We start from the raw sequence: 115,343 nt of genomic DNA, 5'->3' as shown, positions 1-115,343 counted from the left end.
TGACAAGATTATCGACAACCAGATGGACAGCCGGATGTCGTACATGATTCAGCAGTTTGGTTCGGAGAAAAACATCGTGGAAGCCTACGGTAAAAGCATCGAATCCCTGAAAAGTGAATTGCGCGCGGAAGTGAAGGAGCAAATGCTCGGCCAGCGGATGCAGACCAAGATCACGGACGACGTGAAGGTGAGCCCCAACGAAGTCCGGAAGTTTTTCAACAGCATTCCCAGAGACAGTTTGCCGTACATTCCGGCGGAAGTCGAAATCGGGCACATTGTCCGGTTGGCAAAAGTAACCAAGGAACAACGCGAAGACCTGCGCAAACGCCTGCTGGCGCTGAAAGAACGCGTTGTAAAAGGCGAAGAGTTTGCCAAGTTAGCCACCGAATTTTCGGAAGACGTAGGTTCGGCCCAGAAAGGCGGGGACCTGGGTTTTGCTAAACGGGGTCAGATGGTTCCCGAATTTGAAGGAGCCGCCCTGAAGTTGAAGCCCAACGAAATGTCGGAAATTGTTGAGTCAGAATTTGGTCTTCACCTGATCCAGCTCATCGAGGTGCGCGGGGCCGAATACCACGCCCGGCATATCCTGCTCCGGCCCGACTATAACCGGCTCGACCTAACCGAACCCCGGCGGTTTCTGGACAGCCTGCGCACGCTGATCCAGGCCGATAGTATCAAATTTGAAAAAGCCGCCAAAGACTTTTCGGAAGATAAAGCCACCGCCGACGCGGGCGGTATCATCCGCGATCCGCAGACCAACAGCTCACTCCAGCCGCTGGATCAGACCATGGATTATACGTTGTTCATGACGCTTGATACCATGAAAGTGGGCACCATCAGCCCGCCGATGGACTATCGTCTGGAGGATGGCAAAACGGCGGTACGGCTTCTGTATTTCAAACGGAAAGTTCCTCCGCACACGGCTAGTTTGAAGGACGATTATGAGAAGATCGCCAACATCGTGATGGTTAACAAAAAGAATAAAGCCATTGACGAATGGTTCAAAAAAGCCGTCAGCGATGTTTACATCAACGTGGATCCGGAATACGAAAGCTGTCAAATCTTCGGCTCAGTCAAAACCGAAGGACCGTAAAAGAAGTAAACGTTAAAAATTAAAAGTTAAGAGTTAGATGAAGCGATCTAACTCTTAACTTTTAACCCACAACTCATAACTCTTAACCCCTCTGCTTGTGGTACAGTATAACTCTGACGTTGAAGCTGCTGAAGCACTGAATGAAGCGTATAAAAAATTAACCGGAGAAATTTCGAAAGTGGTTATCGGACAGGAAGAAACCGTGCGGCTTCTACTGACGGCAATCTTTTGTCAGGGGCACTGTCTGCTGGTAGGGGTTCCGGGGCTGGCCAAAACCCTGCTGATTCAAACCATCGCCGGGGCGCTCGATCTGAGTTTTAACCGGATTCAGTTTACGCCGGACCTCATGCCGTCGGATATTCTGGGTTCCGAGACACTGGACCAGGACCGCCGGTTCAAGTTTATTCAGGGGCCGGTATTTGCCAACATCATCCTGGCCGACGAGATTAACCGGACTCCGCCCAAAACGCAGTCGGCCTTGCTGGAAGCCATGCAGGAATATGCCGTGACCATTGCCGGTCAGAAATACCCGCTCAGCCGCCCGTTCTTCGTACTCGCTACCCAGAACCCCATTGAACAGGAAGGAACCTACCCCCTACCCGAAGCGCAGCTGGACCGGTTTATGTTTAACGTCTTTCTGGATTATCCGTCGTACCAGTCGGAGCTGGATATTGTTAAATCAACGACCAGCGACGAACGGTATCAGGTTAAGAAAGTAATCTCGGGCGACGAAATTATGTCTTTCCAGCACCTCGTACGCCGGGTGCCGGTGGTCGATAATGTGGTTGAATACGCCGTAAAACTGGTGCATAAAACCCGCCCGAATACCGAACTGGCGTCTCCGGATGCCAATACGTATCTGGAATGGGGAGCCGGTCCGCGGGCATCGCAGTCCCTGATTCTGGCGGCCAAATGCAATGCCTTGCTGAATGGTAAATACTCACCCGATATTGAAGATGTGCGGGCAGTGGCGTATCCGATTCTTCGTCACCGGGTGGTCCGGAACTTCAAGGCCGAAGCCGAAGGGATTACGGTGGATCAGCTCATCAAACGACTAATGTAAGACCGGTTTACGGTTTTCAGCACACGGTTTTAGGGATGGTCAACCCGGTTTGGCTACGCTGAACACCGTAATCTGAATACCGTAAACCGGACTCTTTCCTACCGCTCAGTAAATCGATTCTATTTTTCCCGGATTGTAACAAAATAGTAGCAAACTTGATGGATGGATACTGACCTATCCATTGCTTCGAACGTGGCAATGGTCATGAAGAGGCCCGTTTGGTATTCACTGTCAATCCATGGTTACAAGCCCTCTTACGGCTTTTGCAAGCCGACACCAACACTTTGCCCGGGGACTGATCGTCCTCTCGGAACTCTGGAATGCCACCATTGGTCTGGTTATCGGCAGCGCCCTGCTGGCCGATCAACCGGGCTGGTACTTGTCGGTACTGCTGGCTGGGCTGGTTCTGATCCGCTTTTTGCTGACACGTTACATCACCCTCCGGCTTCCTGATCTGAAATCCCGCGAGCGGTTCTGGTTTCAGAAACATGGCTATTCCCTGCTGTTCCTGATTAACTTTCTGGCGTATACCATTGCCGGTGGAATCAGCGGGCGGACCATTCTGCATCCGGAGCCGATGGGGAGTGTTGCCAGTGAACGGTATGAATTCTATGCGGGAAGAAGTGAAAAAGACACCCTGGTGTCACCCCCACCAACCGCAAGCCCAGCTTCTGCCCGGAACACCGAATCGCGGTCCGGGACCCGAATTGCGTACATTTTGCTCTTTCTAGCCAGCATTCCGACGTCCATTCTGTCCGCCCGCCTGGCGTGCAGCCTCGCGTGTGCCGATCAGGGAATTGCGGCCGCTCTGGTCATTTTGCTTGGGTTCGGCGTGTTGGTTGGCGGTGTTTATTTCCTGGGACGAGCCCTGAGCAAAGACCTGAAACCGTATCGGGATATGACCAAAAGCGAACGCAAACGCGAAGGCCGACGATTCCTGCGCGCCTTACTCATAACCGTGGCCGGCCTGACGGTTGCAGGGGTCATTCTTTCTTTGATTATCAAGTAGCCGAACCCTTTGACACATTCTATGAAGTACCTATATGGCCTGTTGTTGTCTACAGGAATTCTAACCACCGCCTTTTCACAAACACCTTTTACCCAAACCGTTCGCGGACGGATTCTCGATAAAGAATCCAAATATCCATTAAGCAACGTCACAGTTCAGCTTCTGGAAGGTAATACATCCGGCACCCTCACCGATTCGCTGGGTCGTTACCGCCTGCCGAACGTTCCGGTGGGTCGGCGCACCATCCGGATCTCACGGATCGGCTACAGGGAAGCCCTGCTGAATAACATCATCGTTGACGCCGGGCGCGAAACCATTCTGGACGTGGAGCTGGAAGAATCCATCACGGAACTCAATACCATCACCGTCAAGGCGCAACGAACCGGCGACGCCCGCAACGAAATGGCAGTAGTATCGGCCCGGCAGTTTACCGTCGATGAAGCCGACCGCTACGCCGGAAGCCGGGGCGAACCCGCCCGCATGGCATCCAACTTCGCCGGGGTGCAGGGGGCCGACGATTCCCGCAACGACATCGTCATCCGGGGCAACTCGCCCAGCGGGGTTCTGTGGCGGGTTGAGGGTGTTACGATTCCGAACCCCAACCACTTCGCCATTGCCGGAACAACCGGCGGTCCCGTGAGCATTATCAGCAACAAAATGCTGGCTAACTCCGACTTTTTTACGGGTGCTTTTCCGGCGGAATTCGGGAACGGTATTGCCGGGGTGTTCGACCTGCGGCTGCGCAACGGTAATAACGAAAAGCACCAACGGATGCTTCAGTTTGGTTTTTTAGGAACCGAGGGTGCACTGGAGGGACCAATTTCCCGTAAAACCGGTTCGTCGTATTTTGTCACCTACCGTTATGCCAACCTCTGGCTGTTTAACAAAGCGGGAATCGACATCGGTACACAGGCCGTTCCGACTTATCAGGATGCGGCCTTCCGGCTGAACTTTCCGCTGAAAAATAACGCCCGAATTGCCCTCTGGGGTTTCGGGGGCACCAGCACCATCGACCTGCTAATCAGCAAACAGGAGGTGTCGGACCGGAACATTTTCGGGCAGAACGACCGCGATCAGTATTACACGTCCCGCATGGGCGTTGTCGGGGCGACCTACGAAAAACCGTTCAGCCGCCAGACGTTCCTGAAAACCACGCTGGCCGTTTCGGGCAATGCGCAGGATGCTAACCACGATTACCTGTTCTTCCAGTACGATGCCAACGGCCTGCCGGTGGTGGAAAATAACCGCTACAAAATTTTGAGCAAAGCGTCCATTCTGGATTACCGCTTTTCCGAAATTAAGACTTCGCTGGCCGCGTCGGTCAACCATAAATTCAGTTCCCGCAGCATCCTGAAAGCCGGACTGAATACCGATGTGCTTTTCTTCAACTTCCTCGACAGCGCGCGGGTCGTTACGACATTCCCCACCGCTCCGGCCCAGCTTGGCCCCTGGCAATACCGCTGGGATTCGCGGCAGACGGCTTTGCTGGTGCAGCCTTACGTACAATGGCGGGTCAACTTGTCCGACCGGCTTACCCTGAGCGCGGGCCTGACAAGCCTCTATTTCTCGCTGAATACCAACAGCTTCTCCCCCATCGAACCCCGCGCCGGGCTGGCCTGGGACTTGGGCAACCGTCAGAAACTGAGTGTTGCCGCCGGGCTTCACAGCCAGATTCAGCCGACGTATGTTTATTTCTACGGCGACGATCTGCGCAATCCGACCAAAAACCGTCAACTACTGAATCAGGCGGTTGGTTTGACCAAAAGCTGGCATTACGTCACCTCCTACGACCGGCTGCTGGGCCGCAACCTCCGGCTGAAACTGGAAGCGTATTACCAGAAGCTGTTCAACGTGCCGGTGGAAGAACAGCGCAGCTCGTTTTCGATCCTGAACACCGGCTCCGGTTTTACACGGGTATTTCCGGACAAACTGGTCAACACCGGCACGGGGCGAAATTACGGGGCCGAGCTGACCCTGGAAAAGTTTTTCAGCGACGGCTATTACTTTCTAGTGACCGGTTCGCTGTTCGATGCCAAATACCGGGGTTCCGACGGCGTACTGCGCAACACAGATTTCAACGGCCGCTATGCCTTCAATACGGTTTTCGCCAAAGAATTTACATTCCGGAAAACCAGCCTGAACGTCGGCGCGAAGTTTACGGCGGTTGGCGGACGGTGGTATGGCCCGGTAGACGAAGCTCGGTCGCAGGCCACGCAGGAGATTATTTACCAGAGCGCGGGACGCAATACGCTCCAGTTTCCGGACTACCGGCGGTTTGACCTGAAAGTCGATTATAAAATCAACCGCAACCGGCTGACGCATACCATTGCCGTTGATTTCGTCAATATCCTGGGCATTCAGAATATCCTGACCCTGAGCTACGCGCCCCAGCCCGACGGCACATTCATCAAGCGCGAATACCAGTTGGGCTTCCTGCCGGTTTTTTATTACCGGGTTGATTTTTAATTTCGGCCATGAATAACGTTATCGGCTTTCTGGCGGCCTGTTTCATTACGACGACCGTTTACGCCCAGCCCCGAACAGACACTTTTCTAACCGATCTGTTTTCCAGCAACCAGCACCCGGTTTTTCAGGAAGTGATCCACCACCCGGAAACGTACCGGCTGCAAATCATCTACACCCGCATTGACCGCGACAAACGCAACGTTCCGACGTTCACCCACTATTATTTTCATGTTGACAGCACGGACTATTTCAACCCGGCTTCGACCGTGAAATTGCCGCTGGCTTTGTTGTCACTCGAAAAACTGAACGGTTTGAAAAAGCCGGACGTAACCAAATTCACGGCCATGCAGTTCGACAGCGCCTTTCGGGGCCAGACGAAAGAGTGGCACGATAATACGTCCGAAACCGGTTTTCCGTCGATTGCTCACTTTATCAAAAAAGCCTTTCTGGTGAGCGATAATGACGCCTACAGCCGGATGTACGAGTTTGTCGGGCAGCAGACTACCAATCGCTCGCTGCATGCCAAAGGGTACGCCGATACCCGCATTACGCACCGGTTTGTCCGGATGACGCCCGAAGAAAACCGTCATACGAACCCGGTCCGGTTTATTCGCCCGGATGGAACGCTGATTTACGGCCAGCCAGCCGCTTACAACCCGGACGCCTTCGATTTTCGCCGAACCGCCAAAATTGGGAAAGGTTATCTGACCGCCAGCGACAGTCTGGTCAACGAACCGTTCGATTTTACAACGCGCAACAAGTATCCGCTGGAAGCCTTTCAGCAAACGCTGCAATCGGTGCTGTTTCCGCTTTCGGTTCCGGCCAGACAACGGTTTAATTTAACGGAGAACGATTACGCGTTCGTACGCCAGTACCTCTCACAGTTTCCCGGCGAAACCAATTATCCGAAATACGATGCGGAGCAGTATTACGACAGTTACGTGAAGTTCTTTTTCCGCGATAGCCTGCACCGCACGCTGCCCGAAGGGGTACGGGTGTTTAATAAAGTTGGGTGGGCCTACGGTTTTATGACTGATGCGTCGTACGTGGCCGATTTCAAAAACCGGGTGGAATACATGCTTTCGGCTACAATTTATGTGAACCGGGATGAGATTTTGAACGACAACAACTACGAGTACGACAGCGTGGCCCACCCGTTTCTGTACCAGTTGGGGCAAACGATTTACCAGTACGAATTGAAGCGGCCCCGGAAATACCGCCCGGATTTGAAGGCGTTTCAGCTACCGTACGAAAAGCGCCGGAACGACAGCCGGGCGGTGATTAAAGATGTCGATAACTAATGCGGGAGGGGAAATACCGATGATAAAAGCCGTATCCGCCGGGATGGGCATTCAACCAGACCCAGGAAGAAAAATGAATAACAACAGCTACGGAAAACTGAAACCGTGAATTACGTCTTCAACTATGTTATCCTGTTCGTTCTGATCGGCCCGCTCTACGGGCAATCAACCCTGCACGGCCTGGAGCCGTTTGTGATTGGCATCACGACGCCCGATTCGTTAAACCGGTTTACCTTTCAGGAACAGGAGCTGGTTGTTCTGAAAGGTACGCTCGCCTTACCCTGCACGGATATTCGCATCTTTCAAACCCAGACGGTTCGGACTCAGAACACTACGATTTCCAATTTATCGCTGGTTTTTTATGAAAACCGTTTATTTCGGATCACCTGCGACTACGACGAAGCCTTGCAAAACGCGTTCATTCGGCAACACGGACAAGGGGAAGCCACAACCACCACCCTGACCTTGTGCCATGAAGGGGGGCCATCGAAACGGCTGGTACTGAAAAGCAGGAACTGGCAGCAAGGCCGCATTCAGGCGTTGGCAATTAGCGCCACGGGTTACAACGACCGTTGCCAGCCAGAGCGGGTTTCCCGGCTGACGATAGCCAGTCAGCCGGTTACGGCCATCACGTCAGAATGTGATCTGGACCAGCTGGACCCGTATGTTGACAAAATCTGGAAGAACCGCTAAAGACGCTAACGCCCTGTCACTTACTGGTCACCGCTTTGCGGCCCCAGAAAGTGCGCAACATCCTGACGGGTATCCAGATCAATGCTGCCCAGGGCGAAATGAACGTCTACGCAGTCATCCGGGTGGTTCATGATCACTTTTTTTGCGCCCGCATCACCTTCCAGGCTCAACAATTCATGAATGTATTTCCGGTCAAACAAGGCCGGAACGCCCAGACTACCGGCGTAGCTGGCGGCCACAATGCCCTTTCCGCTTTCCTGGTACACCTGCACCAACTGTTGCAGCAAACCACTGTCAACGTGGGGTTGATCCGTCAGTAAGAACAGCACGGCATCAATGTCTTTTTGCGTCAGATAGACGGCCGCCAGACCCGTTTTCACGGAGGTTGCCAACCCCTGCTGCCAGTGCTGATTGTCGATAATCGTCACCGGCAAACCGTCCAGTTCGGAAGCAATCTGTTTTTTATGGGCACCCAGCACCACCACCACCGGCCGGAACGTCGTGTCCAGAGCCGTATCGACCACCCGGCGGAGCAGCGTACGGCCCTCCCACTGGATGAGTTGTTTGGGTTGGTGATCCATCCGCGACGAGGAACCGGCGGCTAAAATGATAATCGCAATATTCATACGGTATTAGGGTCAATTCAGATCGACCGGCGCACTAATCGACTGCACGGGCTGATGAATCGGTGCGTTTTTAAACTTCAGCGGTTGTGCCGTTGCTTTGCGGAATACGGCCTGAATTTCGGCCAGAATCGACAGGGCAATTTCCTGCGGGTTATCGGCCCCCACATCCAGCCCCACCGGCCAGAAAAGCCGGTTTTCATCCGGCGGGCTCACCAAATCCGCAACCTCATTAAGCAAGGCATCGCCCCGTTTTTTGGGGCCTAAAAGCCCGATATAGGGAATATCAGTTTGCAGCAATTCGCGCAAAACCGCTTTGTCGTACTTAAAATTATGGGAAATCAGCACGGCCGCCGAGTAAGCGTCAATCGGAACCTGCCGCCGGATATCATCGCGTTGCACGGCCAGCATTTCGTCGGCCTCACCAAACCGCCGGGGTTGCAGGTGGGCCACGCAATCGTCGGTTACAACCACCCGCCAGCCAATCTGCTTGGCCAGTTTCACCAGCGGTACGGCGTCGTAACCACCGCCAAAAACCAGCAGTTGAATATCGGGTTTGAGTTCTTCCACAAAAACACCCGCCCCGTCGGGCAAGGTCGTTTCAAACGTCAGGGGCCGCCGTTCCTGCATCACGCGGTCGAGCGTTTCGAGGGGATTGTTCGGGTCGTTGGGGTCAATGGCCTGAATCAGCACATCCAGAATACCGTTGCAACCCAGACCAATGCCAAAATTTTCGCCCTCCGGGTCGGTAGTGTCGTAGGTCACCAGCCGGGCCTGCCGGGTCTGCATCACTTCGCGGGCTTTGCGCAGGGCGTCACCTTCCAGACAACCGCCACTGATGGCCCCCATCCACTGCCCATCGTCGGTAATGTACATACGAGCACCCGGTCGGCGGTAGCCCGAACCACTGAGCCCCACCACGGTTGCCAAAGCGGCTTTACGCTGACTAAAGTCGGTTTTTCGATACGCCCGAATAAGTTCTTGAAATTCGTTAATCACGTTAGTGGATCGATGAATGCGAAACGGTGAACATGTTTACACCTAATTTACTTTAATTCGGCGTTGGTTGTTCATTGTTTGTCATTTTCTTCGTGAACAACCCCGGCGGATAGGCTACTTCGACCAGAAACAGGCCACTGGCGGGCGCCGACCGACCCGCGCTGGTACGGTCTTTCGCCAGAATGATCTGTTCAAATTCGGCAACCGTCATGCGCCCCTGCCCCACTTCCAGCATCGTGCCCACCAGCGTGCGAACCATTCCGTACAGAAACCGATTGGCCTTAATATGGAACGTCAGTTGGTTGCCCTCCATCACCCACTCGGCCCGGTGAATGTCGCAGCGGAAGTGTGAAACCTTCGTCCGAACTTTGCTGAAACTCTCAAAATCGTCGTATTTGAACAATAAAGCAGCCGCTTCGTTCATCCGGTCAACGTCCAGCTCGTGCCGGAAAACATAGAGCAGCATATCCAGAAACGGACTTTTCTGTTTCCGAATGCGGTATTGATAGTAGCGCGAGACGGCTGAGAACCGGGCGTGTACGCGCGGTTCGACCGGAAAAATGGTTTGCACCGCAATGTCGGGCGGCAGAATGCAGTTCAGGGCGTGCAGAAAGCCGTCCGTCAGTTCAAGCGAGCGATCGATTTCAAAATGAGCAAATTGCTGCTCGGCATGAACGCCCGTATCGGTCCGTCCGCTGCCAATAATGGAAATCGGCTCCCGCAGCAGGGTACTCAATTTCTGTTCAAGCACTTCCTGTACCGTAATGCCGTTGGGCTGAATCTGCCAGCCGTTGTAGGCCGTGCCCCGGTACGAAAGTTGGATAAAATAGCGCATAGGATACAAAAATAACGCGTCAGTGCGCAAAACCGTCATTCAGAAACGCCCTCTGGCAACGGCTAAATGATTTTACAACAAAAACCCGTTCGCCAGGACCAAGCGTACCAAGTCCTAGTGAACGGGTTTGTAATGAACCAGCTAAAATCAGACTTCCAGCTTCCGGCTTAAGGCATTGTCATAGAGATCTTTTGCCGCAGCGACCGCCAGCAGAGGCTGACCATCAATCACAAAATTCGTATCGTTTACGGCTCCCAAACGGCTGAACGCAACCCCACTTTTCGTAAGCGCGTCTTCAAACTCCGTTTGTTTTTCGCGGGCAACCGACACCACCACCCGGCTCTGGCTTTCACCGAACAGGAAGGCATCTTTCCGGAAACGGCTATCGGTTTCAATGGTAAAACCAAGATTTCCCCCCATGGCGGATTCAGACAGCGTGACAAACAAACCACCGTCGGAAACGTCATGCGCTGACACAACCAGTTTATTGATAATTAGCTCTTTTATCGCCTGTTGCAGTGCATATTCCACCTCCATATCGAAAGCCGGTGCCGGAGACGCCTTCACGCCCCGATACGAATACAGGTATTCCGACGAAGCAATATCGTCTTTCGACTCACCAACCAGATAAATCAGATCACCAGCCTGCCGGAAACGGAGCGTCATGCGGTTTTCGGGGTTTTCCATCAAACCGAGCATCCCGATTGTCGGCGTCGGGAAAACCGGGCCTTCGTCGGAGCTTTGGTTGTAGAAACTGACGTTTCCGCCCGTAACCGGCGTTGCAAACCGTAGACAAGCCTCGCCCATGCCCTTTACGGCCTGAACAAACTGCCAGTACACTTCCGGCACGTACGGGTTTCCAAAGTTCAGGTTGTTGGTCACGGCCAGCGGTTCGCCACCCGTACAAACGATGTTGCGGGCGGCTTCGGCTACGGCAATTTTCGCCCCGGTGTTCGGGTCAGCGTTGACGTAGCGGCTATTGCAATCCACGGTAATGACAATGGATTTGTCGGTTCCTTTGATGTTCACAACGGCGGCATCCGACGGCACGTTCGTAGTCCGATTGGCCGTACCAACCATCGAATCATATTGTTCATACACCCACCGGCGCGAACAGATGTTCGGGTGCGTCAGCAGATGTTCAACTACTTTCTGAATTTCAGCCGCTTCTACGTCCGAAACGTCCGAAATCTGGAATTTCTTGAACTCCTGGAAGTAAGCCGGTTCGCGGTATTCGCGGTGGTACTGCGGAGCGCCCCCGCCCAGCACGAGGTCGTGCGCCGGAACGTCGGCCACCAGTTCACCGTGGCGGTAGAAATGCAAACGACCGGTATCCGTCACGGTTCCGATCTGCTCGCAATTCAAATCCCATTTATCAAAAATTTGCTGAATAACGTCTTCTTTTCCTTTTTCAATGACTACCAGCATCCGCTCCTGCGATTCCGACAGCAGGATTTCAAACGGGTCCATATTGGGCTGGCGCGTCGGCACTTTATCGAGGTCGATGATCATGCCGTGTTCGCCCTTGGCGCTCATTTCGGAGGTCGAGCAGATGATACCGGCGGCTCCCATGTCCTGAATACCAATCACATAGCCCGTTCCGATAATTTCCAGCGAGGCTTCCAGCAGCAGTTTTTCCATGAACGGATCGCCCACCTGAACCGCCGGGAGTTTCTCGGTCGATTTGTCCGAAATATCTTCCGATGCAAACGTAGCGCCGTGAATACCGTCCTTGCCCGTAGCCGAACCGACGATAAACACCGGATTACCCACGCCGTACGACGTTGCTTTGGCCACCTTATCCACTTCGACAATTCCCGCCGAGAAGGCATTCACCAGGGGGTTGACGTTGTAGCAGTCGTCGAAATAAATTTCACCGCCCACGGTCGGAATCCCGAACGCGTTGCCGTAATCACCGATGCCTTTCACGACGCCTTTCAGCAGCCGCTGGGTTTTGGGTAAATCCAGATTGCCAAACCGCAGGGAGTTTAGTTGGGCAATGGGCCGGGCACCCATCGTAAAAATATCGCGGTTAATCCCGCCGACCCCGGTGGCCGCACCCTGGTAGGGTTCGATGGCCGAAGGGTGGTTGTGCGACTCGATCTTGAAACTACAGGCCAGCCCGTCGCCAATATCGACCAGACCGGCATTTTCTTCTCCGGCTTTGGCCAGCATCCGCTCCGAATCGCGCGGCAGGGTTTTAAGCCAGACAATCGAATTTTTATACGAGCAGTGCTCCGACCACATCACCGAAAAGATACTCAATTCGGTAAAATTGGGCTTGCGGCCCAGAATGGCAATTATTCGGTCGTATTCGTCGGGAAGAAGGCCCAGTTTGCGGGCAGTTTCGAGCGTTGGTAATTGATCGGTCGTTTCGGCAGACATGCGTTTTTGCAGAATGTTCGTTGGCGCAAAGGTAAGGCTTTTCACGCATCCTGACGGAACGATTCGGCAATTCGCGCCCGTTTTCTCGAAAAATTGGCCTAAATTTCCCGCCAGTCCCGTTGGAACCCGGAAATTTGTTTTCTGTACGAAGCAAATTTCGATAATCGAAAACGCCTTGTGAGTACCCGCGAACCCCAACTCCGAACGGTCGAAGTGATCCGTTACGTCACGCCCCTGCGCGAAGGCGGCTCGTTGCCCGCCATTGTCGAAGCCGACGACGATTTCCTGTACGTCCTGAAATTTCGGGGTGCCGGTCAGGGCGTCAAAGCACTCATTGCCGAAGTGATTGCCGGTGAACTGGCCCGTGCGCTGGGTCTTAAAATCCCCGAAATCGTGTTCGCAACGCTCGACCCGGCTATGGCCCGAACGGAGCCAGACGAAGAAATTCAGGATTTGCTGCGGGCCAGCGGAGGGTTGAATCTGGGGTTGCATTTTCTGTCCCGCGCCACGACGTTCGATCCGGTTTTGAATACCGTCAGCGCGCGACTGGCCTCGCAGATTGTCTGGCTGGACTGCTTTATTACGAATGTTGACCGCACGGCCCGCAACACCAATATGCTGATGTGGCACCGGGAACTGTGGCTGATCGATCACGGCGCTTCGCTGTATTTTCATCACGCGGGGCAAAACTGGGAGGAGCAGGCCAAAAAGCCGTTCGGGGCCATCAAAGATCATGTGCTGTTACCCTGGGCTACGGAACTCGAAACCGTCGATGCCGAATTTCGCCAGATTCTGACGCCGGAGTTGATCCGGTCCATTGTCGATCTGGTGCCCGATGCGTGGCTCATCAGCGAAGAATCGACGGACTCCGTTGCCGAACGACGCCAGATGTATACCGGTTTTTTAGAAACCCGACTCGCCCATTCTGAGATTTTTGTTAAGGAAGCGCAGCATGCCAAAACACGTATTTGAGTACGCCGTCATCCGCGTCGTACCGCGCGTCGAACGCGAAGAATTCATGAATGTCGGCGTTATTGTTTATTGCCCGGCGCAGGGTTTTTTGCAAACGGTATTTGAACTGAACGAAGACCGGCTGCGGGCTTTTTGCTCTGAGATCGACCTGCCGGACCTGCGGGAACGACTGCGGGTTTTTCAGAAAATCTGCGCCGGTCGGCGGGAAGGCGGTCCCATTGGCCAACTGCCGATTGCCGCCCGGTTTCGCTGGCTGGCCGCCAACCGCAGCACTATCGTACAGACCTCGCCGATGCACACCGGTCTGTGCGAGGATGCCTCCCAGACGCTGGAACGGCTTTTTGAGCGGTTGGTCCGCTGACGAATCCTGAACCATGATTTCCAACACGCTTATTATTTTCTGGATTTTTACGCTACTCGCTACAGGAAAAGCCGCTTTGGCTCAACCGCAGATAACCGTCCAATTCACTGTCGTCAGCAGGCAAGCCAGTCAGGACGCGCGTCATGATGCAGGGCTTTTGATCGATGTAAAGAATTTAACCGATCGGGATGTAGCATTATATACTCCGTTGGGCTTGCTGGTTAATTACATCAAGTATTATAAACGCAATCCCAAAACGCAGCAATATCAGGAAATCGTTCATCCTCTGGTTCAAGAGCTGGCTGCTGAGCGAGCTTACAAAGACAGCCTATATGCAGCGACTCAAATCATTGCCGATTTTTTCGGTGCTAACAATTACAATACTAAATCAACTCTTTACCTCGAATTTAACGAGCGTGATTCCCTCTGGTTTGATTATATCGTTCGAAGTGCGCAGTATGAAAAGCAAATTAAGGATACGGAGCTTCAACAGTTTAAAACAGCGAGCGGTATAAGCACCAAATCTCTTTTTACCCTCCTGAAAGGGCGGGAGCATTACCAGGATTTTTTCAACATTGCTTTCCTTTACAAGGAAAAAGGTGACTACAAAATTGTTCTGGATTTACCCCCAATACATTTGCAAAAAGCCGTTTATCTGGCGGATACCTTTGCGGTTACGGAAATTCCGGTTGTGAGCTGCCATCCGGTTTATTTATCCATTCGGTAGTTATAGGCATGATCAAAGCAATCCTCATTTTCATTCTGGCCGGATTATGCGAAATCGGGGGCGGTTATCTGATCTGGCTCTGGCTTAAAGAAGATAAGCCCATCGTTTACGGCATGGCGGGCGGAATTGTTCTGATTCTTTACGGGGTTGTTGCCACCCTTCAACCCGCCGGATTCGGACGGGTGTATGCAGCATACGGCGGTATTTTCATTGGGTTATCCGTGCTGTGGGCCTGGTGGATCGACGGTTTTAAGCCCGACCGCTACGATTTGCTGGGCGCCCTCCTTGCACTAATCGGTGCCGGAATCATTTTCTTTGCTCCTCGGCACTAGTATCTGTGAAATTCACCGCTTCAAGCCCTTTCAGTCTGGTAATTATAAATCGAACGAGCCCTATTTTCGGGTAACACCCGCGATCATCGGCCCGAAAAGTTGATTTTCAACGCTTTTCCTGAAATCGATTTTTTATTTTCTTCCCCAAATTACAGCCCGTTCTGATAACTTTTTTCTGATAATTCAGTTTAGAATCAAGAAACGTTTGCAGAGCGTTATTGCAGCCTCCAGGTTATTACTTAACGGCTATACACATGATTCTTATTGTTGAAGGAACCCTCCGCGGAGTGGGTTGGACCAGTTTTACGTGTCCGGTTGCGGATGCTATCGCTGCCTTTGATTTAATTACCAGTTATGTCGCTCGCGGGTTCCAGATCAACCACGCCAAAATGTTCGAGCGCGGCCTCCAGATCGATCTGCCAGCAGAAATTTTCAGTCCTCATTCGGAAGGCTGTCCGTTTGAAAGCCTGCGGTAGGAATGGGAACAAGTCCTGCGCGAACGCCCTGTCTGCCCGTCCAAACTGCACAAACAAGTTTATATTAACTGGAACCGGCGCCTGGTTCGGTATTATGACCGTCAGATTAATCAGGTTATCGAAGGGATTTTGCGTCTGGAATACAAAATTCGGCAAAGCAATCCCCAACCAGCTGCCAATGCGCCAACGGCAGGTACAGAACGACAAAAATTTGTTTTGCAAAGCCGTTACGCCCGGGTCCAGGCCCTGGAAAGCCTACGCCAGAATACGGTCAGAAAGCTCAAAAGCCTGGAGGCCTCTTTCGGGTAAGAATCCGCCACTAATCCATAAATAACAATCCGTAAATCAGGCGGTTGCAGGCTAAAACGAGTTTGATCGCACGTTTATAGCAACCGTCCGATTTACGGACCAGGAAGTGACGCAATTAAGCCAGGGCAGGCTGATAAGCGTCCCTGAGATTTAAATTATCAATTTCGGCAAAGAGCGAATCCAGGACAATCTGCCTGTCGAACTGATGCACAAACCCGAAAGCATTTACTTCATACTTCTTAAATTCCTCCTTATTAGTTAAATAATCCGTCAGCAGTTTTTTCATGTGGTCAAGATCCTCAATATCCGAGGACATTCCCAGCGCATTATCGGTAACCACTTTATAGATTTCAGAATTTTTACAGGCGGCAACAAACGTCAGTTTATTCTTGGCCATTATCCCCAGTAATTTAGACGGGAAATAAGCATCGCCAGAGTCTTTTTTCTGCGAGAGATAGACAATATCGGCATCATTGAGGAAGTTGTAATAATCGTCCTGCGATAAAAAGTCAATAAAATGGAGATTTCCAGTTGCTTTTTTCTCCGCATATGCCTTTAAATTATCCCGATCGCCCCCCGAACCGATAATCAGGAAAACAAGGTCATCCCGACCTTTAAACTGCTCACTCAGGTCCACCAGCGACGAGAGGCTTTGTTTAACACCAACGTTTCCGGCATAACCAATAATAGTTTTCCCCTTGTATTGCGGATATTTATCGTTAAAGTTGCCTTTGACTCCTTTTATGCTGGCATCTTTTACATCAATCCAGTTAGGCCACAGATAGACTTTATCATCCAGGGCGCCTTTCTGCTTGATGATATTTACCATAGCGTGCGATATGGAGGTTACCAGGTCGGCTTTTTGATAGCTATACCGTTCGGCTTTCTCCATGACTTTAACAATGGGCAGTTTCCCCAGCATCCCCAGCGATTGTGCAGCTTCCAGTTGCAAGTCCTGCACATTTATGATCAGTTTGGCTTTCCAAAGTTTCTGAAAAAGAACCCCAATCAGGCCCAGGTTAATGGGGGTCGTAAAAAGAACAATGACATCCTGCCGACCGGCACGGATAAAATTAAAAAATACAAAGATCAGGAACGTAATCTCCTGAAGCATCCGGGTTACAGACGTAACTTTTTTAGGCACATATAAGTACCCTCGCAATACCTTGACGCCTTTATAAAAATCCGTTTGAAACAGCTTCCCCTTGTCCTCTGGCCGTTTCTTCCAGTTGGGATACCATGAAAAGCCTGTTACTACAGTTACTTCATGGCCTACTTCTGACGCATAGGTAGCAAAATCGGTAGAATACAAAGAAATGCCACTATGATCAGGGGCAAAGGTCATACTACTAACAAGTATTTTCATTTAATGAAAAGATTAGAGTAAATGTTTTTGTTCATAAAAGTTCTATCGGATAGGATTTATAAAAGGGGATAAAGAAAAATTATGGCAATTTAAAATAAGTTTATAAGCTTCGGATTAAACTCTTTTATTTCCAGTCATTGATAAACCTGAAGCTTCTTCAGTGAAGCACCACTCTTAATATTTTTTTCATATTTTTCTGAAATATAGGTCCCTGATGCTAGCCAGTCAATACTTAGAATAGATAATTCCCTAAATTATTACATTTGCTTATTAACCGGATAAGTCACTAAAACGAAACACACCTTTGTTATTTGACGATCACAATCTGGTCAGTTAGATGGCTATTTAAATCGTGTTGAAGCTGCTTTTACAACTTTTTTATTTTCTTCCGTAGCACCTATTTTTATTTACCAGACAACTGTTTTATTGAAAATATATTCCGATTCTCATGTGGTTTACTCTTGCTCCTTATCACCTCAATTATAAATGAAAAATCAGTCGTAATTATCCTACTTAATTGTCAGACAATAAAAATAATCCCTAACCGCCACAGAGGTTATTTCAGTAAAAAATGGGCAGTACATCTTTATAATTATCAGATTCGTGTACGCAGTATTTCCGAATCAAATGGAGTCACTTTGATGGAGTGTATAGGCATGGTCGGATTGCCTTTTTACCGCGCGGCCTCATAAAACCGACGCTAAAGGCAGAATTAATCACTTGTTAAACCGCTTGTCAAAAGCCACTCATCAGGCGGTTACGTTTTTTTATTTCTGATTAACGCTGGAAGGATAATTCAGAAAAAACGCTTGCGGCTATTTGAAACGCTCGTACTTTCTACTAACAATGAGGGGATGCTGTTTACTCTGTCTAATAAATACAAAAAAAGTCTGTGTTCAGCACAGACTTTAAATAGACAAGATAATTCAACTTGCAAGGGAAGCCCTACTCCCCTGCCTACACCACAGCGACAGGCAGCAGTAAGGCTTCAATTTTCGCTACCAGTTTTTCAACATTAAAAGGTTTAGAAAGAAACGCGTCCGGTTTGGACAACGTAACGCCTTCGTTGGCAATTGGCCATTCAGCGGCTGACATTAAAATAACAGGCAATTTAGAAGCAGATGCCTTTAGCTTACGCAAAACGTCCAGACCACTAAAACGCGGCATCAGCAGATCCAGCAAGATCAAATCCGGTTGTTGGCCGGGGACCCGCAACCAGTCCAGGGCTTCCAGTCCGTCGCTGGCGATTAATACCTGGTAACCGTTTTTAGTTAATTGGTAAGTCAATAATTTTCGATGCAACGCATCATCGTCAACGACCAAGATTTTGGATACTTTCTTCATCATTTTTGCGCCACCTGGTTTATACCAGTGACAAGTTACGGTGGTTTCTTTAATGTTCAGTTATAGGACAGAAGACAGCATTTCGTAAAAGAGTAGCATTGTGACACGCCAGTCAATAAACAACTTGTTCCGGGATGATTTGAATTGCCAGCCGGGAGCAGAATCTAGTGGATAGGAGCCGGAGCAAACCACAGTTTTTTCGAATTTTCACATCCGGATATGCGGTAACCCTGTCCATACAAATAGCCATAATAATGCCAGAACCCGGCATTTTCCTATAAAACTGAGTTATCGGTAAGTACCCGACCATCACTCCCGTACGTCTATTTTGAAACCCTTCTGAAAATCATCAAACTGGGCTCATCAGCTTCGGCTTTATCTGATTAATTAATAGACAAACTTTCCCATACTCAAAACCTAACAAATATCCTCATTTTCAAAAACTGGACGGTTTGGCCCGTTCAAGGCCCATCAATCCCGGTATTCAACCGACTTTTGGCTCCCGTGCGGTTGCAATTTGTCCGGCTGCCTAATGGAACAAAGGACGCTGATAAGCGAAGCCAGCCGACCGCTACGGAAATCTGGCAGACGGTTTTGACTTGTTTTTACAACTATATGCTCACCAACCAAACAATATCGAAGGATTACCGACCGTTTCTGAAATGGGAATGCCGTTGCATAGCGCGAAAAGTGATAGGTTTGCTCTTCGGCCCTACCCCAGTAACTGATGAAGGTTTACGTATCGCTGCTCGTTTTTTTACTTTATTCGTTGGCTTCTCTTGGGCAGGTGGATACCGTCAGCCGTTCGCCCTACCGGATTTACCGGACATACGAACTCCCGGCTTCATTGGCGGTGTTGGGCACTTCCATTTTTGGCTTTCGGCAATTGGATCGCCACGCCAGTCTGACTGCGGAGGAGGTTATCAAACTCAATCCGGCTCATCTCAATGCTTTCGACCGACCGGTTGCGCACCTTAATCCGGCCCGCTTTGGCCTGGCCCAGACAAGATCCGACCAATTTCTCAATCTTTCCATTGCCAGCCCGCTCCTGCTCATGCTGAGCAAAGATCTTCGAAAAGAAGCACTGGATTTGTTGACGCTATACACGACGGCCCACGCCGTCAACAACCTGATTTACTTCGCAACGACGTTCCCGATCCGGCGCGCCCGGCCCCTGACCTATAACCCGGCGGTTCCGTTGCAGGATAAAATCGGTCATGCGAAAAGCAACTCCTTTTACAGCGGGCACGTGTCGTTCAGCACGACGGCAACCTTCTTCGGCGCTAAAGTTCTGACGGACTACTACCAGATAAAAGGCTGGAAACGAGTCGCCATTTTTACGGCAGCCGCTGTACCGCCCGTTTTGGTCGGGATCAACCGGATGCAGGCTGGCAAACACTTTCGAACCGATGTGCTGACGGGCTTTGTGGTGGGTGCAGCCTGCGGAATCGGCATTCCCGAATTGCATAAATTTCGCCAGAAAACCCGCAACCTCTCGTTCCGCCCCGAAATGACAGGCACCGGCGAGCGCGGGTTTGCCCTGACCTATGCCTTCTGATGAATGGCAGTCAAAACAAACCCGCCCCGGCGTTTCTACAAAAGACCGTCTGACCACTGCCGGTCTGCGCAAACCGCCTACCGCACTTTTACCAGCTTGTACCGTTTGGCCTTCGGACCCGTGCCTACCTGTAGTATGTATACACCCGCTTCCAACTCGCTGCCCAGGTTAATGGCCTGGCCGGATTGTACATCGGCAAGCGGCATCACCGACCGCCCATACGAATCGTAAAGCGCCACCGGCACCGCACCCTGTTCTTCGGTCTGTATGGTTAAAGAATGAGAAAAAGGATTCGGATAATAGCGAATCGGCCGCTCGCCCTTTTCGAATATATCGTCCGGGTTCAGCGCATCAAAACGCAGCGAGGGGTCCCGGCTATCCGGGGCTGACAGCGCACTGGCACTTACCGCCGTTGCCACACCCGAACCGTTGAGGGCTACGGCGGTGCTTCCACCAGCGCCCGAATGCTGGATCGTTAATGTCGCGGTTTTACTGCCCGACGACAACGGTTTAAACTTAACCGTAATGGCTGCATTTTTACCGGGTGGTACCACAAACGGCAGCGTATACGGCGATTGAACCGTAAATTCCGTACTGCCCGAAACCGCAATCGATGAGAGCAGAATGGCCTGGTTGCCGCTGCTGTTGGAAACCGTAACGACGGCATTTTTGGTTGTATTGATCTGTACCTGTCCCAACGCGGCACTGGCCGGTGCGGTCAACTGGCTTTGTGCAACCGGCACTCCCGTTGGCGTTGTCGGGGCTGACTTGTAAAATACTTCCTGCGAAGAGAGCACCGGACTACCGCCCTGCGCACCGGATCCCGCCGTAATATAAATGGAGCCGTTATTGACAATCGCCTGGGTAGCATGGCGGCCTTGTTGCAGATCGGCGAGCCGACGCCAGACGCCCGTTGTAACGTTGAGGGCTTCGGTTTCCTTATGCGCCGTGGGCTGGGAACTTTCCCCGCCAATCACAATCACTTCATTGTCCAGCACCACCGTTGTCGTGCCTCCCCGCTGGGTCGGAATAGGGTTTGAGAGGGTAGACCACTGGCCCGTGGTAAAATCATAGACATCCACCTCCGGCACCGTCAGCGTAAACGTCTGACCGGTATTGTATGAACTGCGCCGACCACCTGCTGCGTATAACTTTGTGCCCACCACGGCGGCCTGGAAGTGGTCCCGGGCGTGGGGCGCATTCGGTAAAACTTTCCAGGTGTTTGTCGCCGGATCGTATTCGTCAAACCAGTTGACGTATCCCCCACTATGTCCTTTGGTATTGCCGCCAACCAGATAAAACTTGTTGTTGTACAGCGCCAATCCAACCGATCCGCGCAGCCGGGCTACCGGTATTTCGGGACCAACCAGCCATTTATTGGCTCTCGGATCATAAATGTAGATTTGGGGAACAGACGGTTCGGCGGGATAATTACCGGTCATCGCACCAATGGCATAGATAAGGCCATCGAGGGTAACGGCCTGGAAATGGTGTAAGTTAATCGGCGTAGCAGCCGCATTCACCCAGGTCCGGTTGACGGGATCATAAACCTGTACGGGTTTAATGCCACGCCCCCCCATCAGGTAAAACCGGTCTCCGGCCTGCACATAAGCCCCTTCCTGCCGGGCCGTTGGCTGTCCCGAAGTAGGCGCAATGGTCTGCCAGGTACCGATGCCCGTGCTGGTGCCAATGGTAATGATAAAGCTGTCACTGGCAGTTCCGCCTTTTCCATCACTGGCCGTCACTTTTACGGCAATACTGGCCGGGCTTCCTGCGGGTGGCGTTCCGCTGAAGGTGCGGGTGGCACTCGTGAAGGTCAGCCAGCCGGGCAGTGCCGTGTTATTGTCCAGCGTAGCCGAGTAGGAAAGAGCATCTCCATTGGCATCCGTAAAAGTCGATGCTCCGAAGCTAAACGAAAAAGCCGTGCCCACGCTTGTGCTCTGGTCGGGTATCGGTGTTGCCAGCGTCGGCGGCTGATTGCCCACCGGCTGATTCACGACGGAAAAATTGATGGTTAAGACCGGCCCGGCTGTGCCCGTCGCTCCGGACCCGGTATAAGGCGTTCCTTTTAAGGTATAACTGCCCAGAGTGGGCGTCCAGTTGTTATAATTGCCGTTGGAGTCACCAAACAGGGCATACGGCGCTCCGGTTTCGGTTTGCGTGCGGCTCTGCTGCCCACTCAGGACCATTTTGACACTTCCAATGAGGGACGGACTGGTATTGGCCCGGATGTTCAGATTGGAGGTTGGCAGCGTAGCCAGGTTAATCACTTCGTTGTTCGCCAGGGTACGGATTTCCTGATCCGTGGCCGCATTGATCAGCGTAAAATGGGTAATAGTCACGCCCGTCGTCGGCACGTCATTGACCACCAGTGTAAACGTTTTCTGATCACTGGCCTGTTTGCTGTCCGTAGCCCGCACGGTAATGGTATAACTGCCAGCGGCCTGAAAACCAGGGCTAAACGTCAGCACATTGTTGTTCAGGCTGGCAAATGAAGGCAGATTCGTGGCCGTTATGGTCACGGCATCCCCGTCGGCATCGGTGGCCGACAAAGGTACGTTTAACACACTGCCCTCGTTGACGGTTTTGTTGCCGATTGTCGCCAGCACCGGAGGGGTGTTGGCCGTGGTGGCCGGAGCAAATACCTCGATGGCCGAGATTTTGGGCTGGTTGGCCGAGGCCGAAAAGTCAATGTTCAGTGTACCATCACTAACACCCACTGTAAATGTTTTGACCACCGCCGTCATGCTGCCGACCTCCGCCAGAATATCGTAGTTGGCCAGTTCAACCGGCCCTCCTTCCAGGTTCGCACTAAATACCCGCTGACCCGGCCCACCCGCTTTTCCGCCGGTGGCTCCCCAGTAAATTTCGGCAAAGTGCAGTTTCACCGTATACTGACCACTGGTCGGAACCGGCATGGCAAACGTGAAACCCGCCAGGTTGGTTCCGGCGCTGTATTCGGTCAGGTAGATGGCATCGTTATCCGTGCCGGCAATGGCCGTTACCTTCGAGTTGGTGTACGGTTTGCCCCCCGAGAAGTACTGGCTGGCGCTCCAGGCCACCCCGTTCGTGGTCACTGCCGACCCACCGGCATTGATGCGGGCCAGCACCGGGCCCGGCTGCGATTGCAGAACAGCATGGCGTTCCGCCGTTGCTTTAGCAGACCAGCTTTTTGTATGGCTAAAGCAAACACAGCAGAAGAAAGAGAGCAGAAAAGCCACTGTCTGAGAAAAGAATGGTAAACATTTCCGGCGCATACACATTGGGCTTATGGATTAAATAACTCTGGAGTAATACTGCGTACAACAGCATAAAGTTATAACTGTTTACCGCATCATGGTCCAGAAAGCGGATTGTTCTTTTATACGGCCCACGAACACCCGCGTTCAAACCGCTACCTACAGAGCGGTTAGCACCCTTAAATCCGGCATATTTAAGACCCTGTATTATAGATATTTGTCAGAAGAAGCAATATGATTCAGGTCGATTTATCCGACCGAATTTATAATCAGGATTTCCGGCTGGCCAGCACCGGGAGATCGAAAACCGTCAGGTCTGCCTATTCCCGAAGGGGGGCATTCATAAAGTACCAGAAAACCGTTTACCGAAGCTCGAACAGCAGCGTCACCTCCCCTCCCAGTTCGATCTGGTCACCGTGCTGAAGCGGATACGTCACTCCCAGAATATCCGCCCGCTCGATGGTGTCGTCCGGGTGCATGATTTTGGTTTTGTTGCCGTTGGCGGGAAGGCCACCCGGATCGACCAGCAGCGCGTATTTCCGTTGCGCCGGATTGTACTGAATCGTTGCGTGCGCCCGGCTTACCGCCCCATTTCCGGCTCCTTTTTGCGGGTCAAAACCGGGGTCATCGTCGTTCAGAACCACAATGTCATTGATTCGGACCCGGCCCGACGCCGTCTGGGTGGAATGCCCCCGCCCAATGTGAAACAGGACCTTCTGAGCCGGATTGAGCCCGTACTCGTCCTGTTCGGTCTGACCCACTAACGTTTTAACCGTCGCCAGAACAACCGGCCCGTCGGACTTTTTCGGGTCCAGTACAACCAGGCCCAGGTTTCCTTCGCGGTATATACCGTTTGGCAACTGATCCTGGACGAACTCCACTTCAAAAATCCAGTCTTTCGCCAGTGTGATGTAATTGTCGGCTAACTGCCGACTGAGTTCGCTCCGGAATTTTTCGGGCTGGTTAACCCACAGCGCAACCCGAAATACATCCTCTTCTTCGGCGCTCTCACACAACACAAACAGCCGCAGGCCGATGGGTGCATTTTCGGGTTCATTCTGGTAGGCCCGCAACTTATCGATCACAAACCGGATGATCTGGTTGCGTCGCTGGGCGGCTGGCGGAGGTCCCGAGGCTTTCGGTTTGGGCGGAGTAGGCGCGGGCAAGCTTTGCTCCGGGGGAGTGTTCGACGGAGTGGAAGGCGCCGACGTGAAGCCAAACAGATTCTTAACGGTTTCCAGAATACCCATGATGTGTGACGGTTGATTAAAAACTTCCTAAATAACCCCGTTTTTGTAAGATCGGTGCCACAACGGTATTGGCCAGTTGCACGGCATCGGCCGACGAGTTTCCCAGTTCAATCCGGACGCAAACCACGGTTTTGGATCGCCGGTCGGGCGTGGGGGCAAAGAACACGTACCAGCCATCGTTGATTTTTTCGCCGAGCACAATCCGTTCGGGCGTTCCGGTTTTTCCGGCCACCCGAACCGCGCTGATCTTGCTGCGGCCTCCCCTCGGATTCGACTGCTCCACCATAAACTCTTCAAGCTGCCCAGCATACGCGGGCTGACCTACGGGTTCACCCGCCGGAATCGGCTGTGGTTTACCGGCCTGATTTAACACATACCGCGAAGGTTGCAAAACGCCCCGGTTGGCAATCGCTGCGGCCATCCGGGCCATAGACGCGGGCGTAGCCGTCAGTTGCCCCTGCCCCCAGGCCAAACCCGAAAACTCACTCCGGTAACGCCGGGGATAGCGGTTACTCTGGTACAATTGCCGACGGACTACGAAAGATGAATCCCGCCAGTGCTGGCGAATCTGCTTTTGCTCCGGCTCGGTATGTGTGTCCGTATACGAATAACCCCCGATTAAATCGACATTCATCCCCGTTTTCAGGTACAAATCGGCCAATTGATCGTCCAGCTTGTTATCGTTCGCCAGTCGAATAAAATACACGTTGCTCGACCGGACAATGGCCCGTTTCATGTCTACCGATTCCCCGCAGGGTTCCGACTCACGGACACCTCGCCGGATAATCTCCTGACAGGTAATGGGGTAACTGACGCCCGAAGCCGAAGCGCCCAGCTTGTTAAACGCGGCCATCGCCGTCAAAATCTTAGCCGTTGACCCCGGTGCCGTTGCATACGTCATGCCCAAATCCCGTTCGGTTACCAGATACGGTAATTTCAGCCGGTCCCGGTCACCCAGCAGCATGGGTTCGGGCGTTTTCAGGTTAGGAAGCGGGTGCAGCGCCGACGCCATGACATCGCCCGAAGCGGCATCCATGACCACGACCGAAAGCCGGTGATCACGGTAATCCGACGTGGCCAGAGCCTTCTGTAGCGCCACCTGCAATTCGGCATTGACGCTCAGTTGCAGATCCCGGTTTTTAGCCTTGCGCTCTTCCACCTCACGGCTGTCAATTCCGGCCCGCAGCGCCGGAGCCAGTTCCCGGTAGTCGTACACCGTCAGCGTCCGGGTTTGCTCCACCGGCTGACTGAACCGGTCGGCACGGTATTTTGTAGTCACGAGATCGGTTTTACGCGGGCGGCTGTTGAAACCGCGTAACTCACTGAAATGGGTGGCCTCGGCGTAGTACCCGTTGCTTTGCCCCCAGAACAGTTGCGTATTCAGGTCACCGACCCAGAAAAACAGGTGTTCTCCGAACGGATAATACCGTCGCAGTCGTTTCTGAACCAGCGTATTCACATCCTCTGATTTGAGGCCGCTTTGCCTCAGCTTCCCCGCCTGTTGAGCTACTACCTCCGGCTCGCTGGTCGCCAGGACCAGACCGTTGCGGTCATAAATGGTGCCCGAGGCCAGTTTGCGGGTCAGACGCTCGATGCGGGGGTTGTAGCTATACACCGGATCACCGAAGCGCGTCACCACCCGCACGGGTCGCACAATATACTCCTCTCCGCGCCAGCCAATCACCGGCAGCAACCGCCCGATCAGGATCACAACCCCGATCAGAAAGCCCGAAATTCCGGCCATCAGAACCGCATCGTAATGTTTTTCCAGATACTCCCGCTGAGCAAGCTGCCCGGGCCGGTGCGCCACACTGAAAACCGCCCCCATCGCGGTCAAGTTAAAGATAAGCGAAATCTTGCCGTAACTCAGAAATGGTACACTGATTCCCGTCAGCGGCAGCAGGCCAATGGAACCGCCCGCAATAATCAGAAACTGGACACCCGTGGCAATGGCTATACCGGCTACCAGAAAAAAGCTAAACGGCTGCCCCGCCCGCCGGGCCTGGAGGAAAACCCGGTGTAACAGAATGCCAAACAGCAGAAATACGGAAATAACGCCCAGACCACCTAACTCTTCGCCCACACTCGGCAGAATCATGTCGGTATGGGCTGCGGGCATGGCAGCCGCAAAGCCTTTGCCCAGTCCCTGCCCGGTCCAGCCGCCGGAAGCCAGGGTCCAGAAACCGTGCGCCAGGTGATCACCGCCGTACACATCGTTGTTCCAGGGACTCAGCCACATGGCTTTCCGGTCGGCCAGGCGGCTCCCGACGTAGGGCAGCAGATCACCGAAGGAAAACATCGCCATCACCAGCAGCAGCAGCACGGGGGCTTCTGTCAGTAAAGCCGCCCAACCCAGCCCCGTAGTCGAACGGGCATCACCCCGCCAGAACAGGTAGCCCAGCAGCACACCGAAACTAAGCAGCAAGGCCAGCCAGCCGGGCAGCAGCCAGAGAGCCAGGCTGTAGCCAACCCCCGTTGCCAGCGTAACCCCTAAATTTCCGCGGGCGATGCTGTAGAACAGCAGGAATGTAAAGCAAACGACAAGAGCCGGGCCCATATCACCCAACAGCAGGTACAGCAACATCAATAAACCGGCCCCCGCCAGCGCCCCAAAACTAACCGTAAACCGCCAGCGCAAATCGGGCAACTCCCGGATTTGCTGCTCGTTGGCCGCAAAGAAACCGGCAAAGAACAGCAGCAGCAGGTATTTGGTTATTTCGCTGGGCTGAAACGTCAGACCAAGCAGCGACAGGTTTACCCGAACGCCACTCCCCTCCGGCCCCGTACCGATGAGCAGAGTCAAAACCGCCAGGCCGATGGCCAGCACCAGCCAGGTCCAGCCCGAGAGCCGGACCGAAGAGCGATTCCGGAACGCAAACAGCCAGTCGAACCGCCAGTTGGCGTAAAAACGGCCAATGTTCAGTTGGGACAAAACCGTCATCCCGAGCAGGCCCATCGCAACACCCTGCAACGTTTGCCAGGCATAGAGCGTATCCTGCAAGGGGTCCTGAATTGCCAGCAGGGTCAGAACGGAAATGCCGGTCAATAGCATCAGCACCGCCAACAGCAGTGGGTCGGCCTGAAACCGTCGGAGCGCCCAGAAGCCCTGCACCGCCCAGAAGGAAAGAATAAATAAGCTGACAATGGTCCAGAATTGCCACGTAAAAGTCGCTGGCGTCCGAACCACCAGCGCCTGATCGGCTTTCAGTTGACCGTACACCACGGAGCCGATGAGCCGGAGCTGATGAGGCCGGGCCGAAAAGGAATAGGATTGATCGCCCGTTAGCTGACTCGTTCCCCGGCGGGTTCCGAATTCAAAACCGGGTTTGAGGGGAACTACACTGTAGGCTGAATCCGCTTTCAGGCCGGTAAACGAGAACTGTCCATTGGCGTCGGTACGGGTGTAGAAAAACCGGTCTTCCAGCGTATCCGGCTGGGCCGTGGGCGGGTGGCGTTTCAGTTGCACCAGCACACCGGGCATGGGCGCATCCTCCCGGGTCACGCGCCCCGAAATCGAACGGTTTCCACCACCGATGGCCAGTGTGGGCGCATAGGCTTTCGGACTTGTGCGCTCCCGGACGTACAGTACCGAGTCGAAACCCATCTGTTGCCGGGACAGTTGCAGCCGGTTTTGAAACTCGGCCCCGCCCACGGAACTGCGCCAGGGCAGCGGAGCGAATACCGAAAATTGCCGTTTGTTGATGGCTCCCAGATTTTCCGGTGCGCCATTCAGGGCCAGTTTAGCAGCCAGCGAATCAGCGACCAGCGCCCGATCCTTCTCGTCGGAGTAGTAATTACCCAGGGTGAGAAGCCGCTGGAGAGCCGCCGATTTGACGCCCGAGGTGAGCGTCAGGGCCCGCCCGCTGTCGAGCGCCTGCCGGGCCTGCTCCAGATTGGGCAGCAGGTTGACGTACAGCCGAATAAACAGCAAAAGCAACATAACCGTTGCCCCGGCCAGATACAACCGGCCGGACGAAACAGGAGCTGATTTCATTCGTTAGTGACTAGCTTAAAAAACCATTAGTTGGCGGTTCGGGTCGTATCCGTAACCATTTTCGTCGAATCCGGCGTCGAGACAGGTGGAGCAGGCGTCTGCTTTACCGTATCGGCAGGAGCCGCCCGGCTGGTGTCCGTTGCGGTAGAATCCACGGCGGGTTCCTCCTTCGGGGCCTCCTCCGTATCCGCTGAATCCGAATCAACCGGCATAAGCCCCGAATTCAGGGAATCCGCTGCCACCCCGGTCGAGTCCGCAGCCGAGCCAAAACCCGTCGTTGCCTGCTGGCTTCGGTAGAAAAAGTATACGCCAATCAGGGCAATGACCACAGCCGCCCCCAACGCCACCCACGACCAATTGACACCGGGGCGTCTTTCCTCCTCGTATTCATACGGCTCAAGCTCGGCGGGTGGAGCAACGGGGGCCGGAGCCATCATCGTCCGCTTCGGCGCCGGGGCCGACCGAACACCGGAGCGGCTGGCCTGCAACTGCTCCACATTCGCCTGTCCCAGCAGTAACCGCAATTCGTTGCCGTCGCTCAGGCGCTGGGCCGGATCTTTGGTCAACATCCAGTTGATGAGCGTTTCCAGGCTGGGCGGCAGATACGGTTCTGAAGTGATCAAAGCGGGCGGGTCGGTGCGCAGAACCTGATTCATAAAGGAAGCAATGCCCGCACTATCAGTCATGGCAAACGGCACCCGGCCCGCCAGGCACTCGTAAAGCACTACCCCCAGCGAGTAATAATCCGTTGAAACATCAACCCCCCGGGGATTGTCAAACTGCTCCGGCGATGCGTATTCGTAGGTCATCAGCGACTGCCCCGTCATGGTCTGGGTTTGTTCGCGCAGCCGGGCCACGCCAAAATCCGTCAGCAGAAAATGGTATTCCCCACTCGGCAGAAGCCGGTACAGAATATTTTCGGGCTTGATGTCACGGTGAATAATACCCTGTGGATGAATGGCTTTAAACGCTTCGGCCATTTGCAGTCCCAGCCGGATGGTTCCCGCAACGTCCAGATGGCCTTTTTCCTTCAGGAGCGTCCGCAAACTGCCCCCCTCCACCCATTCCATCACAATAAAAGGCATGGCCAGATCCAGCGCCACCTCCCGAACGCTAACCACGTTGGGGTGCCGGATGTTGGTCATCAGTTCGGATTCGAGCCGGAACCGCCGGAGCGTTTCGGCGTCGGTATTAAGCGCAAAGTGTTTGATGGCGACCAATTCACCCGATGCCAGGTGTCGGGCCTTGAGGACACGCGCGTTGGAGCGGCCTATTTCGCCGATGATTTCGTAGCCTGGAAAATGAGTGTTAACGCTTACAGTTGGCATGGGCCACATTAGTTTATCGAATCGATCGGTACCATATTCATCGCCGAATCCAGTTCCTTGGGCAAATCATATTTCAGAATCTTGCAGGTAACTCGCGTGCCCCGGTCGCTGGACGGAGCATTCCGAACGGGTGATGAATTGGGCTTCACGTTGTTAAAAAAAATCTTTTCCGTTTTATAAAGCCCGCCCTTGTCTTTGTAATAGCTAATCTGAACGGCAATGGACGGGAATGTAATGTCGCTGGGATTGTTAAGCTGCACCCGCACGTTTCGAATGCCGCCGAGCAGCCCCACGCTGTAGTCAGTGACCTCCGCATTCAGTGCCCTCGCAGCGGCCTGGGCTTGCGCCCGTAACTGCTCCCGCCGTTTGGCTTCAGCCTCCAGCCGTAGCCGCATCGTATCAACCGGCGGAACAGCCGACGTAACCGTATCCTCCTCAGCATCCGGCACGACGGCCTGGGCGGTTTCGGTTGACGAAGCGGTGGAGTCGGCGGTTGTCCGCACAGTTTCGGATGGCGGAGTTCCGGCGCCGGTTTCCGGTTTGGTAAAAGCGTAGTACAGCCCGGCGCCCGCCAGCAGGATGGCCCCAGCCAATACCGCCCATTTCCAGCCACCCCCGGATGATGGCCCCGGCGGTACGGGGGCGGGGGTCGGTGTTTCGGCGCGAACCTCGGACGGCAACGGAGCCGTCACGTTCGGCTTGGGCGCTTCCATATTCACGACCGGAACGTTCGGCGTGGGTACCGTGGTCCGGGGGGCATAACCCGTCCGGCTCACCTGTAGGTAATTCAGTTCAGCCTGCTTTAACTGCCACGTCAGCTCATCCGGATCACTTAAGCGCTCACTGGCCCTTTTTTGCAGTAAGTTCTGGAGCAATCCGGTAAACGGAATCAGCGTTTGGTCCTGGTTAGACACAATCAGGGCGGGGGGTGGATCGTTCAGCACTTTGTTCATGAACGTCACAATGCCCGAATGATCGGATAGCGCGAACGGAACGCTGCCGTGCAGGCATTCGTAAAGCACCACGCCCAGCGAGTAGTAATCTGTAGCGGTATTGACCGCTTTGGGATCGTTAAACTGCTCGGGCGACGCGTACTCGTAAGTCATCAGCGACTGTCCCGTGAGCGTACTCGATTGCTCGTGCAGCCGGGCCACACCAAAATCCGTCAGCAGAAAGTGCAGTTCGCCACTCGCCAGCGGTCGAAACAGGATGTTTTCCGGCTTGATGTCGCGGTGAACAATGCCCTGCGGGTGAATGGCCTTGAAGGCTTCGGCCATTTGCAGCCCCAGCCGGATGACCGTCGGAATGTTCAGCCGGTTCTGACCCGTAATGAGACTTTTCAGGCTCCCCCCCTCGATCAGTTCCATGACAATGTACGGCAATTCGGCTTCCAGTTGCACCTCCCGGACCTTCACAATATTGGGATGGGCGATGCTGGTCATAATGGCCGATTCCCGCTGAAACCGCCGGAGCGTTTCGGCGTCGGTATTGAGCGCAAAATGTTTGATGGCTACCAGATCGCCCGTGGCCAGGTGACGTGCCTTGAGAATGCGGGCGTTGCTGCGCCCCAATTCACTGAGCACTTCATAACCGGGGAAACGTGTATCAAATCGAATGGTAGCCATTAACGACGAGTGGGTTGGGTAGATTCAAGTAGGTTCTGGACAGAAACTCCCAGGACGGCGTTGCGGAACGTATCCTGCCGAACAGCCGCACTAACGGGAATTTCCACGTTACGAAAGTACACATTTGAAAGTTGTATCCGGGCTTCCTGCGTGGTCTCAATGCCTTTTTTGAAACCGCTGATCAGCATATTCTGGAGCTGCACGGGTCCCGACCGCGTGATTTGCAGGGCCACCTGCGCCCGGGCCGTGTCGGCGGGCAGCAACACCGTGAGCGGATTACCGCCCATAATTCGCTGTAACGAATCCGTCAGCACCAGCGGTTCCGTAAGCCGGAAGGTATCCGCCGGAAGCGTCAACTGATGGTTGGGGCTCCGGTGGGCCTGCTGCACCAGCGAATCCAGCCGCGCATCCGATTCGGCTACCAGCGTGTCGGGTTGTGGGGTGACGGTGTTCAAACTATCTACCCTTGCCTCCTGGTGTACGCTGGAAGGCTGGTATTGGTACCACCAGATTCCGGCCCCGGCCCCGATGAGCAACAGGAACAGCAAAATCCATAAGCCAGACGCTCCCCGTTTGGCCGGTTTCGGGTCGGCCGGAACGGTTTTTTCTGTAGCCCTGACGGGCGGAACCGGTTGGGTTACGGTATGGACGGTTTTGTCCGTTACGGCGCTGGCCGGACTAGCGGGCGTGCTGTTCTGGGCCAGAACGACGGTAATGTTATCCTTGCCGCCCTGCTGATTGGCCACCCGGATCAATTCGGTGGCCTGCGCATCGAGCGGCAGCTTGCGCCCCAGCACCGCCCGGATTTGAGCCTGCGTAATCATATCCGTCAGGCCGTCGCTGCACAGCAGCAGCACGTCGCCCGGTTCAAAATCGGTTTCGCCCGACTCCAGAAAATCCCGATCATCGACCCGGTGCGGCAGGGAACCCACATCGCGCAGAATCTCGTTCCGGCGCGGGTGCTGCATAGCTTCAGCTTCGGTCAGTTCGTTGGCGTCCTCCCGAATCCCGACCAGCGAATGATCGCGGGTTATTTTTTCGAGAACGCCCCCGCGAAACCGGTACATCCGGGTATCGCCCACGTGCACATAATACACTTTCCGCAACCGGCTATCGGCCACGGCGGTAGTCAATACGCAGGCCATCTGTGCCAGTTGTGGCGTCTGCTGCCGTTCCTGGTTGATCTGGTTGTTGGCAAAAACCACGGCTTCCCGCAGCATGGAAAGCGGGTCGCCGTTGGGTGTGGCCATGTATTTTTCGATGGACTCCCGGGCAATGGCCGCGGCCCGGTCGCCCCCGGCATAACCGCCCACACCGTCAATGGCCGCCAGCAAAACGCTGTCGTCCGACCAGATCGGTGTGCAGATAAAGGTATCCTGATTATCCTGTCGGCGCTGGCCAACATCGGTCTTTCCGGCGATTAGTAACGAACTCATTTTAGCTAAGAAACGGGTTTAACACATTGAATTGCCTTTAAAAAGCAACTCGCAGAAACGATTGTTGTTTCCTTACCGGGGCAAATCCTGAAAATGCCGGATCACCAGAAAGGCGACAAACAGAAGCAGTAAAATGACAAGCAGGGCGTCGATCATGGCACTTATAAACGGCTTTGAAAGTGTAAGGTAACCATGCTGTTGAGCAGAATCTGGGCCTTGTCCGGGAGTGTATGCCACTGCGGATTGGCAGGCTCACTGCGGGGGATAAGCTGCTCGTTGACCCGGGTTTCGTTGCGGCTGAACGAAGCAATCTGAAAAGCCTGTAACGTGTCGTTGTAGCGAATCCGGGCGTGGGGGTTGGACACGTACGCCGATTCGACCAGCAGGTAATTCGGGAAATGCTGGTTGTCGATTTCCTTGCGGGCCACCACAATCTCCCGGTCGCGCATCTGATACACCGCTTCTTTGTTCAATTCGGCAATGTAATAATCAATCTGGGCCAGTCCGGCATGGGTGTTAATGCTTCGGGGCACATCCGGCGCGTTTCGACTGTTGGCCGAAGCAGCGGGCGCGGGTTTAGCGGGGGGCGCAACGGGTTCAAAGGCAAACTTGACCACAAAAGCGCCCGGTTCGCGGAAGTCGATGTGCTGAAAGGTATGCGGATCAACGTCCATTTTCTCATACCGGTTCGTTTGCTTGACCCGGCGCGTCACCTTCACGCTTTCCTGCGACTGGACCGGATTATTGCCCGGCAGAATGCCCGTCAGTGCCCCCACCACTTTCACATCTTCCGGATTGACGGTTTCCCCGCCAAATTCCCGACCACCGCCAAACTTAAAATACCAGCTTGAAGCCACGGGCGCAATATGCTTAAACTGCTCTTTCTGCGATTTAATGATGGTGTGGAAGGTATTCACCGCTTCATTGACAATCACCGGAAAGGCATTTTCGCGTTCCTCGTAGACATCCGGGTGCAGGATTATCAGGAAGTGTGCATTGAACAACATACTGGAGCCGACCGACTCCCGGGGAATCGATTCCTCGAACGAAGCCACCAGTTCGTTCAGAATCTGGGTGTTGGTTGCCTTGGTATCGACAGGGATTTGGGGCCGACTCGCGGGAACCAAAAAGTTACTTAATTTACTTAACCAGCCGGTGGGTTGATCTGCCATGTGTGAACGCCATTGGGATGATTCCTGCCTTTTTTAACGAAAATTTCACGGTTTTTCGTTTGACACCCGCAAAGATGTTACTTGACGGCGCTTACAAGTTATACGCGCGGTACTTTTCCGATGTTATCCAAAGCAGGATGTTGTTACGTAGAGAAACAAACCCCAAAAATAAAGGTTCTTTTTGGCAACCTGGGCGGACGGTATTCTTTCTTACAATCGTAAACTCATTTCCAAAGTGTTACAAAACCACCGTATGGTCGATAAAAGCCGTCAGCATCCGCAGCATATCGGATTTAAATTTTGCAAACCGGAATTTTTTCAGATAAGCCGTCTGGCGACGGTTTAGTTCGTCCGGTGGGGTATTCCAGAAATAGGTATCGTAGCAATAATCAAAAAACAACCGGATCTGGGGCATTCGGTGCAGTCTGACCAGGAAATCGTCGTCCAGCGGGTAGGCATAATCGCCAAATAAATTGATAAAATTGATCAGTTCATTCGTCAGATTCGGATTGTTCAGAATCTGTTCCTGCCGCAGGTTGCTCTGTAAAATGGAGCCCATGTAATCCAGATCATAAACGGTATAGGGCGTAAAATCCGTGAGCGAGCGGACCCAGGCCGTCAGGTTGTCTGCATCAAATAGCCGTGCTCCTCCCTGAGTAATACAGGGCGCAATCTGCTCGCCCGCGGTAAACAGCAGAATACGCTGCTCGTGGTCAAGCAAAAGCTGGTCCTCCTGCTCCGGATCGCTCATATCCGTTCCCCATATGCCGTAATAGAGAGTCCCATTCAGGCGTAGCTGAATGAGGTATTTCCGGTAAACCTCGCTCTGGTCATGCGTAGTGGAGGTAGTAGAAGTGGCCATCGTTTCCGGGCGGATAAGTGCGGCTCCGGTCTGCCAACTGGCCGAACCAGACGCCTGGTGTAAATGTAACGCTATCCTGAACGAATTTACGAATGATATTTCGTAAACGGATGGCGGTCCGTTGTAAACCAATAAACCGGAAACGGTTACGCAGGCGGTTTCAGTTACCCGCCAGAACGGCTTCGTAGAACTTGTCCAGCGCAAGGCTCCGCAGGTTCAGGGCGGGTTTACCGTACGTTTTCCCATCATCCGGATACACCCGGTTGGTCAGGCAGATGTAGACCATATTATACTGGGGATCGACCCAGACGTAGGTGCCCGTATAACCGCTATGGCCGTAGGCCTGGGCCGACGGATACGGTTTGGTAAGGGGCTTCGTGGCGCGGGCAAAACCGTATCCCCGGCCGCTTGCCGCCGACTGCTCCGACGTAAACAGCGTAACCGTCGCGGGTTCGATGTATCTGATGCCACCGTATGTTCCCTTGTTCAGGTACATCTGGTACAGAATGGCCAGATCGTTGGCATTACCGAAAAGTCCGGCATGGCCTTCGACGCCCCCGGCCATAGCCGCGCCCGGATCATTGACATAGCCCTGCACGCGCATGTTCCGAAACCAGTTATCGTTTTCGGTTGTGGGCACAATGCGCGAACGGGGAAACCGGTGGCGAGGCAGAAAACCGGTGGCCTGTAACCCCAGCGGCCGGTATAGTTCGTTCAGAACAAAGTCGTCCAGTTTTTGATGCGAAGCGGTTTCAATAACTTCCTTCATCATGTACATGCTAACGTCACTGTACACAAACCGCCCCCGGGTTTCTACCTTCGATTTCAGGGTTACCGGCCACATCACCTCCTCGAAATAATTTTTCCGCAGAAAATAACGATCCGCTACTTTGGTCGGGAAGTCAGCAGAGGAGTCGGCGCTCAAATCCAGCGGTTTCAGTTGCTCATAAAACTTAATATAGGGCGTAAAACCGGCTTCGTGGAGCAGGGCCTCGCGGACGGTCAGGGTCGCTTTATCGGGAATCAGGCGGGTTTGGGCCACGTACCGGCTGATGAGCGCGTTCAGATCGACCCGTTTCTGATCCACCAGCCGCATGATGGCCGGTGTGGTGGCGCTGACTTTCGTGACCGAGGCCAGGTCAAAAATGTCGTCCAGTTTGGTGACTTCTTCTTTCGAATAGGTGTGATGGCCGTAGGCTTTGTGAAAGATCACCTGTCCGTCTTTGGCCAGCAGGATAACCGCTCCGGGCGTAACGTGCCGGGCAATACTGATCTTTACCAGCGAATCAATGGCCGTCAATCGGTCGCTGTTCACCGCAACGGCTTCCGGAACCGAATACCCCAGCCGCGTTTTTTGGGTGGTGAATCCGCTGCCCTGCTTAAACTGTTTGCTGTAAGTGGCCGGTAGTCGGCTGGAGCACCCTATTCCTCCAAAGATTACCTGGGCCGCAGCCGAAGCCCCTTCCGCCGTGTTAACCGGCGACCAGATAACGGGCACCGTCAAGGGGTCGAGAAAAGCCAGGTTTTTGCCGCTGCCGGTCAAAACCACCAGCACCCGGTTGGTGGCCTGTTGTTCTTTGATAAAATTCAGCAGACCGGGACTGAAGGGCGACGAATCCGATAGGGTAATCAGAATCAGGTTATACAATTTCAGCCGGTCATGGAGGGCAAAAAAAGCCGAATCGTCCGGTGCCGGACCCGGCGAAAAACCCGTAGCCGGAGCATAGTTTGACGCAATGCTATCAAAAACCGCCGGGAAACCATAGCCGCAATGAACGCTGGCAATCCGGACCTCCCGGAGATCTGACAGGGGAACCAACCCGGATTGATTATTGAGCAGAACAAGCTGCTTCTCAGCCTCTTTGATGGCCGCCAGGGTACGCAGATTCCCGGTATGATTTTGGGCAAAAACAAGGCTGCCCGTCAGCAGCCACAGCAGACTCCACCAATACACTTTCATAGGCTGGCAAGAAAGGAAATAGCCGCTGAAAATTCAATGCCGGGCTGCATAAATGTTGCTTTCAGCCGTCGGTTGTCCACCCGCGTTCCGGGGTTATTTCACCTCCGGCAGATCAGCCGGGTCGATCAGCAGAAAACCGGGATTGATGCAGGCACCGTGCCAGCGAACACCAAAATGCAGGTGCGGTCCCGTCACCCGGCCGGTCTGTCCGACCCGCCCGATTTCCTGCCCTTTTTCGACCGTCTGGTTGGGCTTCACCGAGAAGCTTTTCAGGTGAAAATACTCCGAAATCAAGCCATTCCCGTGGTCAATATAAACGGCATTGCCGCTGTAAAACTGATTGGCCGCCAGCACCACCCGGCCATTGGCCACACTTAGCACGGATTTGCTCTCGGCGAGCGGATAATCCTGGCCGGTATGCCGGTCGCGGGCCTGGCCGTTAAAGGTGCGGCAGGCGCCAAAATTTCCTTCTCCCTTTGGCAGCGGATTGGCCGGTTTTCCGATGGGCAGGTCAAAAACAGCCGGTCGAACACGGGTCTGGTAGCCGATCAGCGGTTTCACCTCGGCGGCTTCGCGGGCAGCTCTTTTCTGATTCTCGGGCGAAACGTTGATGTACTCTTTCTTTGGGAAATCGGGAAAATCTTCCGGTCGGCAGGGTTTTTCGGTGACAATTAACTGGGCCGTTTCGAGTTTGCCCCCGGTTGTCCGGCGGGAAATGGTATAACTACCGGCTTTCATCTCCATGTCAATCGGGTAATAGCAGGTGCCATTGACCGCTGGCCAGGCCCTTTTTTCCAGACTGCACCGGCGGCAGTTGCCCGCCCACCGGCCCACCTCACCCTGCGCCACCCGTACGGTTTTTGGGGCTGCCGCCGAAGGTGTCGGGGAAGTCTGAAAAGCCGACAAACCAAGCAAGCTACTGACTGCGAACACATTTAGAAAAGGATTCATGGTCTGCAAACGTTTGCGTTTCCGTTACAACCCAACTTGAGGGACCACTGTTTTCGCGAACGTTACGTCCTGCTCCTTTTCCGGTTCTCTACCTTCTAAAGCCGCTGCGGGCTGCAACACCCTTTACACGGTTATCGGTATAAAAGCCGTCGTTCTGACCCTAAAAATGGCCTGTGGAGACACAGGCCATTCCAGTAGCAATACCATCAACACGGTTTAATTTCGGATCAGCCGATATGTGCTCCGCTGCTGATTGACTTCTACCGACAACAGGTACGTGCCCGCCGGAAGGGATGCCAGACTCAGCCAGGTGGGAGCCGTTTTGACCTGTTTGGCCAGCAACGTTCTGCCGCTCAGATCCGTTACCTGAAGTGTCATAAATCTGGGTGCCGACGGCAGATTAATATGCACCTGATCGCGGGTTGGATTGGGGCCGACGCTGACGCGCAGGGCCGGATCAACCGCCGTCAGTAATTCAACCTTCACCGAAGACGGAGTCCCAACGACGCCGTTGCCACATAGGGCATTGCCCACGCTGATCAGCGTGTACAGGTTTGACTCTATGGGTGGAATAATAAGCAGCGGATTGCTTGTAGCGGCACCATAAAACGTACCGGGATTGCCGCTGATGGTATAATACCACGGTCCCGGCCCCTCAAAACGGAGCGTCAGGCTGACAGGCTGTCCGGGCTGGCGAACCACACTTGCCGAATCAAAAGCCGCCCTGACGCGCTGATAAATCTGGAAGGGATTGGGTCCGGCTCCGCTGCTGGTATTGGCATCGCTGGCCGTCACGCGCCACCGGTAGCCTCCGCCAGCGGGTAGATCATCGGGCAGCGTAACCTGCAACGGGCTGACCGTGGAGGAGGATGGCAGCGTACTGACCAGATGCCCCGTGGAGTCAAGGAGCTGCACCTGAAACTGATTTGTAGCGCTGAACGTCCCGCTGGTGGTGTACGGAACCGACACCTGCTCACCGGTACAGAACTGCCACTTGGCGGCATCTGCGGTATTGACACTCCGCTCCTGTTTGGGGTTCACCGTCACCGTGGCCGATCCGCGGGCCTGCCCTGCTCCGCAGACTCCCGAGACGGTCTTTATCGTGTAGGTTGTGGTCTGGGTTGGATTTACGGCCAAAGACGTCGGTTGAGAGCCGACCATAAGCACCCGGCCGCTCGTTCCGTCGGAAAGTTGGTAGGTAACCTGTTCGCCCTGATACACATCATTATTCGCTTCATTACGCAGGGAAAGGTAAACAGATTGCCCGGCGTTGATGGTAGTCGAACCGGTCAACGTGACACGGGGCGGTGTCTTTATGGACAATTGAACAGGCGACGAAGCCAACAGAGACGTCGTGCTGGCCTGTAGGTTGATCTGATAACTTCCGGCAGATAAATCCGTAGGCAGACTGAACCGTAGCTGCCCAATCAGGCCGGTTGGCTGTCCCAGGTCGCGAATCAACTTTCCCTGATTATCTCTCAATTGAATGGTCAGTTTAGTACCTGCATCAAAATCACCCAGAGCCCGGTACGACACGGTTATCGTTTCACCGGCACACGCATCCGAACGGTATTGCGGATTAACGCGCTCGATGAACAGCATCGGTTGTACCCGAACACTCGCTTCGCCAGAAACTTGGCCGTAGCCACACGCGTTGGTAACGGCTCTAATGGAATAGGTTGTTGCCCGGGTTGGTGTAAGAGCGAGCGTGTAGAGGGAGTAATAATATTGCCCCACCGTGTTGTCGCTAAACAAGACATTCCAGGGGGCCGTACCGGTTAAGGATACTGTGGGCCGAAACGTCTCACCGGGGTTAATAATAGAAGCTCCGTTTGCCGGAGAGCGCAGGATGGCGCTGGGCAGTTGCTGCACCTTAACAACCACAGGCTCAGTCCGGGCTTCGGTTCCTTTTGCCACAATACGCAGCCAGTAAAAGCCAGCCTCCAGACTGGTCGGGAACTGAGCTACCAGCGGACTGCCGGTGCCGGTGACCAGATCGCTATACACAGAATCTTTCTGGGAAGCCAGCTGCAAGGCAAAGATTGTTCCCGCCGGGGGCGTGACATCTGTCAAAAACGGAATGTTTAAGCTACCGGCTTCGCAAACCGCATAGGAATAATTCTGCCCGTTCTCATACTGCAGCACGGGGACCGGCATACTGATGCGGAACGGAACAACCGTAAAGGTAGCCTCGCCGTCAATTGTGCCGAGGCCGCACACATTGGAAATGCCCACCAGCCGGTAGGTAGTTGTCTGGAGCGGTTTCAGACCCCGCTGGCTCGCTGGCCATTCGGAGCCTTCGTACGTATAATTCCGGGTTCCGTCGGTATAGGTCAGGGAGTAGGGTCCTGTCCAAGCGGGTGAGTTAACTTCAATCGGCAAGGTCACGGTTTCGCCGGGCAGAATGCTGCGAGGCAATACGGCTTTGCTTTCAGCCATCGTATACGGACTGTAGTACGATCGTTGAATGTTCGCCCGGAGCCGGTAGCCCGTGAGCGCATCTTCCTCATTACTAACGACTACCGGATTCGTGGAAATGATGCGAATTTTTGAAGAAGACGGCACTTTGATACGGATCGGGCTTTGGGTGCCGCTCCCCACCGCGTCCCCATTGGTCCAGTAGCCGTAGCCCAGACTATTGTTGCTGGCCTGCACCCGAAATTCGTTCCCTGGCAGAAACTCTCCGGTTGTTTCAAACGTGACCGTAATGCTGTCCGTTTCGCAATGGTATTCAGTCATCGGACGGAGGTAAATCTGGGCCGGAGTCGATTTTTTAACGGTAACCGTTGCCATCGCTCCGGGGTTTTCCAGGGTTCCGCAGGTATTGGCAACGGACCGGACGGTAAAGGTTGTGTTCGTAAAAACCGTGGCTGTAACGTTAGGCCATCCTAATTCTGTGGTATAATCCCGCACGCCGTCGTTCGAGATGATCCGGTATGGACCTCCCCCGTTGGTTTCCATGTATAAACTAACAACACCCGGCTCTTCCAGCATCAGGTTCCGGGAGTAGTCGTTGAAACGGGCAAAGGTCGGCTTGCTATTGACCTGCAAATTCCACCGACTATTGGGCAGACTACGCAGGGAGGGCACTGTCGTCTGAAGGGTTACACTGTAGTACCGGGATTCGCTGCTGGTGCCGGGTTCCATCGCCGGAATTTCAAACGTCAGATAGTCATCGCTCTCTCGCCGGACCGGTATAGGGTTGCTGGTCCAAGCGTTGTTCATACCCGTCAGAATAACCGAAAATTGCGTATTGCTACTCAGTTCCGCGTTGGTGCTGAATTTGATCCGGACCGTCTCACCTTCGCAAAATGGCTTCAGAATGCCAGGAATTGAGTCGATGGCAATGCCCGGTTTCACATGCACAGCGGTACTGGTGGGAGGTATTTCGCTGCTGGAACATCCCGACTCAAACCGTTCAATGCGGTAGGTTGTTGATTTTTTAGGATAAACATTGGTGCTGTACCCACTCGAGGTTGGAGTGTATGCCATGGTGCCATTGTTCAATGTCGCATAAAAGGGTTCCTGACCTTGAAATTTTACATTCAGATTGACCCATTCTCCATATTCAATCGTTGTGCTGGGCGTTGTGAGTTCAGCCGTTGCCCGCGGGCGCAGTTCCACGTAGACCTGGTTTGAATAACCGACAGTAACCGGGTCAGTGGTGACAACGGCTACACTAAAAAAGGCATTGCCGTTCGCGCCGTTGGAGAGCGTCTCGGGGATAACAGCCTGGAGCAGACCGTTTTCTTCTTTCGCATCGAGCGTGTGAACAACGGGATTGGTAGGCTGATCGGAATAACGGCTGTATTCCGTAAGCCTGATTTTAAAGCGGTTGGATGCTCCGAACGTACCGTGAGTCCTGGAATAGGATACGGTTAATATACCCCCGCGGCAAATGACAGCGGGCGTTGCGGATACGGTACGCAGTGAAACCGGATTTACGGTCAGGGTCACCTCGCCACTGGCCTTGCCCATGCCGCATCCATTCTGGACTGATACCAGCCGAACAGTACCGCTGGTCGAGGCATAAAATGGAATGGTCCCGTTGTTCTCACCACCGTAGTACGAGAGGGCGACCCGGGAACTATCCGACAGAGTGGCTGTTACGGGACCTGTCCCAGTGGCTTCATACTTTAGCCAAAAAGGCTCGGTGCGGTTTGACACGGCGGGTGTTACTCCGGTAAGCCTGACCTCAGCGGGCACGATAATTTCCGCACTACCGACCCACTCACTCTCCAGCGCCGGGGCGGTACTGATGACTCGGAAAGCAAGCCATCGGTTGTTGCCCTGGATCAGCGAAGCCGGAACCTGAAACGTCAGGACATTTCCCGACTGGGTAAATGGAAGGCTGGTATACTGATCGCTGTAATTGTTGCGGATTTGCAGCGAGAGTTTGTTCGTTGCCTCAAAAGTTGCGTTTGTCGTTAATGTCAGCGAAACAGGCGTTGCGGTACAGATGGAGTTCGGAGGGTAACTCAGCGTGAGGTTTTGGGAGTAGCTGTATAGAGACTGAACAAGTAAAAAACAGGCAATTAAAACACGGTAAAGTTTCTTCATACAGGCACGGTGGTAACAATTGTACAAAGAAACAAATGTTAATTTGAAGGAGATAATTTTTTGAGTAGAAACTTCAATAGAAACGATCCGACATCTATAACATAAAATACAGAAGCATACATTATATATGCCAGTATATCAGCATTTTAAGACGAATATTACCCAATTTAAAGACTAAGGATATTTAGTTATCGGTTTTACAAGCAAAAGGTTGTGCTAAGATCCGGCCGCAGCTCCTGACATGAAAGAGCATCCACTCCGGGAGTTTTACAGATCGCTGGTGGACCACTGAGTTGTATTTAACCCGGCTCAAGCAGATTGACAAGGCCCTGCCCCATGTCCGCAAATACCGCTGGACCAGCTTCCTTCCTCCAAAGCTTTACTTCTCGCTCGAATATTACCAACAGCAAAAACAAAATGGGCAAAAAGGCTCCTTCTGGTTTTCCTACGAATGGCTCCAGCAGGATGTAAAACAGGCGCAACAGCTTGATATAAAGACCGCGCTCTGCAAAAGCACTGTACAGCCTGATCAACGAACGAGCTCCCCAGGGCCTGAAAGGCGGCAAGCAAATGAACTGCATCGAGCTCTACACCTACTGGCGCAATCGAATTTGCAAACTGGGCGATGCCAGCCTGATAGATCGTTTCGATGCCGCCGTGGCCACAACAACCCAATTTCCGAAACAAAACGATAAGTGGCTATATCTCTAACCAAACAGCAGTATGACGATATGATTCGTCTGAAAGCCTGGATTCGCCACACCGATGGCTCTATCAATCAAACCGTGGGAGTGTTCAAATGGCACACCGAAGGCCAGTGGATGACTGGCATCCGGGCATTTTTAAATAAAGTGGTTAATAATTACCGGGGTGGCAAGATCCATGAAATTCGGTTTTTCGATAAAGAACAAGGGGGCGCATGGGTAGCTACCTGGTCGAATGGTACCTTTACTGACCATAAGTGATAAAGGTTAAAAGCTGAAACCGCTAATTCATGAAGATTTCATTATACCCCGGAGAATTTTTTGGAATGGTTGAATTTCTCAGATTCCGAGTGGAAAGTGCCCTACCCTTATCCATGCAGGAACGGACCATTTATGATCAAGTCCTGATTGAGTACTGGGAGAAAGGCAACATCACCAGAAACGCTGTTGCCTGGGGCCTGCGTAACATTCGTCAACGCTACCGCATTCCCATACCGATTAGCGTCATGCGAATCTTGCATCAGGAGATGCAGCACCATGATCTGTCCGTTTATGGCCAGGCTTTTCTGGCCCGGCTAGATCAGGAGCTTGTCAACAATTCGGATCGCCAATACCAGGTTATCCGAGGCAAAACCCGAATCAAATAAACCCGTGATAAATAACAGGCTTGAGCTTACAAGATAGTCGTGCTTAACACAAGTCAAGAAATCCCGCCGGGTTGCCGGTGCAATCAATTAACACACGTTTGCTGGACGCAGATTTCTTGACCGCCCGGCGGCCCGGCGGCATTCTTTACTGAATACGCTCTCTTGAAGAATTGATGAGTTTCTTGACTAGAAACCCCTCGTTTTATGGACGTTTTTAAAGTAAGCTTAGATCCTTAAGAACCGTCGTTACTGCTTTACGCTCTTAATAAGAGATCGAGTAATTCTATTATTATTTGTGTAGAAAAGAAGAACCCCATTCTTCGCTTGAGGCCCGTATTTAGCTTTTAGATCATTTACATTATTTGCTTTATCATCTGGCATTAGGATATAAAGCTTTCCATATTTTGATGATATCTGAGGTGGTTGCGATTTAGTGCCCGGTGGGATAATAACATCGTCAATAACTAAAACGGGCGGATTCGTCTTCCAAGAACTTGAAATTGACGGAGCAGCCGGAGCCACATCATGCATTTTCGAGCTACAGCCCGATAGAAACCCCGCAATGATTGTCACCACAAGAAAAGCCGAGATAGTTTTCATCGATTTCATAAAAAGAATTGAAGGTGAAATACAGAAGGAGATATTCCAAACAACGCTTGACAATGAATGACTTATATAGCCATTGGAAATTATTTATTAAGGAAGTATTTGGAATACAGACCCTAAATAAATCTCTATTGATTTTAGTCCAACAAACCTTCGTATGATAACCCCTCGTTTTATGGACTTTATTCCTTTATAATTTGAGTGGGTACAAGTAGAGGAATAGGAAGAGCCAAGGTCTTTGCTCCGGGAGGAATACAACTCGCTTTTAGTTGCCCACTAATTGTATAGTTGAATTTTGCAGTATCAGGCTGCCAATTTGGGTCTAACAAAGTGTCTTCACAAAGTCGGAAGGAATTAAGAGCTTGATCTTTTTGAGGGATCTTATATACAAAAGATCTACCCCCAACATAAGATGCTTTTACATTGGTAAGTACTTGATAGGCTTTACCATCGCATCTGCAATCGGGCGTGATGTCTTTTTTTGTACATGATAGCAAAGAAGCTACTATCAATATGGTGAAAGTTGAAGATTTCATCGTGTTAAGGATTTAATCTTCAAGATCCACAAAGGATTGAATACGTTGTAATTCGAATGAATCTTAAGCAGTTATGGCCGGTCTAAAAAACCTGCGTATGATAACCCCTCGTTTGGCAACCTATCTATTAAACTCTATCACATCGGCTGTCACTGTACACCTCTGTACAATGACAAAGAAAACAAGAGAGGTTTTAAAATCGACAGCCACATTAGCCAGGGCTTGACGATCAGTTACTCCCGCTTTTTGAACAAGGTCTTTCTTCGCTTCTGCGACCAAAGCGGTCTTCATCAGCCCACCAAATCCCAAGATTTTTGTGGTTTTTGAGCTACCTGAAACACTTTGCTGGGTAACACGAAAGTTGGGCTGGCTTAAACTAGCGCTACCTGTCATGACGCCCGAGTGGAATGCACACGAAGAAAAACACAGCGAGAGGAGAAGAAAAAAAGCAAGGTATTTCATACTTGTTGTTGTTTAAGAGCTAGACTACTAAAGCTATTCAGATAGGCAGTATACTATATAAAGTATGAAAATATGAGTCAAGAAAACCTCCGTTTTCCATACCCTTACCCTATACTAGTTCCTGAAATTTGAATTTCCTAAACTGGTTATTTTAAGTTGGGGGGGACCTCCTCCTTGTATTTCACTGTGAGGATAGGTTAACTCCCAATAGCGGTTATCTTCTGGATCTTTATAGAGCTTGCTCCATCCACTTTCATCTTGTCCGATCTCGATTAAATAGTTCTCTATAAGCCATTCTATTCTCTCACTTACAGAATCACTTATTATTGACCCACAACTAAGTATCCATTGACCAGTCAGTATTGTCTCTTCAGAGCTTAATTTTCTCATATCATTGGTAAAGTGTCCACCTAAGTCGTTCACGACTTAAGGAACCTATTTGAGCGGAGTCACTGATACCAGGTGGCAATCTTTCATAGTAGGAAAATGGTTATAACCTATGTATTCGCCAAATAAGATAACAGATGTGTTCTCCGATAGTATGGATAGTTTTTCTCGATCTATATTATTAGTTAAATGGCATAGAATCAGTTCAGTGTTATACTTTTGGTGGGCTCTTAATTGAACATATTCTAGCCGGTCCTTCCACTCTTTATCTGGTATTTTGATTCTTCCTTTGATATAAAATTTTTTACCCTTTAGCATACGCTGGGCCTCCTTTTCCTTGTCTAGAGCTAAACTATGGAGATAATACTCAAATAGATCAGTCGCCTGGATCGTATCCCGGCTTGAAATTCGGAGTGTTTTTTTAGATGATGCCTTCTCAGCTTTTGATGCTTGTTTCTTGGCGTCACAACTTATCAAGCCAATGGAAAGGATAAGAAGAAACCAGATTGTTTCTTTCGGTAACAGGATATTAGCTATCATAGCTCGATAAAAGATGGTGATAGTTCTATTTACATTTTGTATACAATTTCAATACGCTATGCATCAACACGTTAAAGACAATTCTAATGGCAATTCTCCTTACCTATTCAGGTGAAAAACTTTTTATGTGGTGTGTTAATCACAACTTCAGCAAATAATATATTTAATCTTTCCGAGTAGGATCACTAATTACCGCTGGGCACTAGAAAGCTTCCATTTGCCATCTAGGGTTTGATTACCTTCTGTTGTCAGGGTTTCCTAAACTGGGGGTTTCGATCCGTATGTTTATTCAACTTTGCCCACGTCAGTACATTCTTGATGATCTGACTATGTTTTGAGACGTAACTATCGGCATGCCCGGTCTTGTTGCCGGGTAATTCAACCGACTTCATCCATTTCCAGTAGTTCTTCAGCCAGGTTAAATCAAATTCATCAACGGGTAAATCGGCCGCTTTCTGGGTGAGCAGAAAGTCAATAACCTTTTTTCGGCAGTTGTCGTAAACCACTAAGGGAGGCTTTGGACAGATCCCGTTCTTTATCTTTTTTGGAATCTTTCAGGTATAAATCGAAGGCGGAGAGCAGCGAGATGGATTGCCCTCCTTTTTTTGGTAAAGCCGCCTCACCTTACCAGCGGTAATGGTTTCCTGCGCCCGAAATAAATCGTTGAAAATAGCAGAAAGGTGCAGTTTGATGGTCAGTAGCTTGTCGTTCTTAAAATGTGCTTCCGGATCCCGGTCCAGTACTTTCTCACCTGCAGAATCCAGTCCTCAAACCGGATTTTGACACCCGTCGAGCCGATGTCGGCCCGTTCGCCTGCAATTGAAATCCGACAATACAATGTGGCATCCCCAGCACTTTTGCCCAAATCGCCGGGTGATTCTTACTGACCGGGGTGCCACCAGCGAAAATAGGGTGTCACCGGTTTTGCCTTGTGCAGTTATAAATGAGGAATTTGGCGGGAAAAGGCACAAAAAAACCCTGACGGGCTTTCCAGTCAGGGTTTCCATTGGTCACTTTAAGAGTTTTGCAGAGGGAGAGGGATTCGAACCCCCGGACCTGTTACAGTCAACAGTTTTCAAGACTGCCGCGATCGACCACTCCGCCATCCCTCTATTGGTCACTTATTGTGGGTGCAAAAGTAAGAGAGTTTTTGATTCTTGTCAATACTCTGGCAAATTTTCCTCAAATTTTTCGTTTCCATCCCCTAACTTGCCACCATACAAACCAGCCGGGGGCAACCCGTTACAACCGTTATGTGGCAGGAAGAAAACAACCAGCTTACCCGAACCTTCGAGTTTCGGGACTTCAGCGAAGCCTTCGCGTTCATGACCCGCGTGGCCTTCGTTGCCGAAAAAATGAACCACCACCCCACCTGGACCAACACCTATAACAAAGTCTGGTTCCGGCTCAGCACCCACGATGCGGGCAACACCGTCACGGACAAAGACTGGAAGCTGGCGGAAGCGATTAGCTCAATTTTGAATGAGCGATTGAGTGAATGAGTGAATGGCTTCGCCGGAGTTTGCGCTAGCAGTGCTATTTACTCATTCGCTCAATCACTCATCCACTCATTCGAAAACTATGAAACTTTACCTCGTACCCACCCCCATTGGCAACCTGGACGATATTACGCTGCGGGCGGTCAAGGTGCTGAAGTCGGTGGACGGTATTCTGGCGGAAGATACCCGCACGTCGGGCATCCTGCTGAAACACCTCGAAATCAGCAAACCGCTCCACAGCTACCATATCTTCAATGAACACCAGACCGTACAGCGCGTCATCGCCCAATTAAAAGCGGGCAAAACGCTGGCGCTGGTGTCGGATGCCGGTACGCCCGCCATCTCTGACCCCGGTTTTCTGCTGGTGCGCGAGTGCCTCAAAAATGAGATTCCGGTGGAATGTCTGCCCGGTGCAACGGCTTTTGTGCCCGCGCTGGTCAACTCCGGCCTGCCCGCCGACCGCTTTACGTTCGAAGGGTTTCTGCCCCACAAAAAAGGCCGCCAGACCCGCCTGACCGAACTGGCTGAAGAAGAACGGACAATGATTTTCTACGAATCGCCCCACCGGCTGCTCAAAACCCTGACGCAGTTCGGCGAGGTCTTCGGCCCCGACCGGCCCGCCAGCGTCTCGCGCGAACTCACCAAATTATTTGAAGAAACCGTTCGCGGTTCAATCCAGGAAATAATTGCGTACTTTGCCGAAAAAACGATTAAAGGTGAAATTGTCATTGTTGTTCAGGGCAAATAGAAAAAGACTCGCCCAGGCGGTTCTGCTTCTCCATTGTTTCGTAGTAACGGTTCATTCTGCTTTCTCCCAAACGCTTTCTCCGCAGGCTAAAATCAGCCTGATTACAGTGGCACCGGGCGACGAACTTTACACCTCCTTCGGGCATACGGCATTCTGGGTGAGCGACCCGATGTACGGTATTGATAAGGTATACAACTACGGCACCTTCGACTTCCGGACGGGCAACTTCTACCTCAAATTTCTGCGCAGCACATTACCGTACTACGTTTCGGTGTATCCGATGCCGCACCAGCTTTACGCTTCGCAGATCGAAAACCGCAGTGTAAAAGAGCAGATTCTGAATCTGTCGGCCACTCAGCGCCAGCGTCTCTACACCTTACTGGAAACCAACGCCCTGCCCGAAAACCGGGAATACCGCTATAAATTTTTCTACGACAACTGCGCCACCCGCCCGCGCGATATGCTCGTAAAAGCCTGCGGGGATAGTCTGCGGTACGGCAATGTGGTCGACTCCACGAAGTCGTACCGTGACTGGATGAACGAGCATATTATGCAGCATCCCTGGGCGCGGATGGGCATGAATCTCGGCATCGGTTACCCGGCCGATATCACGGCATCGTCGTGGCAGGCCATGTATCTGCCCGAAAACCTCTATCACGAAGCCGAACGGGCGCAACTCAAAACGCCCGAAGGTCGCCCAACGCCCCTGGTAGCCAATAGCCTGTTTCTGTTCCGGGCCGTTACGGTCGAAGAATCCAATGCCTTTCTGCGGTACCTGCTGTCGCCGGATTTTGTCTTTGCCGGCCTGCTGGTGGCCGTTTTTCTGATCACGCGCCGGCAGCAGAAACGGCAGTCGCGGGGTTTCTGGCTCGACCGCTGGCTGTTCGGTTTTTCGGGCGTCTGGGGATGGTTTCTGCTCTTTCTGTGGTTCTTCACCGACCACGGTGTCACGGCCTGGAACCCGGCGGTACTGTTTCTGATGCCGCTGCACATCCCGCTGATTTTCTGGATAACTCGTCAGAACAATCCGCAAACCATCCGCACCTATTTCCTGTTGACGATGGTGGGGCTGGTGGCCTTCTTTTTGTACGCGTTTTACCAGGATTACCTCTATGGGTTTAACTTTTTTCTGCTGACGTTACTGTACCGCGCGTATTATCAGTACCGTTTTGCTTCCACCCAAACCGAAAAATTAACGTATGCCAGGTCGTGATCTTCAATTGGTACAAATTAGTGAACAGATAACAAAAATTGCCCGCCAGACCGGTGATTTTATCCGGCAGCAAAACCGTTCGTTTACGCGGGAACAGATTGAGTATAAAGGCTATAACAACCTGGTTTCGTATGTCGACAAGGAAGCCGAAAAGCAACTCGTCGAAGCCCTGCACAACCTCCTGCCCGAAGCCGGTTTTATTACCGAAGAAGGCACTACGGGCCAGAATGCCGACCGCACAGCCCTGAACTGGATCATTGACCCCCTCGACGGCACGGCCAACTTTATGCACAAACTGCCCGTTTTTTCGGTCAGCATCGGTCTGGCGGAAGGCAAAACGCCGATTGCCGGGGTGGTTTACGACATCATGCGCGACGAGTGTTTTTACGCCAGCGCGGGCGGTGGATCGTGGTGTACCGGCTCCAGCGGAACCGCCGAACGCATCCGGGTTTCGCCCGCAACCCAGCTTCAGGAAAGCATGGTGGCTACGGGTTTTCCGTACGCGAGCATGGACCGCATTGAACGGTATCTGGCCATTCTGGCGTCGCTCATGCTGCGTACCCACGGCCTGCGCCGGATGGGTTCTGCCGCCATCGACCTGTCGTACGTGGCCTGCGGACGGTTTGAAGCCTATTACGAATTCAACCTCAACAGCTGGGATATGGCCGCCGGGGTGCTGCTGGTGCGCGAAGCGGGCGGCATCGTGACGGACTTCAACGGCGGGGACGAATTTCTATTTCGGGGCGATATTCTGGCCGGTTGCGCCATGCAACCCGAATTGCTGGCCATTATTGAACAATACTGGAACAACGAAGGCCCGTTGCCAATACCGTCTCCCATCCGATAGAGTCATACCTTAAACAACTGACCCAATGAACGAACAGGAAAATCTCCAGTATCCCATTGGCCGGTTTCAAGCCGCTGCCAGCTACCCCTTCGAACAAACCAAAGAACACCTTGCCGCCATTGCGATTTTCCCGCACAACCTGACCGAACTGGTTGGCAAGTGGGGCGACGACCGGCTCGATACCCCCTACCGCCCCGGCGGCTGGACCGTCCGGCAACTGGTACACCACGTGGCCGACAGCCATATGAACGCTTACATCCGCACCAAACTGGCCCTGACGGAAGACGTTCCGACCATCAAACCATACGACCAGAACACCTGGTCGCAACTGCCGGACTATAGCCTGTCGGTTGCGCCTTCGCTGGTCATTCTGAGCAATATGCACCAGCGTTGGGTAACGGTATTGGACGCCCTTTCTGAAGAACAGCTCCAACGGCCCTATTTCCACCCGGAAAATCAGCAACGGGTTTCCCTCGCCGAAGTGCTGGCCCACTACGCCTGGCACGGCGAACACCACTACCAGCACATCTACCAGCTCGCCCTCCGGAACCAATGGGTGTAATTAAAAGTTAAAAATGAAAAGTTAAAAGTAATGGCTCCGCCGGGAGGAATGCGCCAGCCTATTTTTAACTTTTCATTTTTAACTTTTAATTTTTATGGCTCAGGAACTCATCATCGGACTGCTCTTTGTTGCTGCGCTGGCGTATCTGGGCGGGCGGGCCTGGAAGAGTCTGTTCCGGAAAAAAGCCGGTTGTGATAAGGGGTGCGGTTGCGCGACGGATGTAAAAAGCCCGTCGGCCAACAAATCAGGGCGGTTACCGGTTTAATAAACGGATCGTAATTCCTGCCCTAACTAATATGCGTGAAGAGAGTGAGCATAACCGCCTTCTTTATTATTTAATCTGTACTACTTTTCTTGCCTTCATTCTGGCGGGTGTCTTTGCCTGCAACCGAGTGAATCCCGAACCGCCATCCGCCCAGAATTTTGACGATTCCCTGACGGCCGATAGTTCCTACGTCAGCGCCCCGGTTCTGTTTGAAATCACGGAACTCGAAGAAAAAGTCAACAAGGCGCTGGGGAAGGTTCTGGTCCAGAATGCCACGATTAAAAACGGTATTGCCCGTCCGCTGAATCTGCGCATTGAGCGTTCGGGTCCTATCCGACTGGCGTTTAACGGTCAGAAACTGTCATTCAGCGCATCCCTCCGCATCTGGCTGAGTAATCCGTTCCGACTCAGTGGGCAAGACAGCTCCGACCGCGTTTACTGTGCGCTCCACGTCCGATTCCGCAGCCCGCTGACGGTTCGGGAAGACTGGCGGATGCAAACCAATGTCGAACTTGAAAATTACCGCTGGATCACCGAACCTGAGATTCGGGTGCTGGGAATGCGGATTCCCGTTACCCGGCTGGCCGATCAGATTCTGGAAAAACGCGAGAACGGCATTGAAAACGCCATCGACCGCGCCATTTTTAACGGACTCCGGCTCGACCGCGAAATAGCCAGAATCTGGCAGAATATCCAGAAACCGCTGCTGATCAACCGCAATTTTCAGGAGGTATGGCTCCGGCCTAAACCGTTTGCCGTGCTGGTCGGACCGATTCGCGGCAACCCGACGGAACTTGTCATTCCGATGCGGATCAAACTCCGGATGGAATCCCTGTTTGGCCCCAAACCGGATTATGCCCTGAATTTGCCGCTGCCACGACTCCAGAAAGTGGCCTCTCTCCCGATGAATTCCCACGTCAGTCTGCTGAGCCGCGTTCCTTACAGCCAGCTTAGTACGGTCCTGAATTCGTTTATGTCCGGCACCAAACTCAACGTGATTAACCATCTGGTCGACATCAAAAAGATCCGTGTGTATGGGGGTGAGCATTCCCTGATTGTGCAGGCTGACATCAAAGGGGCCATTGGCGGCAGCCTGTATTTCCGGGGACGACCGGTCTTCGACACCGTCCGGAAGGAACTGGTGATGCGCAACCTCGACTACGACATTCACACGGAACAGTCACTGGCGAAAGTGGCCGACTGGCTGCTGCACGATACCCTGAAAGACACGTTGCAGTCTACGCTGCGCATCCCGCTGGAGGAACACTTTACGCTGCTGCCTGATAAAATAGAGGGTGCTTTTGCACGGGCGAAGGCAGGTAAGAAGGCGCGCATCAACATTCCCAAGTTTGAGTTGAGTCCCAAAGCCATTGCCGTCCGGCCCGACGGTTTGCAGATTCTGCTGCACGCCGATGCGGCCATGATGCTGGAAGTGGTTAATTTGTAACGCAGTCGTTTAACCGGAAACCGTGGTGCCGAAAACGGCTTTCGCCTATTCGCCCATTCACGGTTTTACCTTCACGTGTTGATGAAAACAGAAAAAAGAGAACCGGAGCAGTACGTCGATTTAGGCCATTCGGAGCTGGAAAACCACCTCAAAACGCAGGTGGCCCTGTACGAAAAACGGCTTAAGGAAGGCACAGCCGCCAACAAAGTGGCCGCGTTTTTTGCCACCAACCTTTTCGGGTTTGCCTATCACTACCTCAAAAGCCGTTTTGGCCCCAAAGCCGAATACCAGTTTTACCCCCGCAACGGCGACGACGGTATTTATCCGATGCACACTTACAGCGATGCCGTGACCCTTGCGCTGGTATCGGACTGGGCCACCGACACGCCGGAATCCGACCGGATTGGTTACCTCATCCGCGATTACGATCCGGACTATACGATTCACCTCGGCGATGTGTATTTTGTTGGAACGCCCGAGGAAATCGCGACCAATTTCACCGATCCGGACGCATCCTGGCATTTTGGCAAGCACGGCAGCCTCGCCCTGTCGGGCAATCACGAGATGTATTCCAACGGAACCGCTTTTTTCAAGAAGCTGCTGCCCGCCATGAAAATCCGGAAGGGCGATCAGGTGGCTACGCAGCAGGCCGGTTTCTTTTGTCTGGAAAATAGCCACTGGCGAATCATCGGTCTTGATACCGGCTACAACTCGACCAACCGGCCTTTGCTGGAAGTCCTGTTCAAACCCGACTGCAACCTGCGCGACGAACACCTGAAGTGGCTCACGGAGGTGGTTAAACTGAACGACCCCAACGATAAACGGGGCATTATTTTCCTGAGTCATCATCCTTACTTTTCGTCGTTCCGCGACGATCATCCCGTAGTGGGCCGGCAATTGAAAAAGGCGTTTGGCGCAGCCGAGCGACCGGTTTTATGGTTCTGGGGCCACGAACACCGGCTTTCGTTTTACAACAAATACGGTTTTTCGGACGGTATTCAGGCCTGGGGCCGCTGCGTGGGCCACGGCGGTATGCCCGTCGAAACCAACCCGCCCGACCGCGGCCACACGGGGCAACTGCTCTTTTACGACCAGCGAATTCGGGAACGCATCCGTCGTCGTGATGTGGGTTACAACGGTTTTGCCCTGCTTTCGGTCCAGGGTGCCGCCATCGACATCAAATACATCGACCAGAACAACCACACCGTCATCGCTGAACGCTGGACCGTAGACGAAGCGGGTAGTCTGTCCATGGAACTCCTGGAACTCCACCCGGAAGTAACCAAATACTAGAGGAATTAAGAGTTAAGAATGAAAAGTTATGAGTTAAAATACCATCGAGAAAAACTCCTCATTCTTAATTCATAACTCTTCACTCACAACTCCTTCGGGTTTCCAGCGCCACAGGTAGCGGGATGCCAGGGTGCGGTGGGGACGCCAGCGTTCGGCGATTTCGTGCAGGCGTTTGTAGAGCGCCCGACCCGTTTCAGTCAGACCATAGGCACGAACCATTTTCTGGCGAATCACCAGATCGTCGATTGGGAACACGTCGGGACGGTCCAGTACAAACATCAGCAGCATTTCAACCGTCCAGCGACCTACGCCCCGGATCGGCAGCAGGTATTGAACAATCTCCTCGTCGGTCATGGGGCGGAGGTGGGCGTTGGTCATGGGGTTTTGCAGGGCAAACTCCGCCACGCTTTGCAGATACCGCGCCTTCTGACCCGAAAGCCCGGCGGTTCGCAGTTCCTCGGGCGTTTTGGTCAGGAGTTGTTCCGGATGCGGATAACCGTCGGGAAACAGGGCCAGGAAACGGGCAAAAATGGACTCGGCGGCTTTTACGGAAATTTGCTGCGACACAATGCTCTCCAGCAGCGCCAGATAAATCCGGTTCCGGGCCGGATCGTCGTCATACGCAAAGGCGAGTTTAGGGGCGGGTGTAGACGCTATAATCTGTTTCAGGACCGCGTCCTGAGAGAGGTGCTCAATCGACATAGGAAACGCTCTTTCTGTTTATTCGTTGGATACGAAAGATCGGAAGGAAAAAGCATTCCTGCCCGGTTTTCTGCCATAATTGATCTCCCCTACTCTTCTTAAACCGGCTCCCCTTTTTCATTTTCCAAATGTGACACTTCATGACGAAGTTGTTACGTTTCAATGAGTTGTAGGTTGAATTCAGGCAGCGAGGAACGGTATTTTTGTTTCCGTCAGATGCACTAATCGCTGGCTGACCAGCTCCACTTACGCGTATCCATACCAACTCTCCACTCTACTCATTCATGAAAAAAGCCCTAAAAATTGTCGGTTTTTGCTTCGGCGGTATGCTGCTGTTGCTCGCCGGATTCTGTGCTTACGTAGTCGCCGTGGGCGTTCCGACCTACGACCCGCCCACGATTCCCGACGTGACGGTTGAACGAACTCCGGCCCGGATTGCCCGGGGCGAGGTGATCGCCCAGATTCAGTGCATGGCCTGCCACGCCGACAACCAAAACCGGCTGACCGGCAAGTACATGGCCGAAGCCCCGCCCATCTTCGGAAAGTTGTACTCCAAAAACATCACTCAAGACAAGGAAAAGGGCATCGGTAGCTGGACCGACGGCGAAATAATGTACTTCCTGCGCACCGGCATCCGACGCGACGGATCCTATGCTCCCGTTATGCCGCAGTACCCCAACATGGCCGACGAAGACCTGAAATCGGTTGTCGCCTGGCTGCGGTCCGACCGTTTCCCTGTGCAACCCACCAGAGAAGAAGCGCCCCCGACTGAACTGAGTTTTGTATCGCTGCTGCTGACGCACACGCTCATGAAACCGCTCGCCTATTCGCCAAAACTGATTGCCCTGCCCGACACCACCGATCCGGTGGCCCTGGGCCGGTACACCGCCGACGCCATTGGCGACTGCTACGGCTGTCATTCCGGTGACATGATCGACCAGAGTAAAACAGAGCCGGAAAAGAGTAAAGGCTATTACGGTGGGGGCATTGAAATGAAGGACGAAGCGGGCAAATCGGTCCTTACAGCCAACCTGACATTTGATCAACAAACCGGTATTGCCCGGAAATACACAAAAGAGCAGTTTATTCGGGTTGTCAAGCTCGGTGTCCGGCCCGACGGCTCGATTCTCAGACAGCCGATGTTTCCACGGCCCATGCTGTCGGACAACGAAGTTGGAGCGATTTACGAGTACCTGAAAACCGTTCCGAAGATTAAGAACGACATTGCTCAAAAGACGGCCGAAGTACAATTGGCCGAGAAATAAGCTTTAGGGGTAAGCCGGTCGCTGGTTTGAAAGCCACCGGCTTACCCCAAGAAGCAGAAAGGCAACGAGGATGCGCCGCTCTCCATTTCAGCAATTTTCGATTATCGTTCACTACAGGCCGCTTCCCAGCCCAGCAAAGCCACTTTCCGGGTTGCGCCCCAGCGGTAATTCCCGAACAATCCGGTTTTCCGAATCACACGGTGGCAGGGAATTAGGTAGCCCACCGGATTGGAGCCAATGGCCGTTCCGACCGCCCGCGACGCCGACGGCATCCCGATGGCTGCGGCAATCTGATCGTAGCTCATCACCTGCCCTTCCGGAATCCGCAACAGAGCTTCCCAGACTTTTAACTGGAAAGCCGACGCCTTTACGGCCACCCGCAACGGCCTGCGCCCGGTATTGGTAAAAATCCCATCGGCCAGTGATTGAAGGGAGTCAGCATCGTAAATCAATCGGGCTTCGGGCCATTCGGCGGCAAAACGGACGGCCAGGCCCGCTTTGTTAGTGGGTTCCACTTCATCCAGAAACTCCAGTTTGCAGATTTTATCGCCGATTGCACCGAGCAGATACGATCCAAACGGACTTTCGAATACCGCATACCGGATTGTGACGCCCTCGCCCCCCTGCTTAAACTGCCCCGGCGTGATGCCTTCGATCACCACAAACAGATCGTGGAGTCGGCCCGTCCCCGAAAGTCCGGCTGCGTCGGCGGCTTCGGCCAGCGTCAGGCCCCTGCGTAGCCGTTCTTTGGCAAAATCGAGGGTCAGATATTGCAAAAACTTCTTGGGACTAACCCCGGCCCAGTCTGAGAATAACCGCTGAAAATGGTACTCGCTCAGGTTGACGCGGTCGGCCACCTCGGCCAGCGACGGTTGTTGCTGAAAGTTTTCGGTTAAAAACTCAATCGACCGGGCAATCTGCTGGTACGTGGGATGGATTTCCGCTGCGTTCATGGCTTTTGTCGTTTGCATCGTGCAAAGTTACCCCGCGCCACCTACTCCGGAAACCCGAAACTTGCGAACTTTTCGGTTATTGTTTGACAAACCGTCGGGTGTAGGTCTGATGTTCCGTGCGGAACCGGATGATGTAAATTCCCTGAGCGAGCGTCGACACATCCCACTCGTGTTGCTTTCCGGATTCCAGTTCCCGGGTTTGTAGCGTCTGGCCAGTGGTTGTAATGATCTGGGCCAAAATGGTCGGTTGACGTAAAGCTGGCACCTTGACCGTCAAGAGTTTATCAACCACCGGGCTGGGATAAACCCGGGCCATATCCGGACGGTTTTTATCCAGAATTCTTTCCAGTTCGCGGTAAAATTGCCTGCTGGACATTTCCTTATCCGACGCGGTAATGCGGCCTGTAATGCTTTTATCCTCCCGCAGCACATAGGTTCCGCAGCCGTTGAGCGAATAATCTCCGTTGCGCTCGTCCTCGTAGTACGCGTTGTCAATCCGGTGCAGAATCAGGACCAGTTTGTCGCCTTTTTTAAAGCCGTTGGTATACAACCGGCACATGAAACCCGGGTCGCCCCAGACGCGAATGACAGATTTTTCTTCGCTTCCGTTCAGCACCTCCAGCACTTTCACATCCATACCGTGCGCTTCGTGGTCTCTGACCTCCGCCCGCACCATCAGCGTGCCGGGTGTCCAGGCGGCTTTTTCGGCGATAGTCAGAAAAGCTCCGCCATCCATGCAACTGCACGCCCGGGCGGTGGTGGACCCACCCAGCCACAGCATGGCTATCATCCCAATCAGTAAGAATTGTTTCATATCCGCTTTTTTGACAAGGATTCGTATTTGAGCGGATTCGTTGGAACGAAAAAGCCAAACTAGACTACAAATTTTCTATTTTTAGAACCTTATTCGCCCTGCCTTTTTATGATTGATACCCTGGTTAAGTATGTCAAGCGCAAGCTGGAAAGACGCCGTTTAAAAAGTACGTTTAAAGAATATGACTATCAGGTTATCCGTCTGGAACTGCCTCAATATGGTCAGATTGAAGTTGCGCAGTGGCTTAATCCGCTCCTGGAAAAACCCTACGTAGTTTCCATTGCGGATGTTAACTTTTATAAAGAGTTTACAAAAGAAGGGGACTTTATCATCGATATTGGCGCTCACATGGGCGATATGACCCTGCCAATGGCCCTGGCGGTCGGAAAATCTGGACTGGTACTGGCATTTGACCCCAATCCGATTGTCTATAAGATACTGGAAAAGAATGCTTCGCTTAACCGGGACAAAACCAATATTGATCCCTACCGTCTGGCCATCGCGACTAACGAAGGTGAATACTTTTACAACTCTTCGGAAGCCACATTTAGCAACGGTGGTATTTCGGCCGTTGAAAACAGTCCGCACGGGAAATACGGCTTGAAAGAAAAGATTCAGGCGGTTAATCTGGAACGGTTTTTAAACGAAAAATATCAGGATCGCCTTTCCCATTTATCGCTCATTAAAATTGACACAGAAGGACTGGATATTGAGATTATTAAATCCATCGAAACGGTATTAACCACCTACAAACCAACAGTTATCTTTGAGTGTTTTAAACGGCTGCCGGCAAAAGATCGCTACGAGTTATACGATTCTATTCAAAAGAAGGGATATTATTTATATTACATCGAAAAATTCGAAGCAGATACCCACAAAGTTCGTTTAAAGCGCGAGGACATGACCAACTGGAAGCATTTTGACATTGTAGCTACGCCGTTTAAATGGCGGGAGTAGATCAAAAAGCCCTGTAGCTAAACGTTCAGAGAACGTTTAGCTACAGGGCTTTCTTAAAACAGACGGTTACTTAACGCCAATCAATGCGCCATTCTTGATTTCCTCCACTATGCCCGGATCGAGCAGCGTCGAGGTATCGCCCAGATTGGCGGTTTCGCCTTCGGCAATTTTGCGCAGAATCCGGCGCATGATCTTGCCGGAACGGGTTTTGGGTAACCCGCTGACGAACTGAATCTTGTCGGGTTTGGCAATCGGACCAATAATCCGGCTGACGGTAGCCAGAATGTCGCGCTTCATCAGGTCGCCATCTTCGTGCGTTACCGTACTTTCGGCGATCACATAGGCGTAAATCCCCTGCCCTTTGATGTCGTGCGGATAGCCCACCACCGCGCTCTCGACCACGCCCGTGTGCATGTTGATGGCGTTTTCAACTTCGGCGGTTCCGATCCGGTGGCCCGACACGTTCAGGACGTCATCAACCCGGCCCGTGATGCGGTAATAACCGTCTTCGTCGCGCAGACAGCCGTCACCCGTGAAATACAGGTTTTTGTACGTGCTGAAATACGTTTGACGGCATCGTTCGTGATCACCGTATGTGGTGCGGATAATGCCCGGCCACGGGAACTTCATGCACAGGTTGCCGCTCACACCGTTGCCTTCAATCTCCTGCCCGTTTTCGTCCACCAGCACCGGCTGAACACCCGGCAAAGGCAGCGTTGCGTACGTCGGTTTGGTTTTGGTCACACCGGCAATCGGCGAAATCAGAATACCGCCCGTTTCAGTCTGCCACCACGTATCAACAATCGGACAACGGTTTTTGCCGATGTGATCGTCGTACCAGTGCCAGGCTTCCTCGTTAATCGGTTCGCCCACCGAGCCCAGCACTTTCAGCGAACTCAGGTCGTGGCTTTCCACTTTTTCAAGGCCAAAGCCCATCAGCGAGCGGATGGCCGTCGGAGCCGTGTACAGAATGTCTACTTTGTACTTATCGACAATGTCCCAGAACCGTCCGCAATCCGGCCAGGTCGGAACGCCCTCAAACAACAGGCTGGTGGCTCCGCAAGCCAGCGGTCCGTAGACGATGTAGCTGTGACCGGTAATCCAGCCGATGTCGGCGGTACAGAAATGCACCTGACCCGGTTCGTACTGAAATACGTTCTGGAAGGTATAAGCCGCATAAATCATGTAGCCCCCGCAGGTATGCACCACACCCTTGGGTTTGCCCGTCGAGCCGGAAGTATACAGGATAAAGAGCATATCTTCCGAATCCATTTCTTCGGCAGGGCACTCGGCTGTCACCAGTTTCAGTTCCTGCTCCATCCACACATCCCGGCCTTTAATCATCGATACCGGTGTGCGCGTCCGCGTCAGCACAATCACCTTCTCGACGCTGGGGCACTGCACAAGCGCGTCATCGACGGTTTCCTTCATCGGAATTTCCTTGTTTCCGCGGTAAGCCCCATCGGACGTAATGACCAGACGGCATTGGGCGTCGTTGATCCGGTCGGCAATGGAGCGGGCCGAGAAACCGCCAAATACAACCGAATGGATGGCACCGATACGGGCGCAGGCCAGCACCGCAATCGCCAGTTCGGGAACCATCGGCAGGTAAATACAAACCCGGTCGCCTTTGCCAACGCCGTTACGTTTTAATACATTGGCCATCCGGCACACCTGATCGTGCAGCATCCGGTAGGTTAACGTAACCCCGGCTTCGTGCGGATCGTTGGGTTCCCAGATGATGGCGGGTTGGTCGCCCCGCTCGGCCAGATGCCGGTCGAGGCAGTTTTCGGTGATGTTCAGTGTACCACCGACAAACCACTGAACGTTGGGTTCTTCAAAATTCCACTGGAGGGTTTTCTTCCACGGCTTGCGCCACTGAAAGTTCTGGGCAATTTCGGCCCAAAAGCCTTCGGGGTCCTCAACACTATAGCGGTAGGTCTCCTGATATTCTTCAAAGGTTCGGATTCGAAAATTCATTGTATTGAAAAACTATAGTTCAGGCCGCTAAGCTACGATTATTTGTTTTATGCCGTTATTTTTTAGACGGAAAACCGGCAAAAACAACGGTAAATGGTCGCTTTCGCCGAACAAACAAGCCCGCTCATTACTCATTTTTATCGTATTCGCCCTGCCAGGCGTACTGGCCAAATAAGGCCAGCCCAATGGTAATCGGCAAAAAAATAACAACAATCACGAGCCAGAAAACATAGTCTTCCGCCGTGGCGGTTTCCAACAAAAGTTGCCGTACGGTTTGATACGGTAAGCCCACTGTCAGGGCGATTCCGGCCAGCATCCAGACCAGACCGAGCGTTTTTTTCAGTGCGTTCATGTGGGGTACGGGCTTAGTCTTCTACGGTTTTATACTGTTTTTTGTCAATGTACAGAGCGCCGATTATCAGGCAAACCGCGGCAATACCGATTGGGTACCACAGCCCCTGCAAATACGAATCGAGCGAACCGGTTTTATTCGCCGTTTCCACCAGGCTGGTTGCAATGAACGGTGTCAAACCGCCAAAAACACCGTTACCGATGTGGTAGGGCAGCGACATGGACGTGTACCGAATCCGCGTCGGAAACAGCTCGACCAGAAAAGCCGCAATCGGGCCGTACACCATCGTAACATACAATACCTGCACCAGCACCAGCACCGTCATGAGCCAGAATGCTTCGTTGCCCAGCGTCACTTCCTTACTCACGGCGGTCAACGCCGAACCGGGCTGGGGTTGGATTTCCCGGTAAACCGTGCCATCGTCGTAGTAGCGAACGGCCGAAGTGGTCGTTTTAAATTCGTCCGTCCCCTCGACGCGTTCCTTCTTGGTTTCGATGCTCTGGCGGAAGGTCAATTCCGTCTTCTGAGTGGTATCGGCCAGGCTGTACATGGCGCGGTAGATGGGCCGGTAGGTTAACACGCCCAGCAACATCCCGGCCAGCATGATGTTCCGGCGACCGATACGGTCGGACAACCCGCCAAAAATCACGAAGAAGGGCGTGGCCACCAGCAGGGCCAGCGCAATGATGTAGTTCGATTGGGCAAACTCGACGTTGCAGATTTTCTGAATAAACGAAAGAGCGTAGAACTGGCCGGTGTACCAGATCACACCCTGACCCGCCGTTGCTCCAAACAGGGCCAGCAGAACCATCTTCAGGTTGGCTTTTTTACCAAAGCTTTCCTTTAACGGGTTGGTCGAAATCTTGCCTTCTGCTTTGATTTTCTGAAAGATGGGCGACTCCGACATGCGCAGCCGGATGTAGATGGATACGCCCACCAGAATAGCAGATAAAATGAACGGTACCCGCCAGCCCCAGGCATTAAAAACATCCGTGCCCAGCGTCTGCCGGGTCAGCAGAATAACGCCCAGCGAAACAAACAGCCCCAGCGTAGCCGTTGTCTGGATAAAACTCGTGAAGTAGCCCCGTTTGCCTTCGGGCGAGTGTTCGGCGACGTAGGTGGCTGCCCCGCCGTATTCACCGCCCAGCGCCAACCCCTGAATCAACCGAAGCAGCAGCACCAGAGCCGGAGCCAGCATCCCGATGGATTCGTAGCCGGGCACGCAGCCAATCAGGAACGTAGAACCACCCATCAGCACGAGCGTGAGCAGAAACGTATATTTTCGGCCCACCAGATCGCCCAGCCGCCCGAACACCAGCGCCCCGAACGGTCGTACGATAAACCCGGCGGCAAAAGTGGCCAGCGTCGATAAAAACCCGGCGGTAGGATTGTCTTTTGGAAAAAACTGAGCGGAAAGAATGGTGGCTAAGCTGCCGAAGATGTAAAAGTCGTACCATTCGATGAGGGTTCCGACCGAGGAAGCGGTGATGACCCGCCAGACACCGCTTGTTTCGGTGGTGGCGTGAGACACAGGTTTTGTAGTCATGTACTATGTAGGGTTTTGGAATACGCCATAAAAAAGCAACATAAACCGCTTTTTTCCTACAAATACACGGAAAATGGCATGGCCGCCCGTGCGGGCGGCCATGCCGTAACCAGTCATTTAACTCATTTTTCCGGGATCAGCCGGATGTCGGTGGTCAGGGCTTTGGCCAGGCCGCCTTCGGCACCCAGCTCCTTCACCAGATCAACATCGGCCTGATCTTCCGACGATAAATCGACAACCTTATTCAACTGCCCGTTGTGCATATTGAAAACCCAGCCGTGAATCCACAGTTCCTGCTTGCGGTTCCAGGCCTCCTGGATAATGGAGGTATGCCCTAGGTTATAGACCTGCTCCCGCGTGCTCAGTTCCACCAGCCGGTTGAAGCGTTCGTGCTCGTTGGTGATGGCATTGAGTTCCGTTGCATATTTCTGCTTGACGATCTGGATATTTTGCAACCAGTTGTCAATCAAACCGTAGCGTTTGTCGAGCAGGGCGGCTTTAACCCCACCGCACTCGTAGTGACCGCAGACAATAATGTGCCGGACTTTCAGCACCTCAACGGCGTATTGCAAAACGCTGAGCAGGTTCAGATCCGAGGAAATGACCTGATTGGCGATGTTCCGATGGACAAACATTTCGCCCGGCATCGTACCCGTGATTTCCTCGGCCGATACCCGACTGTCGGAACAGCCAATCCACAGAAACTGCGGTTTCTGGTCGGCCGCCAGATCCTCGAAATAATGCTCGTTTAATTCGAGCTTATCGAGGGCCCAGGCTTTATTCGCTAATAACATCTTCTCGTGTGCGTGCATGGCGTAGGCTGCGTTTTTTTAATGATACGTTCTTCAGTTCATACTTAATATTCTGCGTATGGGCGGTTTCCTGAAAATCCTGCAAAATATTGTAGATATCGTGATCGATAAACGATGCGTACGTTCCATCCACCAGAACCTGATCGCCCGGCTGCAAATCGCGCAGGGTTTGCTTTAGTTGCGGTTTCACCAGGAAATACAGGTCTTTCTGGAATTTAATCAGAACCTTGTTGCCATCCCGTACCACCCGGAAAGCCGTCTGGAAGTTGGTAAACAGCACAAACAGAATACCGACCACCAGACCAATGCCAATACCGATCAGCAAATCAGTAAACACAATTCCGAGTACAGTAACAATAAAGGGAATAAACTGGTAAATACCTTCCTGATACGTTTTTTTGAAAATCTCCGGTTTCGCCAGTTTGTAACCAACCGTGATGAGCAGCGCAGCCAGACACGACAGCGGAATCAGGTTCAGCAAAGGAGCTCCCAGAAAGACCGCCACCAGCAGGAAAATACCGTGAATGATGGCCGAAACCCGTGTTTTATTGCCGCCGTAAACGTTGGCCGAGGTCCGGACAATCACCGACGTAACGGGTAAGCCACCGATCAAACCGGAGAACATATTACCAATCCCCTGCGCCACCATCTCCTGATCGGGCGAGGAAACCCGTTTTTCCGGATCTAGTTTGTCGGCGGCTTCCAGGTTCAGCAGGGTTTCCAGACTGGCAACAATCGCAATGGTGATGGCCGTCACGTAGACTTTCGGGTTAGTTAACGCCCCGAAATCCGGAAAGTAAAAAACGGAAAAAATGCCTTTGTCGGGCTCAATTTCCGGAATCTGCACCATGTGCTGGTGAGCCGACGTGCCCAGGTACCAGTCCGGCATAACCATCCGAAAAAGCTCGTTCAGGCCAATACCTAAAATCACGACGGCCAGTGCGCCGGGGAAATTTTTAAAGAACCCGATTCCTTTCTTGGACGCTTTTTCCCAGAAAAACAGCAGAAAAAAGGACGCAAGGCTGATGATGACAGCACCGGTACTGGCGGTAACGACGGCCCGGTAAATTTCAGAGATGGTATTTTCACCGTCAGCCAGTTGCTGAAATGCAAACTCACCTTCAAAATCGTTATCACGGCCCAGTGCGTGCGGAATCTGCTTCAGAATAATTACCAGACCAATGGCAACGAGCAACCCACGGATAACGCTGTCGGGAAAATAACCGCTAAATTTACCTGCTTTTAGCAGACCCAGAACAAACTGAATGATACCGGCTATAACTACTGCCGTCAGAAACACCTCAAACGCACCCAGGTTATTGATGCTATCGGCTACAATCACGGCCAGACCCGCAGCCGGACCACTCACGCTGACTTCCGAACCCGATAAAAAACCAATCACCAGACCGCCGATCATGCCGGCGACCAGGCCAGAAAACAAAGGTGCACCGGATGCCAGCGCAATTCCCAGACAAAGTGGTAAGGCGACTAGAAAAACGGATAAGCCCGCTGGCAAATCGGCTCGAAAGGTAGCGAGAGAGTATTTGGATAGTGTCTTTAGAGGACTAAAGATTTTCATAAGAATTTAATTAAGTAAAACTTTGTGTGATAGGAGTAAATCGAAATTTACAACTGCAAATTCGTAAAAAAATTTAATCCTTTTTTAATCTTCTCCAATATTTCTACAATTTATTAGCTTGAATGACCGATCTAACCCCCAATGAGCAACGGTTTGTCCAGAAAAATTTAAACGCTGATCCGCACGCGTTACTGCTTCGTCAGACGGACTCAGACGACGTGCGGCTTAAGGTGGTGGCGGCTCAACTGGTCGCCCGGCAAAAAGCCCGTTTTAAATTACCCAGCTGGTACGCCAATCCGGAACTGGTGTTCCCCCCCGCCCTCTCGGTCGAGCAGGCATCGTCGGAGCGGACAGCCGCTTACAAAGCGTCTCTTTTGTCGCAACATGGCGGAAAATCGGCCCTGGTCATTGACCTGACGGGCGGTATGGGCGTTGATTCATGGGCTTTTTCGCAACAGGCTGATCGTGTTATCTATGTGGAACAACAACCTGATCTGGCTGACCTGGCGGCTTTCAACCTCCCCAAACTGGGCGGCACCAACATTGATTTTCCGCATCAACTAGCGCCACATACCAATGCAGAAAGCTTTCTGACCCATTTTACGGGTTTGGCCGACTGGCTGTACCTCGACCCGGCCCGGCGCGACCGCCAGGGAGGAAAAGTGGTGCGGCTGGAAGATTGTGAACCCAACGTGCTGGACTGGTACCGGCCTGCGCACCCGGCTGGTTTACGGCAGAAGGCAACGTCGGTACTGCTCAAAACGTCCCCCCTGATTGACATTGAAACGGTTATCCGGCAACTCCCCGATGTGGCCGCCGTTCATGTGGTGTCGGTTGACAACGAATGCAAAGAAGTCCTGTTTGTTTTGACGGCAAACCCTTATCCGGACGTTACCATACAAACGGTTAATCTTCGTTCTACGGGTAGTGACGAACGGTTTACATTCCGCCGAACCGAAGAACGGGCCGCCCAGGTCAACTTCCACGATCCGATGCGTTACTTATACGAACCCAATACGTCTTTACTAAAAGCGGGAGCATTCCGGATTGTGGCCGAACGGTTCGGTCTGTTTAAACTGGCCCCGAACAGCCATCTGTACACCAGCGATGAGCTGCTGCCCGACTTTCCGGGTCGCTCATTTGAAGTCATAGGCAATTGCAAACCGGACCGAAAAGAGGTTCACTCTTTTTTACCGGATCGTAAAGCAAACCTGAGTGTCCGGAACTTTCCGGAAGCAACTGAAACACTGCGTAAAAAGCTGGGAATTGCCACGGGCGGGGACCTGTACCTGTTCGCAACGACCCTTTTTGACAATAAGAAAAGAATAATTATTACAAGAAAATCCTTTTATCCATCGTTACTTTCATGAAAACATCAGCATTTCACTCGTTCTTATCCATCTTGTTTTGCTCATGCCTGTTTAGTCTGGCCGCAGCATTTTCCCCGCTTCAAGCGCAAACGGTATCGTCGGTTACGCAAAATGTCGATAAGATATCGCTGGCGGGACTTAGCATCGACGTTCCCATTGAGGGGAAATTCGTTGAGAAAGAATGGGAAGCCCTGATAAAATCGTACGGAAAAGTGGCGACTGGCCGCAACGGAGTGTACAAAATACCAGCGGCTAAAGTTGCGGTTCTTTCGTCGGAACCGCTAAATGTTGCCAGTAAGGTTTCCACGGACAAAAACAAGGCAACAATTTTTCTGGCCGTTGATCAGGGCAGTGGCAATTACGTCACGCCGGGCAACGAGATGTACGGCGATGTGGAAGCGCTGCTGAAAAGCTTTGCGGAACGGACCCAGATTAATTACGACATCAAGCTCGCCAACGATTCATACACGGAAGCCCAGAAAAAGCAGGACCGGCTGACGAAACAGAGTGAAAAGCTGGTGCGTGATATCGAACGAAACAAAAAAGAAAAAGAGAACCTGGCGAAACGGCTGGAGGAAAACGCCCGTGAACTGGAGCAGTTACAGCGCGACACAGAAACCACCAAAACCGATCTGGAAAGCTCGGGTAAAGACCTGGAAACCAAAAAACTGGCGCTCGAAGAAGCCAAAGCCAGAATGCCAAAATAAACCATCGAAGCGAGGCATCAGACAAGAACTACGGAACGTAAAATTGTTACTTCCTTGTCTAACGTCTTTCTTCTAAAAAGAAAAAAGAGTGACGTTGGTGATTCGTTCACCAACCGTGAAGAACCCTGTGAGAGCGGTTTGTGGGGACAGATGAAGCCCGTCAGTTGGTTTCCGACTGGCGGGCTTTTGTAATTTATTCCCGGTAGAAAACCCGCTTCACGCGCTCGCTGACACCCGTCAGAATTTCGTACGGTATCGTTCCGATGCGGTTTGCCAGATCAGAAATAGGCACCTGAGGCCCAAACAGGATGGCTTCGTCCCCTTCCTGCGCCGAAGCCGCCGTTACGTCAATCATCGTCATGTCCATGCAAACACTCCCAACCGTCGGACAAAGCACCCCGTTGACCCAAACCTGCCCAACCCCATTGCCCAGTCGGCGGTCGTAGCCGTCGGCATACCCAATGGCCAGGGTAGCAATACGGGCGTTGTGGTCCAGCACACCCCGGCGGCTGTAGCCCACAGTTTCTCCGGCTTTCAGTTCTTTAATCTGGCTAATAACGGTTTTTAACGTGCCAATGGGTTGCACCTGCTGCGGTTCCAGTTTACTGGATTCCACGCCGTAGAGACCGATACCGAGCCGGACCATATCCAGTTTGAATTCCGGCAAGCGCACAATACCCGCCGAATTAAGCAGATGCCGGAGCGGTCGGTAGCCTAAATAGGATTCCAGTTGCGCGGCTCCGTCGATCAGCAGCCGGTATTGCTCCTGCGAAAAAGCCGTGTGTTCCGCTTCGTCGGACCCAACCAGGTGACTGAAAACCGATGCCACCCGCAAGGCCGGATTTTCTTTCAGCAGTTGACCCAGAGCCGCTACTTCGCCCGGTAAAAATCCCAGCCGGTGCATCCCCGTATCCAGTTTGAGGTGAATGGGCGGAATGGCCATCGACGGCTTTTCCTGCTTCAGAAACTGTAGCCACTCATCCAGAATCCGGAAGCTGTAAAGTTCGGGTTCCAGTTGGTAATCAATCAGTTGACGGAAAGCCTGCGGTGACGGGTTCATAACCATGATCGGCAGTTGGATTCCGTTTTCGCGAAGTCCTACGCCCTCGTCGGCATACGCTACGGCCAGGTAATCGACCCGGTGATACTGGAGGAGGCTGGCCACTTCGGCGCTTCCGCTTCCGTACGCAAATGCCTTGACCATCACCATAATTTTGGTTTGTGAACCCACCCGGTTGCGGTAGAAATTCAGGTTGTGCGTCAGCGCATCGAGGTTGATTTCCAATACCGTACGGTGCGATTTCTGTACGAAACGATTGATCACGGTTTCGAACGAGAACCGCCGGGCTCCTTTCACCAGAATTACCGAATCCGTCAGGCCGTTCAAATAGCCCGATTGCAATAATTCATTCGTGGTTGCATAAAACCGGCTCGGAACCGTAAAAACAGATTGAAACCGGCTGATTTCCGGCCCAACGCCGATCAGTTGACCAACCGCTTTTTCGGTTATCATCCGGGCAATGGCTGGGTAGAGATCGTCGGCAGCCATACCGGTTTCGAGCAAATCCGACAGCACCAGCACTTTCTGGCGGGTAGCATCCTGCTGACTCAGAAAATCCAGCGCAATCGACAAACCGGCTAGGTCATTATTGTAGGTGTCGTCGATCAGCAGGTTGCGGTGAATGCCTTCTTTCAGTTCCAGCCGCATCGACACTGGCCGCAGTCGCGCAAAACGGTCCTGCAAAACGGCTTCGTCGGTAACACCCAGCACCAGCGCAGCCAGCAGTACGTGCGTCGCATTCTCGAGAGAAGCCGGGTCGGAAAACGGAACCCGGATGTGGTACGGACGGTCCTCCCATTCCAGCCGGATCAGCATTCCGTTGGTATGATGTGTAAACGAAACGACCACCTCGGCGGGCTGCCCGGTCGACCAGCTAATCAGGCGAATGGTGGGGTTGACAGCTTTGAGCAGCAGGTGCGTTTCTTCATCAATTTCAGCGTACGACTTCCGGTAAATCAGCGTACCGGTCTGCCGGAACAGGCGAAGTTTTTCGGCTACTTTCTGCTTCTGGGACCGGAATCCTTCGTTATGCGCCGAACCAATGTTGGTAAAAATACCGATAGTCGGTTTGATAATGGTCTGAAGCGCCTGCATTTCTGCTGGTTTGGAAATACCGGCTTCAAAAATCCCCAGCGTGTGCTGCTCATTCAGCGGCCAGACCGACAACGGAACACCTACCTGCGAGTTGTAGCTTTTCGGGCTTTTCTGAGTCCGAAAATCGGGCGCGAGAATCTGCGCCAGCCACTCCTTCACAATGGTTTTGCCGTTGCTGCCGGTAATACCCACGACGGGAATATCGAATTGAGAGCGGTGCCGGGCGGCCCACTCCTGCAAGGTTCTCAGGCTGCTGCCCACTTCCCAGATTCGGGCGTCGGGCAATTGCGCCAGTTCGTGCCGGAGTTCGGGCGTCAGAGCCGCCGTCTCAACCACAAACTGCCGCACGTTTTTGCGGTAGAGTTCTGTAATGAACCGATGCCCGTCGTGGTGTTCGCCCTGAATGGCAAAGAATATGGCTTTAGCCGCTCCGCCCGGCGTTGGCGACAATAATTGCCGACTGTCGGTTAGTGGATAAACGTCCGACGTATTAATATCAAATTCCTGAATTGTCATAAACCCGTATACTTAAAACCACCTTCGCCGTCGGAAGTAAATGATCATTAAAACCGTTAAAACGGCCATAACGCCCAGCACGACAAAATAACCGCTGCGGGTATGCAGCTCCGGCATATTGTCAAAATTCATTCCGTAGACGCCCACAATGAAGGTTAGGGGCATAAAAATAGCGGAAAAAATTGTGAGTGTTTTCATGACCGAGTTCATCCGGTTGCTGAGCGTCGAGAGATAGACATCGAGCAGCCCCGTGGCCAGTTCGCGGTAGGAGTCGATGCTGTCCAGCACCTGCACAACATGGTCGTAGAGATCACGCAGAAAAGGGATGGTGGTGGGGCGAATCAGCTCACTTTCTTCCAGCAACAGGCGGCTCAGCATCTCCCGCACGGGCCAGACGGCTTTGCGCATCAGGGTCAGTTCGCGTTTGAGGGTATACAGGTGCGTCAACGTATCCTGCCCGGCTGCCTGCTGAATAATGCAGTCCTCCAACCCTTCCAGTTTCTCGGCAATGTTGTCCAGCACCACAAAATAGTGATCGACCACCAAATCCATCAGGGCGTACAGGAGGTAATCGGGGCCGTTGCGCCGGGTTTTGCCCGCCGATGCCTGAATACGGTCCAGAACCGGCTGAAACAGGTCTGCTTTTCGTTCTTCCTGGAAGGAAATCAGGTAATTTTTGCCCAGCACAAAACTGAGGTGTTCGCTGTCGAGTTCCTCGCTCGCCGGCTTAAAATACAGCATTTTGAGCGTCGCAAACAGGTAGGAGCCATCGTATTCCTCCACCTTTGGTTTCTGCTGCGAGTTCATCACATCTTCGAGCAGCAGCGAATGCAACTGGTATTGCTGCCCGATTCGTTCGATCACGCTGGGCTCGTGAATGCCGTCTACATTGACCCAGGATACAATGTCAGAAGCGTCGTCCGGGCGGCTGCACGAAGCCAGTCGTTTGATGTTTTCGACGGTATAAGCCGCTTCATTGTAGTCAATCCGGCGAATTTTGGTTTTGTAGTCAATCTCCTGACCAACATAAATCAGGGTTCCCGGTGAGGCCCCTACTTTTTTCTCCGAATGTTTATACCGGCGTCTCCTCATAACGTACCTACGGGCTCCGTGGCTCCCCGTATTGACTTTCATTAACTGCGGATTGGGAAATTAGTCCGTATAAATCAATAATACGGACTAAAGACTGCACGCCCAGGGCCGGTATCCGGTTGCGGGTACGTGTCAGTAGTTTTCCTCCGCGTGATAGACCAGCACCGGCACGTCGGAGTTCAATACCATACGCTTGGTCAGGCTCGGATTCAGCAGTTTACTCAGGAAATCCCGTTCGCGGGTTGCCATCACCAATAAATCAACCTGATGGGTTTGGGTGTATTTCGTCAGTCCTTCAATCACGTTGTCGGCATCAACGGTATCTTCCACAAACCGCTGCTGACCAAATTCCGCCTGAATCTGCGTCAGATATTGCCGGTCGTCGCGAACATTCGGCTGATTCAGCGCCTGGATTTTGACCAGCCGCAGGTTGGACTGAAACGTGCGGGCGAGTTGCACCACCGGCCGCAAAATGTGATTTTCGTCAAACTCCAGTTGGGTAGCGTAGGCAATGTTCTGCAACTGAACGGGGTAATTCCGACTGGGATCGGGCGTAGGAACAACCAGCACCGGGCAATGAGCCGTCATGGCCACATCGGCCGCCGAGCTTCCCGCCAGCCAGTCAAAAAAGGAGTCGATATGGCTCCGGCCCATCACAATTAGGTCCGGTTTCAGCTCATCGGCAACATCGACAATCTCGCTGTCAATGGAACCCACCCGGCTTTCGATGCGGGTCTTGAATCCCTCCCTTTCGAGCTGATCGGCGATTTCCTGCAAATTTAATTCCCCGACGTCTTCCATTTCCTGTACGGCCATCATCCCGATGCCAACCTCACCCGTTGGCAGCGTAGAATCCGGAATATAGGGTTGGGTAACATGGGCGAGCGTCAGCAGCGTCTCCTGACCGTCCTGGCTGTAATGCTTCGCCAGAAATTTTGCCCAGGCGAGGGCTCGTTCAGAAGTACCGGTAAAGTCCGTGGGAACCAGTATGTTTTTCATTTTGCGAGGGATTAGTGATTCTATACTAACAAAAAAACAAGGCGTCCTTCCCGAAAACCCTGTTAATTCTTTGTTATGAACACTTCTGTAGCGAAGAAAAGCTGTATCGCGGAGGTAAGCAGAGATACTCCGCTCAACTCCGCGATAGAACGTTTCTTTGAACTCAATGCGCATCGAGCCAGTTGACGCCCACGCCGATTCCGGTTTCCATCTTGACGGCCAGCGGAATGGCGTTTGCCATCAAATGCGCCACATTCTCCCTCAGCAAATCCAGTTCGTCCTTGTGCGCATCGAAAACCAATTCGTCATGAACCGTCAGAATCATGCGCGATTTCAGACGGTTTTCGCGGATAAATTCATCGATTTTGATCATGGCAATTTTGATCATATCAGCCGCCGACCCCTGAATGGGTGCGTTGATGGCGTTGCGCTCGGCAAAACTCCGGTCGGTCATGTTCCGCGAGTTGATGTCGCGCAGATACCGGCGTCGGCCCAGAATGGTTTCTGCGTATTCACACTCCCGCGCTTTCTCAATCGACTTATCCATATACTGTTTGATAGCCGGAAATCCCGCAAAATATTCCTGAATAATCTCGGACGCTTCCTTGCGCGGAATCCGCAGCCGACGGGCCAGACCAAACGCTGAAATACCGTAGATAATGCCAAAATTGACCATTTTGGCTTTCCGGCGCATGTCCGAATCCACCTGATCCAGCGGTACTTTAAACACCTTGCTGGCCGTCTGCATGTGAATGTCAATCCCGTTGTTGAACGCATCGAGCATGGTCTGATCCCCGCTGAAAGCCGCCATAATCCGCAGTTCGATCTGCGAATAATCCGCCGACATAATCAGGAACTCATCGCTGTGCGGCACAAACGCTTTCCGGATTTCACGGCCCCGGGGTGTCCGGATCGGAATGTTTTGCAGGTTCGGGTTGGTCGAACTCAAGCGGCCGGTAGCGGCCACCGCCTGGTTGAACGAGGTATGAATCCGACCATCGCGCGGACTAATCAGCAGCGGCAGTGCGTCGACGTACGTATTTTTCAGCTTCACCAACTCCCGGTAATCCAGAATCTTACGAGCAATTTCGTGATCGGCTTCCAGTTCGGTCAGCACCTCCTCACCCGTGGCATACTGGCCGGTTTTGGTTTTTTTCGCTTTGTTGTCAAGCTTCAGTTTATCAAACAGGACTTCGCCGAGTTGCTTTGGCGAACCGATGTTGAACGGGCCGCCCGCGAGTTCGAAAATTTCGCTCTGGACCTGCCGCATATCGGTTTCCAGCGTGGCCGAAAGTTCGTTCAGGGCGTTTTCGTCCACTTTGACACCGCCCAGTTCCATCTCACTCAGCACGCGCACCAGCGGCATTTCCACCTCATCGAACAGCTTGTTGAGCTGGTTCTTCTCCAGCATCGGCATAAAGATGTCTTTCAGTTGCAGCGTAATGTCGGCATCCTCCCCGGCATATTCAACCACTTTCTGAACGTCCACATCGCGCATTGACAACTGTTTCGGACCTTTTTTACCGATCAGCGTTTCAATCGAAACCGGGTCGTAATTCAGGTAGGTCATCGCCATGATGTCCATGTTGTGCCGCTGCTCTGGTTCGATCAGGTAATGCGCCACCATCGTATCGAACAGCTTGCCCTGAACCTCAATACCGTATTTTTTCAGCATCAGCATGTCGTACTTGAGGTTCTGGCCCACCTTGACGATGGCCGGATTCTCGAATACGCTCCGAAACTCCTCGACAATGGCCTGCGCTCCCTCACGGTCGGACGGTACGGGCACGTAGAACGCTTCGCCCTTGCGGTAGGCAAACGACAGGCCCACCAGATCGGCCTCCACAGGGTCGGTTGAGGTGGTTTCCGAATCGAAACAGATGGTTTCCTGCTGGTTCAGATAATACACCAGACTTTCTCGCAATTCAGGCGTATCGACCAGCCGGTAGTCATGGACCACCGAGTAAATCGTGCGCCGGGGCTCGTGTTTTCGCTCGTCGGGTTCGGTTTCCGTCCAATCCGGCTGGATATCCGGCGTATTTCCTACCACCGCCGGGCGGGCGTTTTTTTCAAAAGCCGCAATAGACGCATCACGGGCAGGTTGCGGCTCCTCTATAAAAGGCAGATCAGCCGTACCGGACGGTTTTTCGGTACCGGGCAGAGCGGCAGGAGCCAGAACGGTTTCCTCATCGAACAAATTCATCTGTCCTTTCGGAGCCGGACGGGGTACAACCGGGAACGGAATCGGGTCCGCGTCATCATCCCCTACCAGCCGACGACGCAGTTGCCGAAACTCAAGCTCATCCAGCAGCGCCGATAATTTGGGTTTATCCGGATCGGTATACAGCAGGGCGTTTTCGTTGAAATCAAGCGGTACATCCAGGTGAATCGTCGCCAGTTGCTTCGACAACAGGCCCTGTTGCGCAAATTGCACGACGTTTTCTTTCAGCTTGCCTTTCAGCTTGTCGGTATTGGCAATCAGATTTTCGACGGTTCCGAACTCGGCAACCAGTTTTTGGGCGGTTTTTTCGCCCACGCCCGGAATCCCCGGAATGTTATCGACCGAATCGCCCATCAACCCCAGCATATCGGTCACCTGACTGATTTCCTGAATCTGCCAGCGGTCCAGCACTTCTTTTACGCCCAGCTTTTCGGCGGCCTTGCCCATGAAAGCCGGACGGTATACGTAAATATGATCTTCCACCAACTGGCCATAGTCCTTATCCGGAGTCATCATAAACACCTCAAAATCAGCCCTGGCGGCCCGTTTGGCGAGCGTTCCGATGATGTCGTCCGCTTCATAACCATCCAGAATCAGGATGGGAATATTCATAGCCTCGACCAGCCTTTTCACGTACGGAATGGCGATGCTGATGTCCTCGGGCATGGCCTGACGGTTGGCCTTGTAATCGACAAACGTGTCGTGCCGGAAGGTTTTTTTACTGCTATCGAACGCAACGCCGATGTGAGTCGGCTTTTCTTTCTGAAGAATTTCCAGCAGCGCATTCGTAAAGCCGAACACGCAACTGGTATTCAGGCCCCGCGAGTTAATTCGGGGTGACTTACTAAAGGCAAAATGGGCGCGGTAGATCAGAGCCAGCGCGTCCAGTAAGAAGAGTTTCTTTTGTGGTTTTGTCATTGAATGCAGAATAACGGAAGAGGCCGTCAAGAAACACAAATCCCGTCAATTGTACAACTTGGTAACAACCTTCGTACGGGTTCTGGTTTCGATTTCGGCCTGCGTTCCACAAAAAAACCGTCCGGTTAGCCGGACGGTTTTTAACCACGCACGTACAGTCCTACGGTTGATTCACACTTGTTTTGGCGTTGGTTTCCGACGGTTCGGCTGCGGGTTCAATCCGAATGGGCCGGACCAGCTCTTCGCCGTATTTACCGATTGTCACCACCGATTTGAGCGACGCATCGCCCACGCTGGCCTGGAAAACGGCTCCCGACTGGACGGCAAAACCGGGTAGCAGAACAATGGAGCGCTGAGCCTGCTCTGTTTTCACTTCTTTAGCGTTTACGGTGCTGTTCAGCTTCAGGTGATCGTTGGCGTTGGTATGGGCTGCCGTCAGGGTCATCAGACCGGTGAAGGCCAGCAGCATTGCGATTGTTTTCATGGCTTTGAGGACGAACCTTTATTTTTTATTCGCTACGACCAGGGAAAGCTGCTCCTGCAAATGCTCGATCTGCTTTTTCTGCTGCAACAGATACAGGGTCAACTCTTCGACTTTTTCCAGCAGTTTGGCGTCCATCTTGCCAATATCAATGCCTTTCTCTACCACTTCGCGCGCCGATGGTACCCCGGGCAGATAACCGTGTTTCTGGATGTGCTGCTCCACTTCGTCCAGAGTCCGCAATTTATAATCCTTCTCGAACACCCGGTCCGACCAGTCGTTGGTGGTTTTGATGGCCACCTTTACTTTCTCGGTTAAAATACCATCGGAGACGTAGAGCCGGTAGCCCGCCGGGGTCTGGCTGATGCCGTCGCCGATGATCAGACCGCCTTTGTGCGTCGATTGGAGGTGATCGCCCACCGGTTTCCACAACGCCGTTTCCTCCTCAGCGCCCAGACGGGCTGTGCTGCGGGTTGTGCCCATCACGATGTTACCCTGCTCGTCAACCGTCAGGAATTTGCTCTGATTAAGACGGGTAGCCGGGCTGTTGCTGGTCAGGTTTTCCAGCCGCACACCTGATTTATTGGTCTGATTGCTTTTGACGTGCAGGCGAACCGTGGGGGCCGAGGTTCCAATGCCCACCACGGCATCAGTGCTTCCCAGCACCACCCCGTTGGGAACTTCGACCCGGGCATTGTAACCAATGGCCGTCGCGTTCACCGTACCTATATAACCGCCCGACTGGCCTAGAGACGTTTTCGGTCCGATCAAGGTGTTATTCATGCTTTTGGTAACGTCTTTTCCGGAGCTTGATCCAATAAATATATTGTCTGTTCCCTTCTCAAGATAATAGCCTGCTCCCGCCCCTAAAAAGGTATTACCGTCTCCCAAAGTCATACTATGCCCCGATGTAATTCCCAGGAAGATATTGTATTGGCCAGTTGTATTCTTTTGTCCGGCCCCCGTTCCGATTGCTACGTTACTCCAACCCGTGGTGTTAAAAGCCCCTGCCGTATTGCCGATGAATACATTGCTCGAGCCCGTGGTGCTGTTTTGTCCCGCTCCGTAGCCCATAATGACATTGTTCTCACCTTTCATAACCGTACTGTTATTGCGGCCCGCAACAATGTTGCCCACGCCGGGGGTGACCGAATTAGGTTTAAGAACAATGTTGGTTTGGGCCTGCAGGCTCTGGCTGGCCGCAATCAGGGCCAGGGAAAGAATGATCTTTCTCATGATTGTTTGAAATGGATTTGTGTGGATGGATTACGAATTACTCGGCCTGTAAATTAGACCGTTTTATTTTAGCAGTTTCAAACCGCAGGGGCGTCGACCACGCCACCGTTTTCTGCCCCTTCAGGATTGCCACTGCATCGAGCGTGTAGCTGCCCTGGGGCCGTTCGATACGCAGCACCGTGTTGGACATGGACGACTCCGGAACTTCCCGGTGGCCCGAAGCCACAAAGGGAGCCGTCAGCCTTCCGACCATTGTGCCGTTCACTTTCAGCTCCAGCTGGTCAAATTTCAGGGTGGGTAACGTGGTGTAAATGAGGTACGAGCCAGTACTGACTGGCTGCGGTTGAAGCTCCTCGGTTGCGTCTTTACAACCGGCCATTGCCAGCAGAACCGCGGCAAAGAGGGTAATCTTTTTCATGAGCGTGATTAGAATTTGTTGTCTGTTTGGCGTCGATTCGTCCGACGATGCAAACCTACAACCGACCTGCCCGAAGCCGTTAGCACGGTCGTAACATTTCATGACGCTGGTGTAACACCTTCAAACAAAATCTAATAAATCCAATACAATCGCACCAAAATCCTAAAAATGGCCATTTTTCTTTCAAATTTCTTTTTCTTTCTCCGGAGAAAATGCAAAAAAAGGGCAGCCAGTGGCTGCCCTTCGATAAAACTGTATGCCCTGAGGAATTTTACAACTCCCGAACCCAAATGTTCCGAAAGCTGATTGGTTCGCTGGGGTCGCCGTGAGCCTGAAGCTTGATCGGCGCACTGTCGTATTTTTTGTACTGCGGCTGGCCGATGTAAACCGTTTCGCCTTTCAGCTCAAAGTTATTTTGTACGACGGCTCCATTATGAATTACCGTAACGTGGGCGGGTGTCTGCACCGAACCGTCGGCGTTGAACGTCGGGGCCGTCCAGATCACGTCGTACACCTGCCACTCACCCGGTTTTTTGCTGGCGTTGGCCAGGGGAATTCCCTGCTTGTAAATGCTACCGGCCTGGCCGTTCGAGTAAGTTTTGTTCTCGTATGAATCCAGCACCTGCAACTCGTAACCCGCATCACCGGGGCCGGTTGATGCCAGGAAGATACCGCTGTTGCCCCGGCTTTGGCCCGTCAGCGTAATTTTTTCCGGGATTTTCCACTCGATGTGAAGCTGGTAATTCTTGAACGCACGCTTGGTTTCGATGTTGCCAACGGCTTTGTTGACGGTCAGCACACCGTTTTTCACCGTCCACTGTGCGGGCGATTTGTCTTTCACCGACACCCATTGATCCAGGTTTTTGCCGTCGAACAGAATGATGGCGTCGGAGGGCGCATCCAGGGGCGTTTTGCCCGGGGTAATCACTTTCGGCACGGGGTTCCAGGCTTCTGTATCTTCCGGTTTCATTTTTCGTTCCGGGGCGCTGGCTGTAGCCGAACCGCCCTGTTTGGTGAAGGTACCGGTCAGTTCCGTACCGTTGTAATCGACGGATAAATACAGCTTTTCGCCTTCTACACGCCCCTTAACCGGAAGCTTATTGCCCTGGTATTCCGTAGTAAACGAAAATTCGTTGCCATTTACTTTACCGTCATTAATGGGCAGATCGCCATCGTTGTTACCGATGGTTCCCGTTAATTTGTTGCCTTCGGCCTTCAGGTTCAGAACCAACGCGTAATCATCCGCAATTTTTCCGGTCCATTTCCCATCAATCGGCCCGGCCAGCAGGGTTGTGATGCCTAGAAAGGCAATAAAAATGGAAGTGATGAGGGTTTTCTTCATAGGTATTGTAGGAGTTTGTTGGGTAATTTTATGTTTAAAAATCTTTGAACTGCTCGTACATCTCTTTCAATTTCGGATCGCGCTCACTCAGGCGGATGTCCTTGCGCATGGATTTGACGCCCTCAATGTCCTGCAACAAACCCAGCACCTGATAGGCTCCGAACCGGACAAAATAGGCCGGACTCGTGCGGGCCATCACTTCCAGCATCGGAATGGCCTGCCGCTGCATATCGGCGCCGGAGCGAATGAGGTATTTGCCAAAAACCTGCAAAAAGTTATACAAGTCCTGCGGTTTCATGGTATTCATCTTGTTGATGAACCAATTGTAGCGGCTCGTGTCGGGAGAACTGGCGTAGTAATTGGCAACCGCCGTCACAATCTCCCCGTTGGGTACGTTCTCAAACCGGGTGGCTATTTCACTGGCATCACCCGGCTTTGACAGCAGGTACGAATCCAGCGCCGACGACACCACGGCGTACGACGTATCGTTCAGGGCCTCCCGGAAAAGCGGATCGTTGACGTTATCGGCGTACGATGCCAGCGTGTTGATAGCCTCCTGCCGTACCAGCGACTTGGCATCGTTTCGGGCTTTGCTCTGGACAATCCGCTCTACGTCCGCAAATTCCTGACCGTCGTATTCCGCAAAATTGCCGGTAGCCACCTGCCGAATCCGCCAGAATTTGTCGTTCATGGCGTCCATCATCATGTGCCGAACCGTCGAGTCGATCAGGTTGCTTTTGTCTTCCAGCCGCGTGATGGACTCGTACTTGTCGAGGTAATTGTCGGTATGATAGAACTGAAAAACCAGCTCCGGTTTATTTTTTTCCTGCTCAACGGTGCCCACAATCCGGTGATCAGCGTCGAACAGAACCAGGTCTGGGCGTTGTTCCACCTGAAAATTCAGGACCTGTTTGGCCTTATCAACCACCACGTCGTAGCTTTTCTTCTGGCCTTTCACCCAGATATCGACCTTCACCGGCAGTCGGTAAATCGGCGTGCGGGTCGAATCCTGCTGCTGCAAAACCGTTAGCTGCACCCCACCCTGCCGGTATTCTTTCTCGACTTTGATCACCGCATGGCCCGGTTTCAGAAACCACTGGTTGAAAAACCAGTTCAGGTCCTGCCCCGTCACCTCCTCGAACGCTTCGCGGAGGTCGCTCAGTTCGGCGGTTTTGAAGCGGTGGCGTTTCAGGTACAGCGTCAGGGATTCGAAGAATGCTTCATCTCCCACGGTTTTCCGCAGCAGGTGCAGCACCCGCCCACCCTTAGCGTACGAATGGCTGTCGAACATCTGCTCCCGGTCGGTGTAATGATACCGGATCAGGGGTTCCTGCTTGGTTTCGGCTTCGGCAATGTACTGATTGAGGTCATCCAGACCGTGCATGTCGGCGGAGTAAACGCCCTCCTTGTGTTCGCGCCAGAGGTACTCGGCGTAGGTGGCAAAGGCTTCGTTCAGCGGCAGGTTGGCCCACGATTCGGCAGTAGTCAAATTTCCGAACCAGTGGTGCGCCAGTTCGTGGGCAATCACGTCGTCGGAATTACCGTCTACCAGTTGCCGCTCGTCCATCTGCACGGTTTCGCCGTGGACAGTTGCCGTGGTGTTCTCCATCGCCCCGGTTACAAAATCGCGCACGGCAATCTGGCTGTATTTTTCCCAGACGTAGGGAACGCCAAATTTTTTCTCGAAAAATTCGACCATCTCCGGCGTCCGGCCAAAGATAGCCCGGGCTGACGATTCGTAAGCCGGTTCTACGTAATAGCTCACTTCCAGCGGTCCGCGTTCGGGTGTAGCAGGCAGCGAGTCCTTTACATAGGCAAATTCGCCCACGGCCACCATCGCCAGATACGGCGCGTGGGGCAGCGTCTGCCGCCAGTAGTCGGTGCGCGAGCTATCGGGGTTGAGGGTCGATGAAATCAGTTGGCCGTTGGAGAGCGTCCGGTACCGGTTTTCGACGGTCAGGTAGATTTCCTGCGTCATCTTCTCGTTCGGCGTGTCGATGGTCGGAAACCAGCACGAGTTGGCTTCGGTTTCGCCCTGCGTCCAGATCTGGCGGGGTTTATTGGGTTCGGCGCCGTCGTGGTTGATAAAATACAGCCCTTTATCCTGCGAAATGGCCGCACTGCCGCCCATAGGCCGTTCGTTCGGTTTGGCGGTATACGCAATCTGGATGTCGAAGGTATCGGCGCGGGTGTACGTCCGGGGCAGCAGGATGTGAATCTTCTGCCGGTCGTTATACGTATAATTCAGCGTGTCGAATACCGTTTCGCCGGTTTTCAGGGTATCGAGCAGAAAAATACCTTTAATGTCGAAGCCTTTGGCGTCAACATCGAGCGTGTTCTGGGGATAAAAATGCGGTTTAAACCGGAGTTGAGCCTTACCGTGTACCCACTGCCGCACCCAGTCGAACCGCAGATCGAGCCGCGTATGGATCAGATCGTGTTGCAGCGTCCGGCTTGGATTATAGGGTCCCTGAGCCGATAGGGATACGTTTTTTTTATCAGCCTCGGCCGAACGGCTGGCTTGCCCCAGCGCCCTGTCACTGCTGATTAAAAAAACAAGGAGAAGAACACTATTTAGGAAATGTTTAAACATACTGTTAATCACTTAGCCTTGTTCACAACGACGCAATTCGTTTTTTAGTAAGTTGTTTTGTTCGTTACTGTACACTGTCAACGGCTTTTGATACGGCGGCCGCTTTTTGGGCCGGAAACCAGGACACCACAATGGTTACGGTAATGACAATGAACGTAGTAATGATCAAATCATTTGCCTGTAATTTGACCGGATAGGCGTCGATCAGCGAGCCTTCAATGCCCATTGAAACAAAACCAAACCGTTGCTGCAACAGGCACAGCACAATGCCCAGCACCAGGCCGACAATGGCCCCGATAAACGCCACAATCGATCCTTCAAACAGAAAAATCCGCCGGACCAGCGAAGGCGACGCGCCCATGGCATAGAGAATGGCCACATCGTCTTTCTTCTCAATCGCCAGCATCGACAGCGAAAAAAAGATGTTGATCGACGCCACCAGCACCAGAAACGCCAGCGTAACGGTAACAAACAGTTTCTCAACACGAATGGCCCGAAACAAATCCGGATTCAGATCGTCGCGGTCTTTAATCACGACCGTACCACCCAGTTGCTGTTGCAGCGTTTTTTTCAGTTGGGCAATCTCTACCCCCGCTTTTATCTGCAATTCCAGCGAAGATAACTGATTTTGTTCATAGCCAACCAATTCACGCACCACGTTTAAGGGTGCCAGCACGTAATCATTGAAATTATCCTCAATAAAGAATACCCCCGATACGGCCAGATCGGCCCGGTTAAACGCATCCGCCGACAGAACCGTGTAGGATTTACGGTTTTGCGGATACCAGAGTTCAAGCAGCGTCAGCGGGTCTTCGGGCGAAATGAGCAGGGCATTCCGGACGCCTTCGGCCACCAGCGCATACGCCATGCCGTCCTCCTGCAAACGCAGTCTTCCTTCCACCAAAGCCGTATCCAGTTGCCGCCGTTGCAGGTACGAATTGTCGATTCCCTTCAGTTTGACCACGGTTTGCCCGTCGCGGTAGCGGGCCAGGGCGTTGTCTTCAATGACCTGCGTTATGAGATGAACCTGACCGGTTTTCTGAATGGTCTGCAACAAGCCGGGCGAAACCGTCAGCCGTTTGCCTTGCGCGGGACTGATGGTAAGATCAGCCTCGAAGGTCTTGAAGATCATCCGGTTTAGCTCCTCCATCCCGTTGAAAACCGACAGAACAACCACCAGCGCCATCGTACCTACGCCCACACCGAGCATGGATACCAGCGAAATCAGGTTAATGAAACTACGCTTGCGTTTCGAGAAGAAATACCGTCGGGCAATCCAGAGAGGAAGGTTCATGGGTTGGAAAGCGCCTTATTCTTCATCATCCTCTTCCGGGGCAGGCGGAATATCCAGGTTAGAAAAAATAGCATCCATTTTAGCCGCGTATTCGGCGGTATCATCCAGGAAAAAGTTGAGTTCCGGAATGATCCGGAGCTGGTGGCGCACCCGGTCGGCCAGTTGCTGGCGGATGGACCGTCCCCTTTCCTTGATCATATCCAGCAGCATTTCCTTATTGGGTGTGGCCAGAAAGCTCAGGTACACCCGTGCAATGCTCAGGTCGGGCGACACACGTACGTTCGTCACGGTGATGAACGCCCCGTTGAACAGGTGTCGGCTATCGCGCTGAAAGATTTCGCTCAGATCTTTCTGCAATAACCTCGCTACTTTCTGTTGTCGTTTCGATTCCATTTTTTAAAAATTAATGCATCATGAATCCTGACAGTGAACCGAATCTATTGTTCGAATGCCGTGACTCATCATTACATAGGGCGGCCACTCGCGCAGCCATCATTCCCTGGTTTACTCCCGCAAATATCCGCCTTTTATTCGACTTCTTTCATGGAAACCGCTAATTTCGTCGTTCCATTTGCGGATATTTACGGTAAAACTACTAATCACTTGTTAAGTTTTTTTCGGGTTAACTCCACCCTTCAGATCGTCGGCCTGCTGCTGTTGCTCGGTTTAATTCGCCTGCCGTTTCTGTTGTCTCCGCCCCCTCTGCTCATTCCGGAACTGAACTGGATGCTGGTGGGTGAACAAATAAATAACGGAAATCTGCTTTATCGCGACATCTGGGACAGTGTCAGTCCGCTGTCGGCCCTGGTGTACTGGCTGCTCGATCTGGCCTTCGGGCGGTCGCATCTGGCCTACCACGTGGCCGGTACGGCGGTGGCGGCTTTCCAGGTGTTTTATTTCAACTGGGTGATGAACGTGCGCGACATCTACCCCGACCGCAACTGGATTCCGGGCCTGATTTACGCCCTGTTTCTGAACATGTCATTCGATTGCAGCACCCTGTCGCCGACGCTGCTCTCGACCACCTTTCTGCTCCTGGCCTTCGGAACGCTCGTCAAACAGATGGACCGGCGCGGAGCCACGGATGAAGTCTTTGAAGTCGGCTTTTACATCAGTCTGTCGGCCCTGTTCTACCTGCCTTCAGCCCTGTTCCTGATCTGGGCGCTGATGTCGCTGCTGCTGTATACGGGTGCCAGTTTCCGGCAGCATTCTCTGCTGCTGTTCGGTTTTGCCTTCCCGATTCTGCTGACGGTATTGTACTACTATCTGGCCGACAGTCTGGACGATTTCAACCGCAACCTGCTGTCGTCCGTGTTTCGGGTCCGGCAGTATGATCTAACCGACTTTCAGACGCTGGCGGCTTCGTTGTTTCTTCCCTTTGCGATGGGAACGCTGGGGCTGCTGAGCCTGTTCCGGCAGACGACGCGGTATGTTAACTTTCAGCAGCGGTGTCAGCAAATTATGATGATCTGGGGGCTGACGGCGCTGGTATCCGTGGGGCTAATGCCGTTTCTGGCCCCGATGCTATTTATCATATTTGTACCGGCGCTGGCTTTTTTTGCCGCTTATTACTTCCAGGGCATCCGTCGGGAGTTTATTGCAGAACTGATTTTTACGGGCGTTTTTGTGTTCACCCTGCTCATTCTCTACCAGGGCGCACTGCCCCTGGTCCGGAACTGGGAACTGGGTCGGCTCAGTGCATTACAGGTCAAACCTTCGCCCATCGACCGGCTTGTTCAAAAGCAGAAAATTCTGGTCATTGGCGAAGATATCAGCGCGTACCGAAACAACCAGGTCGCCACCCCATACCTGAACTGGGACCTGGCTAAATATGATTTACGGAGTCTGGACAATTACGAGAATGTCATCAGCGTGTACGACCATTTACACAAGGACCCACCCAGCTACATCATCGACAAGGAAAATGTGATTAAGAAGCTCTTCCTGCGCGCACCTTCCCTGGCGGCTTTGTACGAAAAAACCGGGCAGGATGGTATTTACCGCCGGAAAGAAGCCCTCAGCAACTGATTTTACCAACCCGCTTCTGGTGCCGCCCCCCCTCAAAGTCGGTCGCTAAAAACCGTTTGACGCACTCCAGGGCTTCGTCCGCCGAAATATACCGTTCGGGCAGGCAGAGAACGTTGGCGTTGTTGTGCTGCCGGGCCAGTTCGGCCAGTTCCGGAAGCCAGCAAAGAGCCGCCCGGATACCCTGGTGTTTGTTGGCCGTGATGGCAACCCCGTTGCCGCTGCCGCAAACCAGAATCCCCCAGTTATACTGCCCGGTTTCAACGGCTATCGCAACCGGATGCGCAAAATCAGGGTAATCGGCGGACGTTTCCGAGTACGTACCAAAGTCCTTCGTCGGATAGCCTTCTTTTTCCAGCCAGGCTACAATTTCCTGTTTATACGCAAAGCCGGCATGATCGGCACCAACAGCAATGGAGGGTTTCATAGGATTTTCTTAGGAAATGAAACTAAAAATAGAATATTGCGTTATTATGTTCCGGTTCGGCCCAAAGCCGCTACCGGGTCGAGCAATTCGTCGGAATTCGTGACAAATTAAGTAATCAATTACGCAGTATTTACGCTGTTTAAAACAGAAATTTTACAGAAACACCGGAGACAAGTAGCAATTTTCCGGCAAATAGATCACAAACACTCCCACCATCAGCGAGTTAGAAGGCTGACCGGATTTAAAAGGCTACCGTTTGCGACGGACTTTAAAATTTCATCAAGGTTCTAACTCCTTAACGAAAATTATATGGACGCAGAAAAAACCGTACAGCGGTCGGAAACACAGAATGTTTCTCAAATTAAAAAAGATCTCCCCAAACGCGACGAATTACTCCTCACCCCGGACGAACAACGCATCAAGGAAGCTTTTCAGGACCGGAACTGGAGCGAAATAAAAATTGCCGACTCCTGGGTCATTTTCAAAGTAATGGCCGAGTTCGTTGAAGGCTTCGATAAACTGGCTAAAATTGGCCCATGCGTGTCGATATTCGGTTCGGCCCGAACCAAACCCGACAATCCGTATTACCAGATGGCCGAAGACATTGCGGCCAAACTGGTGAAGCACGGCTACGGCGTTATTACCGGTGGTGGCCCCGGTATTATGGAAGCCGGTAACAAAGGCGCTTTTGAACAGGGCGGCAAATCCGTCGGTCTGAACATTCACCTTCCGTTTGAGCAGGAAAGCAACATTTACATCGATCCGGATAAGAACATCAATTTCGATTTCTTCTTTGTCCGCAAGGTGATGTTTGTCAAATACGCCCAGGGCTTTATTGTGCTGCCGGGCGGCTTTGGTACGCTCGACGAACTGTTTGAATCGCTCACGCTTATTCAGACCAAAAAAATTGCCCGCTTCCCCATTGTGCTGGTGGGCACTTCGTTCTGGAAAGGTCTGGTCGGCTGGATTGAGGAAGTCATGCTCGAGCAGGAAGGGAACATCAGCCCCGGCGACATGAAACTGTTTTCGCTGGTCGATACGGCGGAAGAAGCCGTGCAGGCCATTGATGATTTTTACCTGAAGTATTTACTGAAACCAAACTTTTAAAATTCCAGGTATGGCTTGAGCCGTTCGATGGTTCTGGCATCCAGAATCCGGATGTTGCGCAGTGATTCGGGCGACGTAAACGGCCCGTGCTGCGTTCGGTAATTGACTATAATTTCAGCCTGTCGTTTGGAGAGGTAAACGTGTCGGTCGAGTTCTTCGGCGGTGGCGGTATTGATCGCCAGCTTTTTAACCGGCGATTGAACCCGACCGTATTTTGTTAGTTCCTCCAGCGCCAGCGAGTCCAGGCCGAACACTTCGGTATATTGATCCGCCGACACAAAACCGCCCAAACCCTCCCGGAACTTGATAATCCGGCCCGCCAGTTTCGAGCCAATGCCGCGCAGCTTTTTCAAATCGGTCGTATCGGCGGTGTTGATGTCGAACGGTTGCAGAACCGGTTTACTAAAGCGGTTGGAAACAGAAGCCGGTTTGCGGGCCGTAAACGGTCTATCGTCCAATGCCTCCTTCGCGGCATACCGTTCGCGGTGTTCATACGGCCTGTCTGTCCGGCTTTCGGTAGTAAGCTGAATATACGGTTTAAGCTCGGCGTAGAAGTCCGGCGAGAAGTCGTATATTTTCAGTAAATCTTCTCTTTTGCGAAATCGTCCGCCCTTGGAGCGGTAGCGGACAATGCGTTCGGCCAGCCAGCGGGGTGCACCCAACCGCTGCCAGCTTCCGGCGTCGATGGCATTGGGGTCGAAGGCAAACCGTTCGGCTTTTCTGGACACACTGGCGGGTTCGAAGCGCCCCGGCCTGTTTTCGTAGCGGTCTTCCGACCCGGTTTTATCGGCTTCCAGCAGCGCCACCAGACTATCAAGCTGGCGCCGGTCGGCTTCCGACGTGTCGGGAATCTGATCCGGCACCCACAGACGGTAGACGACCGGCAGCAGCAACAGCAAACCAGTGAACAACAGCAGAACAAACAGTCCCCTGGCTTCCCGCTGCGACATACCGAAATAATCGCGCAGCAGCGCTACGACGTTCTTCATAAAAGAAACCGGGATGGGCTAAAAAAATGGTGTGGATATGCTAAACTCCCCGGTACTTAATTTTTAGACGATTGAAACCAGAAAAGGTAACCGCACTGTTTCTACTTTGCGGATGAGCCCAAATGAGCCCACCGAACAAATCAACCGAGTGTGCGTTTCAGTACAGTAATTACCGCCGAACTTCCGGAATTTAGTTTTATACCGCCATGGCGTTCATTGATTACTACCAGGTCCTGGGCCTCAACAAAGGCGCTTCGACAGAAGACATCAAGAAGGCATATCGTAAGCTGGCCCGGCAATACCATCCGGACCTGAACCCCAACGATCAGGAAGCCAACACGCGATTCCAGCAGATTAACGAAGCCAACGAGGTTCTGAGCGATCCCGAAAAGCGGAAAAAATACGACCAGTACGGTGAAAACTGGCGCCACGCCGACGAGTTTGAGCAAGCCCGTCAGTCGGGGCAATACGCAAACCGGGGCGGAGAACAGCGGTATGCCGGTGATCCGTTTTCGAGCCCTGATTTTTCTGATTTCTACGAGTCGTTCTTTGGCGAGCGGCCCCGGGGTGGACGGCAAACACCCTTCCGCGGGCAGGATTATACCGCCGAACTGCACATCAGCCTGCGCGAAGCCTACCAGACCCACCAGCATACGCTGACTGTCAACGGCAAAAACATCCGGATTACCGTTCCGGCCGGGATTGCCGACGGGCAGGTAATCAAGCTCAAAGGTCAGGGCGGCCCCGGCACCAACGGCGGCCCGAATGGCGATCTGTACATTACATTTGTGATGGCCGACGATCCCACGCTCAAGCGGCTCAACGACGACCTGTACATGACGGTTGAACTGGACCTTTACACGGCGGTTCTGGGCGGAGACATCACCATTGACACCCTGAGCGGCAAAGTAAAGCTGAAAGTAAGCCCTGAAACCCAGAGCGGTACGAAAGTCCGGCTGAAAGGCAAAGGCTTTCCGGTGTACAAACAGGACGGTAAATTCGGCGATTTGTACATCACGTATTCAGTCAAAATTCCGACCGGACTGAGCGAGAAGCAAAAGGAATTATTCAGAGAATTGTCCCAATTATAAACGAAAAGGTATGTTACCGGACGAGGTTATTCTTGTGGAGGATTATTGCCAGAAATACACAATCGACCAGACATTTGTGCTTTCGCTGGCCGAATACGGGTTGATTGAACTGGTGGTGGTGGAGGAACAGCAATGCATTCCGTTTAATCAGTTGCAGGCCGTCGAGAAGTTTAGTAACCTGCATTATGATCTGAACGTTAACCTGGACGGTATTGATGTGATCAACCACCTGTTGCAGCGGATCAAGTTCATGCAGGAAGAAATCAGGCAGTTGAAAACCCAGCTGGCAGCGTTTCAGTAAACCGTACCCCGGCCTCCTTCATGCTTTTATCGGAACTGACTGCGTTTCTCGCGGCATTTTTCAACACCGCAGCCTATCCGCCCGACGAACAGGGCGGTATATATTTCCGGCCTGATCCTGAAGATTACTCGATTCACCGCCTGGGGCTGGCACTCGAACCGGGGCCTGACTTCGCTGACTGGCTCTCGGACAACCCGATTAACACACTCTGGCTGCACCGCCCCTGGCAACTCGACCCAACGGCTTTGCCGACCGGGGTGACGGTATTATTTCACCACCTGCCCTTTGACGAACACCTGACAATTGGCCACAACCGACCGCTGGCCGACGCGCTGGGGTTGACGTGGACAGACACCACCGTTCCGGAAATTCTGGGCACCAAACAGCCCCCTGGTTTTCCGGTGCGGCCTATTGGCATGATCGGGCCGGTTCCGGCGCTTGACTTTACCGCCTGGTGCCGCCGGATTTCGGAACACTTTGGCGGGTATGACGAAGCCAGACCGGGTACTCACGACCGACCGGAACGACTGGCTGTTGTCGGGGCCATGAACGACGCGCTGGTGCGGGAAGCGGCTGATCGGGGTGCGGGTCTGTACCTGACGGGGCAGTACCGCAAAGGTGCGCAGAAAGCCGTTGACGAAACCGGCATGGCCGTGATTGCCATCGGACACCGACGAAGCGAAGAATGGGGCCTGCGAATGCTGGAGAAGGAATTGCGGAATCAGGGATTGGTGGCCCGGATCAAACCGTAACCTGTTAACGGTATTCTAATGGAGTAGCCCTCTGTAAGCTATCTGTTCAAAAAGATAAAAATTTTGTCAGGCGATGGTCTAAATCTGTATTTTTGCGGCATCATGGAAGAAGCAAAACCAACGCAGGCTCCGGCCACCTCGCTGCAAGACATTATTTCCCACGCCAAAGAATACGGTTTCGTGTTCCCGTCCAGTGAAATTTACGACGGGTTACAGGCCGTTTACGACTACGGTCAGAACGGCGTGGAACTGAAAAATAACCTCAAGACGGTCTGGTGGAAAGCCATGACCCAGGTACACGATAATGTGGTGGGCATTGATGCCTCCATTTTCATGCACCCGCTGACGTGGAAAGCGTCGGGACACGTTGATTCGTTCAACGACCCGATGATCGACAACAAAGATTCCAAAAAACGCTACCGCGCCGACCAGTTGCTCGAACTGAAAGCGGAAGAATATGCGGCCAACGGTCAGCCCGAAAAAGGCCACGAACTGCTGCTCGAAATGGGCCGTCTGCTCGACGCGGGTGACCTCAACGGCGTTCGGGAGCTGATCATCAGCGAAGGCATTGTGGACCCGGTTTCCAAAACCGCCAACTGGACCGAAGTGCGGCAGTTTAACCTGATGTTCTCGACGCAGGTGGGTTCGGTGGCCGAAGACGCCAGCCTGATTTACCTCCGCCCCGAAACCGCGCAGGGTATTTTCGTCAACTTCCTGAACGTGCAGAAAACCGGCCGGATGAAGATTCCGTTCGGAATTGCCCAGATCGGTAAAGCGTTCCGCAACGAGATTGTGGCCCGGCAGTTTACGTTCCGGATGCGGGAATTTGAACAGATGGAAATGCAGTTTTTCGTGCGCCCCGGCACCGAAATGGAGTGGTACGAAAAATGGCGCGATACCCGACTGAAGTTCCACAAAGCCGTGGGTCTGCCCGCCGAAAAACTTAAATTCCACATTCACGAAAAGCTGGCTCACTACGCCAACGCGGCCGTGGATATTGAATACCAGTTCCCGTTTGGTTTCCGCGAAATCGAGGGCATTCACTCCCGCACCGATTTTGACCTGAAAAGCCACCAGGAACTGAGCCGCAAAAAACAGCAGTATTTCGACAACGACCTCGACGAAAACGGCAAACCGTACGGTAACTACATTCCGTACGTGGTCGAAACGTCCGTTGGTGCCGACCGGCTGTTTCTGGCGGTATTCTGCAACGCCTACACGGAAGAAGTCGTTGGTGAGGGCGAAAACCAGAAAACCCGCACGTACCTGAAACTGCACCCGGCGCTGGCCCCGATAAAAGCCGCCGTTTTCCCTCTGATGCGGAAAGACGGTCTGCCCGAAAAAGCGCAGGAAATTGTCAAACAACTCCGCAGTGAATTCCGGGTGATTTACGAAGAGCGCGACGCCATCGGCAAACGTTACACCCGCCAGGATCTGATTGGCACACCGTTCTGTATTGCCGTTGATTACCAGACGCTGGAAGATGATACCGTCACGATCCGGTACCGCGACACCACCGAGCAGATTCGCGTGCCGATCAGCGAATTGAAAAGCCGCATCGGTCAGGAAGTTTCCATCGAGCGGATTCTGGAGCAATTATAATAAACCCAACCCGTTTGCGGTCTTCTGCTGAACGGTTTAGGCAACCTTTAAAAATCGGAGCCAGATGGCTCCGATTTTTTAGTTGATACCGCTCGGTCCTATCAGAACGTATTCAGTATTTTTTTGCTAATAAGTCCGTTTTTCGTCAAAAGCTGGAGAATTATCAACCTGTTGGGCGTTGGAGAAAGGTGGAGATGATACCGGTTTTGATCTACTTTTTCAACACGGCTCAGTAGCGGCAGACCGGCAACGGAGATTACCCGAAAATCAGGGTTTGGCTCACTGGTTTCGGCCAGAACAACCTGGGGAGCAGCCAAATACGCATTCCAGTACGTTCCATCGGGGCGATACTCAACCGCAATCGGCTTCGTTTTTTCAAACCGCCCGTCAAAATCGACCTGACGTAACCGGTAATAGTTCGTGCCGGACTGAGGGTGTTCGTCAGTGAACGTATAAAGCTGTCGTCTGTGGGTGGTTCCGGCGGCTGGCTGCTGGCCAATCCGTTCAAAACTCAGGGCATCCCGGCTGCGCTCGATCTCGAAGCGTTCGCTGTTTTCCTCGAAAACCGTCTCCCAGCTCAACACAATCCGGTCCTTACCCGGAAAGCCGCGAAAGGAAACCAGACGCACGGGCAACGGAGCCGCTTCCCACGAAACATCACCGATCGTAATACCCTGATTACCAGGGTTAGCAATAACGTTGGGGCCGTTGCAGTACTGAATCACCACCTGCGTAACAACACCGCTGAACGAAATCGCATTCACGGGTGACACGTTGTTGTTGGCACCGGTAATGACGTTGCCGACCACGGTATTGGCCCCCGCCACCGAAGGTGCGCCGATGGCTGGCGCCAGGGCGGTAGCCCCATTCTGGCCGGTAACCGTCACCTGATCAACATAATTATAAGCCCCACTCCCGCCAGCCGCCAGCGCACCCCGGTCTACGTCACGGATTAAAAACGAAACATTGCTGACACTGGGCGAGAACGTAATGGTGGTGGTAATGCACTGCGCGTTGCTGGTAAAATTCATGTTTTGCCCCAATCCATTGGCGTTATCGTTCGGCTGATTGGCCTGAAACCCGCTGGTGGTGCCGGTGATAACCACCGATACGCTGGTTGCCGGAGAGCCAATACCGGTGTAGGTTTTTGATAACGCGCCGGGTTCCCATCCTCCGTCGGCGGTGGCAAAATCCAGGTCCTGCGCTATCATCTTGCCAGCACTCGCCAGGACAAGCACGCAGATCACTAATAAATGACGCATACCTTTTTAGATTAAATTTGTATGTGCAATTTAATAGTTATACTGGATTCTCGTCCGTCTTCCCAAACAAGACTGCGAATTTTGTCCAAATCCGTGTAAACAATAACCTTGAAGGAACTCTTTACTACGCATTAGCAACAACTTCTTTGTTCCGGCTTTATGCAGGTTATCATTCAAACACGGGTTGAACAGCCCATGCACCGGGTGTGGGACGGTTTTACGCTGCACTTGTTTAACCAATTGAGTCCGCCGTTTCCGCCCGTAAACGTCGTCCGGTTTGATGGTTGCCTGAAGGGCGACACCGTGCATCTGCAACTCAACTTTCTCCTGTTCAAACAGGATTGGATCAGCGCGATTACTGAGCAGCAGGAAACCGATCAGGAAATTTATTTTATCGACAGGGGCACCAAATTGCCATTCTTCCTGGCTTACTGGCAACACAAACACCGCCTTATCCGCGAAGGAACTCATACTCGCATTGCCGACGAAGTGACGTTCCGGACCCCTACGCGACTAACGGATTTTCTGATGTACCCTATCATGTACGGCTTATTTGCGTACCGGAAACCGATTTACAAACGGTATTTTAGGATTCAGACGGACGTATAAACGACAAGTCAGGTAGTTAATCAACCCTGACGAAAGGCAGCACGGCCTCCACCATCTCGTTTTTCGGCGCGTCGCAGGTGGAACAGCCATAATCGGCGGGCAACGCTTCGAACGGGACACCCGCCGGAATGCCGTTGCGCTCATCGCCGTACTGCGGATCGTACACGGTAAAGCAATGCGGACACTGACGCACCCGGTTGTCCGCATCAACAGGCGTTTCCGCCGGTTCCGCTTCCAGCCGGACGGTTTTCCCGGTTTCCTGCGACCGCCGGTTGTTGAACTTCCGGCATAATCGGTCAATCTGGTTGGGCAGAAACGCTTTCAGCAGTCCTTTCTCAAAACGGAAATACGTGCGGCTGTTGGGGTTGAAATTTTCGATAAAATACAGATCATATACGCTGAACAGGGCCAGTTGTCCGATCTTCAGCAAAGGCCGTTTACGAATCAGAATGGAACCAAACACCTCGGATTTGGGCCGCGTCTGAACGCCAAAACAAAGCCCGAATGTGCGCGTATCGTGTTTTCCGAAATACCGGATTACCGCATTTTTCAATTGACGTCCTTCGTCGGTATGGTCTTCGGTCTGCCAGGCGAGTTCGTTGGCCGCGTGCCGCACGTTGATGTTGTGCCTGCCCAATACATACGACCACAACGAACGATCTTTTTCCTCAATCCCTTTCACGATCAGCGACTTCCAGGGCGTCACGCAGATTTCGCCAATACGGGTTTTCAGGCATAAAGCGCACACGTCCAGCAGAAAATCAACCAAAAACTGCTCATCCCGCCGGTAAATTCCCAGCCACGACCGCTGCCCATACCGGTTAAATCCTTCGTAATACGGCAATGAAAACTCCGGCAACTCAACCTCCTGCGTCGCGGGCTGCGTAATGAATGCTTTTCGGTGCGCAACCAGATCATACAAGGTTTCTTCGTTCAGCGGTGCGCCCGCGTTCCAGCCCTCCAGCAATGCGGTTTCAACGGCTTTGGCCAGCCGCCCCAGATCATTGGTATAAATCAAATCCGGCCAGCGAAATACCGTATTGCTCTGCTTCGGACGAACATACAGATACCAGAAATGCGGCTCGGGCGAGGCAATGAAGTTCAGATTACCCGTAAAAAAAGGCGTAAAGCTCTGGTTGGAATCCGACAGGTTGACTTTCAGGCGGGGCGGCTCGTCAAACTGATCCAAAACCGTGTGGTACTCGCTTTCCCGCAGCCACGCCCCCGTCCGAAACACGTCTTCCCCGCAGTACGAACTGATGATGTTGGGATGCTGATCGGTGTTTATTTCGTACCGCACCGCCTGCTGTTTCAGGGCCTTTTCCAGCGCCCGCAGGTCTTCGTAATGCACCGTCATCAGCAACTGCTGCCGTGCCCCAAACCGCACCTGCCGAACATTGGCGCTGCGGGCCGCCGTCAGCACCTGCTGCAACGCACCGGGCGAAACAATCCCCGCCGGAATGTTTATTTTCAAGGTATAATAGTCACGCATAGTCAGTTATGAGTTAAGAATGAAGAGTTAGCTGACGCATTCTTTTAACGCACTCCTTTTAACTCTTCACTCATAACTCTTAATTCTTCACTCCTCAACAGGATGCTTCGCACTTCGGGTCGGCAGGAGCCGCAGCCGGTTCCGGCGCCGGTTTTCTGGCAGAGTTGCTGGAAATCGGTGCATCCGGCTGCGATGGCGCGTTCGAGGTTTCCCAGGCCGACGCTGTTGCAGGAACAAACCAGCTTGCCCTCCACCGGATCGACGGTTTTGCTGGCCCGGAGCAGTTGCAGCCGTTTTTCGGACAGTTCGAGCCCGTTGGCAATCAGGTTCTGGAACTCCCGAAACTCGTTTTTATCGCCGACCAGGATAGCCCCCACCAGTTTATCGCCGTGAACGATACATTTTTTGTAATACCGTTTGGCTTTGTCGATAAAGACAATTTCCTCGTAATCACCGCTATTGGCCGGCGCTTCGGGCAATCCGATGCTGCACAGATGCAGCCCTTCCATTTTCAGAATATTCATGGAAAGGCTGCCCCGGTACGGCCTGGATACATCGCCAGCAATAAACCGGGCGGCTACTTCGGCCTGTTGTTCGGCGGCCAGCGTAATGCCCCACATCTGGCCATTCCACTGCGCCAGTTCGCCCGCGGCAAAAATGTCGGGGTCTGAGGTTTGCAGGTAATCATTGACCACCACGCCCCGGTTGCATTCCAGCCCGGCTTCGCGCGCCAGCTCGATAGTTGGCTCAGTTCCGATGGCCAGCACCACCACCTGACACGGCAGTTTGCGCCCCGATTTCAATTGAATGCCTTCCACCCGCTGCGTTCCGGCAAACGTCTGGACTTCCTCGTTGAAATAAACCTCGATTCCCCGGTCTCTTAATTCCAGATTGAGCAGTTCGCTGGCCAGCGGATCGAGTTGGCGCTCCATAAACCGCCCCGCCCGCTGAATAACCGTCACCCGAACGGCCATCTGACGCAGTGAAGCCGCCAGTTCCAGCCCCAGCAAACCGCCCCCGACAATGACCGCGTGCGGCTCGGCGCCGTCCGGTCCGGGCTTCAGAAACGGCAGCAGCGAATCGGCATCCAGCCGCGATCGCATGTTGAAAATTCCCGGCAGTCGGGGAACGCCTTTGGGCATAAACGCGCGGCTTCCGGTGCCCAGCAGGAGCTTGTCGTAATGATGTTCAACACCGTTGCTGTCGGTCAGTACGTTCGCTTTTCGGTCAATGTGAACGATGCTGACGCCTTTATGCACCACAATCCGGTTTTCGGCAAACTGGTCTTCGCGCAGCTTCACGAGTTGTTCCCAGGATTGCGCCCCACTGATGTAATCGGGCAGCAGCACCCGGTTGTAGAACGGATAAATTTCTTTGGAAAAAACGTGGATTTCGTCGTCTGTTTCTAAAGCCCGGTAGGCGTTGATAAAACCCAGCCCCGCCGAACCCGCGCCGATGATGACGATTTTCTCAGCCGGTTTCCGGTACGGTTTCACCTCCACCGCCGTAAACTTAAAATCCGGCTCCTTCGAGCGGGGATCGACTAAAGAAGAGGTTAAATTATTAGCCCGTACCTGATTGTTATTCAAAACCTTACCCCAGTGCATGGGCAGAAAACACAGGCCGGGACGCACATCTTCGGTCAGTTGCGCTTTCACCCGAACCTCACCGCGCCGGCCCTGCACCACCACTAGTTGCCCTTCACGAATGCCGCGCGGGCTGGCGTCGGCGGGGTGAATTTGCAACAACGGCTCCGGACTATGCTGCCCCAGTTTGGCCACCCGACCGGTTTTGGTCATAGTGTGCCATTGGTCACGGATACGGCCCGTGGTCAGCACCAGCGGAAAATCCTCGTCTGTCGGCTCCGACGCATTCCCATCCGGAACCGCGTGAATCTGCGCCCGCCCATTGGCCGTATAAAACCGGTGATCGGTGAAAAGCCGCTTTGTGCCAGCTCCGTTCCCCTGCGCCCCTTCCGGAAACGGCCACTGAATGGTGCGGTATTTTTTCAGCAATTCGTAGCTGACGCCGGTAACGTCCACGTTCGTACCGGCAGTCAGGCGCGTATATTCCTGATATACGTCGGAAGCATTGGCGTAGTTGAACGATTCGCCAAAGCCCATTTTCTGCGCAAACCGCCAGATGATTTCGGCATCCGGTAAGGCTTCGCCGGGTGCGTCGAGGATTTTGGGCAAATAGGAAATCCGGCGTTCAGCGTTGGTCATGGTGCCTTCTTTTTCGAGCCAGGCGGCTGCGGGCAGCACCACATCGGCAAAAGACACGGTATCGGCCCGGTTCGAAACATCCTGCACCACCACAAACCGGGCGGTTTTCAGGGCTTTTTCAACGGCATTCGCATCCGGCATACTCACCATCGGATTCGTGTTAATGATCCAGATGGCTTTCAGCGAAGCGTCGCCCGATTGATCATTTGCCAGCGCATCGAACATTTCCGTAGCCGTCAGCCCCGGTTTGGGAGCGATATTGACCGGCCCCTGCCAGAACGCTTCGACTTCGGCGCGGTGGGCGGCATTGGTCACCTCCCGGTGGGCAGGCAGGCTATTGGCCAGACCGCCCACTTCCCGGCCTCCCATTGCGTTGGGCTGGCCCGTCAGCGAAAACGGGCCGTTACCGGGTTTGCCAATCTTGCCCGTAATCAGGTGTAAATTAATGAGTGACAGATTCTTGTTAACACCCACCACCGACTGGTTCAGGCCCATTGTCCAGAGCGACAGAAAACCGTTGGAGCGCCCAATCCACGCAGCCGCCTGCTGAATGGCTTCGGCATCAATACCGCAGAGATCAGCCGCTTCGTCCACCGTCCGCTGCATCACCTGCTCGCGGTAGGCCGCAAAACCGTCCGTATGGTCCAGAATAAAATCGGAATGGACAAAGCCGTTTTCGATCAGCAACCGGCCAATGGCGTTGTTAAGCACAATGTCGGTGCCGGGGCGAATGGGCAGGTGCAGGTCCGACGAGCGGGCGGTATCGGTTCGGCGGGGGTCAACGCAGATGATTTTGACGTGCGGATTGGCGGTTTTGTGCGCTTCGATGCGTCGCCAGAGAATGGGATGGCACCAGGCCGGATTGGCCCCCTGCACGTAAAATACGTCGGCTTCCTCGATGTCGTCGTAACAGACCGGCACCGAATCCTCCCCCAGCGAAAGCTTGTAGCCAACCACCGCCGAACTCATGCAAAGCCGGGAATTCGTGTCGATGTTGTTGGAGCCAATAAACCCTTTGATGAGCTTGTTGACCAGATAATATTCTTCCGTCAGGCACTGGCCCGACACGTAAAACGCCACCGAATCGGGGCCGTATTTCTGAATAAATGTTTTAAAAACCGCAGCGGTTCGTTCCAGCGCGGCATCCCAGCTTACCCGTTGCAGCGGCATTGATCGCCCCAACCGCATCTGCGGATACAGCAGTCGGTCCGACTGATCCATCACCGTATAGTGCAGATTCATCCCCTTGGAGCACAGCATCCCGCGATTGGACGGATGTTCTTTGTCGCCCTCCACCGTCAGGCGGCCATTCGGCTCCTGTCTGACCACGATGCCGCAGCCCACTCCACAATAGCAACAAGTCGTTTGATGAACCACCATTTTAGTGATGAGTTATGAGTGAAGAGTTACTTCGCAACTACTTTGTAGACTGGCGGAGCCAACTCTTCATTCTTCATTCTTAATTCCTTATGCCGTTTGCAATTCGGCTTCGACGGGTTGAGCGACAGTAGCGTTGCCGAAATTGACCAGGAACAGCAGTAACCCGGCAATGGTGACAAGGCCGCCGATGGACAGAAATGCCTCACCGTAGCTGATCGATTGCGATTTGAAGAGAAAGCCCATCAGCATCCCGCCGATGTTGCCACCCGCCCCCACGACGCCCGAAATGACGCCCACGGCTTTGGGGTTGACAAAGGGCACGATGGCGTAGGTACTGCCGTTGGCCATTTTCAGAAACAGCGCAAAGGTGATCATGGACACAATCGCCAGCGGCAGGCTTCCGGCATTCGCAAAGAGCATGATGCCAAGCCCCTCCAGCAGCAGCATACTCGCCAGCAGAACGCCTTTGCCGCGCATCCCGTAGCTGACACCCACTTTATCGGCCACCATACCGCCCAGCGCCCGGGCAAAAATGTTCATGAAGCCAAACAGCATGGCCCAGAAACCCGCTTCGGTTTCGTCCATTTGAAAGTTGTCGAAGAAGTAGAGCGACGCCACCCCGTCGAAGGTAATTTCCATGCCGAAGCAGCAACCGTAGGCCAGCGCCAGCGCCCACACGCGAATGTCGGCGCAGGCTTTCCAGAAGCTCACTCGCTCGCCTTTCACGGTCGTTCGTTGAATCTGTTGGTAGTTGCCGTTGGGCGTATCGCTCGTAAACCGGTAATAGATATACGCCATCAAGAGCATTAGCACACCCGGCACAACCATCGCCAGTCGCCAGGCTTCCGGTTTGGTGTAGCCAAAGCCGACAATCGTTGCCATAATCAGGGGCATCGCCAGTTGCGTAATGCCTCCGCCGAGGTTTCCCCAGCCACCCGCGACGGCGTTGGCCGTTCCTTTGATTTTCGGCGCAAACATCATCGACGTGTGAAACTGCGTGATGACAAACGACGCCCCGATGACGCCAATCGCCAGCCGGAACAGCAGGAAGGTGGTGTAATCGTGCGCCAGACCAACCAGCATGACCGGAAATGCCCCCAGCACCAGCAAAGCCGTGTAGGTGTTGCGCGGCCCCCAGGTATCGCACAATTTGCCGACGATCAGCCGGGCAAAAATGGTGGCCGACACGGCGGCAATGATCGTATTGCCCACCTGGGGTTTGGTCAGCCCAAGGTCGGCGCGGATGACGGGCATCAGCGGAGCCAGTCCAAACCAGCCAAAAAAGCAGACAAAGAACGTCAGCCAGGTGATGTGAAACGTCCGCATTTGAATACCGCTAAAACGGAATATAGGCAGGGTTTCCAGCGGTTTATTGACGCGTGAATTCATGATGGTTCGTGTTAGTTTCCGAAAATTAACCGGGGACGTTGCGAAACCGGCACCCGGACTTACGTAGGGAGAAGCGTCAGCAGAAGGCATAGCACAGCCAGCCGCCCGCAGGAAACGTTCATGGCATACGCGGAAAGAAAAGCGCGGTCAGCACAAAAACCGATACATTACCACAAGGGCGTGACAGGCAACAGCCTGTGAAGACAGGACTTAGGAGCGATAGAGGGCTTCAACCGATGATCGGCTCCCGGCTAGACAACAGCAGTGAGATTTGCTTTACGTCAGTTTTTTCATTTTCTTTGAACTGTTTGTGTTTTACATAGACAAACCCGTTTAGCCGATCCAAAGGTGCCCCCACACCGGATCGGCTTTTTTAGTTATACAGTCACCGACAAGCCTCGCAGGCATTCGGCCAGATAGGACGGATGCAATTTGACGACTTCGCCGATGACCAGCACAGCCGGCGCCCCCACGCCCTGCTCTGCTACCAGATGCGGCATTTTCCAGACCTGACCCACAACGCACTGCTCGTTGAGCCGGGTTCCGTTCTGGACCACCGCCATCGGCACATGACCCCGCCCCGCCTGGCAATACATGGCGCAGATTTCGGCCAGTTTGTTCATGCCCATCAGCACAACCACCGTGGCCTTTGACTGAACCGCCAGCCGCAGATCGTCGGACAGTTCGCCGTGGCGGGTAGTGCCGGTAATGACCCAGAAACTTTCGCTCACCCCCCGGGCCGTGACCGGAATTCCCTGCGATGCCGGAACGGCAATGCAACTGGAAACGCCCGGCACGACTTCGCACGCAATACCGTACTGCCGAACGTGTTCGTATTCTTCGTACCCGCGTCCGAATACGTAGGAATCGCCCCCTTTCAGCCGAACGACGTGGCCGTGTTCCTGCGCCAGCCGCACAATCAGAACATTGATTTCTTCCTGCGAAAACGACGCTTTGCCGGCCCGCTTGCCTACGTAGGTTTTCAGCGCGTGTTCCGGCGCAAAATCCAGCAGGCTGTCGTTGGCCAGATCGTCGTACAGCACAACATCGGCTTGTTGAAGCGCCCTGATCCCTTTCAAGGTGATCAATTCGCCGTCGCCGGGACCCGCCCCCACGAGTGTAAGCTTTGGCTGCATGGTTATAGTGTTTTAGTTACCCGTTATAGTCAAAATCTACTATTACTACTATTTACTAATTCTGGAATTATTGCTTCAAATTTAGAGTCGAAATTTTGAAAAACAAGACATATCAATAAAAACAAGATTAAAATTTAAGTTATTCAGAATAAAAATATAGGAATTAGCAAAAAGTCAGTTTACTTTTGAACCATAGTATTCTAATACTAATTGGGGAATTTTGTTAGAATATTACAATAAATAAACGGGTTTGTTTTATTGATATAGTCACTATTAACTATGAACACAGGCAACATGCAGCGCGTCGTTGTGATTGGCAATGGCATGGTCGGCTACAAATTCTGCGAAAAGCTGGTAGCCAAACAAAAAAACGGGCAACGGTTCAGTCTGACGGTTTTCGGGGAAGAGCCGCGCGTTGCCTATGACCGCGTTCATCTGAGCGCGTATTTTGCGGATAAAACAGCCGACGAACTGACACTGGCGCCCGAAAGCTGGTATGCCGAAAACGGTATTCAGCTTTACCTGACCGATCCGGTGGTTGACATCGACCGCGAGCGCCGGGAAGTCCGCTCGCACCACGGTTTGGTTGTGCCGTATGACTATCTGGTGCTGGCAACGGGTTCGGGTGCGTTTGTGCCGCCCGTGGCCGGGGTCGAAAAAGATGGCGTGTTTGTCTACCGCACCATCGAAGACCTGGACCTGATTCAATCGTACGCACGCAGGGCCCGAAAGGGAGCCGTCATGGGGGGCGGTTTACTCGGTCTGGAAGCGGCCAAAGCCCTGCTCGACCTCGGCCTGGAAGAAGCCCACATCATTGAATTTGCACCCCGGCTCATGCCCCGGCAAATCGACGATGCCGGTTCCGGTGTTCTGCAACGTCAGCTCGAATCCCTGGGCCTGACGATTCATCTTTCTAAAAATACACAGCAGATCACGGGCGAGGATACCATCCGGGGCATTCAGTTTGCCGACGGCAGTATTTTAGACGTTGATATGCTGATTATTTCCGCCGGGATTCGCCCGCGCGACGAACTGGCCAAAGCCAGCGGTCTGGACACCCACCCGCGCGGGGGTATTCTGGTCGACAATTTCCTGCAAACCTCCGACCCCACGGTTTTTGCCATTGGCGAATGTGCGGTTGCCCACCACATGATTTACGGTCTGGTAGCGCCGGGTTACGACATGGCCGAAGTGGTAGCCGCCCGGCTGATGGGTGAAGAAAAGGAATTCAAGCCATACGATATGTCGACCAAACTGAAGCTGATCGGCACCGACGTGGGCAGTTTTGGCGACCCGTTCATCAGCGAGCCAACCGGGCGAACGATTACCTACGAAAACAAAGCCAAAGGCATTTATAAACGCATCAACATCACGCCGGACGGCAAAACGCTGCTGGGCGGTATTCTGGTGGGCGATGCCGAGCAGTACCACATGCTGCTGCAAACCTGCAAGAACAAAACCGTCTTGCCCCCCAACCCCGAGGACCTGATTCTGGGCTCACGCGGGGGCGAAGCAACATCCGCTGGGGGCGTCATGGGATTGCCCGACGACGCGCTGATCTGTTCCTGTGAAGCCCTTACCAAAGCGCAGCTTTGCCACGAAATCGGCGAAAACGGCCACACGAGCATCGATGCACTTAAGAAAGCGACCAAAGCCTGTACGGGTTGCGGAGGTTGTACCCCCCTGGTGAAAGACCTGATTCAGGGTGTGCTGAAACAGCAGGGCCACTACATCCGGAACGTCCTCTGCGAACACCTCGACTACACCCGCCAGGAACTGCTCGATCTGGTGAAAATCAATCACCTGAAAACCTTCGACGAGGTGCTGGACAAATTCGGCCAGGGCGACGGCTGCGAAGTCTGCAAACCCGCCGTAGCCTCACTGCTGGCGAGTTTGTGGAACGAAAACATTCTGGAACAGGGCCGCGCCACCATTCAGGATTCCAACGACCGGTTTCTGGCCAACATTCAGAAAGGCGGCACCTACTCGGTGGTGCCGCGCATTCCGGGGGGTGAGATTACGCCCGACAAACTGATTGTGATTGGTCAGGTAGCGAAGAAATACGGTTTGTACACCAAGATTACCGGCGGTCAGCGCATCGACCTCTTCGGCGCACACGTCGGCGACCTGCCCCTGATCTGGGAGGAACTGATTAACGCCGGTTTTGAAAGCGGACACGCCTACGGCAAATCGTTGCGGACGGTGAAAAGCTGCGTAGGCAACACCTGGTGCCGGTTTGGAGTGCAGGATTCGGTGTCGTTTGCCATCGAAGTGGAAGACCGTTATAAAGGGGTTCGGTCCCCGCACAAGCTCAAATCGGGCGTGTCGGGCTGCATCCGCGAGTGTGCCGAAGCGCAGAGCAAGGATTTTGGCATCATTGCCACCGAAAAAGGCTGGAACCTGTACGTGGGCGGCAACGGCGGCTCCAAACCGCAACACGCCCAACTGCTGGCGTCGGACGTTGACAAGGAAACCTGCATTCGCTACATCGACCGCTTCCTGATGTTTTACATCAAAACCGCCGATCCGCTGACCCGCACGGCCACCTGGCTCAACAAAATGGAGGGCGGCATGACCTACCTGAAAGCCGTGGTGGTGGACGATGTGCTGGGCATCGGGGCCGATCTGGAGCGCGAAATGCAACTACTGGTCGATACGTTCAAGTGCGAGTGGAAAGAGGTGGTCGACAACCCGGAACTGCGCAAACGGTTTACCCACTTCGTAAACGTCCCCGAACTGAAAGATCCGACCGTGGAATTTGCCACCCTGCGCGACCAGAAACGGGCCAAAGAGTGGAAATAACCATCGGTATTCTCAGCGCCATTCGCCCCGGTGTTACACTGTGGGCATAAATCCTTGTTTTCACGCATTAACCGATTCAGAATCATGGAAGCACTTATTGCTGACAAAGACGAAATTACGTGGTTTTTGGCCTGCCGGGTTGAGGATGTACCCGCCGACGGGGGTGCCTGCGTTTTGCTCAACGGCCACCAGATCGCCATTTATAACTTTGCCCGCCGGGGCGAGTGGTACGCTACCGACAATGAATGTCCGCACCGCCAGCAGATGGCCCTGTCGCGGGGCATGATCGGCAGTCAGGGCGACGAACCCAAGGTGGCCTGTCCGTTTCACAAAAAGACGTTTTCGCTCCGGAGCGGGCAGTGCCTCAACGACGAAAGCTACCAGATTACCACCTTCCCGGTTAAAGTAACCGACGGAATGGTGTATATTGGGCTGGAATAAGCAAAAATGGCCCAACTCGAACAGCAGGTTGCCCGGCGGTTAACCCGGTTTTATATTCTGGCGCTCACGGTACTTGCCGTGCTGGCGCTGAGTGGCCTGCTGTTCATTCGGCAAACCCTGAACGATCATGACGACGACAGCCGGGTGGTCAATGTGGCCGGTCGGCAACGGATGCTGAGCCAGCGACTTACGAAACTGGCCCTGCTGCAAACAACCGAAATTCCGACACCGGACACGGCTTCGTTTACTGCCCTGCTGAACACCTGGAGCCAAATCCAACGGCAGTTGCGCGACGGTACGCTGCGGATGGAAAAGGACTATCTGGTGCGCAAAAGCCGCCGGATTGACCAGATGCTGGCGCAGATCGAGCCGGTTTTTCAGTCCATGTACCAGAATCTGGTCCGGATCAATACGGCATCCACAACGCCGGAAGAGAAAAAAGCCGCCCTGCAAGCCGTGTTACAGGCCGAACCTCTGTTTCTGGAACAGATGAACGCCATCGTTTTCCAGTTCGATCAGGAAAGCTTTGAACGGGTCCGGGCACTCGAACGGATTGAATGGGTGCTGACCATAGCGACCCTGCTGACGCTGCTGATCGAAGGTCTGTTGATTTTTAGGCCCGTGGTTAAGCACACCAAAGACGTTATCCGTAAACTGACGGAGTCGGATGAGGCCCTGCGCCAGACCAACGCCCAGTTGAATATGGCCAATTACGACCTGGAAAATGCTAATCGGCAACTGGTCATTACGCAGCGCGAACTTCTGTGGGCAACCGAGGAAAAATACCGCCTGCAAATGGCGGAAGAGAAGATTCGCTCGGCGGGGCTGCTGGAAGGTCAGGAAGAAGAACGGCGTCGGTTTGCGCGCGAACTGCACGACGGTATTGGCCAGATGCTGACCGGGTTGAAACTTCACGCCGAAAAGCTAAAAGCCGTACCGTTTGCGGAGCCAAAGCACCGCGAACGGTTTGAAGAACTGTGCAACCTGATTTACGACGTGATTCAGACGACCCGCCAGACCTCCCACAACCTGATGCCGTCGGTGCTGAACGACTTTGGGCTGGGAGCGGCTTTGCAGTTTCTGGCGGAACAAACCACCCGGTCTTCCGGCATTCCGGTCACTTATGAGGGCGAAACGGAGGGGAAACGATTGACGCCAGCCCAGGAAATTGGTCTCTACCGGATTGCGCAGGAAGCCCTCAACAACGCCATGAAACACGCGGAAGCCCGGCAGATCATCATTCGCTGGCAACACGACGGCAATAGCCCGACGCTGACCGTGGAGGACGACGGGAAAGGCTTTGTACAAAAGGCCGCCCCCGAAAAAGACGGTCTGCCCCAACCGACTCACGGCCTGGAGAATATGCGCACCCGCGCCCGTCTGCTGAACGGTGAGCTGACCATTGCATCAAAACGCAAAAAAGGAACGAAAGTCACGGTTTGTTTAACCGATACCCGCAACGCATGACACCAATACGAATTATGGTTGCCGACGACCACTCGGTGGTCCGAAAGGGCGTCCGGCTGTTGCTGGAAGATGAGGCTGATCTTGAGATTGTTGGAGAAGCACCCGACGGCGATGAGGCCATTGATCTGATTCCGGTCCTCAAACCCGATGTGCTTTTTCTGGACATCACCATGCCGCGGCTGTCGGGCATTGAGGCCCTGCAAATCATTACGCAGCAATTCCCGAATGTCCGGATTCTGATGTTCAGCATGCACAACAACAAGGATTATATTCTGAAATCGGTGCAGTATGGCGCGGCTGGCTATTTACAGAAAGACACCGACCGGGAAGAAATTCTGCGGGCGATCCGGGCCGTGGTTAGTGGTGATTTGTACTATCCACCCAGTGCCTCATCGGTCATCATTCGCCATCTGGTCCTGCCGAATACGTCGGGCACCAAAGAGAAAATGAGCCAGCCGCCGGCAAAAAAATCGTCAATCTGGAACAAGGTCAGCTCGCGCGAAGCCCAGATTCTGACCTGTCTGATCGAAGGCATGAGCAGCCAGGAAATTGCAAACCGTTTCGACATCAGCGCCAATACCGTCGCCAACCAGCGCGCCAGTATCCTGCGAAAAGCAGGCGTAAAAAATACCGTCGAGCTGATTCGGCTGGCGCTGGATGAAAAGCGTTCCGGCGGCAATGCCTAAAAAACGGAGCCGGTATTTCGACAATCAACGTCTGTTTCCCAGCGCGGGCGTGAACCGCTGGTCAATAAACCCCATACAACGGTTTCAAGGACGATCAGAAACGTCCGTCTGAACAGGAAATGGAATCGGATGAAGTGCCGCAAAGCGTCATTTTCAGAGTTGCCGCCTATTTTTAGTAAAAACATACACCCTTTCGGTATTCCTGTAATAACCCATCATACCATCAGTCAATAGCTATCCTATCACCTTCTGCCTCACTTTCAGACAGCATTTGGATTGTTTTCCAGCGAGGTTTGTGCATTTCGGAGCTTATCCGGCCCATTTTGCCCGAATTCAGATTTTTATCCTATTTTTGTTTTTGGTCAACCGGCTGCTTGTCCCGCATTTATTCACTATTCTTCATCTGAATGAAACTAAACATCACTACTAAAATCGTTATCGGCTTTGCACTGGGGGTTCTTATTGGTCAAATCCTGCATAGTACCTCCGACCCGGAAACGGCCGCTGCGATTGGCAATAAATTCCAACTGATAAGTAAGGTTTTTCTGAAACTGATCAAGATGATTGTTGGCCCGCTGGTGTTTTCGACGCTGGTGGTCGGCATTGCCAAGCTGGGTGATTTTAAAGTGGTTGGCCGCATCGGCATCAAAACCCTCGGTTATTTTTATTTTGCCACCATTCTGTCGCTGCTCGTAGGGCTGGTGGTGGTAAACATCACGCGCCCCGGTACGATCCAGAGCTGGCCCCGTCCGGCGGCAGGCACGAGTATCGGGATTGAGGGCAAGAAACTGAACAGCGTTGAAGATTTCATTCTGCACATCTTCCCCGACAGTGCGTTCCGGGCGCTGGCCGAGAATGAAATCCTGCAAATCGTCGTCTTTTCGCTGTTTTTCGGTATTGCCCTGGGAGCCATTGGCGAGAAGGGAAAAGGTTTGATGAAAGCCCTCGACGCCCTGAGCGAACTGGTTTTCAAGATGGTTGGCTACGTGATGCAACTGGCTCCGTACGCGGTTTTGGGAGCCATGACGGCGGTTGTGGCCGCCAAGGGGCTTGGCATTCTGATTTCGTACGCCTATCTGCTGATCTGTTTCTACGGCGGTTTGCTGTTTTTTATCTTCGTGATTCTGGCTGGTATCTGCGCTTTCATGCGCATTCCGTTCTTCAAACTGCTGAAACAGATGAAAGAATCGCTGCTGCTGTCGTTCAGTACGGCCAGCTCGGAAGCCTCTCTCCCCCAGCAGATCAAAGCGCTCGAAAACTTCGGCATTTCGCCCCGCATCATCGGCTTTGTGCTGCCGCTCGGCTATTCGTTTAACCTCGACGGTTCGATGATGTACATGACGTTTGCCACGGGTTTTCTGGCCCAGGCTTACGGCGTTACACTCTCGCTTGAGCAACAGGTTATCATGCTGCTGACACTGATGGTGACCTCAAAAGGCATTGCGGGTGTGCCCCGGGCGTCGCTGGTGGTCATTGCCGGAACGATGGCGATGTTCGATCTGCCCCCCGAAGGACTGGCCCTGATTCTGGGCATTGACCCCTTTCTGGACATGGGCCGGTCGGCAACGAGTGTGGCCGGAAATGCCGTGGCAACCTGCGTGATTTCCAAGTGGGAAGGCGATTTTGTCAAACCCGGAGAAGAGGTTGCGCTGGAAGAATAAAACCGTTCTGACCAGAAACAAGGGATTTTTGCCGTTTACACAATAGTCTTTCTCCGGCCTGCTTTAAGTGTGTAAGTTCGCATCTTCATATAAACAACATCTACTTAGTTTCGAACATGACACAACAAGCAGTTTTAGAAGCGGAACTGGCTCCTTACTTTACCGAGAAGGCTCCTTTTCAGGTTCCATTCGGTTTCCGGGAAGGATTTGTCAAGTACTGGCCCATCGTATCCCTTATTTTTCTGATCATCGCCATTCCCGCCATTCTGGTTTTTCTGGGATTGGGAACAGCCCTGCTTCCCGTCTCATTTCTGGGCGGTGTTGGCCTGGGTTTGCAGTACAACATCTCCATGATTCTAGCGATTGCCGGAACCGTGCTGAGCATTGCCGCTCTGCCGGGTTTGTTCAACCGCAGGCGCCAGGGCTGGGTGTTCAGTTATTATGCCCAACTCATCAGTATTCTATCCAGTCTGATCACCCTGAGCATCTTTTCGGTTCTGATCGGATTACTCTGGCTGCTCCTGCTCTTTCAGGTACGGTCTTATTACCGATAAAAATCTAATTCGGTCTCTTTTCATCTTCAGGCTACCGACAGCACGCTGTCTGGTAGCTTGTTTATTTTATACCGTTTGTGTAGAATTAAGTTTCTTTGTCATAAACCTGTACGGTACTTTTGACCAATCTCTACTTTTGGTGTATAGCCAGCCGCGAAGCCCCAATTGGAATACGCATCTTAACCACAATTGAATGAATATTCTGGAAACCCATCACATTGTCAAACAATACGCTCAGCACCGGGCTTTGGACGACGTTAGCATCAACATCCCGCGCGGCCAGATTTTCGGTCTGCTGGGACCCAATGGCGCCGGCAAAACCTCCCTTATCCGAATCATCAACCAGATTACCGGCCCCGACCAGGGCGAAGTGTTCTTCGACGGCCAACCGCTGGGTCCGCAGCACATCGGCCGCATCGGCTACCTGCCCGAAGAACGCGGACTGTATAAAAAGATGAAAGTGGGCGAACAACTGCTGTACCTGGCCCAGTTGAAAGGGCTTAGCGAACGACAGGCCCTGGATAAACTCAAAGACTGGTTTGTTAAATTCGACATTAAAACGTGGTGGACCAAAAACGTGGAGGATTTGTCGAAGGGAATGCAGCAGAAAATTCAGTTTGTAGCCACGGTAATGCACGAACCGGATCTGATCATCCTCGACGAACCCTTTTCCGGCTTCGACCCGATCAACGCCAACCTCATCAAAGACGAAATTCTGGAACTGCGGCAGAAAGGCAGCACCATTATTTTCTCGACCCACCGGATGGAATCGGTCGAGGAGCTTTGCGACCACATTGCCCTGATCAACCGCTCGAAAAAAGTGCTCGACGGCCCCAAGAAAGCCATCAAGGAACAATTTAAAACAAACACCTACCACGTTGAATACCAGGGCATTTTAAACGATTTAAATCCAACGTATACGGTTCTGGATAAAAAACCGCTGGAGGACGGTTATCAGCGGGCCAACATCCGGATTCCGCCCGATGCCGCTGTCAATGATCTGGTCCGCGACCTGATCGACCACGTAACCGTACGCTCGTTTGGCGAGAACATCCCCTCCATGAACGACATTTTTATCAAAGCCGTCGGCGAAGTTCCAACTACCTAACTAATTGTGAATGAGCGAATGACAGAATGAGTGAATAGCTCCGCCATTTCCTGCTTCCAGCGAAGCTATTCACTCATTCTGTCATTCAGTCATTCTATCATTAAATCATGCGAACCATATTTTTGATTCTCAAACGTGAATACCTGGTCCGGGTCAAGAAGAAGTCGTTTCTGATCATGACCTTTGTCACGCCCCTGCTGGTTTCCTGTCTCTGGCTGGTTCCGATCTTTTTCGCCATGCGCGATATTGATCAGAAGAAAGTTGAGGTGATTGACGAAAACGGCAAGTTTGCCCGGACCTTTAAAAACACGAGCCAACTGGTTTTCACGCCGGTAAAGCTCCCGGTCGAACTGGCTAAAAAAGATTTTGCCCAAAGCGGTTATGACGTGCTGGTTCACATTCCGAAAGACATTCTGGAAAACCCCAAAAGCCTGAAAATCTACGCCGAAAAGAATGTCAGTCTCGAAGTGAAGAATGGCATCGAGAACGCCGTGGAACAGGAGATTGAAAACATCCGGCTGCTGGAAGCGGGGATTGACCGGAAAGTCCTGGAAAGCACCAAAGCCAACGTTTCGTCGGACACCTACAGCCTGAGCGAAGAAGGCGAAAAAGACAGTAGTTCGGGTGCGGCAACGGGCATTGGTTACTTTTGTGCCTTTGTAATCTACATGGCCATTTTCATCTACGGTGTGCAGGTCATGCGGGGTGTTATGGAGGAAAAAACCAACCGGATTGTCGAGGTAATTATCTCATCGGTCAAACCGTTTCAGTTGATGGCGGGTAAAATTACCGGTGTTGCCCTCGTGGGGCTGACGCAGTTTATGCTCTGGATTCTGCTTACGTTTGGCATGTCCTCCGTTCTTTCCAGTTTTCTGGGTCAACGTGTAGGACCACAGAATCGCGTGGAGATGATGACCCAACCGCCCGCTCAGAACCAGACCGCACCCGCCGAAAAACCCAAGTCCGAGCAGCAAAACAATCCGGTCAATTCGGTTTTAAAAGCCATCAGTACGCTCGACATTCCGCTGATTATCGGCTGTTTTCTGATCTACTTCATTGGCGGGTACCTGATTTACAGCGCCTTATTTGCCGCCGTTGGTTCCGCCGTCGATAGCGACACCGACGTGCAGCAGTTTATGTTTCCCGTTACCATGCCGCTGGTCCTCTCGTTCATCATGGCGCAGTTTGTCATTCGCGAGCCCGACGGGGCGGTGGCCTTCTGGATGTCGATGATTCCGTTTACCTCCCCCATCATCATGATGGTGCGGATACCGTTTGGGGTGCCCTTCTGGGAAATTGCCGCATCCGTGGTAGCCTTGATAATCGGTTTTCTCGGTACGGCCTGGCTGGCAGCCCGCATCTACCGCGTCGGCATTCTGATGTACGGCAAAAAACCGTCGTACAAAGAACTGGCGAAATGGCTGTTCTATAAAGTCTAAAAAGCGAAGAGTTAAGAATGATGAGTGAAGCCCGGCAGTAAACGGACTCATCATTCTTAACTCTTAATTCTTCACTCTCCTAAGTGTTCAGCCAGGTTTTGAAGGAATCGGCGCGCTCACGGCTGACGGACACTTCTTCTTCGGAGGGGCGGTGTTTCAGCCAGATTCGGAGCCGACCGTTGAAGTAGGGTTCGATGCGCTCGATGGCCGATAAATGGGTGATGTACTTGCGGTTGACCCGGAAAAAAAGCCGGGGGTCCAGTTTGCTCTCCAGTTCGTCGAGCGTTTCATCGACGACGTATTTACGGTTTTGGTTCGTAATCAGAAAAACTACTTTGTCGTCGGCGTAGAGGTACATGATGTCCGCCGTTTCGACCACATCGAACCGCCCCCCCTGCTTGATCAGGAAACGGTTTTTGTACGTAATCGGCTTAATGCCAAACTCTTCAAGCATTTTTGCCAGATTTTCGGAAGCTCCCGACTGCAAGCTCGCGTCCTGCCGCTGATTCCGGAATTTCTGAATGGCCTTCGCCAGTTCTTCCTGTTCAATGGGTTTGAGCAGGTAATCAACGCTGTTGACCTTGAAAGCCCGCAGGGCATATTCATCGTAGGCGGTCGTAAAAATAACCGGCGTTTTGACATCAACCTGCTGAAAAATTTCGAAACTCAGACCGTCGGCCAGTTGAATGTCCATCAGCAGCAAATCCGGGGCCGGATGCGTCTGCCACCAGCGCACAAAAGCCCGTACGGTATCAATTTTCCCTAAAATTTCGGCATCGGGTGCCACTTCCCGAATCAACCCCTCCATTCGTTTGACGGCCAGCGGCTCGTCTTCCACAATTAAGATTTTCATTCCTGTCATCAATTTCCAACCGTACGGTGGGCCGCCGGTTCCAGTAAAGGTAATTTAACCACAAACTCCCGCTCCGTCTGCGCAATGACCACCGGGCGGTCGGCGGCCAACTGTACGTAACGGTTTTTCAAATTTTTCAGGCCAATGCCCGTTGAATCGGTCCGCAGCCGGCTTTTAGGCTGATAGGAGTTCGACACCACCAGACAATCCTTTTCGGTATAAATCCGGATTACCAGCGGTTTTTCCAGCGAACACTCGTTGTGCTTGACCACGTTTTCCAGCAGCGTCAGCAAGCCCTGCGTAACAATCTGACGGCTTCGGTCGGTTTCCGACAGGTCCACGGCATACTGAAAGCTTTCCCCAAACCGCATCTGATTGATAAACAGGTACGATTCCGCAATTTTCAGTTCCGTAGCCAGTTCGATGGTGTTCTGTTCGGAATGTTGCAGGCTGTAGCGAAAAACCTTCGAAAGCCGTTCGACAAACTGCACCGATTTGCCGGTATCTTCCGGAATTAGGGCGCTCAGGATGTTGAGCGAATTAAACAGAAAGTGGGGATTGACCTGGTTTTTGAGGGATTCGAACTCGGCTTTCAACACGGCCTGTTTCAACCCTTCTTCCATCAGCAGCAGGGCCTTCCAGCGTTGCACGAACGATTTCAGCGAATAAACCGCCGTGATGCCCGCCGTGATGATGGCAAACAATCCGCAGATGGAGCAGTAATCCGTAGTCCGGAAATCGACATTACCGAAGCAATCCAGGCTCAAGGTGGCAACAAAACCGGTTATGGCGGCCAGAATACCGCTCGATGTAACCGTTAGCGAAACCAGCTTCTGGGGGGATAACTGTTCCGCCGAGTGATTCAGAATATACGGTATAAACCAGGATAAAGCCGTGTAAATCAACAAGCCACTACCAATGACAATGCCAATAATGGTCCACTTTAACGGAATCGGAATGGTCGATTCCGTCATCATTAACGCATAAATCAGCAACGCCAGCAGACTCAGCAGAATACACAGTCTTAATTTATTTCTCATCGGTGGTATTTTCTATACTTTCTTAATGGACCCGGCGCCGGAGCTTTCAAAATGCACACTCGGCTCGCCCTGGTAATGTACTTTACTGGCGCCGGTTGCTTCGGCCTTCAGGATGCGGGTGGCGTAAATCTGGGCAGTGCAGGCTCCCGTGACCTCCACGGTGGCTTCCTCAACCGGATATTGCAGGGCGTGGAGCGTCGACGCACCGGTCAGGTCAGCGGCCAGGATGCTGCCGCGACCAATGAGCGACAGGCGGGATGCACCCGTGATGTCGATGTTCAGCAGTTGGGCCTCTCCTTCCAGCGACACATTGGACGCACCGGTAATGTCGATGTCCAGCGCCGGAAGTTCACGGAATCCACTGAGTTGGACAGTGCAGGCCCCCGACACGTCCAGCTTGCTCAGGTTGGGTGTGGTCAATGTCAGCAACAGATCGTACTGCCGGTGCCAGAAGAAAAACCCCGAGCCCATTTTCAGCCATTTGCCCCGCTGCCGCACCTTCACATTCTGAATGGCCTGACGCGAGCCCCGGGCCGTTAGCGAATAAGTAGGCCCGTCGGACACCAGCACGTTGAGCATACCCCAGACTTCCAGCTTTTCGAAAGCCGTGATGGGCAGTTCCTCGGTTACTTCCTCGTACGATTCCTTGTCGGTCTGCCACCAGATCGTTGTCACCAGCGCCAGCAGACCCATTGTCAGCAGGGTGAGGTGCAGGTAGTTTTTAACCGGTTCGACCGGCATGGCATCGGCAATCAGCAATACATCCAGTAAGTTACTCATTTCTAGGGCGACTGATTTTTTGACAAAGATGGCGCGGGCGATGCGGAGACTACAAATGTCCACCGACGAACTAACTAAAAAGTCGGATGAGCCGTCGAAGCTACCGAAAGTTCTGTATTTTTGAGTTATGGGTTCCTACACAGAGTGGATCAGAGATACGCGGATAATTACCCTTATCTACTTCCAGTTTCTCTGATCGGTACGGTGTTGCAACCCCATAAAACTTATAATCCAACGCGTTATGCCAAGCTGGTATCAGGGAAAAATTCGCTATCAATTACAGGATCCAACCGGAAAATTCAAAACCATCAACGAAGCTTACTTGATCGACGCCGTTTCGTATACCGACGCCGAAGCCCGCTTGTACAAGGAAGTAGCCGCCAACACGCCCGATTTTACGGTGACGGCTCTCAGCCGGATGCGTCTGGCCGATCTGTTCCATTTCGAAGAGGGCGGGGAGACCTGGTATAAATGCAAGGTCGTGTACATCACCGAGGATGATAAAGGCCGCGAAAAACGCATTGTAAACCAGATGCTGGTGAACGCCGAGAATGTGAAGCAAGCCTACGAACGAATTGAAGAAAGCCTGCGCACGATGCTGATTCCCTTCGAAACGACCGACATCAACACCACAAAAATTCTGGATATTTTCCCGTACGTGGAAGAAGAACGGTTACCCGCCAACCTGCGCCCCCTGAGCGAGGTGATGGAACGGGATGAAAATTAACGGTTTCCGGTCTTCGCCTTATCGTCAAAAACGAACCCTACTAAGGCGAAGACCGTTTTTTATTTCCGCGCCAGCGGCTGCAACGAAACCACCCGCTTTTGGCCTTTTGAGTCGGTTATTTCCAGCGATTTAACGGCTCCCCCAATGGCCACTTCCCGCGCCGACTGCGAGAGAAACGACTGCCCGTAGTAAAACTCCAGCTTCTGTTTTTTACCGTCTGCATACACGAAGGTGCCCGTTACATCGGTCGGATTTAACCGGACGGTTTGCTGTGCGCTGGCATGACGAAAGACTTTGAGCGGGCCCCGGTTCTGGGTAGCGACGACCCAGGATGTCCCCCGGCTGGCACCCGACAACTGCACCACACCTTTGGCATTACCGGGAACATAAAACCCGCTGGCAGCCGGCGTGAGCGCCTTGAATCCGCCTTTGCCGTCGCCTTTCAGGAGCAGACCATTCAGGGCGTCGAGCCATCCAACCAGTAATTCGTTGCTGAAATCGTTGCCCACCAGCAGAACATCCGGGTTGCCGTCGTGATCGAAGTCGCCGGCCAGCATACCAAAAACCGGCGCCGTCTGCGCCTGAATCGGCAAATCGTGTACCTCAAAACGGCCATCGCCTTTGTTTTCCACGTAAGCCGATTTCATGTAGTTGGCTTCCAGTACAATCGCATCCTTCAGTTCCTCTTCTTTCAGCAGTTTGTCGATGGTGGCTACGGCAAAGTCTTTATGCAGCGGAAACCGGGCCCGCATGGCGATGACCTGTCGAATCATATCTTCCCGCCCATTGAAGGGGTATTCCCGGCGTTTGCCCTCGGCATCCGGAAAAAATACCGTCGGAATCGCGTCGTAAAAACCGTTGTTATCAAAATCCTTGGCGTACACCCGAACCGGCTCGGCTTCACTGGCCTGGGCTAATGTATTCAGCCCCAGATTACCGGCCACATAGTCCATATCGCCATCCCGGTCGAAATCTGCCGCCACCAGGGAGTTCCACCAGCCGGTCGGAACGGTGTTTGAGTTGGCGAGTTTAGGGGTCTGGAACGGTGTTCCGTCGCGTTTATCAACCAGCAGCTTACCCCGGGCATTTTTCAGAATGGTCAGCGGCATCCATTCACCCGCCAGCATCAGGTCAGGCCAGCCATCGTTGTTGGTATCCGTCCAGAGCGCATCGCAGACCAGACCGATGTTCTGCAATTCGGGCGCTACGGTTTTGGTTACATCCGTGAACTTCGGCTGCCCCGGCCGGGAGTCGTTGCGCAGGATAAAACTGGAAACCGGGCGGGGGTATTGATGCGGTACGACGCGCCCGCCCACGAACAGATCCAGATCGCCGTCGCGGTCGTAATCAGCCGCTTTGACGCACGATTTACTGATATGATTTTGCGGCAACGCCTGAGCCGACAGCGTAAACCGGCCTTTCCCGTCGTTTACATAAAGCCGATCCTGATAAGCCGCCGAGTTGGGTTCGCCCTCGAAGCCCCCGCTGGCAATGTAGAGGTCCAGATCGCCGTCGCCATCGGCATCCAGGAGCAAAGCCCCCATGTCTTCTTCCGGTTTGGCCTCGCCCGCCGTTCCGGGCAGTAAATCCTGCTCGACCAGTTTTCCGGCCGCCGTCTGGATCAGAAAGGTACCTTTCTGCGTACGCGAAC

General features: G+C 52.9%; 97 protein-coding genes and 1 tRNA gene (2 of these 98 cut by a window edge). 43 read left to right on the top strand and 55 right to left on the bottom strand.

Features of this window, described 5'->3' with window-relative positions; all coding sequences use genetic code 11:
• The 6 genes from LX87_RS08515 to LX87_RS08490 form a co-directional block, all read left to right on the top strand.
• Nucleotides 1-1,093, top strand: the 3' portion of a protein-coding gene (locus LX87_RS08515) for a peptidylprolyl isomerase (protein WP_111627794.1). Its footprint begins 269 nt before the window's first position; 1,093 of the gene's 1,362 nt are visible here — the last part of the coding sequence; the start codon falls outside the window, past its left edge; its stop codon occupies nt 1,091-1,093.
• 97 nt (nt 1,094-1,190) lie between these two features.
• Nucleotides 1,191-2,156 (top strand): AAA family ATPase, encoded by a 966-nt coding sequence (locus LX87_RS08510; RefSeq protein WP_111627793.1) that lies wholly within the window; start codon nt 1,191-1,193, stop codon nt 2,154-2,156.
• Nucleotides 2,157-2,394: 238 nt separating this feature from the next.
• A complete protein-coding gene (locus tag LX87_RS08505) occupies nt 2,395-3,165 on the top strand; it encodes a hypothetical protein (RefSeq protein WP_111627792.1) in 771 nt (256 codons plus the stop codon).
• A gap of 21 nt (nt 3,166-3,186) precedes the next feature.
• The gene (locus tag LX87_RS08500; RefSeq protein ID WP_111627791.1) at nt 3,187-5,631 is read left to right on the top strand and encodes a TonB-dependent receptor; all 2,445 of its coding nucleotides are present in this window, start codon (nt 3,187-3,189) and stop codon (nt 5,629-5,631) included.
• 8 nt (nt 5,632-5,639) lie between these two features.
• Complete coding sequence (locus LX87_RS08495; RefSeq protein ID WP_111627790.1) at nt 5,640-6,932, top strand: serine hydrolase; 1,293 nt, start codon at nt 5,640-5,642, stop codon at nt 6,930-6,932.
• Between the two features lie 105 nt (nt 6,933-7,037).
• Entirely contained in the window at nt 7,038-7,625 is a 588-nt protein-coding gene (locus tag LX87_RS08490) for a hypothetical protein (RefSeq protein ID WP_111627789.1), read from the top strand.
• 20 nt (nt 7,626-7,645) lie between these two features.
• Here LX87_RS08490 and LX87_RS08485 read toward each other — a convergent pair whose 3' ends face one another.
• The 4 genes from LX87_RS08485 to purL all read right to left on the bottom strand — a co-directional run bounded on the left by LX87_RS08485 (nt 7,646) and on the right by purL (nt 12,467).
• Nucleotides 7,646-8,251, bottom strand: coding sequence for a nucleotidyltransferase family protein (locus LX87_RS08485; RefSeq protein WP_111627788.1), 606 nt, complete (start codon nt 8,249-8,251; stop codon nt 7,646-7,648).
• A 12-nt stretch (nt 8,252-8,263) separates the two neighbouring features.
• On the bottom strand, nt 8,264-9,247 hold the full coding sequence (locus LX87_RS08480; RefSeq protein ID WP_229310594.1) for an XdhC family protein: 984 nt from the start codon (nt 9,245-9,247) through the stop codon (nt 8,264-8,266).
• Between the two features lie 52 nt (nt 9,248-9,299).
• Nucleotides 9,300-10,082 carry a tRNA pseudouridine(38-40) synthase TruA gene (gene truA, locus LX87_RS08475; RefSeq protein ID WP_111628331.1) on the bottom strand — a complete coding sequence of 261 codons (783 nt, stop codon included), beginning with the start codon at nt 10,080-10,082 and terminating at the stop codon, nt 9,300-9,302.
• A 147-nt stretch (nt 10,083-10,229) separates the two neighbouring features.
• A complete protein-coding gene (gene purL / locus LX87_RS08470; protein ID WP_111628330.1) occupies nt 10,230-12,467 on the bottom strand; it encodes a phosphoribosylformylglycinamidine synthase subunit PurL in 2,238 nt (745 codons plus the stop codon).
• A 177-nt stretch (nt 12,468-12,644) separates the two neighbouring features.
• On the opposite strand from purL, the gene LX87_RS08465 reads away from it, so the two are divergent.
• The 5 genes from LX87_RS08465 to LX87_RS08445 all read left to right on the top strand — a co-directional run bounded on the left by LX87_RS08465 (nt 12,645) and on the right by LX87_RS08445 (nt 15,335).
• Entirely contained in the window at nt 12,645-13,439 is a 795-nt protein-coding gene (locus LX87_RS08465; protein ID WP_111627786.1) for a HipA family kinase, read from the top strand.
• Nucleotides 13,420-13,800: a DUF3037 domain-containing protein gene (locus LX87_RS08460; protein ID WP_111627785.1), complete on the top strand. Its 381-nt coding sequence runs from the start codon at nt 13,420-13,422 to the stop codon at nt 13,798-13,800. Before LX87_RS08465 ends, LX87_RS08460 begins: the two co-directional genes overlap by 20 nt.
• A 13-nt stretch (nt 13,801-13,813) precedes the next feature.
• Nucleotides 13,814-14,527, top strand: coding sequence for a hypothetical protein (locus LX87_RS08455; protein ID WP_111627784.1), 714 nt, complete (start codon nt 13,814-13,816; stop codon nt 14,525-14,527).
• An 8-nt stretch (nt 14,528-14,535) separates the two neighbouring features.
• Nucleotides 14,536-14,859, top strand: a complete 324-nt coding sequence (locus LX87_RS08450; protein WP_211325282.1) for a YnfA family protein — start codon at nt 14,536-14,538, stop codon at nt 14,857-14,859.
• A gap of 254 nt (nt 14,860-15,113) precedes the next feature.
• Complete coding sequence (locus LX87_RS08445) at nt 15,114-15,335, top strand: hypothetical protein (RefSeq protein ID WP_111627782.1); 222 nt, start codon at nt 15,114-15,116, stop codon at nt 15,333-15,335.
• Nucleotides 15,336-15,759: 424 nt separating this feature from the next.
• Here the strand turns inward: LX87_RS08445 and LX87_RS08440 are convergent, their stop codons facing one another.
• Together LX87_RS08440 and LX87_RS08435 are read right to left on the bottom strand one after the other, a co-directional pair.
• A complete protein-coding gene (locus LX87_RS08440) occupies nt 15,760-16,989 on the bottom strand; it encodes a glycosyltransferase family 4 protein (protein ID WP_170139331.1) in 1,230 nt (409 codons plus the stop codon).
• A 978-nt stretch (nt 16,990-17,967) separates the two neighbouring features.
• Nucleotides 17,968-18,357, bottom strand: coding sequence for a response regulator transcription factor (locus LX87_RS08435; RefSeq protein ID WP_111627780.1), 390 nt, complete (start codon nt 18,355-18,357; stop codon nt 17,968-17,970).
• 724 nt (nt 18,358-19,081) lie between these two features.
• Here LX87_RS08435 and LX87_RS08430 point away from each other — a divergent pair.
• Nucleotides 19,082-19,912: a phosphatase PAP2 family protein gene (locus tag LX87_RS08430; protein ID WP_111627779.1), complete on the top strand. Its 831-nt coding sequence runs from the start codon at nt 19,082-19,084 to the stop codon at nt 19,910-19,912.
• A 77-nt stretch (nt 19,913-19,989) separates the two neighbouring features.
• On the opposite strand, the gene LX87_RS08425 is transcribed toward LX87_RS08430, so the two are convergent.
• The 12 genes from LX87_RS08425 to LX87_RS08370 form a co-directional block, all read right to left on the bottom strand.
• A complete protein-coding gene (locus LX87_RS08425; protein ID WP_170139330.1) occupies nt 19,990-23,133 on the bottom strand; it encodes a putative Ig domain-containing protein in 3,144 nt (1,047 codons plus the stop codon).
• Between the two features lie 380 nt (nt 23,134-23,513).
• Entirely contained in the window at nt 23,514-24,401 is an 888-nt protein-coding gene (locus tag LX87_RS08420) for an FHA domain-containing protein (protein ID WP_111627777.1), read from the bottom strand.
• Between the two features lie 16 nt (nt 24,402-24,417).
• Entirely contained in the window at nt 24,418-28,395 is a 3,978-nt protein-coding gene (locus LX87_RS08415) for an FtsW/RodA/SpoVE family cell cycle protein (protein WP_111627776.1), read from the bottom strand.
• 26 nt (nt 28,396-28,421) lie between these two features.
• A complete protein-coding gene (locus LX87_RS08410; RefSeq protein WP_111628329.1) occupies nt 28,422-29,723 on the bottom strand; it encodes a serine/threonine-protein kinase in 1,302 nt (433 codons plus the stop codon).
• 8 nt (nt 29,724-29,731) lie between these two features.
• Nucleotides 29,732-31,348 carry a serine/threonine protein kinase gene (locus tag LX87_RS08405; RefSeq protein ID WP_111627775.1) on the bottom strand — a complete coding sequence of 539 codons (1,617 nt, stop codon included), beginning with the start codon at nt 31,346-31,348 and terminating at the stop codon, nt 29,732-29,734.
• A complete protein-coding gene (locus LX87_RS08400; protein WP_111627774.1) occupies nt 31,348-32,784 on the bottom strand; it encodes a PP2C family protein-serine/threonine phosphatase in 1,437 nt (478 codons plus the stop codon). Before LX87_RS08400 ends, LX87_RS08405 begins: the two co-directional genes overlap by 1 nt.
• A gap of 161 nt (nt 32,785-32,945) precedes the next feature.
• Nucleotides 32,946-33,956, bottom strand: coding sequence for an FHA domain-containing protein (locus LX87_RS08395; RefSeq protein ID WP_111627773.1), 1,011 nt, complete (start codon nt 33,954-33,956; stop codon nt 32,946-32,948).
• Nucleotides 33,957-34,194: 238 nt separating this feature from the next.
• Nucleotides 34,195-34,818 (bottom strand): hypothetical protein, encoded by a 624-nt coding sequence (locus tag LX87_RS08390; protein ID WP_111627772.1) that lies wholly within the window; start codon nt 34,816-34,818, stop codon nt 34,195-34,197.
• 160 nt (nt 34,819-34,978) lie between these two features.
• Nucleotides 34,979-36,778: a serine hydrolase domain-containing protein gene (locus tag LX87_RS08385; protein WP_111627771.1), complete on the bottom strand. Its 1,800-nt coding sequence runs from the start codon at nt 36,776-36,778 to the stop codon at nt 34,979-34,981.
• 93 nt (nt 36,779-36,871) lie between these two features.
• Nucleotides 36,872-37,729 carry a M23 family metallopeptidase gene (locus LX87_RS08380; RefSeq protein ID WP_111627770.1) on the bottom strand — a complete coding sequence of 286 codons (858 nt, stop codon included), beginning with the start codon at nt 37,727-37,729 and terminating at the stop codon, nt 36,872-36,874.
• Between the two features lie 216 nt (nt 37,730-37,945).
• A complete protein-coding gene (locus LX87_RS08375) occupies nt 37,946-42,289 on the bottom strand; it encodes a T9SS type A sorting domain-containing protein (RefSeq protein ID WP_111627769.1) in 4,344 nt (1,447 codons plus the stop codon).
• A gap of 299 nt (nt 42,290-42,588) precedes the next feature.
• Nucleotides 42,589-42,822 carry a hypothetical protein gene (locus tag LX87_RS08370; protein ID WP_146624448.1) on the bottom strand — a complete coding sequence of 78 codons (234 nt, stop codon included), beginning with the start codon at nt 42,820-42,822 and terminating at the stop codon, nt 42,589-42,591.
• 37 nt (nt 42,823-42,859) lie between these two features.
• On the opposite strand from LX87_RS08370, the gene LX87_RS28770 reads away from it, so the two are divergent.
• From LX87_RS28770 to LX87_RS08360, 3 genes are read left to right on the top strand one after another with little or no spacing between them, the layout of a single operon-like run.
• Nucleotides 42,860-43,000, top strand: coding sequence for a hypothetical protein (locus LX87_RS28770; RefSeq protein ID WP_170139329.1), 141 nt, complete (start codon nt 42,860-42,862; stop codon nt 42,998-43,000).
• Nucleotides 42,985-43,254 (top strand): hypothetical protein, encoded by a 270-nt coding sequence (locus LX87_RS08365; RefSeq protein ID WP_146624447.1) that lies wholly within the window; start codon nt 42,985-42,987, stop codon nt 43,252-43,254. Before LX87_RS28770 ends, LX87_RS08365 begins: the two co-directional genes overlap by 16 nt.
• Nucleotides 43,255-43,283: 29 nt before the next feature.
• The gene (locus tag LX87_RS08360) at nt 43,284-43,640 is read left to right on the top strand and encodes a hypothetical protein (protein ID WP_111627766.1); all 357 of its coding nucleotides are present in this window, start codon (nt 43,284-43,286) and stop codon (nt 43,638-43,640) included.
• 246 nt (nt 43,641-43,886) lie between these two features.
• On the opposite strand, the gene LX87_RS28530 is transcribed toward LX87_RS08360, so the two are convergent.
• The 7 genes from LX87_RS28530 to LX87_RS08335 all read right to left on the bottom strand — a co-directional run bounded on the left by LX87_RS28530 (nt 43,887) and on the right by LX87_RS08335 (nt 47,283).
• Nucleotides 43,887-44,240, bottom strand: coding sequence for a hypothetical protein (locus LX87_RS28530; RefSeq protein ID WP_170139328.1), 354 nt, complete (start codon nt 44,238-44,240; stop codon nt 43,887-43,889).
• 188 nt (nt 44,241-44,428) lie between these two features.
• Nucleotides 44,429-44,782, bottom strand: a complete 354-nt coding sequence (locus LX87_RS28525; RefSeq protein ID WP_146624444.1) for a hypothetical protein — start codon at nt 44,780-44,782, stop codon at nt 44,429-44,431.
• 120 nt (nt 44,783-44,902) lie between these two features.
• Entirely contained in the window at nt 44,903-45,244 is a 342-nt protein-coding gene (locus LX87_RS08355) for a DUF6567 family protein (protein ID WP_111627765.1), read from the bottom strand.
• A 114-nt stretch (nt 45,245-45,358) separates the two neighbouring features.
• Nucleotides 45,359-45,634, bottom strand: a complete 276-nt coding sequence (locus LX87_RS29350) for an Imm27 family immunity protein (RefSeq protein WP_111627764.1) — start codon at nt 45,632-45,634, stop codon at nt 45,359-45,361.
• Nucleotides 45,635-45,679: 45 nt separating this feature from the next.
• A complete protein-coding gene (locus tag LX87_RS08345; RefSeq protein ID WP_111627763.1) occupies nt 45,680-46,171 on the bottom strand; it encodes a hypothetical protein in 492 nt (163 codons plus the stop codon).
• Nucleotides 46,172-46,419: 248 nt separating this feature from the next.
• A complete protein-coding gene (locus tag LX87_RS29345; RefSeq protein WP_111627762.1) occupies nt 46,420-46,677 on the bottom strand; it encodes a phage integrase SAM-like domain-containing protein in 258 nt (85 codons plus the stop codon).
• Nucleotides 46,678-47,198: 521 nt separating this feature from the next.
• A tRNA-Ser gene (locus tag LX87_RS08335) sits at nt 47,199-47,283 on the bottom strand.
• A 141-nt stretch (nt 47,284-47,424) separates the two neighbouring features.
• Between LX87_RS08335 and LX87_RS08330 the strand changes: the two genes are divergently transcribed.
• The 8 genes from LX87_RS08330 to LX87_RS08295 all read left to right on the top strand — a co-directional run bounded on the left by LX87_RS08330 (nt 47,425) and on the right by LX87_RS08295 (nt 54,045).
• A complete protein-coding gene (locus tag LX87_RS08330; protein ID WP_111627761.1) occupies nt 47,425-47,673 on the top strand; it encodes a 4a-hydroxytetrahydrobiopterin dehydratase in 249 nt (82 codons plus the stop codon).
• A 79-nt stretch (nt 47,674-47,752) separates the two neighbouring features.
• Nucleotides 47,753-48,418 (top strand): 16S rRNA (cytidine(1402)-2'-O)-methyltransferase, encoded by a 666-nt coding sequence (rsmI, locus tag LX87_RS08325; RefSeq protein WP_111627760.1) that lies wholly within the window; start codon nt 47,753-47,755, stop codon nt 48,416-48,418.
• Nucleotides 48,387-49,631, top strand: a complete 1,245-nt coding sequence (locus tag LX87_RS08320; protein ID WP_170139327.1) for a lipoprotein N-acyltransferase Lnb domain-containing protein — start codon at nt 48,387-48,389, stop codon at nt 49,629-49,631. Before rsmI ends, LX87_RS08320 begins: the two co-directional genes overlap by 32 nt.
• Nucleotides 49,618-50,478: an inositol monophosphatase family protein gene (locus tag LX87_RS08315; protein WP_111627758.1), complete on the top strand. Its 861-nt coding sequence runs from the start codon at nt 49,618-49,620 to the stop codon at nt 50,476-50,478. The genes LX87_RS08320 and LX87_RS08315 overlap by 14 nt, the downstream gene beginning before the upstream one ends.
• Before the next feature lie 25 nt (nt 50,479-50,503).
• Nucleotides 50,504-51,040, top strand: coding sequence for a YfiT family bacillithiol transferase (locus tag LX87_RS08310; protein WP_111627757.1), 537 nt, complete (start codon nt 50,504-50,506; stop codon nt 51,038-51,040).
• A gap of 94 nt (nt 51,041-51,134) precedes the next feature.
• The gene (locus LX87_RS08305) at nt 51,135-51,305 is read left to right on the top strand and encodes a FeoB-associated Cys-rich membrane protein (RefSeq protein ID WP_111627756.1); all 171 of its coding nucleotides are present in this window, start codon (nt 51,135-51,137) and stop codon (nt 51,303-51,305) included.
• Nucleotides 51,306-51,336: 31 nt separating this feature from the next.
• Entirely contained in the window at nt 51,337-52,752 is a 1,416-nt protein-coding gene (locus tag LX87_RS08300) for a DUF4403 family protein (RefSeq protein WP_111627755.1), read from the top strand.
• An 81-nt stretch (nt 52,753-52,833) separates the two neighbouring features.
• A complete protein-coding gene (locus LX87_RS08295) occupies nt 52,834-54,045 on the top strand; it encodes a metallophosphoesterase family protein (protein WP_111627754.1) in 1,212 nt (403 codons plus the stop codon).
• A gap of 69 nt (nt 54,046-54,114) precedes the next feature.
• Here LX87_RS08295 and LX87_RS08290 read toward each other — a convergent pair whose 3' ends face one another.
• On the bottom strand, nt 54,115-54,747 hold the full coding sequence (locus LX87_RS08290) for a DNA-3-methyladenine glycosylase family protein (RefSeq protein WP_111627753.1): 633 nt from the start codon (nt 54,745-54,747) through the stop codon (nt 54,115-54,117).
• Between the two features lie 284 nt (nt 54,748-55,031).
• Here LX87_RS08290 and LX87_RS08285 point away from each other — a divergent pair, with 284 nt between their 5' ends.
• Complete coding sequence (locus LX87_RS08285; RefSeq protein WP_111627752.1) at nt 55,032-56,012, top strand: c-type cytochrome; 981 nt, start codon at nt 55,032-55,034, stop codon at nt 56,010-56,012.
• Nucleotides 56,013-56,113: 101 nt separating this feature from the next.
• Here the strand turns inward: LX87_RS08285 and LX87_RS08280 are convergent, their stop codons facing one another.
• On the bottom strand, nt 56,114-56,983 hold the full coding sequence (locus LX87_RS08280; protein ID WP_229310593.1) for a methylated-DNA--[protein]-cysteine S-methyltransferase: 870 nt from the start codon (nt 56,981-56,983) through the stop codon (nt 56,114-56,116).
• Nucleotides 56,984-57,041: 58 nt separating this feature from the next.
• Entirely contained in the window at nt 57,042-57,779 is a 738-nt protein-coding gene (locus LX87_RS08275) for a T9SS type A sorting domain-containing protein (protein WP_111627750.1), read from the bottom strand.
• Between the two features lie 108 nt (nt 57,780-57,887).
• Here LX87_RS08275 and LX87_RS08270 point away from each other — a divergent pair, with 108 nt between their 5' ends.
• On the top strand, nt 57,888-58,736 hold the full coding sequence (locus LX87_RS08270) for an FkbM family methyltransferase (protein ID WP_111627749.1): 849 nt from the start codon (nt 57,888-57,890) through the stop codon (nt 58,734-58,736).
• 66 nt (nt 58,737-58,802) lie between these two features.
• On the opposite strand, the gene acs is transcribed toward LX87_RS08270, so the two are convergent.
• From acs to LX87_RS08245, 5 genes are all read right to left on the bottom strand, one after another.
• Nucleotides 58,803-60,716 carry an acetate--CoA ligase gene (gene acs / locus LX87_RS08265; protein ID WP_111627748.1) on the bottom strand — a complete coding sequence of 638 codons (1,914 nt, stop codon included), beginning with the start codon at nt 60,714-60,716 and terminating at the stop codon, nt 58,803-58,805.
• 127 nt (nt 60,717-60,843) lie between these two features.
• Nucleotides 60,844-61,068, bottom strand: coding sequence for a DUF6814 family protein (locus LX87_RS08260; RefSeq protein WP_111627747.1), 225 nt, complete (start codon nt 61,066-61,068; stop codon nt 60,844-60,846).
• A gap of 13 nt (nt 61,069-61,081) precedes the next feature.
• Nucleotides 61,082-62,614, bottom strand: coding sequence for an MFS transporter (locus LX87_RS08255; protein WP_111627746.1), 1,533 nt, complete (start codon nt 62,612-62,614; stop codon nt 61,082-61,084).
• A 122-nt stretch (nt 62,615-62,736) separates the two neighbouring features.
• Nucleotides 62,737-63,426 (bottom strand): carbonic anhydrase, encoded by a 690-nt coding sequence (locus LX87_RS08250; RefSeq protein ID WP_111627745.1) that lies wholly within the window; start codon nt 63,424-63,426, stop codon nt 62,737-62,739.
• Nucleotides 63,392-65,005, bottom strand: coding sequence for a SulP family inorganic anion transporter (locus LX87_RS08245; protein ID WP_111627744.1), 1,614 nt, complete (start codon nt 65,003-65,005; stop codon nt 63,392-63,394). Before LX87_RS08245 ends, LX87_RS08250 begins: the two co-directional genes overlap by 35 nt.
• 122 nt (nt 65,006-65,127) lie before the next feature.
• On the opposite strand from LX87_RS08245, the gene LX87_RS08240 reads away from it, so the two are divergent.
• Both LX87_RS08240 and LX87_RS08235 read left to right on the top strand, forming a co-directional pair.
• Entirely contained in the window at nt 65,128-66,375 is a 1,248-nt protein-coding gene (locus LX87_RS08240; protein ID WP_111627743.1) for a THUMP-like domain-containing protein, read from the top strand.
• Complete coding sequence (locus LX87_RS08235; protein ID WP_111627742.1) at nt 66,372-67,082, top strand: polysaccharide deacetylase family protein; 711 nt, start codon at nt 66,372-66,374, stop codon at nt 67,080-67,082. Before LX87_RS08240 ends, LX87_RS08235 begins: the two co-directional genes overlap by 4 nt.
• A gap of 193 nt (nt 67,083-67,275) precedes the next feature.
• Here LX87_RS08235 and LX87_RS08230 read toward each other — a convergent pair whose 3' ends face one another.
• The 11 genes from LX87_RS08230 to rbfA form a co-directional block, all read right to left on the bottom strand.
• Nucleotides 67,276-69,753, bottom strand: a complete 2,478-nt coding sequence (locus tag LX87_RS08230; RefSeq protein ID WP_111627741.1) for a bifunctional UDP-N-acetylmuramoyl-tripeptide:D-alanyl-D-alanine ligase/alanine racemase — start codon at nt 69,751-69,753, stop codon at nt 67,276-67,278.
• Nucleotides 69,754-69,765: 12 nt separating this feature from the next.
• On the bottom strand, nt 69,766-70,845 hold the full coding sequence (corA, locus tag LX87_RS08225) for a magnesium/cobalt transporter CorA (protein ID WP_111627740.1): 1,080 nt from the start codon (nt 70,843-70,845) through the stop codon (nt 69,766-69,768).
• A gap of 132 nt (nt 70,846-70,977) precedes the next feature.
• On the bottom strand, nt 70,978-71,844 hold the full coding sequence (locus tag LX87_RS08220; RefSeq protein WP_111627739.1) for a universal stress protein: 867 nt from the start codon (nt 71,842-71,844) through the stop codon (nt 70,978-70,980).
• A 163-nt stretch (nt 71,845-72,007) separates the two neighbouring features.
• Nucleotides 72,008-74,983 (bottom strand): DNA polymerase I, encoded by a 2,976-nt coding sequence (polA, locus tag LX87_RS08215; RefSeq protein ID WP_111628328.1) that lies wholly within the window; start codon nt 74,981-74,983, stop codon nt 72,008-72,010.
• 160 nt (nt 74,984-75,143) lie between these two features.
• On the bottom strand, nt 75,144-75,467 hold the full coding sequence (locus LX87_RS08210; RefSeq protein ID WP_146624443.1) for a 3-coathanger stack domain-containing protein: 324 nt from the start codon (nt 75,465-75,467) through the stop codon (nt 75,144-75,146).
• 18 nt (nt 75,468-75,485) lie between these two features.
• Nucleotides 75,486-76,700, bottom strand: a complete 1,215-nt coding sequence (locus LX87_RS08205; protein WP_111627737.1) for a bZIP transcription factor — start codon at nt 76,698-76,700, stop codon at nt 75,486-75,488.
• Between the two features lie 37 nt (nt 76,701-76,737).
• Nucleotides 76,738-77,118, bottom strand: a complete 381-nt coding sequence (locus LX87_RS08200; RefSeq protein ID WP_111627736.1) for a hypothetical protein — start codon at nt 77,116-77,118, stop codon at nt 76,738-76,740.
• Nucleotides 77,119-77,389: 271 nt separating this feature from the next.
• Complete coding sequence (locus tag LX87_RS08195; protein ID WP_111627735.1) at nt 77,390-78,460, bottom strand: 3-keto-disaccharide hydrolase; 1,071 nt, start codon at nt 78,458-78,460, stop codon at nt 77,390-77,392.
• Nucleotides 78,461-78,494: 34 nt separating this feature from the next.
• Nucleotides 78,495-81,053 carry a M1 family metallopeptidase gene (locus LX87_RS08190; RefSeq protein WP_111627734.1) on the bottom strand — a complete coding sequence of 853 codons (2,559 nt, stop codon included), beginning with the start codon at nt 81,051-81,053 and terminating at the stop codon, nt 78,495-78,497.
• 64 nt (nt 81,054-81,117) lie between these two features.
• Entirely contained in the window at nt 81,118-82,347 is a 1,230-nt protein-coding gene (locus LX87_RS08185) for an ABC transporter permease (protein ID WP_111627733.1), read from the bottom strand.
• Between the two features lie 15 nt (nt 82,348-82,362).
• Nucleotides 82,363-82,740 carry a 30S ribosome-binding factor RbfA gene (gene rbfA / locus LX87_RS08180; protein WP_111627732.1) on the bottom strand — a complete coding sequence of 126 codons (378 nt, stop codon included), beginning with the start codon at nt 82,738-82,740 and terminating at the stop codon, nt 82,363-82,365.
• 210 nt (nt 82,741-82,950) lie between these two features.
• Here rbfA and LX87_RS08175 point away from each other — a divergent pair, with 210 nt between their 5' ends.
• Entirely contained in the window at nt 82,951-84,375 is a 1,425-nt protein-coding gene (locus LX87_RS08175; protein ID WP_111628327.1) for a hypothetical protein, read from the top strand.
• On the opposite strand, the gene rpiB is transcribed toward LX87_RS08175, so the two are convergent.
• Nucleotides 84,365-84,799 carry a ribose 5-phosphate isomerase B gene (rpiB, locus tag LX87_RS08170; RefSeq protein ID WP_111627731.1) on the bottom strand — a complete coding sequence of 145 codons (435 nt, stop codon included), beginning with the start codon at nt 84,797-84,799 and terminating at the stop codon, nt 84,365-84,367. The two genes, LX87_RS08175 and rpiB, sit on opposite strands and share 11 nt — an antisense overlap.
• A gap of 309 nt (nt 84,800-85,108) precedes the next feature.
• Here rpiB and LX87_RS08165 point away from each other — a divergent pair, with 309 nt between their 5' ends.
• The gene (locus LX87_RS08165; protein ID WP_111627730.1) at nt 85,109-85,906 is read left to right on the top strand and encodes an LOG family protein; all 798 of its coding nucleotides are present in this window, start codon (nt 85,109-85,111) and stop codon (nt 85,904-85,906) included.
• Here LX87_RS08165 and LX87_RS08160 read toward each other — a convergent pair.
• Nucleotides 85,903-86,895 (bottom strand): ComEA family DNA-binding protein, encoded by a 993-nt coding sequence (locus tag LX87_RS08160; RefSeq protein WP_111627729.1) that lies wholly within the window; start codon nt 86,893-86,895, stop codon nt 85,903-85,905. The genes LX87_RS08165 and LX87_RS08160 overlap by 4 nt on opposite strands.
• 206 nt (nt 86,896-87,101) lie before the next feature.
• On the opposite strand from LX87_RS08160, the gene LX87_RS08155 reads away from it, so the two are divergent.
• From LX87_RS08155 to LX87_RS08140, 4 genes are all read left to right on the top strand, one after another.
• Entirely contained in the window at nt 87,102-87,986 is an 885-nt protein-coding gene (locus LX87_RS08155) for a DnaJ C-terminal domain-containing protein (RefSeq protein WP_111627728.1), read from the top strand.
• 10 nt (nt 87,987-87,996) lie between these two features.
• Nucleotides 87,997-88,287: a chaperone modulator CbpM gene (locus tag LX87_RS08150; protein ID WP_111627727.1), complete on the top strand. Its 291-nt coding sequence runs from the start codon at nt 87,997-87,999 to the stop codon at nt 88,285-88,287.
• A 20-nt stretch (nt 88,288-88,307) separates the two neighbouring features.
• Complete coding sequence (locus LX87_RS08145) at nt 88,308-89,039, top strand: Nif3-like dinuclear metal center hexameric protein (RefSeq protein WP_111627726.1); 732 nt, start codon at nt 88,308-88,310, stop codon at nt 89,037-89,039.
• Between the two features lie 102 nt (nt 89,040-89,141).
• On the top strand, nt 89,142-90,641 hold the full coding sequence (locus LX87_RS08140; RefSeq protein ID WP_111628326.1) for a glycine--tRNA ligase: 1,500 nt from the start codon (nt 89,142-89,144) through the stop codon (nt 90,639-90,641).
• Nucleotides 90,642-90,742: 101 nt separating this feature from the next.
• On the opposite strand, the gene LX87_RS08135 is transcribed toward LX87_RS08140, so the two are convergent.
• Entirely contained in the window at nt 90,743-91,903 is a 1,161-nt protein-coding gene (locus LX87_RS08135; RefSeq protein ID WP_111627725.1) for a fibronectin type III domain-containing protein, read from the bottom strand.
• Nucleotides 91,904-92,062: 159 nt separating this feature from the next.
• Here LX87_RS08135 and LX87_RS08130 point away from each other — a divergent pair, with 159 nt between their 5' ends.
• On the top strand, nt 92,063-92,512 hold the full coding sequence (locus tag LX87_RS08130) for an SRPBCC family protein (RefSeq protein WP_111627724.1): 450 nt from the start codon (nt 92,063-92,065) through the stop codon (nt 92,510-92,512).
• Between the two features lie 16 nt (nt 92,513-92,528).
• On the opposite strand, the gene LX87_RS08125 is transcribed toward LX87_RS08130, so the two are convergent.
• The 4 genes from LX87_RS08125 to cobA all read right to left on the bottom strand — a co-directional run bounded on the left by LX87_RS08125 (nt 92,529) and on the right by cobA (nt 100,134).
• Nucleotides 92,529-94,004, bottom strand: a complete 1,476-nt coding sequence (locus LX87_RS08125) for a rubredoxin domain-containing protein (RefSeq protein ID WP_111627723.1) — start codon at nt 94,002-94,004, stop codon at nt 92,529-92,531.
• A gap of 44 nt (nt 94,005-94,048) precedes the next feature.
• Nucleotides 94,049-97,609: a nitrate reductase gene (locus LX87_RS08120; protein WP_111627722.1), complete on the bottom strand. Its 3,561-nt coding sequence runs from the start codon at nt 97,607-97,609 to the stop codon at nt 94,049-94,051.
• Nucleotides 97,610-97,696: 87 nt separating this feature from the next.
• Nucleotides 97,697-98,998: a NarK family nitrate/nitrite MFS transporter gene (locus tag LX87_RS08115; RefSeq protein WP_111627721.1), complete on the bottom strand. Its 1,302-nt coding sequence runs from the start codon at nt 98,996-98,998 to the stop codon at nt 97,697-97,699.
• A gap of 377 nt (nt 98,999-99,375) precedes the next feature.
• Nucleotides 99,376-100,134, bottom strand: a complete 759-nt coding sequence (cobA, locus tag LX87_RS08110) for a uroporphyrinogen-III C-methyltransferase (RefSeq protein WP_111627720.1) — start codon at nt 100,132-100,134, stop codon at nt 99,376-99,378.
• Nucleotides 100,135-100,413: 279 nt separating this feature from the next.
• Here cobA and nirB point away from each other — a divergent pair, with 279 nt between their 5' ends.
• The 8 genes from nirB to LX87_RS08070 all read left to right on the top strand — a co-directional run bounded on the left by nirB (nt 100,414) and on the right by LX87_RS08070 (nt 110,292).
• Nucleotides 100,414-102,936: a nitrite reductase large subunit NirB gene (gene nirB / locus LX87_RS08105; RefSeq protein WP_111627719.1), complete on the top strand. Its 2,523-nt coding sequence runs from the start codon at nt 100,414-100,416 to the stop codon at nt 102,934-102,936.
• Between the two features lie 84 nt (nt 102,937-103,020).
• Nucleotides 103,021-103,377, top strand: a complete 357-nt coding sequence (gene nirD / locus LX87_RS08100; RefSeq protein ID WP_111627718.1) for a nitrite reductase small subunit NirD — start codon at nt 103,021-103,023, stop codon at nt 103,375-103,377.
• Nucleotides 103,378-103,383: 6 nt separating this feature from the next.
• On the top strand, nt 103,384-104,844 hold the full coding sequence (locus tag LX87_RS08095; RefSeq protein ID WP_111627717.1) for an ATP-binding protein: 1,461 nt from the start codon (nt 103,384-103,386) through the stop codon (nt 104,842-104,844).
• Nucleotides 104,841-105,530 carry a response regulator transcription factor gene (locus LX87_RS08090; protein WP_111627716.1) on the top strand — a complete coding sequence of 230 codons (690 nt, stop codon included), beginning with the start codon at nt 104,841-104,843 and terminating at the stop codon, nt 105,528-105,530. The genes LX87_RS08095 and LX87_RS08090 overlap by 4 nt, the downstream gene beginning before the upstream one ends.
• A gap of 407 nt (nt 105,531-105,937) precedes the next feature.
• The gene (locus LX87_RS08085) at nt 105,938-107,191 is read left to right on the top strand and encodes a dicarboxylate/amino acid:cation symporter (RefSeq protein WP_111627715.1); all 1,254 of its coding nucleotides are present in this window, start codon (nt 105,938-105,940) and stop codon (nt 107,189-107,191) included.
• A gap of 116 nt (nt 107,192-107,307) precedes the next feature.
• Entirely contained in the window at nt 107,308-107,745 is a 438-nt protein-coding gene (locus LX87_RS08080) for a chromate transporter (RefSeq protein WP_111627714.1), read from the top strand.
• A 193-nt stretch (nt 107,746-107,938) separates the two neighbouring features.
• Nucleotides 107,939-108,853 carry an ABC transporter ATP-binding protein gene (locus tag LX87_RS08075; protein ID WP_111627713.1) on the top strand — a complete coding sequence of 305 codons (915 nt, stop codon included), beginning with the start codon at nt 107,939-107,941 and terminating at the stop codon, nt 108,851-108,853.
• Between the two features lie 107 nt (nt 108,854-108,960).
• The gene (locus LX87_RS08070) at nt 108,961-110,292 is read left to right on the top strand and encodes an ABC transporter permease (RefSeq protein WP_111627712.1); all 1,332 of its coding nucleotides are present in this window, start codon (nt 108,961-108,963) and stop codon (nt 110,290-110,292) included.
• Nucleotides 110,293-110,371: 79 nt separating this feature from the next.
• Here LX87_RS08070 and LX87_RS08065 read toward each other — a convergent pair whose 3' ends face one another.
• From LX87_RS08065 to LX87_RS08055, 3 genes are read right to left on the bottom strand one after another with little or no spacing between them, the layout of a single operon-like run.
• A complete protein-coding gene (locus LX87_RS08065) occupies nt 110,372-111,145 on the bottom strand; it encodes a LytR/AlgR family response regulator transcription factor (RefSeq protein ID WP_111628325.1) in 774 nt (257 codons plus the stop codon).
• An 8-nt stretch (nt 111,146-111,153) separates the two neighbouring features.
• On the bottom strand, nt 111,154-112,185 hold the full coding sequence (locus tag LX87_RS08060; protein WP_111627711.1) for a sensor histidine kinase: 1,032 nt from the start codon (nt 112,183-112,185) through the stop codon (nt 111,154-111,156).
• Nucleotides 112,186-112,197: 12 nt separating this feature from the next.
• Nucleotides 112,198-112,965, bottom strand: a complete 768-nt coding sequence (locus tag LX87_RS08055; RefSeq protein WP_111627710.1) for a head GIN domain-containing protein — start codon at nt 112,963-112,965, stop codon at nt 112,198-112,200.
• 241 nt (nt 112,966-113,206) lie between these two features.
• Between LX87_RS08055 and LX87_RS08050 the strand changes: the two genes are divergently transcribed.
• Complete coding sequence (locus LX87_RS08050; RefSeq protein ID WP_111627709.1) at nt 113,207-113,692, top strand: DUF4494 domain-containing protein; 486 nt, start codon at nt 113,207-113,209, stop codon at nt 113,690-113,692.
• Between the two features lie 59 nt (nt 113,693-113,751).
• On the opposite strand, the gene LX87_RS08045 is transcribed toward LX87_RS08050, so the two are convergent.
• Nucleotides 113,752-115,343, bottom strand: partial view of a CRTAC1 family protein gene (locus tag LX87_RS08045; protein WP_111628324.1) — the 3' portion only. Its footprint extends 2,062 nt past the window's final position; only the last 1,592 of its 3,654 coding nucleotides appear in the window; its start codon lies off the right edge, out of view; it ends in the stop codon at nt 113,752-113,754.

The organism is Larkinella arboricola, from assembly GCF_003259745.1.
Taxonomy (GTDB): domain Bacteria; phylum Bacteroidota; class Bacteroidia; order Cytophagales; family Spirosomataceae; genus Larkinella; species Larkinella arboricola.
The sequence above is the reverse complement of the archived record's forward strand: the minus strand, read 5'-3'. Positions and strand labels throughout refer to the sequence as shown.

What these genes read in the sequence shown, in the direction of transcription:
- LX87_RS08375 (WP_111627769.1), bottom strand. Translation starts at nt 42,289, where the DNA reads ATGAAGAAACTTTACCGTGTTTTAATTGCCTGTTTTTTACTTGTTCAG.
- LX87_RS08435 (WP_111627780.1), bottom strand. Translation starts at nt 18,357, where the DNA reads ATGATGAAGAAAGTATCCAAAATCTTGGTCGTTGACGATGATGCGTTG.
- LX87_RS08165 (WP_111627730.1), top strand. Translation starts at nt 85,109, where the DNA reads ATGGACGCAGAAAAAACCGTACAGCGGTCGGAAACACAGAATGTTTCT.
- LX87_RS08310 (WP_111627757.1), top strand. Translation starts at nt 50,504, where the DNA reads ATGAACGAACAGGAAAATCTCCAGTATCCCATTGGCCGGTTTCAAGCC.
- LX87_RS08055 (WP_111627710.1), bottom strand. Translation starts at nt 112,965, where the DNA reads ATGAGTAACTTACTGGATGTATTGCTGATTGCCGATGCCATGCCGGTC.
- LX87_RS08160 (WP_111627729.1), bottom strand. Translation starts at nt 86,895, where the DNA reads ATGAAGAACGTCGTAGCGCTGCTGCGCGATTATTTCGGTATGTCGCAG.
- polA (WP_111628328.1), bottom strand. Translation starts at nt 74,983, where the DNA reads ATGACAAAACCACAAAAGAAACTCTTCTTACTGGACGCGCTGGCTCTG.
- LX87_RS08140 (WP_111628326.1), top strand. Translation starts at nt 89,142, where the DNA reads ATGGAAGAAGCAAAACCAACGCAGGCTCCGGCCACCTCGCTGCAAGAC.
- LX87_RS08195 (WP_111627735.1), bottom strand. Translation starts at nt 78,460, where the DNA reads ATGAAGAAAACCCTCATCACTTCCATTTTTATTGCCTTTCTAGGCATC.
- rsmI (WP_111627760.1), top strand. Translation starts at nt 47,753, where the DNA reads ATGAAACTTTACCTCGTACCCACCCCCATTGGCAACCTGGACGATATT.
- LX87_RS08505 (WP_111627792.1), top strand. Translation starts at nt 2,395, where the DNA reads ATGGTTACAAGCCCTCTTACGGCTTTTGCAAGCCGACACCAACACTTT.
- truA (WP_111628331.1), bottom strand. Translation starts at nt 10,082, where the DNA reads ATGCGCTATTTTATCCAACTTTCGTACCGGGGCACGGCCTACAACGGC.
- LX87_RS28770 (WP_170139329.1), top strand. Translation starts at nt 42,860, where the DNA reads ATGAACTGCATCGAGCTCTACACCTACTGGCGCAATCGAATTTGCAAA.
- LX87_RS08145 (WP_111627726.1), top strand. Translation starts at nt 88,308, where the DNA reads ATGCTTTTATCGGAACTGACTGCGTTTCTCGCGGCATTTTTCAACACC.
- LX87_RS08410 (WP_111628329.1), bottom strand. Translation starts at nt 29,723, where the DNA reads ATGCCAACTGTAAGCGTTAACACTCATTTTCCAGGCTACGAAATCATC.
- LX87_RS08245 (WP_111627744.1), bottom strand. Translation starts at nt 65,005, where the DNA reads ATGAAAATCTTTAGTCCTCTAAAGACACTATCCAAATACTCTCTCGCT.
- LX87_RS08415 (WP_111627776.1), bottom strand. Translation starts at nt 28,395, where the DNA reads ATGAAATCAGCTCCTGTTTCGTCCGGCCGGTTGTATCTGGCCGGGGCA.
- rpiB (WP_111627731.1), bottom strand. Translation starts at nt 84,799, where the DNA reads ATGAAACCCTCCATTGCTGTTGGTGCCGATCATGCCGGCTTTGCGTAT.
- LX87_RS08230 (WP_111627741.1), bottom strand. Translation starts at nt 69,753, where the DNA reads ATGACAATTCAGGAATTTGATATTAATACGTCGGACGTTTATCCACTA.
- LX87_RS08070 (WP_111627712.1), top strand. Translation starts at nt 108,961, where the DNA reads ATGCGAACCATATTTTTGATTCTCAAACGTGAATACCTGGTCCGGGTC.
- LX87_RS28530 (WP_170139328.1), bottom strand. Translation starts at nt 44,240, where the DNA reads ATGAAAACTATCTCGGCTTTTCTTGTGGTGACAATCATTGCGGGGTTT.
- LX87_RS08330 (WP_111627761.1), top strand. Translation starts at nt 47,425, where the DNA reads ATGTGGCAGGAAGAAAACAACCAGCTTACCCGAACCTTCGAGTTTCGG.
- LX87_RS08315 (WP_111627758.1), top strand. Translation starts at nt 49,618, where the DNA reads ATGCCAGGTCGTGATCTTCAATTGGTACAAATTAGTGAACAGATAACA.
- LX87_RS08390 (WP_111627772.1), bottom strand. Translation starts at nt 34,818, where the DNA reads ATGGCCACTTCTACTACCTCCACTACGCATGACCAGAGCGAGGTTTAC.
- LX87_RS08275 (WP_111627750.1), bottom strand. Translation starts at nt 57,779, where the DNA reads ATGAAACAATTCTTACTGATTGGGATGATAGCCATGCTGTGGCTGGGT.
- LX87_RS08405 (WP_111627775.1), bottom strand. Translation starts at nt 31,348, where the DNA reads ATGGCTACCATTCGATTTGATACACGTTTCCCCGGTTATGAAGTGCTC.
- LX87_RS08345 (WP_111627763.1), bottom strand. Translation starts at nt 46,171, where the DNA reads ATGATAGCTAATATCCTGTTACCGAAAGAAACAATCTGGTTTCTTCTT.
- LX87_RS08065 (WP_111628325.1), bottom strand. Translation starts at nt 111,145, where the DNA reads ATGAAAATCTTAATTGTGGAAGACGAGCCGCTGGCCGTCAAACGAATG.
- LX87_RS08200 (WP_111627736.1), bottom strand. Translation starts at nt 77,118, where the DNA reads ATGAAAAAGATTACCCTCTTTGCCGCGGTTCTGCTGGCAATGGCCGGT.
- LX87_RS08300 (WP_111627755.1), top strand. Translation starts at nt 51,337, where the DNA reads ATGCGTGAAGAGAGTGAGCATAACCGCCTTCTTTATTATTTAATCTGT.
- LX87_RS08430 (WP_111627779.1), top strand. Translation starts at nt 19,082, where the DNA reads ATGAAGGTTTACGTATCGCTGCTCGTTTTTTTACTTTATTCGTTGGCT.
- LX87_RS08240 (WP_111627743.1), top strand. Translation starts at nt 65,128, where the DNA reads ATGACCGATCTAACCCCCAATGAGCAACGGTTTGTCCAGAAAAATTTA.
- LX87_RS08285 (WP_111627752.1), top strand. Translation starts at nt 55,032, where the DNA reads ATGAAAAAAGCCCTAAAAATTGTCGGTTTTTGCTTCGGCGGTATGCTG.
- rbfA (WP_111627732.1), bottom strand. Translation starts at nt 82,740, where the DNA reads ATGGAATCGAAACGACAACAGAAAGTAGCGAGGTTATTGCAGAAAGAT.
- LX87_RS08235 (WP_111627742.1), top strand. Translation starts at nt 66,372, where the DNA reads ATGAAAACATCAGCATTTCACTCGTTCTTATCCATCTTGTTTTGCTCA.
- LX87_RS08385 (WP_111627771.1), bottom strand. Translation starts at nt 36,778, where the DNA reads ATGAAAGTGTATTGGTGGAGTCTGCTGTGGCTGCTGACGGGCAGCCTT.
- purL (WP_111628330.1), bottom strand. Translation starts at nt 12,467, where the DNA reads ATGTCTGCCGAAACGACCGATCAATTACCAACGCTCGAAACTGCCCGC.
- LX87_RS08260 (WP_111627747.1), bottom strand. Translation starts at nt 61,068, where the DNA reads ATGAACGCACTGAAAAAAACGCTCGGTCTGGTCTGGATGCTGGCCGGA.
- LX87_RS08090 (WP_111627716.1), top strand. Translation starts at nt 104,841, where the DNA reads ATGACACCAATACGAATTATGGTTGCCGACGACCACTCGGTGGTCCGA.
- LX87_RS08495 (WP_111627790.1), top strand. Translation starts at nt 5,640, where the DNA reads ATGAATAACGTTATCGGCTTTCTGGCGGCCTGTTTCATTACGACGACC.
- LX87_RS08250 (WP_111627745.1), bottom strand. Translation starts at nt 63,426, where the DNA reads ATGCACGCACACGAGAAGATGTTATTAGCGAATAAAGCCTGGGCCCTC.
- LX87_RS08075 (WP_111627713.1), top strand. Translation starts at nt 107,939, where the DNA reads ATGAATATTCTGGAAACCCATCACATTGTCAAACAATACGCTCAGCAC.
- nirB (WP_111627719.1), top strand. Translation starts at nt 100,414, where the DNA reads ATGAACACAGGCAACATGCAGCGCGTCGTTGTGATTGGCAATGGCATG.
- LX87_RS08125 (WP_111627723.1), bottom strand. Translation starts at nt 94,004, where the DNA reads ATGCGTGACTATTATACCTTGAAAATAAACATTCCGGCGGGGATTGTT.
- LX87_RS08155 (WP_111627728.1), top strand. Translation starts at nt 87,102, where the DNA reads ATGGCGTTCATTGATTACTACCAGGTCCTGGGCCTCAACAAAGGCGCT.
- LX87_RS08290 (WP_111627753.1), bottom strand. Translation starts at nt 54,747, where the DNA reads ATGTCGATTGAGCACCTCTCTCAGGACGCGGTCCTGAAACAGATTATA.
- LX87_RS08355 (WP_111627765.1), bottom strand. Translation starts at nt 45,244, where the DNA reads ATGAAATACCTTGCTTTTTTTCTTCTCCTCTCGCTGTGTTTTTCTTCG.
- LX87_RS08120 (WP_111627722.1), bottom strand. Translation starts at nt 97,609, where the DNA reads ATGGTGGTTCATCAAACGACTTGTTGCTATTGTGGAGTGGGCTGCGGC.
- LX87_RS08305 (WP_111627756.1), top strand. Translation starts at nt 51,135, where the DNA reads ATGGCTCAGGAACTCATCATCGGACTGCTCTTTGTTGCTGCGCTGGCG.
- LX87_RS08500 (WP_111627791.1), top strand. Translation starts at nt 3,187, where the DNA reads ATGAAGTACCTATATGGCCTGTTGTTGTCTACAGGAATTCTAACCACC.
- LX87_RS08255 (WP_111627746.1), bottom strand. Translation starts at nt 62,614, where the DNA reads ATGACTACAAAACCTGTGTCTCACGCCACCACCGAAACAAGCGGTGTC.
- LX87_RS08205 (WP_111627737.1), bottom strand. Translation starts at nt 76,700, where the DNA reads ATGAGAAAGATCATTCTTTCCCTGGCCCTGATTGCGGCCAGCCAGAGC.
- LX87_RS08420 (WP_111627777.1), bottom strand. Translation starts at nt 24,401, where the DNA reads ATGGGTATTCTGGAAACCGTTAAGAATCTGTTTGGCTTCACGTCGGCG.
- LX87_RS08400 (WP_111627774.1), bottom strand. Translation starts at nt 32,784, where the DNA reads ATGAGTTCGTTACTAATCGCCGGAAAGACCGATGTTGGCCAGCGCCGA.
- LX87_RS08185 (WP_111627733.1), bottom strand. Translation starts at nt 82,347, where the DNA reads ATGAACCTTCCTCTCTGGATTGCCCGACGGTATTTCTTCTCGAAACGC.
- cobA (WP_111627720.1), bottom strand. Translation starts at nt 100,134, where the DNA reads ATGCAGCCAAAGCTTACACTCGTGGGGGCGGGTCCCGGCGACGGCGAA.
- LX87_RS08095 (WP_111627717.1), top strand. Translation starts at nt 103,384, where the DNA reads ATGGCCCAACTCGAACAGCAGGTTGCCCGGCGGTTAACCCGGTTTTAT.
- LX87_RS08135 (WP_111627725.1), bottom strand. Translation starts at nt 91,903, where the DNA reads ATGCGTCATTTATTAGTGATCTGCGTGCTTGTCCTGGCGAGTGCTGGC.
- LX87_RS08080 (WP_111627714.1), top strand. Translation starts at nt 107,308, where the DNA reads ATGACACAACAAGCAGTTTTAGAAGCGGAACTGGCTCCTTACTTTACC.
- LX87_RS08115 (WP_111627721.1), bottom strand. Translation starts at nt 98,998, where the DNA reads ATGAATTCACGCGTCAATAAACCGCTGGAAACCCTGCCTATATTCCGT.
- LX87_RS08130 (WP_111627724.1), top strand. Translation starts at nt 92,063, where the DNA reads ATGCAGGTTATCATTCAAACACGGGTTGAACAGCCCATGCACCGGGTG.
- LX87_RS08085 (WP_111627715.1), top strand. Translation starts at nt 105,938, where the DNA reads ATGAAACTAAACATCACTACTAAAATCGTTATCGGCTTTGCACTGGGG.
- LX87_RS08360 (WP_111627766.1), top strand. Translation starts at nt 43,284, where the DNA reads ATGAAGATTTCATTATACCCCGGAGAATTTTTTGGAATGGTTGAATTT.
- LX87_RS08460 (WP_111627785.1), top strand. Translation starts at nt 13,420, where the DNA reads ATGCCAAAACACGTATTTGAGTACGCCGTCATCCGCGTCGTACCGCGC.
- LX87_RS08190 (WP_111627734.1), bottom strand. Translation starts at nt 81,053, where the DNA reads ATGTTTAAACATTTCCTAAATAGTGTTCTTCTCCTTGTTTTTTTAATC.
- LX87_RS08220 (WP_111627739.1), bottom strand. Translation starts at nt 71,844, where the DNA reads ATGAAAAACATACTGGTTCCCACGGACTTTACCGGTACTTCTGAACGA.
- LX87_RS08445 (WP_111627782.1), top strand. Translation starts at nt 15,114, where the DNA reads ATGATTCTTATTGTTGAAGGAACCCTCCGCGGAGTGGGTTGGACCAGT.
- acs (WP_111627748.1), bottom strand. Translation starts at nt 60,716, where the DNA reads ATGAATTTTCGAATCCGAACCTTTGAAGAATATCAGGAGACCTACCGC.
- LX87_RS08380 (WP_111627770.1), bottom strand. Translation starts at nt 37,729, where the DNA reads ATGAATCCTTTTCTAAATGTGTTCGCAGTCAGTAGCTTGCTTGGTTTG.
- LX87_RS08440 (WP_170139331.1), bottom strand. Translation starts at nt 16,989, where the DNA reads ATGACCTTTGCCCCTGATCATAGTGGCATTTCTTTGTATTCTACCGAT.
- LX87_RS08210 (WP_146624443.1), bottom strand. Translation starts at nt 75,467, where the DNA reads ATGAAAACAATCGCAATGCTGCTGGCCTTCACCGGTCTGATGACCCTG.
- LX87_RS08395 (WP_111627773.1), bottom strand. Translation starts at nt 33,956, where the DNA reads ATGGCAGATCAACCCACCGGCTGGTTAAGTAAATTAAGTAACTTTTTG.
- LX87_RS28525 (WP_146624444.1), bottom strand. Translation starts at nt 44,782, where the DNA reads ATGAAATCTTCAACTTTCACCATATTGATAGTAGCTTCTTTGCTATCA.
- LX87_RS08455 (WP_111627784.1), top strand. Translation starts at nt 13,814, where the DNA reads ATGATTTCCAACACGCTTATTATTTTCTGGATTTTTACGCTACTCGCT.
- LX87_RS08485 (WP_111627788.1), bottom strand. Translation starts at nt 8,251, where the DNA reads ATGAATATTGCGATTATCATTTTAGCCGCCGGTTCCTCGTCGCGGATG.
- LX87_RS08050 (WP_111627709.1), top strand. Translation starts at nt 113,207, where the DNA reads ATGCCAAGCTGGTATCAGGGAAAAATTCGCTATCAATTACAGGATCCA.
- LX87_RS08450 (WP_211325282.1), top strand. Translation starts at nt 14,536, where the DNA reads ATGATCAAAGCAATCCTCATTTTCATTCTGGCCGGATTATGCGAAATC.
- LX87_RS29350 (WP_111627764.1), bottom strand. Translation starts at nt 45,634, where the DNA reads ATGAGAAAATTAAGCTCTGAAGAGACAATACTGACTGGTCAATGGATA.
- LX87_RS08060 (WP_111627711.1), bottom strand. Translation starts at nt 112,185, where the DNA reads ATGAGAAATAAATTAAGACTGTGTATTCTGCTGAGTCTGCTGGCGTTG.
- LX87_RS08295 (WP_111627754.1), top strand. Translation starts at nt 52,834, where the DNA reads ATGAAAACAGAAAAAAGAGAACCGGAGCAGTACGTCGATTTAGGCCAT.
- nirD (WP_111627718.1), top strand. Translation starts at nt 103,021, where the DNA reads ATGGAAGCACTTATTGCTGACAAAGACGAAATTACGTGGTTTTTGGCC.
- corA (WP_111627740.1), bottom strand. Translation starts at nt 70,845, where the DNA reads ATGAGGAGACGCCGGTATAAACATTCGGAGAAAAAAGTAGGGGCCTCA.
- LX87_RS08150 (WP_111627727.1), top strand. Translation starts at nt 87,997, where the DNA reads ATGTTACCGGACGAGGTTATTCTTGTGGAGGATTATTGCCAGAAATAC.
- LX87_RS08280 (WP_229310593.1), bottom strand. Translation starts at nt 56,983, where the DNA reads ATGCAAACGACAAAAGCCATGAACGCAGCGGAAATCCATCCCACGTAC.
- LX87_RS08270 (WP_111627749.1), top strand. Translation starts at nt 57,888, where the DNA reads ATGATTGATACCCTGGTTAAGTATGTCAAGCGCAAGCTGGAAAGACGC.